The sequence below is a fragment of the Urinicoccus massiliensis genome, assembly GCF_900120405.1.
Taxonomy (GTDB): Bacteria; Bacillota; Clostridia; order Tissierellales; family Peptoniphilaceae; genus Urinicoccus; species Urinicoccus massiliensis.
This window is the reverse complement of sequence record NZ_LT635493.1, coordinates 782,300-897,642: the sequence shown is the minus strand read 5'-3', so window position 1 is coordinate 897,642 and position 115,343 is coordinate 782,300. Positions and strand designations below refer to the sequence as shown.

Here is a 115,343-nt window from a genome sequence, read left to right as displayed (position 1 = left end):
TTCGTCTTTTAAGGATTGATTCTTGTCTTCTTCGGACCATTTTTTCTGCCAATACATAAAGGTGGACTTTGGGAAATGGATGGCGGCAAGAATCTCTGTTAGTTGGAATTGTTCTCGGAGTTTGGAGACAATCTTCGCCTTTTGTTCATTGCTTCTTCTTTCTCCAAACTCCTGAGCTGTTCCCAGAACATCTTTTGAATGGTAAGTTTCCGATTTTCTGTCTCTAATTCTTTGATGCGATTTTCCAATGCTTCGCGTGTGGAGGCGTCGATAGATTCGCTTTTCTTTACAGTTTTTGGTGGTTGGTTGTGGTCATTTTTCTTTGTCACAGGTCTCCCTCGCTTGTGCGGGAGCAGCCCCTCGATGCCCTTCTCTCGGTACTGTCTTCGCCAATTGACAATCATGGACGGATTCGTCAAACCGAGTTCGAGGGCAAGTTGTCGGTAGCTGCATTCGCTCGTTTCATAGCGTGTAATGGCTTCTAACTTAAACTCTACACTATACGCACGATTATTTCTAGAGCGCATTAAGCCTTCATCGCCATAATTTTTGTAATTGCTAATCCATAGCCTGAGAACGGACTTCTCGATTTGGTATTTCATTGCTAAGGCTTGATAACTTGTTTTACCACACAAGTACTCCTCGACGATTTTCTTCTTCAATTCGTAACTGTATTTTGCCATTAAAAGACCCCCAAAGGTTGGATTTCTTGGTCCAACTTTTGGGGGTCAGTGCAGTCCCAGGGGATCATTTTTATTTGTCTAATTTTGCCTTGAAGTCTTCATAGGCTTTTTCTGCTTCTTCCTTGGTCAATCCATAGCGTTCTTGGATTTTTCCCTTTAGAATTTGAGCATCACCCTTGATTTCATTCCAGTCATCCTTGGTCAGCTTGCCCCATTCTTTTTCTGCACTTCCCTTTAATTGTTCCCATTTTCCTAAAAGTGAATCCTTATTCATCATAATCCTCCTTAAAACAAGTAAACGGTTAAGAGACCTTGAATTAAACCAATTCCAGCCCCCATAACCAGGCCAACCCATTCAATCGCCCTCAATTCCTTGGCGGCAATTTGCAGGGTCAATTCTTCCAACTGCTCTAAATCCAAGGCATTAATCTTTTCTTCAATTAATGCTCCAACATCGACCTTGTTTCGAATGTGGTCTTCAGCCAGGGCCCTGACCTCATTGAAAAGTTTAGAACTTTCCTTGTCCATCTTGTCTTCAACGGTAACTAAAATCTTGTTTTGAATACCTAGGGGCAAGAAGGCAATTTTTTCCAAGACAATTTTTTGGATTTTTTGAATTAATATCTCTCTAAATCTTTCTTCATCTTCATCGCTGATGATTTGGGAAACCAAATCATCCTGACTTAAAAGTTCACTGGCCACCATGGACCCAATACTTTGGGCCACGTCAAACCGCCTTTTGGGAATGAGGCCCTGGATAGAGAAGGGACCCACCTTTACCGGCCGAATGGGCCGAAAGAGGCTCTTAATGGCCAGGACATTGGTTACATATCCAATAAGGCCACTAATGGCTACCACCAGCAGAACTTGTAAAAATTTCATTGCATCACCTATCTAATAGATACCCCATAAATCTTTCTTAAAACTCTGGGCCAGAAGAAATTTCCTTCAGTCCCACCCGGCCCCTTTCCTTGTCGATTTCAATGACTTCTACAGAAAGGGTCATCCCTACCTTGTAGGCCTTGCTGGGGTCAAAGGCCTGGTAGGCTCTCCGGTCCTTGGGGGCATTTAATAATTTCGATCTGTGGACCAGGCCGTCTTCCTTGATGCCAATATCTACAAAGGCACCAAAGTTGACAACATTGCGGATGGGCCCTTGGAACTGCATGCCCAACTCTAAATCGTCCAGGCCCATGGCTCCCTTGCGAAGGGAAACTTGGTCTAATTGGTCCCGAGGGTCCCGGCCCGGAGCCTTTAATTCTTCCTTGATATCCTCCAGGGTATAGGTCATGTCGGCTTCCCTTGCCATTTCCTTGGCCTGGTCTTCCTTGCCCTCTAAAAGAAGTTGGGCCAGGGGATAGGATTCGGGGTGGACAGCCGTTTGGTCCAGGATATTTTCTGCATCCACAATCCGCAAAAATCCTGCCGATTGTTGGAAGCTGGCTGGTCCCATTCCCTTGACTTCCTTGAGTTCTTTTATGGAATGGAAGGGACCCTTTTCTTCCCGGTACTTGACAATTTCCTTGGCCAGCTTAGGTCCAATCCCCGCCACATAGGACAAGAGGGGAACAGAAGCTGTATTGGGGTCTACCCCCACCCGGTTTACACTATCTTGGACCACCCCTTGGAGGGTGCCTTCCAATTCTTGCTTGGGCAGGTCGTGTTGGTATTGGCCCACACCAATATGCCGGGGTTCAATCTTGACTAATTCTGCCAGGGGGTCTTGGAGACGGCGGCCAATGGAAATGGCCCCCCGGACAGTAACATCCAGGTCAGGAAATTCTTCCGCCCCCAGCTTGGAGGCACTGTAAATGGACGCCCCTGCCTCGTTGGTAATGGCATAGGTCATGTCCAGATGGTTGTCTTGGATCAAGTCACTCATAAATTGTTCCGTCTCCCGGGAGGCGGTTCCGTTGCCAATGGAAGCCACTTGGAGGCCGTACTTTTTAATGAGCCGGAGGATTTCTTTTTCCCCGGCCTCTTTTTCTCGGTCAGACTTGGTAATGTAGATTACAGTATGGTCCAGGACCTTTCCATATTCATCCAAGGCAGCAACCTTGCATCCAGTTCGATAGCCTGGGTCCATGGCCAGGACCCGGTTGTTTTTCAGGGGCCGCATGAGTAAAAGGGGCTTTAAGTTTTTTGCAAAGACATCTATGGCATCCTTTTGGGCCCTTTCTGTTAGGTCATTTCGGATTTCCCTTTCGATGGAAGGATAGACCAGACGGTCCAGACCGTCTTTCAGGGCTTCTTCTTGCTTGTCCTTGACCTGGTTGTCCACCAAGGCCATCATGGCCACTTGACCTTCCAAGAGGTCCTTGGGAAAGTTGATTTTGACCTTGAGGGCTTCTTCTTTTTCTCCCCGGTTCAGGGCCAGGACCCGGTGGTTTTGAATCCGCTTAAGGGGTTCTTCCCGGTCATAGTACATGGCATAGGTGTCGTTGCTTTCCTTGCCTTCCTGGCTGGCAATTTGTCCTGTGAGCCGGACAAATTTTTTCACCAGGGCCCGAATTTTTGCATGGTCAGAATAGGCTTCTGCCAGGATGTCTTGACCTCCTTGCAGGGCCTCTTCCGGGTCTTCAAAGTCTTCCAGGCAATTTTTTAAGTCTGCCTCTGTTGCCCCTTCCTTAACCAGGATTTCATAGACAGGACCATAGCCCTTTTCCTTGGCAATGGTGGCCCGGGTCCTACGTTTGGGCCGGTAGGGCCGGTAGATGTCCTCCAGGTCTGTCAGGGTCTTGGCCTCTTCAATGGCCTTGGCCAGGTCTTCATTGTAGACTTCCAGGTCCTTGAGTTTTCTCTCCACTTCTTCCTTTTTTTCCTCCAGGGACTTTAGGGCCAGGTAACGGGCATAAAGGGTCCGGAGGTCATCATCACTCATGTTGCCGGTTTGCTCTTTTCGATAACGGGCAATAAAGGGGATGGTGTTGTTGTCATTAATCAGGTCCAGGGCGGCTTGGACTGATTTTTCTCCTAAATTAAGTTCCTTGGCTAATTCTGCACTAATCTTCATAGGGCCTCCTATTGTTCATAAAGAAAGGACCTTCACGGTGGTTTCCCCTAAAGATCCTCTCGACTTCTTTTAATTTTCCTTGGATTCTGTAGCCGTTTTTTGCAGGTAGGCGTTGATAAAGGGGTCCAGGTCTCCGTCCATAACCCGGTTTACATCCCCTACTTCTTCCCCTGTCCTGTGGTCTTTAACCATGGTATAGGGTTGAAAAACGTAAGAGCGGATTTGGGATCCCCAGGCAATTTGTGCATAGTTGCCTTGGAGGTCGTCAATCTTTTCTTTTTTCTCTTCTTCTGCCAGGGCAATTAATTTTGCCTTCAGCATATTCATGGCCTGCTCCCTATTTTGGATTTGTGACCGTTCATTTTGGCATTGGACCACAATCCCTGTGGGAATATGGGTAATCCGAACAGCGGAATCCGTTGTATTGACGTGTTGGCCCCCGGCCCCAGAGGACCGGTAGGTGTCAATTTTCAAGTCTTCATCCTTGATGTCGACTTCAATATCGTCGTCCAATTCAGGATAGACGTCTACACTAGAAAAAGAGGTGTGCCGTTTTTTGGCCGCATCAAAGGGGCTGATACGGACTAGACGGTGGACTCCCTTTTCCGCCTTGAGATAGCCGTAGGCATGGGGGCCGGCCATCCGCATGGTTACGGACTTGATCCCTGCCTCGTCTTCTGTTAAGAGGTCCAGGGTTTCTACCTTGAAACCCTTTTTATCTCCATAGCGACGGTACATCCGGTAGAGCATGTCTGCCCAGTCTTGGGCTTCCGTTCCTCCGGCTCCGGCATGAATGGAGACAATGGCTGCATTGTCGTCGTATTCCCCCGTTAGGAGGGTGGTCAACTTGAAGTTGGCCGCCCTGTCCCGGATATTTTTAACAGCTTCTTTAAATTGGTCGTAAAAGCTAAAGTCCTCTTCTTCTTCCATGAGGTCAATCATGACTTCCGCTTCTTCAATGTCTGCCATGAGGTGGTCGTAGGTGTCAATTTTTTCCTTGTACTGGTTTTGCTTTTTGATTAACTTTTGCGCCGCCTGAGAATCGTCCCAAAAACCCGGTTGGAAGGTTTCTTTTTCGATTTCTTTTTCTTCTTCCTTTAAAGAGTTGATGTCTATGGATGCTCCAAGTTCTAAAACCAGATTTTTTGCCTTTTCTAAGCTTTCTTTATCCAGATAGATGTTTTGCTCCATAGGTCCTCCTTAGTCGTTTTTGCCGCAGCAGTTTTTATATTTCTTCCCACTTCCACAAGGACAGGGGTCGTTTCGTCCGACCTTTTCATTCTTGCGGACATAGGGTTTTTGCTTGCCATCATCGGGGTTGACTGTTTCTACTTCCTTAGCCACCCGGACCCGGTGGACATTTTCAGGATTGTAGACGTGGAAGAGCATCTTCACGGTGTCTTCCCGGATGGTTTCATTCATGGCTTCAAACATATCGAAGCCTTCGTTTTGGTAGGCCCGGGCCGGGTCTACTTGGCCTACAGCTCTTAGGCCAATTCCTTGACGGAGTTGGTCCATGGCGTCGATGTGGTCCATCCACTTTTGGTCCACCACTTGCAGGAGGATGACTCGTTCTACTTCTCTGAACTTGTCAGACCCGAATTCTTCTTCTTTTCCTTGGTAGCGGTCAAAGGCCTTTTGGCTGATGACTTCTTTCAAGTCTTGGATGGAGTCTTTTTCGTGGCCCGCCAGTTCATTTTCTTCAAAGCCGAAGGTTTCAATTAAACTGTTTAAGAGGCCTTGGCGGTCCAAGTTTTTGTGTCCGTGTTCGTCAGACTTGTTGTAGAAGTCCACCAGGCTGTCTACCAGACCCCTGACCATATTCAGGATGTCGTCTTTTAAATTTTGACCTTCCAAAACCTTGCGACGTTCCCCGTAAATAACTTGTCTTTGCTTGTTCATAACGTCGTCATATTGGAGGACGTTTTTCCGGATGGAGAAGTTGTTGCCTTCTACCTTTCTTTGAGCAGATTCGATTAAACGGGTTAGGATCTTGTGCTCAATGGGTTCGTCTGGTGGAGTGTCTATGGAAGACATGACCTTTTTAAAGCGGTCTCCAGCAAATAGGCGGATGAGGTCGTCGTCTCCGGAAATGTAGAAACGGGTAGAACCCGGGTCTCCTTGCCGACCAGACCGACCCCTTAATTGGTTGTCAATTCGTCTGGACTCATGACGTTCCGTCCCGATAATGTGAAGGCCTCCGGCTTGGATAACCTTCTTGGCTTCTTCGTCGGTTCCTTCTTTAAAGCGAGCCAGTTCTTTTTGGTAGAGCTTGCGGGCTTCAATAACTTCTTGGTCTTCTGTATCGAAGAAGGAGTCCACCAATTCAAGAGTGGCTTCAGAGATGCCTTGTTTGATCAGCTCTTTTTTGGCCATAAATTCTGGGTTCCCACCCAGGACAATATCTGTACCACGGCCGGCCATGTTAGTGGCAATGGTAACGGCCCCATAGCGACCTGCTTGGGCTACGATTTCAGACTCTTGCTTGTGTCTTTTGGCATTTAAGACTTGGTGCTTGATGCCCCGTTTCTTTAAATATTTACTTAAAAGTTCTGATTTTTCAATGGAAATAGTCCCAACCAGGATGGGTTGGCCCGTTTCGTGGCGTTTGACAATTTCTTCTGTAACAGCTTGGAATTTAGAGTCTTGGTCCTTGTAGATGGCGTCGTTTAAGTCCTTCCGGATAACGGGTTTGTTGGTTGGAATTTCAATAACGTCAATCTTGTAGATTTCCCGGAACTCTTCTTCTTCCGTCTTGGCTGTCCCGGTCATCCCGGCCAGCTTGTCATACATCCTAAAGAAGTTTTGGAAGGTAACTGTAGCCAGGGTCTTGGATTCTGCCTTGACTTCAATGGCTTCCTTGGCTTCAATGGCTTGGTGGAGGCCGTCTGAATAGCGACGTCCATACATCAAACGACCGGTAAATTCATCTACAATGATGATTTCATTTTCTTGGACTACATAGTCGATGTCCCTCTTCATATTTCCTTGGGCCTTCAGGGCTTGGTTAATATGGTGGGCCAGTTCCATGTTTTCCATGTCAGACAAGTTGTCGATGCCAAAATAGCTTTCTGCCTTGGCAGTCCCCTTGTCCGTCAGGGTTGAGGTCTTTTGTTTTTCGTCAATGACATAGTCTACCGTTTCCTCGGTAAATTCCCGGTTGAAGATGTCTGCTCTTTCTTCGTCTTGGGACTTAACCCGGCTGGTTAGGGTGTTGACAAAGTCCCTTGCCCGGATGTAGAGGTCTGTGGATTCATCTCCTTGGCCTGAAATAATCAAAGGAGTTCTGGCCTCATCAATTAAGATAGAGTCCACTTCGTCCACGATACAATAGTGGAGGTCTCTTTGAACCATTTCTTCCTTGTAGATGACCATGTTGTCTCTTAGGTAGTCAAAACCAAATTCGTTGTTGGTCCCGTAAGTAATATCGGAATTATAGGCAATCTTTCTTTCTTCCGGAGTCATGTCGTGGAGGATACATCCCACAGACAGGCCTAGGAATTCGTAGATCTTGCCCATCCATTCCCGGTCCCGGTTGGCCAGGTAGTCATTGACTGTAACTACATGGACACCCCTGCCTTCCAGGGCATTTAAGTAGGCCGGTAGGGTGGCTACCAGGGTCTTACCTTCCCCAGTTTTCATTTCGGCAATCCGTCCTTGGTGGAGGATAATCCCCCCAATAATTTGGACTTCAAAGTGTTTCATGCCCAGGACCCGCCATGCTGCTTCTCGAACCACAGCAAAGGCTTCTGGTAGGATAGAGTCTAAACTTTCCCCATCCTCTTGGACCCTCTTTTTAAATTCTTCTGTTTTGGCCTTTAGTTGGTCATCGCTTAGACCTTGCATTTCCTTGTCTAAACTGATCACTTGCTTTACTAAGGGCTGAATTTTTTTAATTTCTCGGTCCGAGTAAGAACCGAACAACGTATCAAATAATCCCACGCCTTTTCACCTTTCCTCATTTATCTTTAATTTTTATCCAATCCATTTAAGTTTTCTTAAAAATCTTCAACTATCTTATTATATCATATTCAATGCCTTTATTCATTGAATTGTCAAGCTTTTTAGAATTTTTTTCAAGAAATTAGATAAATCTTTGCCATCTTACTTTTTCATAAAAAAAGGAGCCCTCCACGGCTCAGATGACGGTTGGTGGAGATAGGGAGATGTCAAATCCTAACCCCCTCCTTGCAAGGCAGCCGGTTTTTTCTCTGAGCTGGCCTCCCAACATCCCATAACATGTTTATTTAACCACATCCAGGCCCTGGGGTCAAGACTTTTCTTGCCCTTTCCCAAGTTTTCCCCGGCCTTTTTCCCCTCTTTTTTCTCTGCTTGAAAAGCCTTCTTCCCCCTGCTTTTTCCCGGGCCTCTTAAATTTTTGCAAAAAAAATATTTTTTTACTGGACAAGTCCTCCTTTCTAGGATATAATTATGTGGCTTGGGGAATTAGCTCAGCTGGGAGAGCGTCTGGCTGGCAGCCAGAAGGTCAGGGGTTCAAGTCCCCTATTCTCCACCACAAGTCAAAAGGCAGGCCTTTCATTAAGGCCTGCCTTTTATTTTTATAGGATCATAAAAAATCCTCCTGATTAGTTTTTCTTTACCCTAATCAGGAGGTTCTATACACAAAATTTTATACAGTCTTGAGCTAGTAACCGATCAGTCCTGGGACTCGGTCCAACTTTTTGGGGTCAACTTATTAAAACCCTGGTTTATGATAGCTTTATTCTTTTGGAAAATAGTAAATTTGAATTTTTCCTGTTTTACTATTTATTTTAGCTTCCACACCGACATGAAATACTGCAGAAATTTTTTCTTCGGTTAAAATTTCCTCTGGCCTTCCGACATCTATCACTTTTCCTTTTTGTAGCAAAATGATTCTGTCGCAATACATTGCCGCAATGTTCAAATCATGTATGGATGAAAAAACTGTTACATTTTCTTTTTTTAAAATCTCCATGGTCTGATATTGGTACATTACGTCCAAATGATTTGTGGGTTCGTCAAGGACTATAAATTTGCAAGCTTGCGTTAATACTCTTGCAAGAAGCACCCTTTGTTTTTCCCCTCCTGAAAGACTGAAGAAATTTCTGTCGGCAAAGGATTCGAGACCAACCTTTTTTAAAGATGCCATGGCAATTTCGATATCCTCTTTAGTACTGCTTTTAAACAAAGAGTTGTCGTGTGCGTATCTTCCGAGTAAAACTATTTCCAACACTTTCATATCAAATTCCATATTATGTTCCTGGGATAATACGGACATTCTTTTTGCTATTTCCTTATTTGGCAGCTTTGAAAGTTCATCGCCTGTGAGATAAATCGATCCGCTACTGGGCTTTAATACATTGTAAATGTTCTTTAACAATGTTGATTTTCCGGCACCGTTGGGACCGATAAGTCCTACAAATTCATTCTTACCTACTTCTAAATTTATATTGTTTAGAATATTTTTGTTATCGACGCTGAATTTTAAATCTTGTACCCTTAATTCTTTCATACTACATCGCCTTTCTTTTTCTAATCAAAAATAAGAAAAACGGTGCGCCGAATACAGCGGTTACAACACCTATTGGAACTTCTTCCGGTGCAACGATCACTCTTGAGAGCAAATCGCATATAATCAGGAAAAAGCCACCTACCAAGACTGTGGCAGGTATTAATTTTTTATGATTTGCGCCTACGATTAATCTCGTAACGTGAGGTATGACTAGACCTACGAATCCTATGGTTCCACTTACTGAAACAATCGTTCCAGTTAAGATTGAACAAAGAATAATTATTATGGGTTTAATTTTATCCAAGTCAACACCTATCGTTGTTGCGACGTCATCTCCCAAGAGCATTGCATCCAAGCTTTTGTGTAATGAATAGATAAGCATGAATGATACTAAAAATATCATAAAGATATAACCTATCTGATTCCATTTTGCACTGCTTAAAGACCCCATCATCCAGAACAGCGCAGTCCTGATTTTATCGGAACCTGCACCTGAACTGTATATGATTATATTCGTTAGTGCTGAAAATATCGCCGAAACTGCAATTCCAGACAAAACCAATTGTGTTGATGTAATTTTTCCCTTTATGCTCGAAACTTTAAGTGCTAAGGCTATGGAAACAACCGAGCCTATGATTGCACCGAAAACGATTCCGTATGATCCCATAAAACCGAAAACTCCGTATATGATTGCTGCCACCGCTCCGGTAGATGCCCCGGAACTTATTCCCAAGACGTAGGGATCTGCCAGGGAGTTTTTCGTCAATGCCTGCATCAAAACCCCACTCAAACTTAACGATGCTCCAACGATAAATGCCATCAGTATTCTCGGCATCCTTAGAGTCCAAACGATCGACTCTATATTTTTAGCCCATTCGATAGTAAATATTTCTTTTTCAGCGATTTTATTTACTACAATTTTAGTAATCCAGTCTGGTTTTATATTTACGCTTCCGAAGAGTATGCTTAAAACTGCGGAAAATAGAATCAAAGCCAGCATAAATAAGCAAAATATTTTTACCTTCCCTGAGCTTAACGGAAGCTCCAATTTTTTATTTTGCATTTTTAAATTTTTCCGGATACAAGCCTTTTGCTATGATTTCAACCGTTCCGGCTGAGCCTGCACTACCTTGCATGTCTGCAGCATTAGCAGATATTATTCTCTTATTTTTAATTGCTGATACGTCTTTTAAGGCTTCACTTGAGTATAACCAATCCATTTTTTCCTTAGTTTCTCCATTGTAATCCAAAATCAAAATAACATCAGGATTTTTCTCTACAACTTGTTCCCAAGACACTGTAGCCCAGCCTTTATCTATATCATCAAAAACTGATATCCCACCTGCAAGTTTTATAATATCCCCTGGCATTCCTTTGCATGCAGTGAAAGCTTTATCTGCACCTGAATCAAATACGAAAACTTTTACAGGCTTTTCGTAAGCTTCTTTTCCAAGAGTGTTCTTTACATTTTCAATTTTTTCTTTCATTGCATTTACTTTTTCTGCTGCACGTTCTTTTACGTTAAAAATTTTTCCCAAGGTTTCGTAATCTTTGTAGATGTCTTCAAAGGTTGCGAAGTCAGTAGCACAGTAAGGAGTGTACATTGCGATTCCATTTTCTTGACAAAATTCTTTGTTGAAATTTTTGTCTGAAAATAACGAATCCCATCCCATCAAGAAGTCACAACCTGTAGCTAAGAGTTCTTCTTTAGTAAAGTCTCCTGATTCTCCACCTAAAATAGGTACTACATCTCTTGCAGGATATTGAGAAACCGTACTGTAACATTGACCATGACTGTAGCCTGCCATATGGTCTTCCAGACCTAAATCAAAGAAATAGTCAGCCATTTGATCGCCCTTTGCTACAACTTTCATGGGAGGTTTCGTAAAGGTTTCTTCAACTTTTGAACCAAGACCGCTTCTTTCCAAATCCACCGTTATAGTAACAGGTTCGTAATCACTATTAGCATCTTTTTCCGAAGCAACTTTTGCTTCCTGTGCATTTCCCTTGTTATCGTTTGCTTTTCCTTGAGAATTACAAGCCGTGAGACTAAAAATCATAACTCCCGCCAAAAACAATGAGCTAACCTTCTTCAAACTTCTCATCTTCTTTTTCCTTTCTTTCGGTCCAATTTTTAAGCAAAAAAAATGTATGCACGGGGCATACTAAAAAAGCCTTCTCTATGACCCGTAGAGAATTTAATCGTCAGGTAATCCGGCTCTTGCTTGGCAATTACGGTAGCGGCACTGCGTGAGATTTTCACTCAACTTCCCCCTTTACTCTTCTATGAAGAGTGACTATTATTAATTTTTATTTATTATCTCATCATCTATAATAATTGTCAATTCAATTAAAATTAAAAACATCTAAAACTTGAACAAGCCCCCATTCATTGGTTTTTAAGTCCAATGAATGGGGGCCTGTTCATCTGGCGTCTTTTTTAATCAAAATCACTATGGATCCCTTGGTCATAGGGTTTGACCTGGGGTTTTTCTTCTTCCACTTCTGGGTTCAAGTTTTCATCCTGGTCTTGGGGAGCTTGGTCTGCCATAAGCTGGTCTTGGATCCTCTGTCTTTCCAGGACCAATTTTTTTCTTTCCAGGAAGACTTCAATATAGGCCAGGTAGATAAAGGGTTCCACCACTACCATTATCAGGGCGGCAATAAGACCCGCTCCTAGGCCTACTAGGCCACCCATAGATCCAGAAGAAGCAGTTGCCATAAGAACGGCGAAGGACAGGATAAAGACCACGACAAAAACAATAAACCCGTACTTGAAAAACTTGGCGAAAATTGTTCCTCTTTCACCATTGGATTCAGCCAGGCTGTCCTTGAAGAACTTGGAAACAGAAAGGCCATTTCCATCCAGTCCCTTGTAGAGGGCCAGGGGCCAGAAGAACATGTAGATGCCAAAAATCATGGCCGGTATCATGTAGAGGGCGGACAAAAGAGTTGAAATCAGATTGACTAAAAAGCAAATTAAGTAGTTTCTCGGAAAATTTTTCTTAAAAAAGATAAAGATGTCCCCCACTTGGGCTTGTTTTCCCTCCAAGACCCTCTTGTAGATTGCAACAAATAGGCCGGCGGACACCATATTGGCCAAGGGACCCACCAGGATGGACAGGTTGGCCACACTGAGCTTGACCTTGCTTCCCAGGCCCAAACCCCAATTGACGTCGATGTTGCCTTGGTCTATGGCCTTTTTATTCTCTTCCAGTTGTCTTTCCACCAAGACCTTGGGATTGGTGGAAGGAAATAGCTGGTAGCTCAATTGCTGGCTTCCTGCTGTCAATAAGCCTGCAAGAAGGCAGGCCAAGAGGATGGTTAGAAAGCTGCTCTTCCAGACGGAAAAGGTGGATTCTAGTCTCTCTTCAAAATGTACTTGCTTGTCTGTCATGTTTTTTTCCTTTCTTTCCGGCCACCAGGGCCTTGGGATTAAATTGGGCAGAAAATATGGCAATAAAAATCAAACTACAACCTATGATCTTCCTCAAATCAAAGATTTCCCCGGCAAAAAAGTAGGCTGCCAGGGCCCCAAAAATAGATTCTGTTGCCATAATCAAGGCCGTATTGGCCGGTCTGGCATACTTTTGCGCCATATTTTGTATGGTAAAGGCCAGGGCTGTATTAAAGATTGTTAGGTATACAATACCCCAAAAAGAAGTTTTCGAAACAGTTTCAACGACAAGAACTTCCCTGGTTATCAGGGCCAAAAGAAGGCTCAGGACCCCTGCCGTTAAAAATTGAAAGATGGAAAATAAAATGAGGGAGTCCACCTGGGGAGAATAGTCGGCAACCTTTAAAACCTGGACGGAAAAAACAAGGGCGTAGACCAGGGTACAGGCATCGCCAAAACTCAGTCTCAACTGGTCGTTGAGGCTCAAAAGCCCCACCCCTATCAGGCACAAGACCCCGGAGACAAAAATTTTCTTAGCGGGTTTTTTCTTGTAAAAGGCCCACTCCATCAAGGGGACAATAATGACATAGGAAACCAAAACAAAGGATTGCTTGGCCGGGGTGGTGAATTGCAGGCCCACCATTTGGACCCCAATGCCCGAAAATAACAAGAGGCCAATAGTAGCTCCGTAGCGGATGGTCTTTTTATCCAGTTTTTTCCATTCCTTCCAAAAGACCAGGGACATCATCAGGCCCGCCAGGATAAAACGAATGGCTAAAATCCAAAAAGTGGGGATGGTTTCTTGGGCGAATTGCGCCGCCACAAAGGTCCCTCCCCAAATCATTGCGACTAGGAGCATGGCCATTTCAGACAGCCATACTTTTTTACTTACTTCCATGGATCCTCCTTAGTCCTGCCAAAGGCTACGCCACTTGTCCAGACGCTTGTGGTTATTAAATTCGTATTTGATGGGGGTCATGGTGGTGTGGCCCAGGTCCAGGTAGTAACGGTCGGTTCCCTCTTGGTATTGGTCCTTCTTACGACCTACCAGCTTCAATTCAAAACCGGACTCACCCAGGTCAAATCTTTCATACTTGTCGTAAATGGGCTGGCCAATCCGGCAAACCACCGCTTCTTTTGGTTGGCCCATGGCATAGGGGATGTTGATGTTTAGGGTCATGACTTCTTCCACCAGGTCCTCTTTCACCCTTTCAAAAATATCCAGGGCAATGTCTGCCGCCCGGTCAAAGTCGGCTTCAAATTTTTTATACATTTGGGCCGAAACCGCCATGGCCGGCAAGCCATAGAGGTTGGCTTCAGCACAGGCACTCACCGTACCAGAATAGAGGATGTCCATGCCGGCATTGTAGCCCAGGTTACAACCTGAAATTACCAGGTCAACTCCATCTTCTAGCAGGTGGTTTAGGGCCACCCGGACACAGTCTGCCGGTGTTCCCTGGACAGAATAAACGGGACTTTGGATGCCCTCTAATTTTTCCTTGCGAATTTCCAGGGGCCTGCGGAGGGTAATGGAATGGCTCATGCCGGAATGCTCCACTTCAGGTGCCACCAAAATCAGCTGGTGGTTTTTTTCAAGCCTCTTGGCCAGGGCATAAATTCCCGGGGCCTTGTATCCGTCATCATTGGTTAATAGTATCTTCATTGGTCTTCCTTTCCTAGAAATGGGTCGCTGGGTTTGGTCTTTTTAGCTACCTCCATGGTAAAGTGGAGGCCCTCATGGATGTTGTGCAGGGCCAGGTCCTCTCTAAAGGTCCGAATGGCCAAAAGGGGGTCGTTGTTGTCCGTAGACATGTGGGCCAAAATTACGTGCTCCTTCTTTTTTTCTAGTATCTTACTTAGGACATCTGCCGCATGGTGGTTGGACAGGTGGCCCCGGTTGGAGGCAATCCTCTGTTTGAGGGCAAAGGAATAGGGTCCGGTTCGGAGCATTTCTTCATCGTGGTTGGCCTCAATATAATAGAGGTCAGCCCCCTTCATTTTTTCCATCATGGTTGTAGACACCCAACCTGTATCTGTGAGCATGGACACCTTGGTCTTGCCGTCTTCCAAAATAAAACTGGTCCCATGGACACAGTCGTGGAAGGTGGGAATGGTTTGGATGGAGAGGTCCTTGATGCGAAAATCTTCCCCGGTGGTAAAGACCTGCCTTTGGCCTGAGGGGATAGTCTTGACGGTTTTTTCCATGGCCATCCAGGTGTTTTCATTGGCAAAGACCTTGATGCCGTAGCGCCGGGCCAGGACCCCCACAGCCGAGGTGTGGTCATAGTGCTCATGGGTGACTAAAATCCCATCCAAGTCCCTAGGGTCCACCTGGATTTCCTCCAGGAGCTCTTGGATTTTTTTCCCAGTCATCCCTGCATCCACAAGAATTTTTGTTTCTTTTGTTTCTATATACTGACAATTTCCACTACTGCCACTAATTAATGGTTGAAATTTCATACTTCCTCGATTTTCCTTTATGATAAAACATCTACGATGACTTCCTGGCCGTTGTCCAATTGGATCCGCCAGGCCGGAATGGCCCGGCCCTGTTGGGCCCTGGAAATGTCTTCGATGTATCCTTGTTTGGATGGATTAAAATAATAGCAAGCTTCCAGGCGAACCACAGTCCTTCCCCGGGCCTCTTGTTTGTCCAAAAGACTTAAAAGGGCCTTTTGGGGGCTGGGCATGACAACTTCCTTGTCGGAAGGCTCGATAATATCCAGCCAGAGCCTGGAAAGACTGTGGACTCCCGACCCGTCCACTTGAAAAATACTATAACTGCTTTCGACCAACCTTCCCTCATAGACCTTTTTAAAGGTCAATTGGTAGCCCTCCTGCCAGGGCAGGCTGCTTACCAGGACCAGGTCGTCTGTCTTGAACTTTTTCTCTTTTAAAAAGTCCATGGCCTTGGTCTTGGCCTCTTCCTTGCTGATTTTTTTCTTGGCCAGGGGCAGGTCGTTTCGGTAGGAGAGTTTCCGGCCATCATAGACCTGGAGACTTTCCCCCTTGAGGCTTAAATCTGCCAGAGAAAAAGTCTTTTGCCTTAAAAGGGCCTCATTGTGAAAGAAGTCCCGGTTGAGCTGCTCTTGACTTAGGTTTTCATACTGGACCCTTAAAGAGTTTAACTTTTCCGCCTGGAGCTGGATAGAGGGGCTTATTTTAATGTCTTCACTGGCCAAAAGATCCAAAAGTTCTTGACTGAACTGCTTGGAGGCCGTCGGACCTGCCAGGGCCATTTTTTGCCGGTAAACCTCATAGCCCAGGGCCAGGTTGGCCAGGGCCAGGGCAATAATTAAGATTGTTTTTATTCTAGACCAATCCAACTTATCCCTCCATGATTAAACTTCCTGTTTCCATGTCCATTAAAAAGATCCGATCCTTGATTTTGATAGCCCAAGCTGCCCTTAAGACCCTTTGTCCTCCAGGGGGGTCCAACTCCACATAGGCCGAGTCGATCCACTTCAATTGACCTAGAGTTTCCTCCAAGGACTTGGATTCCGGGTCCAGGAGAGAGAGATTTTGGTCGATAATTTCTTCCGGACTCAAGACTTCCTTGGCAATTTCCACATTTTGGACGATTTCTCTTTCCATGGGCTTTTGGTAGAGGAAGTCCATTTGGCTAATGTCTTGGCCATGGACTTCCAGCCGGGCCAGGTAGGGGTCTTGGTCCATCCGGTAGACCCTCTTGTGGTTGGCCAGCATATTAAAATAAAAAATATAGCCGGGGTTTTCCCTGTCTTGAATTCTTTCAATCTTGCTAATATACAGGGACCCTGTCATGCCGGTATGGCTGGTAATAAAATCCAGGGCAGCATCCAGGGATTGGACCAGGCTGTCTTCCTGATCAGAATTTTTTTGCCCATCCTTGTAGGTCAACCAGCCGTTTTTGTTGAGTCTTAGGACCTTTTGGTCATAGACATAGGTTACGGCCTGGTCCTCGACAATTTCCCGAATATAGTCTATGTTCTGTCTTAAATACCGCCGGGCCAGGTTGTTTTGCACCTGGCCAGACATGGTTTGGAGCTTGTTTTCCAGGGGAATGTCCTCTGGAGCCTGGGTGTTGATCCGGGGAATGTAGACCATGTTGGCCACCCCGTATTTTTTCCAAAGGCTGGTATAATTCCGGTAGCGTCTGGAGTCGTAGACCATGGAAACCCGGTCTTTTAAAAGGTCCCGGGTCCTTAAGTGGCTCCGGACCAAAAAGGCTCCCCGGTCTGTCCGAATCATTAACAGGTCCCTATTCAGGCTCAAGTCCATGGACAAGAGCTTGCCGGGAATTTTTTTCGGCAGGGTCCCTGGGTCCAATTGAAGTAGTTGGGCCCAGTTTCCATGGTCCAAAATACCCGAAAAATTCAAACTCAGAACCTGGCCTTCCTGTAAAAATTTTCGATAGTCCTCCGCCTTCATGGGACTGACATCCTTGGCCTCTGCATTTTCATAGAGGTCCTTTAGGCCCATCTGCAGCATGGTCCAATAGGGTTGGATGTCATAGACCAGGGTTTGCTCCGTATCGGAAAAGCTTAAAAGCAATTCCTTGGGTCCCAGCAATTCCATTTTTAGGCGGTTTTTTTCAAAATTTTCCTGCTTTTGCGTCTCCTTGGTTATGCTGGGAATTTGGATCCAAATTTCCGCCACCATGAAGATCAAGAGGATGGACAGACCACACAATAGGACAGTCTTAATGCTTTCTTTCAAAAAGACTCCCCTCCTTTAAAAAAGAGTGAGGCCGTAGTGCCTTGACCAAAAACCGAGCTCAATTGAATAAAGCCACCCATGGCCTCAATAAGCTCCTTGGCAATGGCCAGGCCTAGACCTGTGCCGCCCATTTGCCGGCTCCGACCCTTTTCCACCCGGTAAAAGCGTTCAAAAATCCGCTTCATGTCCTTGGGAGGGATGCCAATTCCCGTATCCTTGACTTGGACCAGGACCCTGGGTCCTCGATTTTTGGCCATGATGCTGACTTCTCCCCCTTGGGGAGTGTACTTAATAGCATTGGAAATGATGTTGTTTAAAATCCTTTGGACCCCATGGAGGTCTCCATAAATTTTTTGAATATCATCTGCCACATCCAAGTGGATGCGGATTTGCTTTTCCTGAGCCAGGGGCAGGAGGCTTTCCATGGTTGTCTCAATGACCTCATAGCTGTCCAAGCGGTCAAAGGTCAACTTCAAGGAATGGTTATCCATGTTGGACAGTTGTAAGAGGTCCCGAACCAGGGAGACCATCCGGTTGGATTCCCTTTCAATCACCTTCAAAAACCGCTTCCGGGCATCGGGGTCCAAGTCGGCCTCCATCAGGGTTTCAGTATAGGACTTGATGGAGGTCAGGGGGGTCTTTAACTCGTGGCTGACATTGGCCACAAATTCTTTACGCATTTCATCCAATTGGTGTTCCTTGGTAATATCTTGGAAAACCACAATCAAACCGGAATTTTCATCCAACTCGTTCTTATAGGGGGCATACTTGATATTGTAAAAGGACTTGTTGATTTCCACCTGTCTTTCCCCAGACAGGCTAGGGGGATTGTAGTAGTTGATTTCCGTCAAGTTCAGCTGGCCCATGGGGACCTTTTTCTCTCCGGATAGGACTTCTTCCGGCAGCTTTAAAATTTCCTTGGCAATGGGGTTGATGTGGATCAGGTAGTTGTCCCGGTTAATGGCCACCACCCCCTCGGCCATGTAGTGGAAGATGGTGTTGAGCTTGGACCGCTCAATATCCATCTTGTCCATGGTCTCCTTGAGTTCTCCCGTTAAATAGTTGAACATGGAGGCCATTTGGCCAATTTCATCATTGCTCTTGACCTGGACATGCTGGTTAAAATTCCCCTCAGCCAGGTCCTTGGCCTTGGAGGTAATTTCCCGGACAGGGCCTGTTACTGAATTGGAGATAAAAAATCCCAAGATGGTGGTAATGGCTAGACCCAAAAGGGTTGCATAGGTCAAGAGTTCCTTGGTATCGGAAACCACACTGTAAACAGGTTCCAAGCTCATGGTCATGTAAAAGACGCCCTGGACTTGGCCGTCGGTTGAAAAAACTGGCTTGGCCAGGTGGCGGATGGGGGCCTGGTTGCTTTCCAAGATGGTGGTTTCAGACACATGCCCCTTGAGGGCCTTTAAAATAATTTCCGGTGATAGGTCCCTTTGGGCCAGGGCATTTTGCCCCTGGATTTCATCCTTGGAATTGACCGAAGAGGCCAAAATCACAGGAACCTGGTCTTGGGAAATAATATAGACGGATTCTGTCGAGGACAGTCTCCAGCCGTCAATGGTGTTTTGCAAGAGACCGGCTTCCTTGTCCCATTGGCCATCTTGCAGGTAACCGGCGGAAGCCACCATGGAGTCAATGGTTTCATTCATTTCCCTTTCTATGGTCTTCATTTGGGAAATTTCCAGGCGGTTAATCAAAAAGGTCCCTACAATGGCCATACAGATTAAGATTAAAATGAGATAAATAAAGATAAATCGAGCCTTGAAACTGGACAGCATCTTATCCTCCGAAGTAATAACCTACACCGCGTTTGGTTAAGATGTAGCGAAAATCTCCGCCCCGGTCTTCAATTTTTTCCCGGAGGCGACGGACTGTAACATCCACCGTCCGGATGTCGCCATAGTATTCATAACCCCAGACCTTTTCCAAAAGTTCCTCCCGGGAATAGACCTGGTCTGGTGTTTGGGCCAAAAATTTTAAGAGTTCGAACTCCCGCAGGGTCAAGTCAATAATCTGCCCCTTCTTTTTAACCTCATACTTGGCCAGGTCAATAGTCAGGTCTCCATGGGTCAAGACCTTGTCATCTCCCCGTTCACTTTCATAGTCCAAGCGGCGGAGGTTGGCCTTGACCCGGGCAATGAGTTCCCGCATGGAAAATGGTTTAACCACATAGTCGTCTGCCCCCAATTCCAGGCCCAAAATCTTGTCCACTTCCTCTTCCTTGGCCGTCAACATAATCACGGGAATCCGGCTGTCTTGGCGGATTTTCTTCAGGGTTTGAAAGCCATCCAACTTAGGCATCATCACATCCAGTAAGACTAGGTCAAATTCTTTTTGCCCCAATTTTTCCAAACATTCTAGGCCATCATAGGCATTTTCAACTTCAAAACCTTCCTTATGTAAATTATAGGAAATAATCTCTCCAATGGACTGTTCATCGTCCACAATTAATATTTTCGATGTCATAGAAACCCCCTTTTTTATTATTATACCACATTTGCACTTGAGAGCTCTTTTCGTTTTTTAGGCCCACAAATCATAACCACCCGTCAAACGGGTGGTTTGATCACGGGCTATAAGCCCGAGTAATACCAACCAGCGTCTCAAGGCGCTGGTTTTCACTTTGTTCAAACCTTATTGTTTTTGCCTCTTTAGCTAGCCCTGAAAGGGCTTTACTTCATCTTCTTTTGAATGGATCTTCGTATTCTTTTACACTTAATTTATCCATTGCTATGTCGTGTTGCTCTTGCTCTCTTATATACTTTGCTATTGTTTGTTCATTCAATCCTACCGTACTTACATAATATCCCTCTGCCCAAAAATGTCTGTTTCCAAATTTGTATTTTAGGTTTGCATGCTTGTCAAACATCATTAGTGCACTTTTTCCTTTCAAGTATCCCATGAAACTTGACACTGATATTTTTGGGGGAATACTAACTAACATATGCACATGATCTGGCATTAAATGTCCTTCTATTATTTCTACTCCTTTGTATTTGCATAATGTCCTAAATATTTCTCCCAAACTATCTCGGTATTGATTAAATACTATTTTTCGTCTATACTTTGGTGTAAAGACAATATGATATTTACACATCCACTTTGTGTGTGATAATGAATTTGCCTTTTGAGCCATTTAAGTCACCTCTTCATTATTTTAGGTCTGAACAACTCTATTATAATGCTGAGGTGATTTTTGGTATAACCTTTTGTTGCCTACCCGCATAGCGGGTAGTTTTTTGTTTCGCACGCTTTGCGTGCTCAACTGACTAAAGTCATCAAATGACAAAAAAAGCTATGGTATTACCATAGCTTTTTTATGTCCATGGGGACTATATTCTTTAGAATGGTTTAAAAAATTTTAGACTAATATCCACTTGTAATTAAGGGATATTTTTTAATTTTTCAATCAGTTTGTCCACGTCTTCAAGGCTGTTGAAGGTGGAGAGGGACACTCGCACCATACCTCTTTTATCCGTGCCCATGGCCTTGTGAAAAAGAGGGGCACAGTGAAGTTTCGCCCTGGTGGCAATCTCTCCCCTTTGCCAAAGTAGGTCCGCCACTTCCTCTGAAGAATAGTCCTTGTAGTTAAAGGACACAATGGGGCCGTGGGGATCGGCGTGGTCTCCATAAAGCCTTAGGCCTTCCAAAGACTTCAAGGACTTGTAAAGGTAGGATGAAAGTTCAAAGAGGTCTCTTGAAATTTTATCAAGGCCTATTGACTTTAGATACCTTACTCCAGCCAAAAGTCCTAGGTTGGAATGGACATTTATAGTGCCGTATTCAAAGATGTCAGGCATAAATGGGCTTTGGTGGTCGTCATTTGAATTTCCGCCACCGCCTGAGAAGACTTCTTCAAATTTTATATCTCCTTTTAGGGCAATGCCTCCCGTGCCCTCCGGTCCGTAAAGGGACTTGTGGCCCGTGAAACAAAGGACGGTGCGGTCAAAATCTTTTAAATTTAAGTCCATGGTACCTGCAGCCTGTGCTCCGTCTACGATTAAAATAAGTCCGTGTTTTTTACAAAAGTCTGCCGCGGTTTTTAAGTGGGTAACCTGTCCCGATACATTTGACATTGCTGTAAGACACACTGCCTTTGTGTTTTTTTGAAGGAGTTTATCTAGGTAGCTTAAGTCGATTTTATCTCCTGCTAAAGGCAGGTAGGACACTTCCACTCCTTTAAGTTTTAAGTGATTTAAAGGACGAAGGACGGAATTGTGTTCTGCCATTGAAGTGATTATGTGGTCTTTTTCATGTAAAAGTGCATTGAAAACCAAGTTAAGGGCAGTGGTGACATTTGCACAGAGGGCCACCTTCAGTGCCTCCACGCCGAAAAGTTCGCCCAACTCTTCTCTTAAATCGTAAAGGGCTCTTAAAGAGTTTAAAGACATTTCATAGGAGCCTCTGTTGGGGTTTGCAAAATGACGAGAGTTTATGCCTTCCATAACGGCAAGGCCTACTGACTCAGGTTTTATTAAACTTGTGGATGCATTGTCCAAGTAAATCATTTGAGATCGTAAATTCCTTCTATATTTTCTCTGCCTAAAATTTTTACAACGGCCTCCAAATTTTCTCCCACTTTAAGACCGAAGCCGCAGTCCGATGTGATCCAAGAGGGGAGGGTGATGAGGCGGGTCTTTAAGTCCTTGGTCTTTTTCTCCGCTTCCATGGCATGGTTTGCCGACTTAAAGGTTAAAAGTTTGTAAGTCAACAGGGCTTCACTGTCCTGTAGCGTATTTGCAGGTCTACAATCTTGTCCATATTTGTCACTTGCCCCACCTTAAGCTCCTCTTTTAACTTGTAGTTGCCTAGGCAAAGACCGCAGGAGAGGACAGTCGTGCCCCTTGCTTCCAACTTTTTAAGGTCGGCTACAGTGTTTTCATTAATTGTGGAAAGTCTAACACCGCGATTGTAAAGGACTACATAGGTGGGGACTTGGTCTTTTTCCGAAAGGGAGTAGACAAATCCTTCCAAAAGTTTTTTGGAAAATTCCTCATCCCCTAGGCCAAGTTCATCTGATGAAAAGACGACAATAAATTCGTCCTTGTTGTAGTCTTGTTCAAGCTTTTTGTCCTTATTTTTTTTAAAGTTTACCTTGTAGACCTTGTCTTCCTTTTCCACCCTTGTGTCGTAGCCCAATTGGTCCGCCATCTTGGAGAGATTTTCCGTGGCGATTTCATTATCTACCAGGACTACAAATTCCTCGGGCTTTTCTTCTTTAATTAACTTTTTCGCAAGTATTACAGGTCTTGGGCAAAGAAGTCCAAGTGCATCGATTTCTTTCATTTTTTACCTCACTATTATTTTTTTATCTTGAGGGGGAATTATTTCTCCCACAATTGCTGCGGGAATTCCTGCAGCCTTCAACTCTTCCAAAACTTTATCTCCGTCTTCTGAAACTGCTGCCAAAAGTCCACCTGATGTTTGAGGGTCAAAAAGGACTTCTTCCAAGGCAAAGTCCTGGATTTCAAAGTCCACCAAGTCGCCGTAAGACTTTCTGTTGCGCTGACCTCCTGCGGTAAAGAGAAATTCTTCTGCAGCCTCCTTGGCCCCGGGAAGTATGTTTAAATTCTTTGAATAAATTACAGCTGTGTCTGAGACCATTTCACTTAAGTGGCCTATGAGGCCGAAGCCTGTCACATCGGTCATGGCATTTACTTTATACTTTTTAAGTATTTCCCAGGCATACTTGTTTAAGGTCCTCATGGATTCCACTGCACCTTTAAAGTACTTGTCCTCACATTCACCCACAGTCCTTGCAGATGAGAGTAGGGAAACTCCCAAGGGCTTTGTAAGTATTAATTTGTCCCCCACTCTTGAAGAGTTGTTGGTGTAAATTTTTTTGGGATTTAAAGTTCCCATGACACAAAGTCCATATTTTATCCGCGGGTCGTGAATGGAATGGCCCCCCACCAAGCTACACTGGGCCTCTTTAAGTTTTCCCGCTCCGCCCTTTAATATTTCTTCCAAAATACTTCTGTCTTCCTCTTCTGGAAAGCAGACTAAGTTAAGTGCGGCCACAGGCTCGCCACCCATGGCATAAATATCTGACAGGGCATTGGCCGCTGCAATTTCTCCAAAGGCAAAGGGGTCTTCTACCATTGGAGGAAAGAAGTCACAGGTAAGTGCCACTGCCATATCGTCACTTAATTTTATAATGGCGGCATCGTCATTTTTTGCAAATCCTTCCAGGACTTCCTTTCTCTTAAATACTTCCAATAGGTCTAAAGTTGCTTTTAAAGAGGAAGCTGAAATTTTTGCATTACAACCTCCGCATACTTGAAGCTTCATCATTTCACCTCTACACTCACTATAACACTTTAAAAAAATTTTTAAAACTACTATAATAAAACTATGTTTAAAGCGACAGATTATGAAGAAATTTTAAAATTTAAAAATCCTATCTTTATTGACTTGCGAAGTGAAGAAGAGTTTGAAGACGGAACAATTTTAGGAGCCATATCCATGCCTCTACTTTCAAATGAGGAGAGAAAAATTGTAGGTACTCTCTATGTATCAGGAGATATAAAGGGAGCAAAGGAAAAAGGTGTGGAGTTTTTTGCACCTAAGCTTACGGATTACTATAGGCGCATTTCCCAAATGGAAGAAGACCATGAAGTTGTCCTCTTTTGTTCTAGGGGAGGTTTTCGCTCTACTGCACTTTTTAATCTCTTAAAGACCCTGGGACACAAGGTCTACAAGTTAAATCATGGATACAAGTCCTATAGAAGATATGTCCTTAACTTTATGGACACCTTTCAGGACTACAAGTATGTGGTCCTTAAGGGCTACACCGGCTGTGGCAAGACGGAAATTTTAAAGGAGCTCAGGAAGCGCGGGGAGAATGTCCTTGACCTTGAAGGCCTTGCAAGACACAGGGGCTCCCTCTTTGGGGGAGTAGGCATGGGCTTGCAGCCTTCTCAAAAGACCTTTGAGTCGGAGCTTATGGAAAGCTTTAAGAGTTTTAAACAAGGTCCGGTCTTTGTAGAGGGAGAGTCCCCACGCATAGGAAGCCTAAATCTTCCTGCGAAACTTATAAGGGCCATGGCGCAAACGGATAAAGTTTTTTTAATTGAGGACACCATTGAAAGAAGGGCAGAGCGAATTAAGTCCGACTATTTAAGTGACTATGGATTGGAGAAAAAAGAAGAGATTATCTCGGCATTTGAACATTTAAAGAGGTATATAAATCCAAAGAGATACGAAAATTATTTGAAGTTGCTGGATGAAGAAAACTTCGACCTTATTATTAAAGACTTGATGATCAAATACTATGACGCCAATTACTCTATCAATAAGGACAAAATTTTTTATAAAGTCTTTAATGAAGATATTAAAAAATCCTGTGACACAATCCTTAAGATCCTAAAATAAAACCATCTCAAGGTTTATCCTTAGTCAAAATTTAATTCAATGGCCTTGAGGTAGCCAGACAAGACCTCCTGGTTTTTTTGGTTCTTGCAAGAAAAGCCCAGCTTGTAGTAGACCCTGCCCCTTTTTTCCTCCGCCTGGTCCACCCGGATTCGACAGACAATGTGGTCCCCGGTATAGACGGGCTTGGTCAGGTTATAGTGCATTTGGTAGACCAAGAGGTCGTACTGACCTCCCAGGCTGGTGGGGAGGGTTGCCGTTAAAAGGCCCTGGATCATAACCTCTCCATCTTGGTTTTCCTCCTCATGGTGGCGACCGGTGTAGTGGGCCAGGTCAATAAAACCTTTTACATCTTCTTTTGTAAAGCTTCTTTCATAGGTAAATTCTTGCCCTTGTTTAAATTTCATTCCCAATCCTCCTTGATTCTAGCCAGTGGATCAACGGGTTTTGGGAAATTCCATGTGAAAAGTGGTTCCATTACTGGAACTTTTTAAGTCAATGGTTCCCTCAAATACCTTTACTGCATGCTTGACAATAGATAGCCCCAGCCCCGTCCCCTTGATTTCTGAAGAGTGGGACTTGTCCCCCCGGTAAAAGCGTTCAAAGATCCGTGGTTGGTCCTCGGGTTCAATTCCCGGGCCATTGTCTTTGACCCATAATTGGATGCTGTTTAAGTCTTCCTCTAAGTCCACTTGGACATAGCCTGGGCCCTTGGCATACTTAATTCCGTTGTCCACTAGGTTATAAACCATTTCGTAAAATAACTTTTTTTGCCCCACCAATGTACTACTTTCTCCGGAAAAAATCAACTGGATGTCCTTCTTTTCAGCAATTTCCTTGAGGTGGTCCAGGACGGATTGGATTACTTCTTGAGGGCTAAAGCAACCCTTTTTAAAGATGTCTCCCCCTTCTTCAATTTGAGAGAGTTTCAAGAGGTCAGATACCAGGTCCATAAGTCGTTTGGCTTCTGACTCAATTCGGTTGCCTACCCGGTGGATGTCTTGGTCTTTAACTAAGCCCTGGCCCAAGAGTTCTCCAAAACCCATAATGGAGGTTAGGGGAGTCTTGAGTTCGTGGCTGACATTGGCCGTAAATTCCCGGCGGTATTGTTCCAGCTCTTCCCTTTGGGTTACGTCTAAAACTAGGACAACAGCACCGCTAATCCGGTCATTTTGAGCAATGGGATGGATGTTGATTTCATAGCTGCCGTTTTCTCTTTTAAAAATCTTCCGACTCCGGTGGCCCTGGAGGCCGGACCGGATATCCATTTCCAAACCTGGGTCCACCCGCAGATTTCGAAAGTGTTCTCCCCGTCTAACCTTGTGGCCTTCTAGGAGGTAGAGGGCGCTGTTGTTAAAGGAGACGATCCTCTCCTTGTCATCCACCAAGAGGAGTCCTTCAGACATGTGGTCCACCATCCATTGGAATTCCTCCTGCCTTTCCCTTTCCCGAGCCAGGGTCCTGTCCAGGGCCTTATTTTGCATGGAAATCCTTTGAACCAAGGGCCAAATTTCTTCATAGAGGGCCTGGTCAGTGGGATGGTCCAGGTCAATATGGTTAATGGGCCGGACAATTTCTTGGACTAATTGTTTTGCTGCAAGGCTGGTTAAGAGAAGGAGAAAACCTAAAACAATGGCCAAGGGAATGATCCCTTGGAGAAAGGGGTTAAAGAGGCTGTCTACCTGTTTAGAAACCCTTAAGACTCGGCCATCAGGCATCTTGTAGGCATAGTTGATAGTCTGCTTATCCATGGTAGTAGAGAAACGGCGGACAAAGCCAAATCCCTCCTTAAGGGCCTTTTGAAATTCCAGCCGGTCATAGTGACTTCTTAAATGACTGGGGTCTACCTGGTTGTCATAAAGGACCCGACCGTTACGATCTAGAAGGGTCACCCGGTCTTTGTTTTCAGGCAGCTTTTGAATCTCCCCAGGCTTTTTCCCATTGATGGTATAAGAAAGGTAAAGAGCTTGTTTATAGAGTTCTTGTTGGATACGGTGGTTGTAACCATAGTAAAAAATACCTCCACCAAGGACCAGGCAGGCCAGAAGAACCAGGCCGCTGATTTTTAGGATAGAGGTAAAAATTTGCTTGCTGAGTTTTCCCTTCATAGAATCTTATACCCCAGACCACGCACTGTTTGAATGTGGTCTTTTTCTTGACCTAGTTTTTGTCTTAGAGACCCCATATGAACATCTAAAGTCCGGCTTTCTCCAGCAAAATCTGTCCCCCAAATCCTTTGAAAGAGGGTATCTCTGGAAAAGACATAGCCGGGTCGGGACATGAGAATCCATAGAATATCAAATTCCTTGGGGGTCAAGTCCACTTCTTGGCCGTCGACCTTGGCCAGGTGCCGGGACCGATCCACTTCCAACTTCCCCAGGCTTAAAATAGACTCCTTTTGCAGCCCGGACCGTCTCAAGACAGCCCCAACCCGGCTCAACAATTCCATCATCCTAAAGGGCTTGGTCATATAGTCGTCTGCCCCTGTGTCCAAGCCTCGAACCATGTCATATTCAGAATCTTTTGCCGTCAACATAATCACCGGCAGGTCCCTGGTTTGGCTTTGGCTCTTGAGTTTTTTTAAAATATCCATCCCATCCTGCTCTGGGAGCATGATATCCAAAAGAATCAATTGAGGTTTTTCTTCCTCCATCCCCTTCCAAAAATCAGAGGGCTTGCCAAAACCTTTAACCTCGTAATTTTGCCCCTCCAGGGCGTATAAAATTAACTCTCGGATACTGTTGTCATCTTCCACAACATAAATCATTCCACCACCTCGGCTTTCTTATCTTTATTATAGCACAAATTGAGCCTTTCTAGGCCAAGGATGCGTCAACCCATTCCCCGATATTTACACAGTGGTCCCCAATCCTCTCCAGGTATTTTGCCACCAATAAAAGATCTAGGTCCTGGGCATGGGGGTTTTCCTTCAAGGCTTTTTTAATATCCTCAAAACCTTGGTCCATTTCGTCATCCATGCTCTCTAAAAAATCCCGGCACTTGGTCTTTTCCACAAAGCCCCTGCGGGCCAGGCGAAACATTTCATAGGCCTGCTTGGTAAGTTTGGCCAGGCTGTCCATTTCTTTATTTTCCAATTGACCAGGATGGTCTAAAATAAAGGCAATGTCTCGGGACTGGTCACTGATTCTTTCCAGGTCTACTACAACCCCTAGGGAGGCTGTAATCAAGGCCAAGTCTTGGGCTACGGGTTGTTCTCTTAAAATTAGGGCCATGGCCAAGCCTTCCACTTGCTTTTTCTTTTCGTCCATGGCTCCTTCTATTTCTGAAATTCGATTGCAAAGGGTCCGGTCTTTTTCTGTTATGAGCTTTTGGAGGAGTTGTAGGGATTGTTCCCCCATCCGGAACATGTCAAAATTCAAAGTTTCTAGACGGTTTAAGTCGTCAATAAATCTCTCTCTCATCAACCGAACCTCCCTGTGATGTATTTGGATGTTTGGGCTTCTTTTGGATTGGAGAAAAGCTCTTGGGTTTCGTTCATTTCTATGACTTCTCCCAAGAGGAAAAAGGCCGTCTTGTCACTGACCCTAAGGGCTTGTTGCATATTATGGGTGACAATGACAATGGTGTAGTGTTGCTTTAAGCTATGGCAGAGGTCTTCAATTTTACTGGTGGAAATGGGGTCCAGGGCTGAAGTTGGTTCATCCATGAGAAGAACTTCTGGTCCCGGGGCCAGGGCTCTGGCTATACAAAGCCTTTGTTGTTGCCCCCCAGACATACCCAGGGCTGAAGAATTTAATCGATCTTTAACTTCATCCCAAAGGGCTGCGTCTTCCAAGGCTTTTTTCACCCGGTCATCCAGCTCTGTCTTGTTTTTAATTCCAGCCAATTTTAGGCCATAGGCTACATTATTGTAGATGCTCTTGGCAAAGGGATTGGGACTTTGAAAGACCATCCCCACCCGTCTACGAACTTCAATGGGATCCATTTCTGCGAAGATATCCTTGCCATCTAGCTTGACATCTCCCTCAATCCGAACATTGGGGTTAAGGTCATGAAGACGGTTGAGAATCTTTAAAAAAGTGGACTTACCACAGCCAGAAGGCCCAATTAGGGCCGTTACTTCTTTTTCTTCGATGTCCATGTTGATCTTTTTTAGGGCTTGCTTGCTGCCATAGTAAAGGTCGACATCGCGAGCTTCAAATTTCACTGGTTCTTCCCTCCTTCTAATTTTTTGCTCCAGTGGACTTTTACGAAATAGGCTGTCAGGCTAATGGCAACAACTAAAAGTAACAAAAGGGCTGAAGCGACATTGGCTTCCTGAGAAGCAGTTGCATGGTGGGCTTGAGTTCTAGCTCCCCAGATGTGTAGGGCTAGAGTTTTCCCCGGTCGGTTGGGGTTAAAGGCATTTAAGGGAGAATTAAAATCAACGCCTGAAAAAAGAATATCTGATGTGGATCCAGCCGTATACATCAAGGCAGCTGCTTCTGCAACAACCCGGCCGGCAGAAAGGACAACCCCAGTTACCAGCCTGTAAAGGCATTGGGGAAGTAAGACGTGGATAAGGGTTTGTTCCCTGGTGGCTCCCAAGGCCATGGATCCAAAGTAAATGGAGGAGTCAATTTCATCCAAGGCTTCCTCTGTAGAGGTGGCCATGAGAGGAATATTTAAGATGGATACCGTCAAGGCCCCAGCCCACAAGGACCATTGGGTCCCAGTGAATAGAACAAAGGCCAGGTAGCCAAACAAGCCTACCACAATAGAGGGAAGACCCGATAGGGTTCTTAGACCCGCTCTTAGGATGGTATTTAAAGCTGACTTGCTATCAGAATAATAGGACAGGTAGATTCCTGTTGCTAGCCCCAAAGGCACTGAGATTAAAAGAGATAGGATGGTTAGATAAACCGTGTTCCACAGAACTCCCAGAAGGCCTCGCCGTCCTCCGAAAAAGGATAGGTCAAAGTCTCTAAGTCCCCTAAAAATAACAGAGAAGACAAAAAATCCTACCACGATAAAAAACAAGAGGGCAAATATGCTAACCAGGGTTCTGGCTAGAGCATCCTTCTTTTTTGCATTTTCAATGACTTTTAAGTCTACAGCATTTTTAATCATTTACTCTACCTCGACTTCCAATTTTCCCAATGATAAAGACAAAAACCAAGGAGATGACAAAAAGACTCAAGGCCATAGCCCAAAGAGCTGCATTATATTCTCCCCCTTCCATGGCTCCCCCCATATCAGACGCAATGGCAGAAGTCAGGTTGGTTGTTGGAGAGAGAAGGTCTGCCGGAAAAGCCCTGGTTTTCCCAATAACCATGGCTACAGCCAAGGCCTCTCCAAAGGCCCTGGACAGACCCAAAACAAAGGCTGTAAAGACCCCTGTCTTAGCTGTAGGCAAGATGACATCTTTAATCATTTGAAACTTGGTGGCCCCTAGGCCATAGGCGGCCAATCTTTGGGCTTCTGGTACACTTCGATAACTATCCTTACATAGGGTAATCATGGTTGGTAGGACCATTAGGGCCAAAACCAAGGCCCCTGCCATAACAGAAAATCCATGGGGCCGTCCACTGATTTCTTTTAACCAGGGAACTAAAATCGTCAACCCCATCCAACCATAGATAATAGATGGAACTCCCGCTAAAATTTCCACTAGCATTTGGAAAAAAGCCTTGGTCTTGTCGGGAACCAGTTCCGAGATAAAAACAGAAACAGTAATGGAAAATGGGGCTGCAATTAAAAGAGCAATCCCACAAGTTAAAATCGAACCGACAAAATAAACAGCTGATCCAACCTTTCCACCACCTTCCATGGAATCGTTGGGCGCCCAATCCGAGGAGAAGAGAAACTCCCCTAGAGAATGGTGGTATCGGGTAAATAATTGGATTCCCCTGTAGGCTAAAAATAGGGTGATTAAAATCATAAGCCCTACAACGGCAATACCGAGGCAGCTAATACCACCTCGGACAGCCTTGTCTACTAGACGTTTATTTTGTTTCTTTTCAATAATGGAAACTTTGCTTTCCACGTTTTGATAAGAAGTCATAGGATTTTTAGCGTTCAACTTGCATTTTAGAAGTTACGCCGTAACCCATTTTTTCAACAGCTTGACCATATTTATCGCCCATAATATAGTCTAAGAAGGCTTTTGCAACTTCCTTGGGTTGACCCTTGGTGTACATGTGTTCATAACCCCATACTGGGTATTTTCCATTGTAGGTGTTTTCTAAAGTTGGTTCTACTCCGTCCATTTTGACTGTCTTTACATCGGGGTTTTCGTCTTGTAGATAGGACAGGGCTAGGTAGCCAATGGCTCCTGGAGTGTCTGCAACAGTTTGTAAGAGGGTCCCAGAATCGTCAGTTTCTAAAGATCCGTCAATTTGCTTTTCCCCCTTCAAGGCGTATTTTTCAAATAGGGCCCGGGTTCCACTAGTGGATGGCCTGGAAATTGGAACGATCTTTTCATCTGGTCCCCCCACTTCTTTCCAGTTGGTGATTTTACCAGTAAAGATGCCAATCATTTGGTCTTGACTTAGGTCTGTTACCTTTTCAGCAACTAGCTTGTTGACAACCGGGGCCATGGTAATAACACAAACCTTGTGGTCTACCAGGTCTTTTGCTTGAGCTTGGTCCAATTTTTCTTCTGCATAGACATCAGAGTTTCCAATGTCAATGGCTCCTTCAGACACTTGTTTTAAACCAGCTCCAGATCCTCCACCACTGACGCTGATGGAAACTTTTGGATTTTCATCTTGGAAGGCCTTGGCAGCATCTTCAACTAGGGGCAAAAGAGCAGAAGAGCCAGCTGATGTAATAGATCCTTCTAAGGCGGATTCTTCAGCTGGGGCTGGGGCATTGTTGCCTCCATTGTTGGCATTCTTGCTTCCTCCGCCGCCACAAGCGACTAAAAGCATACTGACTGCAAGTAGGATTGCAGAAATTCTTTTTTTCATTTTTACTTTCTCCTTTCAAACATTCAAAGTATGTCTTTATTCTACCGGCCCCAATGTAAAGATAAAAACCTGGTCTATGTAAAGATTGTGTAAAATATTTTTTCCCTAAAAATAGCCCTTTAGAGGGTCTATCCCTAGTCTTTCCAATTTTCTTTGTAAAGGAAGGAAGAAGTGTAAAAGAAAAGTAGGCCTTCAATGTTTACTCTTTTTTAAAGAAAGTCTTGACCCTATTTAACTTATCTTGCTTCATTTTCTCACCCCCTTAAGATTCCTATTCTCCTGACTTAACATGAAGATAAGTCAAGAGTTCATTTCAAGGAAGGCCAACCCTAGACGGAAAAATAGAAAAAAAGACCGATAAGTATTGAGTTTTTCAACACTTATCGGTCTTTAAATTTTGGAGCGGCTGATGAGAATCGAACTCACATCCTAAGCTTGGGAAGCTCATATTCTACCATTGAACTACAGCCGCAATCTTCTTGCCCTTTATTATACCACGAAAGGCCCCCAGAGAAAATACTTTTTCCCAGTAAAAAAAGAGACCGGCTTAAACGGTCTCTATCTTATTTAATGACTCTCCTCGGCTCTTTCTCTTAAATAGGCGTAGAGGTCTTCTTCCTTTTTAAAGAGGGGGGTCTTCCCATGAAGGTGCATCCGAACCAGGGTTGGCGGAATCAATCCTGCCTCCTGGATGGCTTTTTCATTTAAGAAAACTTGGTCAATGCTTCCTTCGGTCACCATTTGCCCATGGCTAATGACATAGACATAGTCACAAACTTGGTAGATAAAGTCCATGTCGTGGGAGCTGACAATGAGCTTCTTGCCTTGGGCCACCAGGCTGGCCAAGAGTTCCTTGATGGACTCTGTCATAGAGGGGTCCAGGCCGGCTGTGGGTTCGTCAAAAAGAATGGTTTCACAATCCATGGCCAAGATTCCCGCAATGGCCACCCTCTTTTTTTGCCCATAGGACAGGTAGTGGACCGGGCGGTTGGCCAGGTGGGTGATGTTTACAGCTTCCATGGACTTTTGGACCTTTTCTTCAATGAGGTCTGGATCCATTTTTTGATTCTTCAAGGCAAAGGCAATGTCGTCCTTTACATTAGAGTAAAAAATTTGTTGGTCCGGGTCTTGGAAGACCATGGACACCTTGGACCGAAAGTCATTCAGGGCTTTTTTGCTGTAAACAAGCTCTTGGTCCCGGTAGTAGATCTTCCCTCGACTGGGGCGGTAAATCCCCAACATGTTCAAGAAAATCGTGGATTTCCCGGCACCATTTTCTCCCAAAAGACCTACACAAGACCCCTTGCTAAAGTCCATATTTAAATTTTTAAGGGCATCTTCGCCACCCTTTTGGTAGGCGTAGGATACATTTTCTAGTCTTAACATAGGTCCTCCTATAAATAAAAGTGTCCGTCAAACAGCTTACAGTCCAGGGCCACCTTATAGCTGGTAAAACTCCTCATCATGGAGTCGAAAAGAGCCCCGGCAATGATGGAGGAGGACTTGATCATAAGAGACTTGTTCCTGTAGCCCCCTCTTAAAATCAAGGCCCTTTCCAGGGTGTGGAGTTCTTCAAAAAAGATGGCTATAAAGCGGTACATTAAAACCATTTGTTCAATAAAGGCCTCCGGTGTGTGGAGGGACTTTAAAAGGTAGATCATTTGGTTGATGGGAATGGTCAGGGCCATAAAATAGGTGGCCGAAATTCCTGCCATGGACCGAAAAAAGGTCTTTTTGGCCACTTCCACAGCGGCATAGTTGATGCCCAAATGGAAGGGCTTGGCAAAGAAGAGGTAGTCAATCTTGTCAGCCTGGTAGGATAGGACCATGGCCAAGAGGCTCATACAGAGAAAGACCAGGGGGAGGGTATAGAGCTTGGCTATCCTCCTGGCCGGCAACTTGGCTACCAGGGTCAGGCTGGCAAACAAGAGGACCATAATGACCAGGTGACATAAAATGGATTCACTGACAAGAGCGAGTACCAGTAAAAAGATACCGATACTCGCCTTAATCCATGGGTTTTTTTGGCTTAACCCGTTATTATATGCCAAAGAGTCAATTTGAGGCATTTTTCTTTCCCTTGTTGTAGCCTAGGTAGTAGCCGATAATAATGGCACCAAAGGCTGCTTGAGATGCGAACAATAGAGATTCGATTTCACCAGACTTGGGTTCAATCAGTGGCTCAAACCATGGCTCATAGTCTGGGTTACTTTCTGTGATTTGGCCTTCTGCTGCATCATCTGATCCTCCGAATTCACCATTTGAAACGGCATATAGAGGTCCGATGATAAGGGCCAACATGATAATGACTAGGATAATTTTAGTTGACTTTTTCAACGAATTCACCTGCCCCTCCGTATTCTTTAACCTTATCATAGATTAAAGTAGTTAAGATACCTTCCATAATAGCGATGGGCACTTGAGTTGTGGCAAAGATTGCAAGATACTTAACCACTTCACCCATCATGTTGCCGGCTGGGAAAGCAAGACCCAGTTGGAAACTTGTGACTACATAGGTAAATAAGTCGGCAATGGTTGCTGTAATAAAGACAGCTACTAAGTCCTTAACCCCTGCCTTGCGAAGGGCCTTGTAAACCAGGTAACCTACAATAGGTCCTGCAATGGCCATGGAAAAGGCATTGGCTCCCAGGGTTGTTAAACCACCGTGGGCCAGGAGTAGGGCTTGGAAAATCAAAACAATGGTTCCCAAGACAAACATGGGGGCCGGTCCGAAAATGGTAATCCCCAAACCAACACCTGTTGGGTGAGAACAAGATCCGGTAACTGATGGCAGTTTTAAAGATGAAAGTAAAAAGACAAAGGCACCTGCTAGAGCAAGTAGTAATTTTTTGTCCGGATTATTTTTTCCAATTTCAGTAATTTTCTTTAAGCCGTAAATAACAAATGGGGCTGCAATGATAAACCAAATCAAGGCCCATTTTTTAGGTAAGAATCCTTCCATGATATGCATTGCATAGACACTTTGTGAATTGGCCACTGCAATGTATAAGGCTAGGAGAGGAAAATATTTTAAATATTTTTTCAAGTTTACGCCTCCTATTTTTCATGATATAAAATAACGAACTGTCAATGGTCAACAAGTTTCCCGGGAACATATCGACCTTTGCACATATATTATATACTAGATGGTTTTTCTTTGCAACAAATCTGTAATAAATTCTTTACTGATTTTAAGAAAATATACCCATGTGGGTATCTATTTTCTGCCTTTTTCCACGTTTTCCTTTTTCCTCTTTTCTCCAATAAATTGAAATTGATTTTTATTTATGAAATACAAAATTCTCCCCTAATTTAAAAAAAGATGCCAGGCTGAATTGCCTTAGGCATCTTTTGAGGTCCATGGACCTTCTAGTCTTTTTGACCGATACTTTCTATATTACGACCATTTTTTGTATAGAGTTTGTAGTATTCGCCCTTCATGGCCATAAGGCTTTCATGGCTTCCCTCTTCTATAATTCCATCCTGGGTCATAACCAGGATCCGGTCCGCATTTTGAATGGTGGTGAGCCGGTGGGCTATGGTGAGGCTGGTCCGGTTTTTAGACAGCCTTTCCAGGGAGTCCTGGATGACCACTTCACTCTTATTGTCCAGGGCCGAGGTGGCTTCGTCTAAAATCAAAATGGAAGGATTCTTCAAAAAGACCCGGGCAATGGCAATTCGCTGTTTTTGTCCCCCGGACAACATCAGACCCCTTTCCCCCACATAGGTGTCATAGCCTTGGGGGAGTTCTTGGATAAAGTCATGGGCCCCGGCCAGTTTGGCTGCTTGGACCACTTCTTCCCGGCTGGCCTCCATTTTTCCATAGAGGATGTTTTCATAGACCGTACCAGAAAAGAGGTAGACGTCTTGTTGGACAATGCCGATGTGGCTTCTCAGGTCGGCCAATTTCACTTGGCGGATGTCAATTCCGTCAATGGAAATGGACCCCCGGTCCACGTCATAAAAACGTGGAATCAGGGAGCACAGGGTGGTCTTCCCAGATCCTGACGGCCCCACAATGGCAATATTTTCTCCCGCCCGGATGGACAGGTTAAAGTCCTTCAGGACCCTTTCCTGGTCATTATAGGAAAAGTCCACATGGTCAAAGACAATGTCTCCCCGGACTTGGTCAAAGGCCTTGGGATTTTCCGGCTCTTTAATTTCAGACACTTCAGACATGATTTCACTAAAGCGTTCAATCCCCGTCATCCCCTTTTGGAATTGTTCGGTAAATTCCACAATCCTCCGAACCGTAACCAGGAGGGTATTGACATACATGACATAGGCAATCAAGTCTCCGGGTTGGATCCGGCCGGCTACCATGTAGAGGCCCCCACCCAGGATCACCACCAGGTACATGAGGCCGTCAAAAATTTTTGTCACTGTATTAAAGCCCGCCATGGACCTGTAAAACCGTCGCTTGATGCCTAGGAACTTGACATTTTCCCCTTGGAATTTTTCCAATTCCTCTTCTTCATTACCAAAGGACTTAATGACCCGGATCCCCAAAAGAGAGTCTTCAATGGTGGAATTCAGGTCTCCTACATGGACCCTTTGGTCCTTTTGGGCCTTGCGCATCTTGTGGTTGTAGCTAGAGGCCCCAATAATCATAAGGGGAATCAGGCTGTAGAGCATCAAGGTCAGGGGAAGGTTAATCTTGGCCAAAATAATGAAGGAAATCAATATTTTTAAGCCGCCAATAAAGTATTCTTCCGGGCAATGGTGGGCAAATTCCGTAATATCAAAAAGGTCGTTGGTGAGACGACTCATGATTTGCCCTACCTTGGTTTCATTGTAAAAACGGTAGCTGAGCCCTTGGAGGTGGGCATAGACATCGTGGCGCATGTCGGTTTCAATCTTGGCTCCCATAATGTGGCCAATACTGGTCATATAAAAGCCCGCCACCACTTCTATGGTCTTAACCACAAAGTACAGCAGGGCCAATTTTACAATAATCTCCACCGTCAGGCTTTCCAAGTTGGTCATCCCTGTATTGGTAATAAAGCGTAAAATCAAGGGCAGGATCATTTCCGATGCCGTAGTAAGACCTGCACAAAATAAATCCAAGTAGAGGATGGACTGGTAGCGCTTAAAGTAAGGAAGGACTTTTTTTATTAACTTAAATGATTTCATATAACCTCCTTTTCATACTCTACCATTATAGCCAATACTTCCTAAATAGACAAGTTCAGTCCACTTTCTTAAAAAGGGGACTTCTTTTGGACTTTTCTTACCAGCTTCTTGTTAAAAGTGGTTTTTTTGCTCTATAATAGAATAAGTATTGGGGCAAATAAAGGAGGGCCATATGAAATCTTTTCGTGGAGAAATTTGTGTTATCTTATCAACTTTAGGCTTTGGGTCCATGGGGGTCCTGGCCAAGGGAATTTACGAGTCCGGCTATGGCGTCTTGGCCACCCTGACCTTCCGCTTTTACTTTGCCGGCCTGGCCCTCTTGGTCTACCTGGTCCTGGCCAGGGAATCCTTCCGGATAAGTAAAAAGCAGGGCCTTCTCCTGGCTGCCATTGGGGGATTTTTTTATTCGGCCTTTTCCATTTGCTACTTTGCCGGCCTCCGCTTCACCGACGCCTCTATTGTGGCCTTTGTCTTTGCCCTCTATCCCGTTATCGTCACCCTCTTGAATTTTTTCTTCTTCCACGAAACCATGTCCGGGAAAAAAATCCTCTGCCTGGTCCTTAGTGTCCTGGCCCTCTACATCCTAACCCGGAGCCCCGGAGCCAATGTCAATCTCATTGGCCTGGCCATCTCCCTGGTAGGGGGCATCCTCTATGCCGTCTACACCATGCTCTTGGACCACAAGGACCTCCAGTCCCTGTCCCCTGTGGTCACCACCTTCTATATCATCCTGTCTACGGGCCTGGTCCTGACCCTAATCTGCCTGGCCCGGGGGGAAAGACTCCTGCCCATTAGTCCCTCTCAAGGACTTTCCCTTCTGAGCCTGGGCTTGGTCTCCACAGCCATGGCCATCTTGACCTACAACACAGGAGTTCGGATTTTGGGTTCCACCAAGGCCAGCCTCATTGCCAACTTTGAAGCCCTGGTTTCCACTATTTTAGCCATGGTCTTTTTAGGCGAATACCTGACCTGGATCCAATGGATCGGGGCCCTTTTAATGATCCTGGTCATCTTTTTAATTAGCAGTTTAGACGGGAAAAAGCCTCTTGAAGAATAAAGGGAAAATTTAGGCATAAGAAAAACCGGGAAGCTCCCGGTTTTTTTCTTGCTCCTATTCATTATTGCCTTGGGTTAAGAGAATCATGCCGATATAGTAGTCTTGTTGGCTGGCATCGGTGGATAGCTCCGAAATCACCAGGCGGTATCTTTGACCCAGGGACTTGCCCTCAAAGGAAAATTCATTGGGGCTGGTTACAGACCCGGTACTTTGTAGAGCCTCGGCCTTTTTAAAGATTTCACTAACAGGAATCCGAATAAATTCCTGGCTCGCAGTTCCTTCTTTTTTATAAATCACCAGGTCCCCATTGGACCCCTTGACGGTAAAGTAGCGGTAGTCCCCGTCACCGGTCATTTCAGAATTGCTGTAGTGGAGGACATAGTAGCTGTCAAAACCTTGGATGTCCAGGGCCTCTTGTTGGTCAAAGGCAAAATAGGACAGGCCGGGCTTGGCCTTGTCACTCCCACTCTCTTTTGCAGAAACTTGGTTGAAGCCAAAGACCTCTTCAAAGCGCATGGGGCTAAAGTCCTTGGGGAAATATTTTAAGTCTTTTAAGTCATAGGTGTTTAAAAGATAGCTGACAATGGAGCTAATTTGGGCCTTGTCCTCTTCCTTGATGTTGGACTTGGCCACAATCTTCCCATTTTTCAGCATGTCATTTTTCAAAAGATAGCCTTCCAGCCTCTTTTCTTGGCTCCGGCGACTGACAGAAACCATTCCTTGGGGCCCAATGGTCCCCAGCAAGAGAAAGATTACCAGGATCATGGGTAGGACCCGGTTGTCCCGGCCCTTCCGCCAGATAAAGTAAACCAGGCAAATAAAGACATACATACCAAAAACCAGACCCATATACCTGGGTTCTGTAAAGCCCACGTCCTGGATTCTCAGAACCAGGGCATAAAAATAAACCAAAATACTGGGAACCACCAGGGCAGGATAAAAACGCAACATGGCCCGGCTGGTCATGTCCTCCTGGTAGGCAGAGTGGAAAAACAAACAGGCCACAGAAACAATGCCATACCAGATAAAGAGGTTGCGGATCAAGTTAGAGGGAATCTCCTGGTTGATAAACATCTTAATAAAATATAAGTAGAGAATGGCCGTATAGACCAGTAAAAGCGGCGTCAGAAGTTTTTGAATCAAGACCTTAAAGGACGTCCCCTGGATACTGGGGTCATTGGATAGGTTTTTTGGAAAACCGGCCAAAAAGACCCCGGCCTGGAAGGGCCCGAAAATAAGAATCAAGAGGTCCACATAAATGGCGTCATAGAGGCTGATGCCCAAGAGGTGGACAACGGCAAACAAGACTGCCGACAGGCCCCCATAGAGGACCATGGAATAGACCAGGGCAATGGATTCAATTTGAAAAATCCGGCCCACATATTGTTCAAACTTATCCGGACTATGTAGCCGCCCCAGGAAGGTACAGGCCACCATAGTGGCAACCAAAACTCCAAAATAGAGATACCAGGTGGAGTCGTAGGAAGCTGCAGCCAGAGAGGGCCTAATGGTAACATACATACTGGCCAAAATAGCCAGGTCGAAAATATACAGGACCATTTTAAAACTGTCGTGACTTTTAATCCAGCTGGCCTCATAGCTATCTCGAATCAGGTCTGTCGCCAAAAAGAGAAAGACCCCCAGGACCATCACCATACTAAAGGCCGAAGAAAAGCCCGATAGAATAGTGACCGGATCCTTGTCCATATGGTTCATATAAATAGTGCTTATGGCAAATAAAAGAGCGCAAAGCATGGAAAGGGGGAAGCGTTGAAAGCTCACCCTGGTGTTTTTTAGTTGGTTGGTAACGGATTGGATTATTTTCATGGTTACCTCCTTTTCTTTTTCCATTATACCTTGTTTTCTGGCTCTTGCCTAGTTTTTTCCCCTTGTCAAGGGTTTTTGCCCTCTAGCGTCTACTTTTCTAAGAAAAAAAAGGACCCTAAAAGAGTCCTAATAGTCCACCCGCATCAAGTACAAACCCTCTGCTGGGGCTGTGGGGCCCAGGTAGGTCTTGTCCTGGCTTTCCAGGGCCCTTTTTAGGGTGTTGGTGTCCTTGAGGCCCCGGCCAATTTCTATGCTGGTGCCCATAATCCGCCGAATCATATTTTTTAAAAAGCTCTTGCCATAAAAGTGGACGACAATTAAGTCTTTTTTCCTCTTTACATCTACCCGGTAGAGGTTCCTATAGGTATCCTTAACCACGGCATGCCGGCCCATAAAAACTCCAAAGTCTCTCAGACCCGGCAGGTCTTTTAGGGCCTCTTCCATCTTTTTTTCATCCAAGGGAAAGTGGACAAAGCAGGCCCTATTTTCATAGAGGGGGTTGCGGTAGCGGCCGTTGTAGATGACATAGCGGTAGAGTTTGGCCTTGGCGGAAAACCGGGCATGGAAGTCCTGGTCCACCACTTGGACTCCCAAGACGGAAATGTCGGGAGGCAGGTTGAAGTTTACCACCCGGGGCAGGTTGCCCAGGTCAATGCCGGTGTCCACCTTGAAATTCACCACCTGGCCCTGGCTATGGACCCCCTTGTCGGTCCGGCCGGCAGATTTCAAGTCAATTTCTTGTAAAAAGGTGGCCTCCAGGGCCTCCTTGAGCCTGCCCTCTACGGTCTTTAAGCCCGGTTGATCCTGGTAACCGTGGTAGTTGGTCCCGTCATAGGCCACGGTTAGTTTCAAATTTCTTTCCATTAGACCAGGTAGCGGTAGGCCGAAACCATGATGAAAAAGACCAAGTTGACCCCGCTAATGATAAAGTCGCTGGCTTGGAATTCCAATTCATTGAGCTTGGTCCGGTGGTCGCCGCCTCGATAGCACCTGGACTCCATGGCATTGGCCAATTCTTCCGCCCGACGCAGGGCATTGACAAACAAGGGCACCAAAAGGGGGACCAGGTTTTTGGCCCGACTTAGAACATTGCCAGATTCAAAGTCGGCTCCTCGGGCCATTTGAGCCTTCATAATCTTGTCGGTTTCATCAATTAGGGTGGGGATAAAGCGCAGGGCAATGGTCATCATCATGGCCAGTTCATGGGCCGGCACCCCGATGACCCTCAAGGGGCTTAGGAGTTTTTCAATGCCATCGGTTAATTCGATGGGAGAGGTGGTTAGGGTCAAGAGGCTGGTGCCCACCACCAAAAGAACCAGGCGGATGGCCATAAAAATTGCCTGGTGGACCCCTTCTTGGGAGATCTTTAAAAATCCATAGGACCAAAGATTTTCCCCTGGTGTAAAGAAGAGGTTGATGACAAAGGTGATGATCAAGATAAAACGCAGGGGCTTTAGGCCTCTTAAAATCATGCCCAGGGGGATCTTAGAAACCCGGATAACCAAAAGTAGGTAGAGGGCCAAAAGACCAAAGGGCAGGTAGGAGTTGACAAAAAATACGGCCACGATGTAGAGGAAGACCAGGATAATCTTCATCCTGGGGTCCAGCCTGTGGACCGGGGTGTCTGCCGGATAGTATTGGCCAATGGTAATATCTTTAAGCATGGCCCACCTCCTTTAGGTAGTTTTTAATTTCCCTATAGGCTTCATCCAGGGTAATGGCATCTGTAGCCACATCAGCCCCCCTAGACTTGAGTTCTTCCATGACCTTGGTGACTTGGGGGGTGGTTAGACTTAAGTCTTCCAGCTTTTTCCCTTGGACAAAAAGTTCTCGCGGAGTCCCATCCATGGCCACTTGCCCGTGGTTCATAACAATCATCCTCCGAGCCAGCTTGGCCACTTCTTCCATGCTGTGGCTCACCATTAAAATGGTCATATCTCCCTCTTGGTAGAGATGGTTAATTTCTGATAAAATCTCATCCCGACCATGGGGGTCCAGACCAGCAGTTGGCTCATCCAAGATCAAGACACTGGGCTTCATGGCCAAGATGCCTGCAATGGCCACCCGGCGTTTTTGCCCTCCTGACAGTTCAAAGGGAGACCGGTCTTTTAAGTCTTGGCTCAATTGGACCCGGTCCAGGGCCTCTTCCACCCTTTCCTTGACCTCATCTGCAGATAGACCCAAATTTTTAGGGCCAAAGGCAATGTCCTTGGCCACGGTTTCTTCAAAAAGTTGGTATTCCGGATATTGAAAAACCATCCCCACTCTTTTCCGGATGTCCTTGAGGTTTTTAGTTTTTTTCAGGGAAACCCCATCCACCAAGACGTCCCCTTCCCTGGGGATAATCAGTCCATTTAAACATTGGACCAGGGTGGACTTTCCTGACCCTGTATGGCCTACAATGCCCACAAAGTCTCCCCGGTCAATAGACAGGTTAATATCCCTTAGGGCCTCCTTGGCAAAGGGGGTATTGGGGCTGTAGGTGTGGGATAGGTTTTTTACTTCTAAGATAGACATAATTGGTCAACCAGCTCCTTTACCGTTAATACCTTGTCGTCAATGGCAAAGCCGTCCTGCTTTAACCTGTGGGCCAGTTCCGTCACTTGGGGAACGTCCAGGCCGATGCGCTGCATTTCTTCCACCTGGGAAAAGACCTCCCGAGGTTGGCCGTCCAGAATCAGCTTGCCCTTTTCCATAACAATGAGCCGGTCAGCCAGGGCCGCCTCTTCCATAAAGTGGGTAATTAAAAGAATGGTCTTTTTTTGGGCATGGAGTTTTTGAATGGTATCAATAACTTCCTTCCGCCCCTTGGGGTCCAGCATGGCCGTAGGCTCATCAAAAATCACAATGTCCGGTTCCATGGCTAAAATACCCGCTATGGCCACCCTTTGCTTTTGTCCCCCAGACAAGAGGTGGGGGGCATGGCGCTTGTAGTCCAACATGCCCACTGTTTCCAGGGCATGGTCCACCCTCTGCCTAAGTTCTTCCTTGGGGACACCTAAGTTTTCCGCCCCAAAGGCCACGTCTTCTTCCACAATGGTGGCAACAATTTGATTGTCAGGATTTTGAAAAACCAGGCCCGCCTTGGACCGGATCTTCCATAGGTCTTCTTCCCTGGATGTGGTCATCCCATCAATGATTACTTGTCCGGACTCCGGTAAAAGTAACCCGTTTAATAATTTTGCTAAAGTGGACTTTCCGCTCCCGTTATGGCCAAGTATAGCAAGAAACTCTCCCTTTTTCACCTCGAAAGTTAGGTGGTCGATGGTCTTTTTGCTAGGCTCATCGCCGGTTCGAGGATAGGAAAATACCACATCTTTTAATTCAATCATTTCATCTCTCCTAAATTTATCTACTCCTAAGTGTACCACATTCTCCTTTTATAATAAATAAATAGGCGAAATTAAGGGCAAACTTAAGAAAATAGTAGAAAAAAAGCGGTAAGACTACCGCTTTTCTTAGGCTCTGGCCACATTCAACCTTTCCAAAAGTCTATAGAGGATTCCTCCAAAGAAGGTACTGATCAGGGCTGTTGGAAGGACTACAGCCAAAATCAAGGTCCCTAGACTTGCCCCAGCAGGCAGGCCGGCTAAAAAGAGGGCCGACACTAGGAAGACCAGGCCAGAAACCACAGTATTGACCCCTGTTAGGATGCCCACCACTAGAAAACTTGGCTTTTTAAGTCCTTGGACCATGAGATAAAAGGTCATGCCCGATACCAGCTTGTCCAAGATAGAGGGGATTTGCCCTCCGGGGAAGGTGGTTGTAAGGGCTGCCAGGACCCCGGCACATAGGGAGATGGCCACGACAGACCCGGGTTTTTTATTGAGATAGATGGCCATAAACATGGTCACCAGCAAAAAGTCCGGCTTCATACCGAAGACAAAACCTGGCAGGAAGTGTAACATGGTTCCAATGGCTAATAATACTGCTGCTAAACTTAAATTTTTTGTTTTCATTTTTTCTCCTTTTCATTTCGTGTGAAAAAGGTGTTTAAATTAAAAAAACCATCTGCCTCCCAAACCTAGGAGCAAATGGTATATTCGCGGTGCCATCCTACTTATCTATATTCCTATAGAAACTCTATCGGATACATTCATATCCTATCTCGATAACGGGAGAACCGTCTCAGCTACTTTTTATTCGCCTCGCATTCATAGACCCATTCACTAACAGCCGCCTATCAAGTTTCACCAACCCTTGACTCTCTACAAAACTAAGCCGATAGCTACTATTTTCTAATCAACACTTTTTTCAGCAGTTTTTATTGAATTAAACTTACTATACCCCCCTTTTCTTTCTTTGTCAAGACTTTTTTTATTCTTTTTTTCGGGCCAAAAGTCATAAAAAGCCACGGACCCTGTGACCCTTCCGGTCCTTGTCCATGGCTTTTTCTTCTTTATTTTGGTTCTATAATAAATGTTGGGGTCCCCCTAGACTCCAACATTTATTTTTTGCCATAAAAAATGCACTTATCTCTTTTTTCCTTTACAATAAAGTTACCACAACAAAATGAAAGGGTGAGATAAGTGCAAAACTATACTAACACAAATCTATTGAATTTAAAAGGTGTCTCTATTGACGAGGTGGTCTCTTTTGATGATCACATTGATGTAAAACTCCATTCTTTATACAAGGAGGGACTTTGTCCTGTTTGTGGGCATAAGACCTCTCGCATCCATGATTATCGTCTGCAAAGGATCCAACATACGCCCATTGGCTTGCGGAAGGTCTTTCTTTTTCTTCGGAAGAAGCGCTTTGTTTGTCCTCATTGTCAGAAGCGTTTTTATGAGTCTTTGGATTTCTTAGCTCCTTATTCTAGACGGACTAAGGATCTCCACTTCTTTATCCAAGACCAATTAAAACAGGTCCGGTCTTTATCTTCTATTGCCAAGGACTTGGGTTTATCTTCCTCTTGTCTCACAAGCTATCTAAAGTTGGCTCCAAGGAGGCGGCCAAATCTTCCTCGGGTCTTAAGTATGGATGAGTTTAAGGGAAATGCTGGTGGGGATAAATACCAATGTATTTTAGTGGATCCAATCCATCACCAGGTACTGGATATTTTACCCTCTCGACGAAAAAAGGCTTTAATGGACTACTTTTCTTCTTTTTCCAAGGAAGAACGAAGAAGGGTGAAGTATGTGGTTATGGATATGAGTCATCTTTTCTACGCCGTCTTAAAGGAATTCTTCCCTCAGGCAACCTTCATTGCGGATAAGTTTCATTTTGCAAGACAAGTCTTTTGGGCCTTAGAGAATGTCCGCAAGACACGACAAAAGGCAAGGGATGCAAAGTATCGTCTCTACTTTAAACGGTCCAAGTCCATCCTACGGAAAAAAGGCAGTCGGCTAAGCCCCGAAGAAAAAGAAAAATTGGAGCTAATGCTTTGGCAAGACAAGGAAATCAAAGAAGCTTATCTCTTAAAAGAACGCTTTTATGACGTCTTAGCTGCCTCCAGCAAAGAAGAAGCAAGACAGGCCTTAGACAAGTGGCTGTGGGTTGCTAAAGAAAGTGGATTAAAGGAATTTAAAGCCAGTATTCGGGCCTATGAAAACTGGAAAGAAGAAATCCTAAACGCCTTTTCCACAGGCATCACCAATGGACAAACAGAAGGCTTTAACAACAAAATCAAAGTGATTAAACGGGTTTCCTATGGGTATCGGAATTTTGAGAACTTTAAGAGTCGCATTTTAATGGTCTTTCGAGCATAAGAAAGGGGCGAGAATGAATCTCACCCCAACATTTGACAAAGAGCCTTTATTTTTCCCCCACCAGGGCGTCGCAGATTTTTTTTGCTGCATGGCCGTCCCCATAGGGGTTGACAGCCTTGGCCATGGCTTCATAGGCCTGGGGCTGGGTCAAGAGTTCTTGACAGGCCTGGTAGAGGCTTTCTTCTTCCGTTCCCACCAAGCGGGCTGTTCCAGCTTCCACCCCTTCTGGTCTTTCGGTTTCTCTACGAACCACCAAGACGGGTTTTCCTAGAGCTGGAGCCTCTTCTTGAATTCCCCCTGAGTCTGTCACCACAAAGTGGACCCGGCTCATAAGGTTGGTAAAGGGTAGGTAGTCCAAGGGCTCTGTGCAGTGGATCCGGTCGTGGCCCTGGAAGTAGGGGTCTGAAAGTTCCCGGACCTTGGGGTTTTTATGTCTTGGAAAGACCACTTCCACCTGGGGATTTTCATCCACAATCCGGCGGATGGCGGAAAAGATATTCTTCATGGGCTGGCCGATATTTTCCCTCCGGTGGGTAGTTAAGAGGATGACCTTCTTGTTTTCATAGTCCAGACCATTTAAAAGACTTTCTTCAAATTGGTAGTCCTTTTGGACTGTGTACTTTAAGGCATCAATAACCGTATTGCCTGTTAAGTAGATCCTTGCCAGGTCCACCCCTTCTCTTAAGAGGTTGTCCCGGTTCTTTTCCGTAGGGGTAAAGTGCCAGTGGCTCAAGACGCTAACCAGGCGGCGGTTGGCTTCTTCTGGATAGGGAGAATAGAGGTTGTGGGACCTTAGACCCGCCTCTACATGACCCACCTTGACCTCCTGGTAAAAGGCTGCCAGGGCTCCAGAAAAGACTGTGGTGGTATCTCCTTGGATCAAAAGGCAGTCAGGCCTTTCCTTTTTAATAATCCCCTCCAGGCCCTCCAGGGCCCCGGTGGTGATATAGGTCAGACTTTGTCCGGCCTTGAAGATGTTTAAATCATAATCCGGTTGGATTTGAAAAATTTCCAAAACCTGGTCCAGCATTTCCCGGTGCTGACCCGTTACGGCAATGACGGGGTCAAAGTCTGTCCGTTTTTGCATTTCCTTGACAATGGGCGCCATTTTAATGGCCTCGGGTCTAGTTCCAAAGACAACTAAGACTTTCATGCTCGCCTCCTCTATTCCTGGGTTCCCTTGCTGCTAAACATGCCGAAAAGACTGGCCAGCAAGAAAACCAAAACAATAATAATCACACAAACCGTCATGGCATCCTTGGCCGGCAAGCGACTGACGATGTTGGCCAGGATTCCAAACAGGATGCTGATTAGGTATAGGACCGCCACGGTTTCCCTTTGAGACAGGCCCTTGTTTAGGAGCCTGTGGTGGAGGTGGCCCTTGTCGGCACTCATAATCCCCCTGCCTGAAATGGCCCTCCGCAACATGGCAAAGGTGGTGTCAAAAATCGGCACCCCCAGGATGATGACCGGTAGGAAGATGGCAATGGCCGCCACAGACTTCATAACCCCCTCAATGGAGATATAGCTCAGGACAAAGCCCAGTAAGAGGGCCCCGGTGTCCCCCATAAAAATCGAGGCTGGGTTGAAGTTGAAAAATAAAAATCCCAAACAGGCCCCGGCCAAAATAGCTGCCACAACCACCACCTGGGTTTGTTGGTAGCGTTGGGCGATAAATAAGAGGGAGATGGCACTGATCATAGTAACTCCCGAAGCCAGGCCGTCTAAGCCGTCAATGAGGTTGATGCTGTTGGTAATCCCCGCCACCCAAAAAATAGTCAGGGGGATGCCCAAATAGCCCAGGTAAACCAACTCATGCCCCGGTGTGGGGTTGGTGAAAAACTCAATGGAAGACCCACCCCAAACCAGGCAAAGGGCTGCCAGGGCTTGGAAGATTAACTTGCCCCGGGGGGTCAAGCCCTTGGTGTCGTCAATAAAGCCTGATAGGACAATGACACTGGCCCCCACTAAAAGGCCAATGGATTCCCGGTTCAGGGGACAATAAACCAACATAGCCAGCAAAAAAGCCAGGTAGATGGCAATCCCCCCAATCCGGGGGATGGGTTTTTTGTGGACCCGCCTTGCATCCTTGGGCACGTCCATCCAGTCCATTTTCAAGCAGAGCCTCCGGACAAAGGGGGTCAAGATAAAACTCACAAGCCCCGCCAGAAAAAAGCCCTTAATCGTCAACATGTCTACCATCTCTTACTTGGTACCAAACAAGCGGTCCCCGGCATCTCCCAGACCCGGCAGGATGTAGCCGTGGTCATTTAATTGCCGGTCCAGGTGGCCCAGGTAGAGGTCAATGTCTGGATGGGCCTTTTGGAAGGCCTCTACCCCTTCCGGGGCACCAATCAAACATACAGCTTGGATGTGGTCGGCTCCCCTTTCCTTTAAGAGGGTGGCGGCATCTGTCAGGCTGCCTCCTGTGGCCAACATGGGGTCCAAAAGGATGACTTGGCGATTTTTCAATTCTCCCGGCATCTTACAATAGTATTCCACAGGTTTTAAAGTTTCAGGGTCCCGGTAAAGACCAATGTGGCCCACCCGGGCTCCAGGCATTAATTGAGAAAATCCGTCTACCATACCCAGGCCGGCCCTTAAAATAGGTACTAAAACCACTTTTTTCCCAGAAATTTCCACTCCAGTGGTTTTTTCCATGGGGGTTTCCACTTCAATTTCCCGGGTTTGCAGGGTCCGGGTGACTTCATAGCCCATCAAGGTGGCAACTTCTGTGGCCAATTGACGGAACTGCATACTGGATGTATCGGTCTTGCGCATCAAGGTGATCTTGTGTTGAATCAATGGATGGTCTGTAATAATAAGTTTACTCATGGCATTCTCCCCTATCTTTTTCTTCTCTTTCCAATTGGCCAACCCGTCTTTGGTGGCGGCCCCCTTCAAATTCTGTTTCTAAAAAAACCTTCAGACATTTTTTGGCCATGTCCAGGCCAACAAACCGGCCCCCCATGCCAATAACATTGCAGTTGTTGTGGCGGCGGCTCATTTCCGCTGAATAGGGATCGTGGGCCCGGACACAACGGACGCCCTTGACCTTGTTGGCTGCAATGGAAATTCCAATGCCACTACCACAAACACAAAGGCCGAAGTCTGCTTCTTTTTTAGCTACCTTTTCAGCCACTGCCTGGCCGTACTGAGGATAGTCCACACTTTCATGTCCATGGGTCCCCAGGTCCAAGACCTGGTATCCCTCTTCTTTCAAATAGGCCACCAGCTGGTCTTTTAAGTCCACGCCGCCGTGGTCTGCTCCACAAGCTATTTGCATTTTATCCCTCCAAAGTCTCCATCATTAAATGGATGTTTTTCTTTAATAGATCATAAGTAATTTGGTAGACGGTCCCATCTCCCCCATAGGGGTCGGGAATTTCACTGCCTCCCTGGTCCCAAAATCCAAAGACCTTGTTCCCACCAAGGCCCCTTATCTGGTCTTGGATGTCCCGGGTCATGGGGACAATCCAATCTGCCCAGGCCAGGTCCTCCTCTTGCAGGGTCTGACTTACATGGCCCCGGCCGTCAAGACCATCTTGGTCCAAGACCTCCAAGGCTCCAGGACTCATAGGCCCCCCGGACCCATAGAGGCCCCGAGAGCGAAAATTATCTCCGGGAAAGGCCCCCTGGCTATAGTATTGGGCCATAGGGCTGCGGCAGGTGTTTCCTGCACAGATATATAGGATGTTCAAAGACCCAAAACCACCTTTCCCCCACAAGCCTTTAAGAGACGGTTCATGATTCCCTGGCCCATGCCCTGGAAGGAAAAACCTTCCACAAAAATCAGGTCCACGTCCTCTTCGTCACACTCCCTCAAGGAGTTAAAAATATTGTGGGCAATTTCTTCCATATGTTCCCTAGACCCCATGTTAATCAAGAGGTAGGGCTTCTCTGTATAGAGGTCCATGGTTTCTTCCGTGGCCAAAACAGCAATCTTCTTGTTGGGATTTTCCTTGATCCTCTTGTTGACTTCCTTGGCTACATTTTTCAAGTTCCCGGCAAAGAGCAGGCAGTCTGCCTTGGGGGCATAGTGCTTGTACTTTTGCCCCGGACTCTTGGGATGGAGGACCTCCTTGGGCTTGCCCCCTAAAAGGGCCGGGTCCACATCTACATCCCCCAAGAGTTCCTTTAAATCCTCCAGGGTCACACCCCCGGGACGCAAAAGCATGGGCGGGTCCACTGTCATATCCAAAACCGTAGACTCAATCCCCACTTGGGTTGGCCCCCCATCCACAATGAGTTCAATCTTTCCGGCCATATCTTCCAAGACATGGGCTGCCTTGGTGGGAGAAGGCCTGCCAGATGTATTGGCCGAAGGAGCCGCAATAGGCACTCCCGAAGCCTGGATCAAGGCCCGGGCAAAGGGGTCCGAGGGCATCCGGATGGCCACAGTGTCCAAACCTGCACAGACCTTGTCTGGAATCAGGTCCTTCTTGTAAAAAATCATGGTCAGGGGCCCCGGCCAAAACATATCCATACAGTCCCGGGCCTGATTGGGAATTTCCCGGACCAATTCCTCCAACATTTCCTGGCTGGAAATATGTAAAATCATAGGATTGTCGCTGGGCCGTCCCTTGGCTTCATAAATTTTAGCCACAGCCTTGGGGTCCAAGCCGTTGGCCCCTAGGCCGTAAACTGTTTCTGTCGGAAAGGCCACCAGGCCTCCGTTTTTTATAATCATGGCCCCCTTTTCAATGACCTCTGGATCTGTGGGGCTTTTTAATTGTAGTACTTCTGTCTCCATGGTATTCAACTCCCTCCATGTTTACACTCTTTTTATTATACCAAGAAACCGTCAGAACAACAAGAAATATGACCCCCCACTTATTGAAAAGCCCCAGTAAATATGATAGTATTTTTTTGTTATGGAAGGGCAAAAAAGACCCCCTTCCAATCCTAAATTTTCTATCCAGGAAGGTGAATTATGCAATCAAATCTCTTGTACAATGTCGACCAAAGACCCCCCTTGGGTAAGTCGGTCCTCTTGAGCTTCCAACACGTCTTCGCCATGTTTGGAGCCACAATCCTCGTTCCCCTGGTAGTGGGTCTGCCAGTTTCTGTCGCTCTTTTTTGCAGCGGCCTGGGAACCCTCATCTACCAAGTCCTGACCCGGTTTAAGGTTCCTGTCTACCTGGGATCTTCTTTTGCCTACATAGCCGCCATGCAATATGCCATGAAGGCCATGGGCGGGTCTGTTGATGCCTCGCAAACAGGCATCATCCTCATCGGTTGTATCTACCTCCTGGTGGCCTTTATCCTCCACTTCACCGGCACAGGCTGGCTGGACAAGCTCCTGCCCCCCATTGTCATTGGCCCCATGATCATCGTCATTGGTCTAGGTCTTTCTCCTACAGCTGTCAAGCAAGCTGGATTTATCGCCGGTGGAGACCCTATCCACATGCTAGTGGCTGTAGTGACCTTTTTGGTTACAGCCTTCGTTTCCACCAAGGCCAAGGGGGTCTTTAAAATCATCCCCTTCCTTATAGGAATATGCTTTGGCTATGTTTTTTCCATGGTCCTCCACCTAGTGGACTACTCCGGCATTATAGAGACCTTCCAAAAGGGCATCTTCCACCTGCCGGACTTCTACCTGCCCTTTGCAACCCGTCACTTTAACCGCTACAACTTTTACTTTGGCCCCGAGGCCCTGGCCATTCTCCCTGTAGCCTTTGTGACCTTATCTGAACACATTGGCGACCACACGGTCCTAAGTAAGATTTGTGGCCGCAACTTTTTAAAAGACCCTGGCCTGTCCAAGACCATTGCCGGTGATGGGTTGGCAACAGCCGTATCGGCCTTTTTGGGAGGTCCAGCCAACACCACCTATGGAGAAAACACAGGGGTTGTTTCCCTGACAGGTGTGGCCTCCACCAGCGTTATTTCAGGAGCTGCCATTATTGCCATCATCCTGAGTTTCTTTGCCCCGGTCCAAGCCGTCATCATGTCCATCCCCGAACCCGTCTTAGGGGGAATGAGCCTTTTACTCTATGGGGCCATTGCCTCCAACGGCCTCCGGGTCCTTATTGACAACCAGGTGGACTTTTCTTCCCAAAGAAACCTCATCATCGCCTCGGCCATGATGGTCTTGGGTCTTGGGGGTGCCGTCTACCCCATCAGCCAGCTGGCCAACCTTTCCGGTACAGCCCTGTCTGCCGTCGTAGGTATCTTGTTAAACTTGATCCTGCCCAAGGATGCCAAGGCAAAATAAAATCCTTCAACTCTCTCGGAAATCATCCGGGAGAGTTTTTTTATCCCTGCCTATGCTATAATAGGGGTAAGAAAGACATTGTAAAACCATAAAGGAGGATTTATGCGGATTACTTTTGCCCAAGGCCTAAAAAAATTTAAAGAATCTCCGGGTCAAGTCCGGCTTATTGACGTCCGAGAAAAAGATGAATTTCAAGAAGGCCACCTGCCCCAAGCGGAGCTTTACCCCCTGACATCCCTTGTCCAAAGCGTCCAGGATGGAGCCTTTGAAAAAGACCATGTCCTCTTGGTCTACTGCCGGTCCGGAGCCCGGTCCGGCCAAGCCTGTGACTACTTACGGTCCCAAGGCTACCAGCAAGCCTACAATATAGGGGGCGTCTTGGACTATAAAGACGAGTTCGGCCCCCTGGAAAAATAAAAGGAGCTAGTTATGAAAAAATTTTCTTTCGTTTTTTGTCTAATCCTCTTCCTTGTAGCCTGCCATCCCTCTACCAGCCAAGCCGAGTCTTACACACTTGATTTTCAAAAAAATCCCTACTCTTTTGAAAATCTAAGTATTTACACCTATGATGACCAGGTAGAAAAAACCCTACTTCACAAGGCAAGTCCCCAGGAAAAAAAGCAAATCACCTACCTCTTGTCCTTCCTAAAAGAAGTCGGCCCTGAAGAAGCCCTAGCCTCTATGCCAGATGAAGAAACCTTATTGCTGGAATTTGCAGGAAAAGATGGTCCAGCTCAACTCTTCCTCTATGACGACAAACCCCTCTTGGAAGACAACCTTTATCACTACACCTTCTACAAGGATAAAGAGACCCGGGTTTTCACCTCTGACAAAGACCTCATCGCCTTCATCCGAAGAGTCATCGGAAAAGAAATCCGCTCTTCCTATTCCGATTGTCAAGGTCATTGGGCCAACAAGTACATTGCCCAAGTAGAAAAGAAAGCCCTAATGCCAGAGAAAGATTCCAGTCAGTTTTTCCCAAACCGTCCCCTAAGCCGGGCAGACCTGGTCCAAAGTCTCTACAACCACGCCAAAATTTCTGGCCTGGACTTGGAAATAAAGGGCCCTAAAAAATTTACCGATGTTTCTCCGGAAGATTCCTATAAAGAGGCTTTAGACTGGGCTGTTTGCCATAATCTTGTTGCCGGCTACCCAGATGGAGCCTTCCATGGTCAAGACCCCATCAGCCGGGAAGAATTGGCCCAAATCCTCTACCAGTATACCGACCTTTTAGGTAACCTCCACCAAGATAAAAAAGCCAAGGCCTACCAGGATGAAAAAGACATTAGTCCTTGGGCCCGTAAAGCCGTCCATGTCATGCGTTTGGAAGGCTACATGGTGGGAGACCTAAACAACTTCTTCCACCCCCAAGCCCCCATTAGCCGGGGAGAATGGGCAAAAATTTTAGCCGACCTATAAAGAAAAAGCTTGCCGAAAGGGTTCTTCCCTTCAGCAAGCTTTTTTATGCTTTACTCAATAACTTATGAATAAAAGTTTACTTTAATTTTATGCTTATACTATTGTCTTCAGGATTCCATTCAATATCTTGGTCTGTGCCATCTTTTGTATTCCCATTACTTATATTAAAGACTTTAGATATATTCGTTAGAGATACAAAAATTCTATTCTTCTTAATTGTTGGATTTGCATCCATAGGAACTGTTTCTCCGTTGGATAAAGCAATCTTGTTGTCATAGATATAAATAGACGCTGTTCTTCCGTCTTTAGAAAAATGTGCTGTTTGTTTTTCTTGATCCCATTTAACTTCCATCCCTAGAGATTCAGCAATAAATCTTAATGGCAACATGGTCCGATTATTTTCAACAAATGGGCTTACATCCATAAAAATAGTCTCTTCCTTGCCATTTTTAATAACTGTAAAAGTATTTTTACCTATAATAAATCGAACATCTCGACTATATTTGCTTGTCTTATCATTTTCTTTTTTGGAGCTAGAACGATAAAAAGTGTTGTAGTTCTTCTTCCTATTTGTTGAAGAGCTGGGTCTACTTCCCTCAGGCTCTTTGGGTGTTTCCGGTTTTTTAGGAGTGTCGGGGGTTTCCGGTTTCTCAACACCTTCCCAAAATACCTTCGCTTCATTTTCTCCCCATGGAGCCCCCTTAATTGCATCCTTTGTCCTTGCAATATGAATTTCTTTCAAGCCTGTTGACAATTCAAAGGCTCCTGGAGAAATTTTTTCAATACTTGCTGGAATAAAAACTTTTTTTAATTTCGCCATGTAGCCGAAGGCATATCCATCTAGCTCTTTTATTCCGTTCGGCAGGACAATTTCTTCTATTTTAGTATTACCAAAGGCCACATTTCCCACATATTTTAGATTTTTAGGCCAAGTAATCTTTTTTAAATTTCTTGCATTGGCAAAGGCCCGGGCCTTAATATGGGTTACCTTGTCAGGAATTACAATCTCTTCTATATGGCTGGAATTTAATACCCGCTCTTCCAAAACTTCTATATTCTTGGAAAGTACCACCTTTTTCAAGTTTACAGCATCAGCAAAGGCAGATGCCCCAATTTTTGTTACTGTATCTGGAATGACAACGGATTCAAAAGCACACTCAGCAAAGGCATAGTCTCCAATTTCCTTTAAGTTTTTGGGCATATTAATGTCCTTTAACCGGCTACAATCATCAAAAACATTATTTCCTATTTTTGTAATCGTATCTGGAAGTTTAATACTTTCTAAAAACTGATCATTATCAAAGGCACTGTCTGCCAGCTCTGTGATTCCATCTGGAAGAACAACATGCTTTAAATAAAACAATTCTTCAAAAGCACCTTCCCCAATTTTTACAATTTTTACCCCATTGATTTCGCTTGGGACTGTAACAGATTCAGCTTTCCCAGTATATTTTGTTAATGTTCCTGTTGCCTCATCTACTTGAAAGTCTTTGCTTGTTACTCCACCTGTATTTTCTTTTTGTTTCCATTGTATTTTTACTGTATCCTGAGCTCCCCATGGGGAGCCTGGAATAGAATTTTCTTCTTTCTCAACCACAATTGATGTTAACTTTTTACAACCTTTAAATGCAGACTCATTTATTTCCCGAACTTGTCCAGGAATAGAAATTTTTTCTAAGGCCTTACAATTCTTAAATGCCCCTTTGTTTATTTTCTCTAACTTCTCAGGCAGTTTAAGCTCTTTTAGCACATAACAATCTGCAAAGGCATTTTCTGGTATTTCTCTCACATTGTCAGAAATGATTACTTTTGTCAACTTTGAATTTTCTTTAAATGCATCTTTTTCTATTTTACTTAAGCTGCTAGGCAAGCTTATCTCCTTCAAGATAGTGTCTGCAAAAGCTCTTTCTCCTATGGTTTTTATGCCCTCAGGAATGGTCACGCTGATCGAAAAGCTATTCCCATCAAACGCTCCATCCCCTATGTGCTCAACCGCCACTCCATCAATTTCTTTTGGTATAACTACATTTTTATCCCTACCCGAGTATTTTGTAATTTTATGTAGCTCCTTATCAAAAGTAAAGTTTGTCTGCTTTGTGGTTTCTTCCTTACTTAAAGCTGTTTGACTTGTATATGCCCCTCCTTGTATGTCCGTTTTGGCCATAACATTATTTGTCAGCAAAAGAGAAGTTGTCAGTAATCCAATAGCTAAATATTTTTTCTTCACACTTGTACTCCTTTCATTTTTGATACTAGGTATCATTTATCTCCTTTCATTATACGTTTTTTATTTTTTGTAATCTATAATAAAACTTTGATAAATTTATGCAAAATATTGCCATATCCAGCTATTGTACAGAAAAACCCCTCCATCCGTTTATTCGGATTAGAGTGACCCCATAAAGTTGGACCTAATCGAGTAAGCATTTCGCTTGCTCGATTTTGTTTTTACATAATATTCGTTCTATGCGGATTGCATGCGTTCACGGTATTGTTTTGGACTTAGACCTCCTAACTTTTCTTTGATTCGATCTTCGTTGTAATAACGGATATATTGCTCAATTGCCTGCACCAGTTCTTTACGACTACGGTAATTGTGGCCATAGTAGATTTCTCTTTTCAATAAGCTAAAGAAGTTTTCCATAGGTGCATTGTCATAGCAGTTGCCTTTTCTTGACATACTTTGGAAAATATGATGTTTTTCTAACATGGCTTGGTATGTGGTCATTTGGTATCCCCAACCACGATCGGAGTGAAAGGTCCGTCGATAAGGACAGGCCTTTGTTCGCTCAATGGCTACTTCTAAACCTTGCAGCATGGTGACTCCATTGGGCTGATCGGATAGGACGTAACTGATGATTTCCAGGTTGTACATGTCCATGTAGGGATCGAGATAGAGTTTCTTTGTTTGAAGTTTCCCGGTCTTATCTTCTTCATAGTATTTGAATTCCGTGGTGTCGGTGGTGATTTTTTGCAAGGGGATGCAGGTATTGAACCGGCGGTTGATTCGGTTCTTCTTGATTTTGCCCACGACTCCTTTGTAGGAGTTGTATTTTTTGTATTTCCTGCCATAGGAGTGGACTTGAAGGCCCATGATTTGAACTAGTCGTTGTACTTTCTTTTTGTTCACCACCCGACCCTGGTTCTTTAATTCCAGATGAATGCGGCGATAACCATAGTCTTTGTGTTGGCTCCGAATGGCAAGGATTTCGTCTTTTAAGGATTGATTCTTGTCTTCTTCGGACCATTTTTTCTGCCAATACATAAAGGTGGACTTTGGGAAATGGATGGCGGCAAGAATCTCTGTTAGTTGGAATTGTTCTCGGAGTTTGGAGACAATCTTCGCCTTTTGTTCATTGCTTCTTCTTTCTCCAAACTCCTGAGCTGTTCCCAGAACATCTTTTGAATGGTAAGTTTCCGATTTTCTGTCTCTAATTCTTTGATGCGATTTTCCAATGCTTCGCGTGTGGAGGCGTCGATAGATTCGCTTTTCTTTACAGTTTTTGGTGGTTGGTTGTGGTCATTTTTCTTTGTCACAGGTCTCCCTCGCTTGTGCGGGAGCAGCCCCTCGATGCCCTTCTCTCGGTACTGTCTTCGCCAATTGACAATCATGGACGGATTCGTCAAACCGAGTTCGAGGGCAAGTTGTCGGTAGCTGCATTCGCTCGTTTCATAGCGTGTAATGGCTTCTAACTTAAACTCTACACTATACGCACGATTATTTCTAGAGCGCATTAAGCCTTCATCGCCATAATTTTTGTAATTGCTAATCCATAGCCTGAGAACGGACTTCTCGATTTGGTATTTCATTGCTAAGGCTTGATAACTTGTTTTACCACACAAGTACTCCTCGACGATTTTCTTCTTCAATTCGTAACTGTATTTTGCCATTAAAAGACCCCCAAAGGTTGGATTTCTTGGTCCAACTTTTGGGGGTCAGTGCAGATTTTGGGGTTCACTGTATTCCATAATCTAACTTTTTATCCTATAAATTTTTCTCTGCTTGGGCCAGCATCAATTGGATCCGGTTGAATTGGTTGACAGATGAAGCCGAAGCGTCGTAGTCCAAGGGGATGATATTGGCCTTGGGGTATTTTTCCCGAATGGCCTTGATGACTCCCTTGCCTGTAATGTGGTTGGGCAGGCAACCAAAGGGTTGGACACAGACGATATTTTCCACGCCAGACTGGATCAATTCCACCATTTCCGCCGTCAAGAGCCAACCCTCTCCATACTGGTTACCCAGGCTGACAAAGTCCCTAGCATAGTCCATAAGCTGGTCCAGCTTCACGGGCTTTTGGAAGCGGGTTCCCTCCAGCTCCTTGCAAATGATCTTGCGCATAAACTCAATATGGGAAATGGCCATCTCGGTAAAATAGGGTACCCAGTGGTTTTCCCCTAGCTTGTCGGCCTTGAGTTTGGCATTTTTAAAGCTGTAGAGCATAAAGTCCATAAGGTCTGGCACCACAACTTCCGCCCCCTCTTTTTCCAATTTTTCTTGGAGGAAGTTGTTGGCCGCTGGGAGGTATTTGACTAGAATTTCTCCCACAATGCCCACCCGGGGCTTTTTGACTTCTTGAATTTCTATAGTTTGGAAGTCCCGGACCATGTCATGGATATCCCTTTTAAAGGCCCAGTAGTTTTGCTTCTTGACCAAACGGTCCAGCCATTGGTCCACCAGCCGGTCCGTCGACCCCTTGACCACTTCATAGGGCCTGGTGGCATTGGACATCCGCATCAAAAGGTCCCCATAGAGCAAGGCATTCATGGCCTTGGGGGCCAATTTCATAAGGTTGCCGGTGTTTAAATGAAAGCCCTCATGTTCTTCAATGCCTTGAAAGCTCACGGCCAAGACGGGAACATGGCCATAGCCAGCTTCCTTCAAGGCCTTGCGGATAAAGCCCACATAGTTGGAGGCCCGGCAGGCCCCGCCAGTTTGGCTCATTAAAAGGGTCAGGTGGTGGGTGTCGTACTTGCCACTTTTCACCGCTTCCATAAATTGCCCCACCACATACATGGATGGATAGCAGGCGTCGTTGTTGACATACTTGAGCCCCTCTTGGACAGCCTGGCTGGTCACTGTATCCAAAACTTGGAAGTTGTAGCCAGTTTCTTTAAAAATGGGCTCCAGGAGCTTAAAGTGGAGGGGGGCCATTTGGGGCACCAGGATGGTGTGGGTCTTGGCGTCTTCCTTGGTAAATTCCACCACTTCATTGATATAGGGAGTGTCCGGGTCAAAGTGTTTGCCGTCTTTTGTGGCCTCCATCAAGGACCGGAGACGGATCTTAATGGCACCCAGATTGTTGACCTCATCAATTTTAATGACGGTAAAAATCTTGTGGTGGGCCTTTAAAATTTCTTGGACCTGGTCTGTGGTAACGGCATCCAGGCCGCAACCAAAGGAATTTAATTGGACCATTTCCACCTGGTCATGGCTGCCAACAAACTTGGCGGCCCGGTAGAGGCGACCATGGTAGGTCCATTGGTCCAGGACCCGGAGTGACCCTCCTAGAACCATGTCTTGGGCAATGGAGTCTTCACTTAAAACCACCATGCCTAGAGAATTAATGAGTTCTGCAATACCGTGGTTGATTTCCGGGTCCACATGGTAGGGCCGTCCAGCCAGGACAATCCCCTTGACTTGGTGGGCCTCCATAAAGTCCAGGGCCCTTTGCCCCTCCGCCTTGATGTCCTCATGGTAGCGGACCCTTTCCTCATAGGCCTTGTCCACAGCCCGGTTGATTTCATCCTTGGGAATGTCCTTAAAGACTTCCGCCAGACGTTTTTTCAAAGTTTTTTCCGCATCTAGGGAAAGGAAGGGGTTGATAAAGGTCACCCTTTCTTCCTTCAAGGCGTCAACATTATTTTTAATGACTTCGGAATAGCCGGCAACAACAGGACAATTCAAGTGGTTGCTGGCGTCTTGGTATTCTCTTTTTTCATAAAAGACACTGGGATAGAAAATGGTCTTTAGGCCCATTTCAATCAAACTTTCAATGTGACCATGGACCATCTTGGCCGGGTAACAGGCCGTTTCTGAAGGGATGGTTTCCAGGCCCTTTTCATAGAGGGTCCGGTTGGATTCCGGAGACAGGACCACCCGGTAGCCCAGCTCAGTTAAAAAGGTGAACCAGAAGGGATAGTTCTCGTACATGTTGAGAACCCGAGGCAGGCCAATGGACCCCCGTTTAGCCTGGTCTTCCTCCAAGGGCTTGTAGGAAAACAGGCGGCGGTACTTGTATTCATAGATGTTGGGCAGGTCCAGGCTCTCCTTGTGGATCCCGGCCCCTCGTTCGCAACGGTTGCCGGAAATGTAGCGGTCCCCGTTGTTGAAGATATTCACCGCCAGGGCGCATTGGTTGCTGCATTGGTTACAGTGGGCTGTTCGAGACTTGTAGGAGAAATTTTCCAAGTCCTCTTGGGACAGGATAGAGGATTTTTCCAAGCCCTGGTCTTGGGCCATAAGGGCCATGCCCAGGGCCCCCATCAAGCCACTGAGGCCAGGTCTTGTAACCTGGACCCCGGCAATCCGTTCAAAGGCCCGTAAAACTGCATCGGAATAAAAGGTCCCCCCTTGGACCACAATATGCCGGCCCAGGTCCTTGGGGTCCCGAATCTTAATAACCTTTTGGATGGCATTGCGGATCACAGAATAGGACAGGCCAGCTGCAATGTCCCCAATTTGGGCCCCTTCCTTTTGGGCCTGCTTGACATTGGAGTTCATAAAAACCGTACACCGGCTCCCCAGGTCCACAGGCTCCTTGGCCAAAAGGGCTGCTTGGGCAAATTCCTCCGGACTCATATTCACCGTAGAGGCAAAGGCCTCCAGGAAGGACCCACAGCCAGAGGAACAGGCTTCGTTTAAGAGGATGGAAGAAATAGTATCATCTTCAATCTTCATGGACTTCATGTCCTGGCCCCCAATGTCCAGGATAAAGTCCACATCCGGGTCATAGAACTTGGCCGCTTGATAGTGGGCAATGGTTTCAACTTCCCCGAAGTCCAGGTGGAAGGCCGCCTTTAAAAAATCCTCCCCATAACCTGTAACTCCTACACAGGCAATGACGGCGTCCTCTTCCTTGTCCTGGTAGATTTTCAAAAGTTGCTCTCTTACCACATCAATGGGCCGGCCCTTGTTGGACCCGTAAAATTCAAAGAGGACTTCCCGGTCTTGGGACAGGGCCAGGACCTTGGAGGTGGTAGATCCTGAGTCAATACCCAGGTAGATCCTGCCATGGTAGCCCCTGAGAGACCCTTGGGCCAGGTCCTTGCTCTTGTGGTCTTGCCGGAATTGGTTTAATTCTTCTTGACTTTCAAACAGGGGTTGGAGAATTTGCTTTTCCCTTTCCTGGCTGGCTTGGGGATGGGCCAGCTTGTCCAAAAGCTGGTCCATGGTGGTGGTTGAAGACTCCTTCGAAGCCAGGGCCGCCCCGGTAGCCACAAAAAGCTCTCCCCGGTCCGGTACAATAATCTCATCTTCCTTCAAGTCTAAAGTTTCAATAAAGCGGTCCCGCAATTGGTCCAGAAAGGTCAAAGGTCCCCCTAAAAAGGCAATCTTTCCCCGGATGGGCCGACCACAGGCCAGGTTGGAAATAGTTTGGTTGACGACAGATTGGAAGACACTGGCTGCAATGTCGTCCTTGGAAGCCCCCTGGTTAATCAGGGCCTGGATGTCCGTCTTGGCAAAAACCCCGCACCGGGAGGCGATGGGGTAGAGTCTGGTGTGGTTCTTGGCCCTTTGGTTGAGGCCTTGGGCGTCGGTTTCCAAAAGAGAAGCCATCTGGTCGATAAAGGCCCCGGTTCCTCCGGCGCAAATACTATTCATCCTTTGCTCAATACTGCCCTTGAGATAGGTGATCTTGGAGTCCTCGCCTCCCAGTTCAATGGCCACATCCGTTTGGGGAATCAAGGCGTCAATAGCCATCTTTCCAGCCATGACCTCTTGGACAAAGTCCGCCCCCAAATCCTTGTGGACAGACAGACCCCCACTACCCGTTACAGCCAGGCTAAAGGGCTGGTCCTTGATCCGGTCTTGGCAGTCCTTAAAAATTTCCCCAATGGTTTGGTGGATATCTGAAAAGTGCCTTTGGTAGCACTCATAAATCCGCTGATTTTTTTCGTTGAGAACGACAACCTTCACCGTTGTTGACCCAACATCGAGTCCCATATGAAACATGTCTATCCTCTTTTCTATCAAATATTTAAAATATACTGTTTTTTTTGTGTAAACCCATCATAGCACAAGTGGACTGAAAAGGTCCATATCTTTGTGCAAAATAAGACCCTTTAATATGAAGGAAAATAGAAAAAAGTCGGCAAATTTTAGCCCGACCTAAAGACAAAAAAAGAAGGGCCAAGCCCCTCTTTCCACGTCTAAGTCTATAAAATTTAAATCAACCATTCCCCCAAGAGAGACCCGGCCAAAGACACAGCCGTTTGGGACGTCATATTCTCGTGGTCTAAAATGGGGTTGATCTCTACAAATTCACAAGAAACCAGCCGGCCCGTTTGGGCCACACATTCCAAACAAAGGTGGCCTTCCCGGTAGGCCATGCCTCCCGGAACCTTGGTCCCCGTTCCCGGTGCCACTTGGGGATCCAAAACATCCATGTCAAAACTTACATGGATGTGGTCCGTCCTGGCCGTCAAATAATCCAGGGCCTCCCGGATCACCTCTTGGGCCCCCAGAGCATCCACTTCATGCATGGTAAAGACCTTGATTCCCATGTCCCGAATGATTTTCCGCTCCCCTTGGTCCAGGTCCCGGGACCCGATATAGACCAAGTTTTCCTTCTTCAAAAGATGGTCCCTTTGCCCCAGGTCCACCAACTGGGAAGCCCCGTAGCCCATCAAGGCCGCCACCGGCATCCCATGAATATTTCCCGAAGGCGATGTTTTATCCGTGTTAATGTCTCCATGAGCATCAAACCACAAGACCCCCAGGTCCGGATAGTGGTTTAAAGAAGCCTTAATGGTCCCCATGGCAATGGAGTGGTCCCCACCCAAAACCAAGGGAAGGGCCCCTTCATCCAAAACTTGATCCACCTTTTCATATAAATGCTCATTGGCTTCCTTGACCATGGTTAGGTGGTTTAAATTATCCTGGGCCCTTTGGTGGCCGTAGCCATTGTGGACCTCCACATCCCCATGGTCTGTTACCCGGTAGCCAATTTTTTTCAATCTATCCTCTAGGCCAGCCAAGCGAACCGCTTCCGGCCCCAAACGACCTCCCCTTAAACTGGCCCCCATATCCAACGGGCAACCAATTAAGGCAATTTGGTCCTTGATTTTTGGGTTCATTCAAATCCTCTCCTTTTTTCACCCCTTTATTATATCCTGTCCCCCGGGCTGATACAAGAAAATCTTTCTCTGGTCCCCTTTAACTCTTTTAAATTGATCCTTTTCTTGGGTCCAGTCTTGGCTTATAATCCAATTTAAGAAAGGATGCGGTAACATGAAAAAATTAACCACCAAACAAGTAACCACCCTGGCCATGTTCATTGCCCTAACCACCGTGGCCACCATGCTCATTCAAATTCCAATCCCCGCCACCAAAGGCTACCTAAACATCGGCGACACCATCTTAATCTGCGCCGGCCTTCTCATGGGGAAAATTGCCGGCGGCATCGTCGGCGGTCTAGGGTCCGCCCTGGCCGACCTCATTACCGGCTACACCTTCTACGCCCCCATCACCCTAGTTGTCAAGGGACTGGAAGGCTTCGTTGCAGGCCTCTTGCACGAAAAAACAAAACTCCCCCACTTCCTCTGCGCCATTGTCGGAGGCTTGGTGATGGCCCTGGGCTACTTCTTGGCCGAAGGCCTTATCCTCTACAATTTCGGAACAGCCATCTTGAGCTTGGGACCCAACGTCCTCCAAGGCCTGGCCGGATCCATCCTAGCCAGCCTCCTCTACCCCGCCTTGAAAAAAACCTCCCTTATCTGACAATTCGTCCCAACAAGCCCAACAAAAAAGGCTCTTTGTCAAATGTTGGGGCGAGATCTATTCTCGCCCCTTTCTTATGCTCGAAAGACCATTAAAATACGACTCTTAAAGTTCTCAAAATTCCGATACCCATAGGAAACCCGTTTAATCACTTTGATTTTGTTGTTAAAGCCTTCTGTTTGTCCATTGGTGATGCCTGTGGAAAAGGCGTTTAGGATTTCTTCTTTCCAGTTTTCATAGGCCCGAATACTGGCTTTAAATTCCTTTAATCCACTTTCTTTAGCAACCCACATCCACTTGTCTAAGGCCTGTCTTGCTTCTTCTTTGCTGGAGGCATCTAAGACGTCATAAAAGCGTTCTTTTAAGAGATAAGCTTCTTTGATTTCCTTGTCTTGCCAAAGCATTAGTTCCAGCTTTTCTTTTTCTTCGGGGCTTAGCCGACTGCCTTTTTTCCGTAGGATGGACTTGGACCGTTTAAAGTAGAGGCGATACTTTGCATCCCTTGCCTTTTGTCGTGTCTTGCGTACATTCTCTAAGGCCCAAAAGACTTGTCTGGCAAAATGAAACTTATCCGCAATGAAGGTTGCCTGAGGGAAGAATTCCTTTAAGACGGCGTAGAAAAGATGACTCATATCCATAACCACATACTTCACCCTTCTTCGTTCTTCCTTGGAAAAAGAAGAAAAGTAGTCCATTAAAGCTTTTTTTCGTCGAGAGGGTAAAATATCCAGTACCTGGTGATGGATTGGATCCACTAGAATACATTGGTATTTATCCCCACCAGCATTTCCCTTAAACTCATCCATACTTAAGACCCGAGGAAGATTTGGCCGCCTCCTTGGAGCCAACTTTAGATAGCTTGTGAGACAAGAGGAAGATAAACCCAAGTCCTTGGCAATAGAAGATAAAGACCGGACCTGTTTTAATTGGTCTTGGATAAAGAAGTGGAGATCCTTAGTCCGTCTAGAATAGGGAGCTAAGAAATCCAAAGACTCATAAAAGCGCTTCTGACAATGAGGACAAACAAAGCGCTTCTTCCGAAGAAAAAGAAAGACCTTCCGTAAGCCAATAGGCGTGTGTTGGATCCTTTGCAGACGATAATCATGGATGCGAGAGGTCTTATGACCACAAACAGGACAAAGTCCCTCCTTGTATAAAGAATGGAGTTTTACATCAATGTGATCATCAAAAGAGACCACCTCGTCAATAGAGACACCTTTTAAATTCAATAGATTTGTGTTAGTATAGTTTTGCACTTATCTCACCCTTTCTGTTTAGTGTGGTAACTTTATTGTAAAGGAAAAAAGAGATAAGTGCATTTTTTATGGCAAAAAATAAATGTTGGAGTCTAGGGGGACCCCAACATTTATTATAGAACCACAAAAAAAGCCCCTAGGGGCTTTTTTTATTTAAGATTTACTTTTTCCAGCCATTCATCCACGAGCCGGTCGCGGTTGGACCCGCCATCCCCGTAAATTTCCAGAGATTCAAGATAGTCATTGTCAGGCCATTCCTTCTTGACAGCCTCTTCAATGCCACCGATTCCGCCGCCAATGTGGGTTGCAAAAATCCCCACCTTTTTGCCTTCTACCTTGTTGGCTTGCATAAGCCCCAAGAGAGGAGGTGCAATGTGGCTCCACCAGTTTGGTGTTCCCACCAGGATGGTGTCATAATCTTCCAACTTATGTTCCAGAGCCTTGGCTGCAGGAATTTCATTCTTTTCGATTTGTTCCTTGATCATGGTTACTAAAACATTGTAGTTGTCCGGATATTCTTCCACGGGATGGACCGCTTCAATATCTGCTCCAATTTTTTCTTGGATGGTCTTTGCCAGTAATTCTGTGTGTTGGTTTACTGAAAAATACAAGACAAGTGTTTTCTTTGCCATTCTTTTCCTCCTGGTTAAAATCTTTTTTTACATACTTCACTCTTTTAATACCCTAATTTTTCCTTTTAACACATCTTTTTTAGCAAATGCTCTTTTTAATTTTCCTTGCCTGATAAAAAGCATCGACTTATTTTGATCTCAAATCCAGGGTCATCCGGTAGAAATCCTTGTAGTTTCCGTGGATTTTAAAATAGTCTTCCAGCCGGGCAATTTTTTTAAAGGCAAATTTTTCATAGAGCCCTAGGGCTCTTGTATTGTCTGTAGCCACGTCCAAGTCGATAAATTCCAGACCCTGGTTCCGGGCATAGGCAAGGGCTTTTTCTAAAAGCAGACTCCCCAGCCCCTGGCCCCAATAGTCTTTTAAAATACTCAGGCTGATTTCTGCTCGATGGCCCATCCTCCCTGGCAGGGGGTTGAGGCCGACACTGGCTACCAGGTCTTGCTGGTTGAAGGCCAGGTAAATAAGGGCCCCGGCCTGATCTGCCATGGACTGGATATAGGCCTCTTCTTCTTGGATGGACAGGGGGAGACCTTCTTGTCCAAAGGAGAGATTGTCTGTTTCTCCCCCTATCTTTTTCAGATAGGCCAGAAGTTTTTCACCATCTTGGGGCCGGGCCTGTCTTATGGTCAAGTCTTGCAAGTTATCCTCCTTAACAAACCAGGGCAGAAGGGTTCCTGCCCTTAAATTCAGTCTATTTTCAATTGGTCCAAGTCTAGGTCCATGATGTAGCGGTCTTCTCCGGGACCATATAGTTTTTCCACAAACTTGTCTTTTTTAAAGCCCAGGGATTCATAAAGGGCCACAGCTGGATCATTGTCGGGGTCTACTGTCAATTGGACCCTTTGAAAGCCTTGGTTTTTAACGTCTTCCAGGACAATGCCTAAAAATTCCTTGCCAATGGACTGACCCCGGGCCTCTTCTGCAATGGCATAGTCCGAAAGATAGGCCAGCTTGCTCTCATCCCAGGCCCGACTGAAATTGGCAATGCCCACTATTTTTGCATCCTGCCGCCGCTCCTTCAAAAGAAAAATATTTCCATAGTAAATTTGAAAAATCGTGGCAAACTTGTCTATGGCATCTTGGCCAAAGGCCTCTTGGTTAAACCGTAAAAACTCCCGGACCCTTTGAAGGTCAAAATCCTTAAAACGATAGATTTTTAAATCATCATATTGGTCCAGGTCTTTTAAGAAAAAGTCGTCAAATTGGTCGACATATTCATAGCTTTTTTCCATAATCCACTTCCCCTTTCTCATTTCTTATTATTTTTTTACCCACAAAAGAACCCCTTTACCCAAAGACTTTCTCCCATCCCAGACAGCAAAACCCCCGAGGCAGAGGCCCCGGGGGTTCTTTTGTCTATCGGAAAATTACCGTCTTTCCAATCGTTGAAACTTATCTTTTCTTACAGTATAGCCATCCAGGTTGATGTTGTATAGGTCTTTCTTGTAGTCAATCTTGTGACCCCAGAAGGACTTGCCATCGTGGAGGTAGCCGTTGCTGGCGCAAAGAATATCTTCATAACTCCACATGGATGAGTTTACGTCTTTATAGTTGATTAAGTTCTTGCTGTTTCTGTGGATATAGGTCTTATCCAAGACCCGGTTAAAGGCCTTGTTACTTACAGCCGCCACTTCTTGTCTTGGGATAAATTCGTCGGCATTAAACCTAGCCAGGCCTTGGCCGTAAATAGCCAACCAGCCTTCCTTGTAGGCCGCTTCGATTTCTCCCATGGCCCAGTGGTCTGGCCGGACTTGCATGTGGTTACCAGGAGCCCTTTCCAATTCTTGGAAACGTCTTAGGGTTCCGATCCACTCTGCCCGGGTAATCTTCTTGTGGGGATCAAAGTAGCCGGTGTCATAGCCCTTAAAAACATTGGCTTGGCTGGTAATCCGGATGGCCTTGGCATACCATTCATTCCCCACGATATCCTTGTAGCGGATGGTAAAGTTGGGGTCATAGCGGTAGCCGTCTTCCACGAGAGCATTGGCCAAAATTTGGGCTACTTCTGCCCGAGTTAAGCCTTCCGTGGGTCTGAAGTAATTGTTAAAGCCTTGCATATAACGAACTTCCTTGCGGAAGGTCTTTTCTGCCGGTACCTTAACCACTTCTTTTTCCACAACCGTCAGGATCCGGGTGGACCCAAGAGTTCCTGTTTGCCAGTCTCCTTGTGGCTTTCTTTGAACAAAGACAGTCATCGTTACATCTGAGCTGGTTCCATTATCATAGGTTACTTTCAATTTAGCTGTAGAAACCCCAGGTTTAGAAACATCTGGTTTTTCTACAAACTCAACCGTGGCAATGGTCCTTCCTTCTGGTGGTTGGATCCTGCCCTTGTATTGGTCGAGAGTGGGTTGAACTCCTTCTTCTGTCACAAGATAACCCACACTTCCTGGAACTTGTGGCACCTCTTCATATAGGGCGGTAATGGTGGTTTCTCCTGTAAATTTCCCCTTCAAGGGTTTATTCCAACCGGTAAATTGCCATTGGACAATCTTTCCTTCTTTATTTTTCCCTACTGTTCCTACAGGGTCAGGTACTGGAATAGTGACTTCTTTTGCAGGGTTTACATAGAAAATCTTTTGGGTTGTATCTTTTGCCTTGTCAGTGGGGACAAAAGTAACTTTTACAAAGTTGTCTGGAGTTCCTTCTGGTTTGTTTCCATCATCCTTTGCAGGTACTACATCAGAAACATATTGGGCCACAAGGGTTATATCTTTTTCAACCTTAGCCGTTGCTGGATCAAAGTCTTTTCCATCAACCTTCCAACCTGTGAAAGTATGGTTTTCTTTTACAGGATTTGTTACTGATCCAATAGATTCATTGTGTTTTACTTTTTGTGATGGAATATATCCGCCATCTTGAGTGTCAAAGTTTACTGTATGGTAATCAGTTGCCCATACAGCGTTTGCTGTTGTATCACCTTCAATCTTGTATTTTGCTCCAGGTGTATAGGTTGTACCGCCAATTTCCCAGCCTTTTAAAACATAATTATCTTTCTTTAAGTCGTTTCCGCCAGCCAAAGTAATCTCTGTTCCTATTTCGTATGATAATGCTGCTGGAACTATTCCAGTTGTAGCATCGTCCGCTTTATAAGTCATCGTTACCTTGTTAAGCTTGAATCTCGCCACAAACTTCTTATCGTTTTTAATTGGTTCAGTTTTGTCTATAGCTTCATACCAGTTATCAAACTTATAGTTTTCAGATGGTTTAGTGTCTGGAATTGGAAGTTCTGTTGAACCCACTGTAATGTTCTTTTCAGGATTTACATAGTAAGTCTTGTTACCACCATCAATTTGACCATTTTCTCCAGCTATAAATTCAACCTTCACATATCCTGGGTGATTTGTTGTATCAACAGATGGCAATTCTTTGAAATTATATTTAAAGCTTGCATCTGCTGAAAAAGTATCGTTTAATTTTTTACTATTGTCGTTTGACCAGCTTCCACCTTTTTCAGTATAGCCAAGGTTTGGAGTCTTTGTAATTGCATCTGCTTGGTTACTTAAATCTACACTTGTCTTAGGTTTTACATAATATTTTGTTGTACCACTTAGGCTTCCATTGGAATCAGCCACAAAGGTGACTGTTAGATAGCCCTTCGGTTGGGCTTGGTCTCCTGAAATGACGTCATCAAGTTTTTTGAAAGTTACTTTTACTATAGTGTCTTTCTCATATTTCTTAGCTTGCGTAGTATCTTGGCTCCACTTTTCAAACTCATAGCCTATGCTTGGGTTGGTTTTTGGTGGACTTAGAGTCACATCTTGACTAGGATCGACAAAATAAGTCGTTGTTCCTTCTAAGCTTCCCTGTCCAGTACTTTGTGGGTCAACTTCAAATTTAACGGTTACAAAGCCTGCTGGTTTTTCTGAATCATCATCTTTTTTCTTTGGAACAACTGCATCCTTTGCTACAAAGTTTGCTGTGATTTTTGTAACTTTATCAGTAAACTTATTGTAATTTGAAATATCTCTATCCCAAGTACTAAATACATAACCTGTATTTCCCTTAGCTAAGTCTTTTGGTGCTGTTAACTTTACATATTTTTCAGGATTTACATAGTAGACTTTTTCAGCAATCTCTTTCTCACTGTCTATTAACTTACCATTTTTTCCTGCTACAAACTTAACTTCTACATAGCCTTTGGGCTTTTCCGACTCGTCTGTCTTTGTCTTGGGAATCACATCAGGAAGGGGTTTATATTGAGCCGTAATCCTGTAGACATTAGATGCATCCGTGATTACCTTGTCATCATCTTGTAACCAGCTTTTAAATTCATACCCTGTATCAGGGGTTACTGTTAGAATATTTTGCCCTAGAGCCTTTTTATCTAAAGCCTTTTGCTTTACATCGCCTATTGTTTTCTTGGCAGCAGGGTTCACATAATAAGTTGTTACTCCCTTAAGACTTCCATGTTCGCCCTTCTCAAAAACAACCGTAACGTATTCATCAGGCTTGGGAACAGAATTTCCCTTACCATCAATGGAAGGAATGATGTCGTCAAGCTTTGTAAAGCTAGCCTTGACCGTCGTATCTTTGTCGTACTTCTTCGGCTTTGTCGTATCTTGATCCCATTCTTTAAACTTATAGCCGGGATGAACCTTGGTTAGAGGAGGTGTCAGGGTCACTTCTCGAGTGGGATCGACATAGTAGACATTGGTTTGACCTGGATAAATATAACCTTCATTCTCGTTTGGAATGACAAAGGTAACTGTCTTGTAACCTGCGGGTTTTTCTGAGTCGTTCTTTTTGGTTTTTGGAATGACATCTTTCAATTGGTTGAAGCTGGCAGTGATTTCGGTTACTGGTTTTGTATATTGGGTTGGAATCTCGGCATTTTGACTCCAAGAGCCAAATTCATAACCGGTGTTGCCAACTGCCGTGGGTGGTGTCAGGGTGACATACTTGTTGGGGTTGACGTAATACACTTTTTCCGCAATGTTCGCGTTGTTTTCAGTCAACTTACCATTTTCCCCGGCAACAAACTTCACTTCCAGATAGCCGGTAGGTTTTTGTTCGCTTTGTTTTTTCTCTTTCTTGTCGGGCAGGGTCGTGGCCATGGCCTTGACAACGACATCCTCTGTACCAAGGACCAAATCATCCTTCTTATCCCACTCTTTAAACGTATAGCCTGTCTTGGCTGCCGTCGTGGGCTTAGCAATTTTTGCATTGCCTAAGGTAATGTTGGCGTCCTTCTTGACATAGTAAGCCTTGACACCAGATAGGGTCAGACCCTCTTCAGCTTCAAAGGTTACTCTTACGTAGCCTTCGGGCTTGGTCTTGGGGTCATTGGGGTCGTAGGCAATAATGTCTTCCGCCTTGTCATAGGTTGCTGTGATGGTTGTTTTTTCTGCTGTAAACTTTTGAGCAACAGTCGGTTTGTAAACCGCACCATCAGCATTTGCCCCAAGCTTCCATTCCTTAAAGGTGTAGTAGGTTGCCCCCTTGGGGTCGGTTATCGGAATGGTAACTGCTTTTTCCGGATTAACCCAGAAGGTTTTTGTCGCCTTGTCCGTTGCCTTGTCCGTAGGAACAAAGGTGACTTCTACATAGCCTTCAGGCTTGGCTTCCCCATCTTTTTTCTCCATGACATCGGAAAGAGGAGTGGCCTTTGCCGTTACGACAAGGTCTTTATCTGCAATTACTGTGGTATCTGCAGGATCCCACTTGTCGAACTTGTAGCCTTTTACTACTTCATAAGTCGGATAGCCTTTTGTATCATCCTCTTGAATGGTTTTTAAAGTAATCCCGGCATCTTTCTTGACGTAGTATCCCTTGGATTCTTTAAACTTCAAGCCCGTTTCTGCCTTAAAGGTTACCTTGACATAGCCTTCAGGTCGGGCCATGGGGTTGGCATCCTCAGGATTAAAGGGAATGATTTTCTCCCCTTGGGTATAGGTGGCGGTGATGGTGGTTTCTTGTGCGGTAAACTGTTTAGGCGCTCCCACAGTATAGGTGTCGCCGGTTTCCACATCTCCAATCTTCCATTCCTTAAAGGTGAAATAGGTCTTCCCTACAGGATCCTTCACGGGAATGGTAACCGCAACTTTGGGGTTGACCCAGAAGATTTTGGCGCCTTCCATGGTTCCGTTATCTGTGGGGACGAAGGTCACCTTTACAAAGCCTTCCGGTACACCGTCGGGCTTGGTGTTCCCCTCTTGGGGAACGACGTCGGCGGAATAGTGGGCGGTGATGGTCGAGTCTTTTGCAAATTGATGTCTCTCGGTGAGTTTGTAATCTTCTTCCTTATCACCAGCCGCTGGATTATCGGCCTTCATGGTCCATTTAATGAACTTATTGTCGCCGGTACCCGTGGGATCTGTCCCGGGAATCACGACCTTGGCATCGGGGTTGACATAGTAGTAAGTCTTTTGTGGGTCAGTTGCCTTGGTGGTGGGATCCAGGGTTACTTTTTTATAGTTGTCGGGAACATAGAAGGGTTTTTTCGTTAAGGTCTTGGCTTGGTAAATATTTTTTATAACCTTGATAGGCATATCAACTGTTTGGCTGGTGCCATTGGCATGACTTACTTTTGCCTTAACAGTTTCTACCCTTGTAGGTTCATCCTTAGGGTTATCTTTTTCTTGTAATTTTCCATAAAGATAATCTTTTAATGCATCGTCATCAGCCGTATATTCATTTGTGCCGTCGACGATAGCAAGGGTGTCACCATTTGCCAGAGGTTGCGGATTGCCGCTTCCGTCTTTAATCTTTACTTGTTTCTTTAAATCAGCAAGCTTCGGAATAAAGTCGTTGACATAGCCTGTGCTATCTTTAAAGGATTCTTTCACTTCTAATTCATTTGCAACGATGTCGTTGTTGTCCCAAATGGCGTAGAAGGTTTTGGCTTTTGTGATGTTCTTAAAGGCATCGTCCTTGACAGGAGTTGTTCCGCCCTTCGTTTCCGACCAGCCTTTAAAGGTTTCGCGGTCTTTGGTTGGATTTTCCGCCTTGTCTGTCAACGTAGCGTTATATTCCACTTCTTTTACAATCTCTTGCTTTGCAGTCGCATCAGTAATAGAAGCAAACTTTCCACCATTGGCATCGAAGGTCACAGGGATGACTTCCGTCATAGTGAGCTTACCACCATTGATGACGTCGTAGCTGAAGTTATATTTAAATTTGTGATCGCCTGAGGTAACAGTTTTCTTTGTCGTGTCAAAGGTTAAGCCATTTTCATTTGTTTCAACAAGCTTAACTTTTGGCGTTTTGAAAAGAAATTCTGGCAGAAATTTATTTTGATCACGTCTACTATTAGTCTTTACAATAACTTCATCACTATTATTCTTAGGTAAGTTAAAGTTTATTGTCTTAGGCTTACTTCCACCTGTAACCATGCTTCCTGTCATGGTTCCTTCAAGTTGTGGTCTTGCGTTCTCTTCTACTGCTGTGTTCCACTCAGATACAAATTTAGAGGAAGCCACTTGTTGTAGTCCTATCTCTAAAGTTAAGTGGTATTTAATTCTGCCCTCATTATCTGGCAGATCAAATGTAGGTGAGGCATTGTCTGTTTTAGTTAATCTTGCAGTAAGCAATTTAACCCTGTCGGAAACTTCCTCATCCAGCTTTACTTCATAAGTCAGGGGCTCTAGTTTGTTATTAAATAAAGGTAGTTCTGCCGGGTTTCCATCTCCATCTGTCCAAGTATATGTGTCTGCTCGACTTATATTTAGAACACGCTCTGTACCGGTCTCATCACCGCTTTCATCATTTATTTGTATAAATCTTAAGTGTACCTCTTCTTTACCGAAGACTTCATTCCACTGGAACGCATTTCCATCTAAGCCTTTAACCGTAAGATCAGCCTTAACTTCACCATGGTACTTTAGCTTATCCCCATCCTTTGGCTCCTGACCATCTTCGAAGTAGCCGAACAGTCTTGTGCCCGAATCTGCGGATCTTTTCTTTCTACTTTTTGCTGTCAGTCTGTTTAGCTCTAGCATAAGCTTTGAGTCGTAGCTATTGCCATTTATCAAGCCTACCTTTACTAGATTGTCTGAAGGAGCTTTAACTTCCTTCTTTGCCATTGTTGTTTGTGGCACTAGAATCTCCAAAAGCATCACTATTGCCAGTACTAATGAAGAAACCCTCTTAGTCATTTGCACTCACCCTACCTCCAAATCTTATATGCGATTGTACTGTCTCTTTTTTAAGTACAATCTTACCCTAATCTCTATATTACAGTTTCAACATTAAAGGGAGTGACACACGGACTAACATCCACTGTGCATTAACTTGCATCACATTCATCTCCTCATTTTGTATACTTTAACTGTACCTGCATTTTAACCTAATTCTACTAATACCATTCTAACACAAAAAGCCACTTTCCAAAAGAGCTTTGTTGGAATTTACAGTTAATTTACAGTTTTATAATGGAAAAGAGGTGCCCAGCATATAGCCTAGCATCTCTTTTTTGTTGTATTAAGTTATTTAACTCTATACTCTCTTGTCTCGGATCTAAGTCCCTTCAATTCTGCATATACTTTAATTTTGTCTCTCTTATTAAGCTTTTCACCTAAATCATCCGGTATTATAAAGTAGTACACATTGTACTCTTCATCTTTAACTGCTTCGATGGTCACCGGAGTTTTTCCCTTTCTGCTAACTTCAAGATAAGCTGTTGCACCTTCAGTCATAGATTCAACAGAAACCTCCGGATCTCCAGCACTCGGAAGTATTATAGTGATTGTTGGCTTCACTTTAGTTCCGTCGTCTATTGTTGTATCTTCGGTGAATTTCCACTCATTGTTAAGTTTTGTTAAGTCCCAACCTTTAAATACATAGTCGTTGCGCTCGCCATTGGCAAGTTCTAGCCTACGAACAAGTGGCTTCTCAATGTTAACCATTTGGTCCTTCTTAACATAGAACTTAGTGGCCCCCAGCATAAATGCCTTGTCCGGATCAACTTTAAAAGTTACTAGAACCATGCCTTCCGGTTTTTCTTTTTGAATTTGCTTTTCATCTGTGACTTGAGGGTCTACTGGAATGACATTTGCTTTTGGCTCGTATTGTGATGTGAAGATTTTTTCTGTTTGACCTTCTTCAAGTGTCAAGTTAAGTTCTTTGTCCCAACCATTATTAGCATCTTTTGCCTTGTAGTATTTTGCTGGGGCAATTTCGGGAACTATTCCCTTGGCATCTTCAAGTTTCATGCCTTTTGCAACTTTGTAAGTTACTTTTTCAAGGTTTTCAGTTTGTCCATCTTTAAGGGTTCCATGAGCGCCTTTTAAGAAGGTAACTTTAATAAATTGTTCTTCAACTGGATCACCATCATTAATCTTTTGAACTGGGTCTTGCCAGATTGCTATTAGGGTTTTGTCTGCTGTGATTGGAGTTTGTAAATCAAAGTAAGGATCTTGTTGAGATTCTTTGCCTTGTTCTTTCCAACCCATAAAGACTTTTCCATCTAATATTGGCTCTGAAACATTTTTCAATGTTTCTCCATGAACAACTTCTTGTTTTGGAACATCGCTGCCACCCTTACTATTAAAAGTAACTGTGTGTTTTGCTGTTGTCCATTGTGCAATTGCTGTAGTATTTTCATTTAATGTTATTTCATCGCCAACTTGATAAGTTGTTTCGCCTATCTTCCATCCGGCAAATGTAGCATTTTCTTTTGTAAGTTTGTCTGGTCTTGCAAGGCTTACACTTGTTCCATGGTCTACTTCAACTTTTTCTGGAACTGTTCCTGTTCCTTCACCAGCTTGGTAAGTTAATGTTACCTTAGATAGTTTAAATTTAGCTACATGGATTCTTTGGCTTGTGATTGCTGTTTCAGTATCAATTTCTTCATACCATTTATCGAATTCGTAGTTAGCAGCGGGCGCTGTTTTCGGAACGGCCAGTTGTTTGTCCGTAGCCTTTTGATCGCCTGTTAATTCAACAAGTTTGATTTCAGCCTTCGGATTGACGTAGTAGATTTTTTCTACCTTTTCGCCTTCAAGCTTACCCTTGGCTTCATCTTCTGTCTTGAAAATAACTTCCACATATCCGTCTGGCTTTTTAACATTGTCGTCTGTTTTTTCTACTATATCTTTTGTCTTTGTAAAGTTAAAAGTAAATTCAGTTTGTTCTTTGAATGTGTCTTTTAGCTTTTTAGTTTCACTTGTATCCCAATTTCCGCTGATATATCCAACATCTGGTGTTTTTGTAACTTTACCAGCTGATTCTGTCATATCAACTTCTACTTCTGGGCTTACATAGTAAACTAGGTCGCCTGATACTGTTCCGCCTTCGCCTGCCTTGAAGATTACTTTTACATAATTTTCCATGGCGTCTTTTGGTCTTTGTCCACCAGGTGCTTCGGGAATGATGTTTTTGTGAACTTCCACGGGGATAACGACAGGGTTGTCGTTGGTTCCTTGGGTGGATCCGTCTTTGTATTTAACGATAACTTTAGCAGGTTCGTTACCAACTGTATTGCCATCTGGTTTAGAAATAACTTCTATTGATGCAATTTCTTTACCTTTTTGTGGTGTGATTTGCTTAATTAAATCATCGTTTGTTATTTCTTTGCCTTGTGGTGTATCTAATTTAGTAGTCTTTAATGGCTCAACTATAGGTTCTGCTTGAATAGATTTTTTATAAGCCGCTTCGATTACTGTTACCTTGTCCGTGTATTGGTTCTTAGTTAGGTCAATTTTAACAGCTGGATCAACTTTCGTTAAACTATCGTCTGCTTGTCCCGTTTGAACTTTTTGCCATTCTTTAAAGATATAGTTTACAGTTTTTTCTCCAAGGCCATCAATTGTAACTTTTTGATTTTCCTTACCTGTTGGTTCTGCAACTGTTATGGCAACTTTCTTAGTTGGGTTAACCCAGAATGTTTGTGTTGATTCACTTGTAGCCTTGTCTGTTGTCTTAACAATAACTTTTACGAAGTTGTCTGGAACTTTTGGCTTGTTTTCGCCTTCTTTTTGTTCCACTACATCTTTAGTGAAAGATGGTTTGATAAGTGTTTCTTCATCAGTAAACTTATGACGTTTACTAAAGTCAAATACACCATTTTCATTTTGAGCATCCTGGTCTGCTGTCCACTTTAAGAAGTCAGTCTTATCCTTGTCGTCTTGTGACCATGCTACTTCAGGAATATTAACCCAAGCTTTAGGATTGACATAATAAACTTTTGCGTCTTTATTGGTGTTCTTTTCTGTCGGTTGAACTGTAACTTTTACATAGTTTCCAGTTACGTCTTTCAAGCCACCGTCTTTAGCTTCTTTTCCTTCAGCTTCTTTTAAGAAGAGTGGTTTGTCGCCTTTTTCATTTAGGGCCTCGTAGACATTTTTGTAAACTGTAATTGGTATAATAAGCTCTTGTGGCTCTTTGCCGTCTTTGAAAGTAACTTTAGCCTTGACATTTACGGTGCGAACAAGTTCATCCTTGTCGGCAGCTTTCTTTTCATTGACTAAAGCATATACTTGATCGTCACTTGTTAATTCATTGCCAGCTTCGTCGAATAATTTTATTTCAGTTCCTTCTGGTAGCTTTTTAACTTCATCTTTTTCTTTCCAAACTAGTTGTTCTTTTAATTGATTAATAGTTGGAGCAAAATTATTTACATAAGGCGCATCTTTGTTAGCTTCCGTTCTTACTAGACCAGATGCACTTAGGCCTGACCATTCAAAGTAGGCAGTAAATTCGTGGCCTTCGTTGATAATGGTATTTTTGTTTAATAATGGTTTGTTGTCCCACTTAATAAATTTCTTTCCAGTTTCCGGAGTGATATAGTACTTGTCAGCAACTTTTTCCTCACCATCCTTAAGTTCTTGTGGAACTGGAAGTAGGTCTGATTTAAGTCCCTTAATTACATCGTAGTGAAGTTCTGTTACGGATTTTCCGTCTTTATCTGTGAACGCTCCGCCTTTCTCGGCCTTAAAGGTTACTCTTACATAGCCTTTGGGTACTGGGTCTTTGGGATCCGACACTTCGATGACTCTTACGTCCTTATAATAGAAGGTAATTTCATCAGACTTTGTGCCGTTAATGCCTATGAACTCATTTGTATCTTCATTGACATCAAAGAAAAGTTGTTGTTGTGGGGCACTTACAAGTTTCCAACCTGGGATGGGCCGATAGTTTCTGGCATCGTAGTGACGGTTGCCATTTTCAACAAGTTCTTGGTTTACAATTGCTCCATCTTTTTCATTGGCTTGGCCCTTAAACCGTTCATCAATATAGTTGACCTTGTATTCACGAGTTCTAAATGGTTTGTAGAAGAATTTAAAGACATTGTTTTCTACTTTAGGATTATCTTCTAGCTTATTAGTTTCTGTATTTAGAATCTGTGCAGGTTCAACACGGAATTGTTGGAAGAAGGTGTTATCAGCCTTTACTCTATCATTATATTCTTTGTATAGTGTTTTTAAGTCGCCTGTTAAATTTTCTTCAAGCTCTTTATCAGTTGCCAAGATATATTTGTCATCTTGCCTATCTCCAGTTGTAGCCACTAGATAGTTCGCACGTTTATCTTCTAGTTTGCCAGGTTCTGGGTTTTGTTTTATCTTTGCATCCAGCTTAAAGTCCTTGTCCAAGAAATAATGCTCTACTTTTACATCTACCCTGTTGTTTGGAACCCAAATTGCCTTTAGGTAGACTGGTGCTACTACGTCGTTGCCGAAGGAGTAAAGTTCCGGAACCTTGTAAGTTTCTCTATAAGAGTTGTCTATCTCGTTAGTATAGTCGCCTTTATTATCCTTCTTATAACGAATGACTTCCCAACCCATAAAGTCGTAGCCTTTCCTCATGGGCTTAAATTTCGGCTCTACGAGTTTTTGTCTTTGGATGACGGTAAAGACTTGCTTGTCGCCATCGTTCTTTTCTTTTTTCGCATAGGTATTTATTTCTTCTTGACCTATGTCGCCTTCTTGTATCTTTTTGCGGCTTGTAGTTAAGTTATCTTCTTTAATATTTCTTAAAGATCCACCGTTGGGGTCGAAAGTTACCTTCCATTTATAATCAGGTTCGCCCCACTTAGCAAAGAGGTTGACCGGGTGGTTAGGCATGATTTCGCCCGGATTCTCCCAGATAAGCTTCGTGCCTGCAGGGTCTAGTGCCCAGCCCTTAAAGACCATTTGGTCTGAAAGGTTTTTCGGTCTCTTGACTTTTAATTTGCCATCAGTATCTTTAAATACTAGGTCTGTAAGGTGTAATTCTTGTAACTTTTCCGGATTATCCAATAGGTTAGCAGGATTATCTTTTTTATATTCATCCCCGACTTCAGGGCTTAGAGCCTTTAGGGGAAATTCGTAGAAAGTATCTATTGAATTAGTTTTTCCAAACTCATTGTCGCCCTTAATCTTTGATGGGTCGTAGTTAAACCTTAGTGGGTACTTATTACGAGTGTATTCAAATTTAAGGTAGCCGTTTGTATCAAATCCGTCCCAGCCGTCAGGGTCGCCCCAGTCATCGGCATTATTAAAGAAGGCCTTAATAAATTTCATCTCACCTACAGGGCGTTCTCCATACATATCTGTATAGGTCTTAGCAGGGAATGGGGTTACTTCTGCACGCTCATCGTTTTTAGCATCTATGCCATCTGAATCAAGATATTCCGGTGTTTCATTCCCTCTCTTACCAGTAAAGCCTTGAACCTTTGGGTAGCTAGGCGCATAAGTGTCCGAATTGGTATCTGCCTTATACCTGTATAGGTCGTAGCGGATAATTGTTTCGTCATCCTTAAAGCCGTCCATCCAAAAGTCCATGTGGTGTGGCATAGAGTCTTTAGCTTGTTTTATACCAAAGGAAAGAATTTTATAATCGTACCACTTTAAATCTATGCTTGTTCCATCACCCTTATCTATCTTTTTCGTATAGCCGCCCCATTTATCGTAGTTTTCCATGTCCAGGAATTCATCGGCATTTAATCGATAAGGAGGTGTGTCCAAGTGAACCGGCCAATTTGGCCTATCATAGTTTGGTCCCCAGCCAAAGGATTGCATGCCTTCGCTAAAGCCCTTGGTTTGCATAGCGTCGTTTGGCCAGCCAAGCATGAGCTGGTTGAACCTTGCCTTGTAATGGTAAGGTTCGCCGGGACCACCCTTCTTCACTACCTCTTCTTTAGTTTCATCATATCCCCAAATTTCAGGGTAGAAGCTATTTTCAATATTAGACTTCGTGAAGTATAGCTCGTATTCTTGTCTGTCGTAGTAGATATTGTAGACAGTCTTTCCTGTTGAATCAACAGACTTAACTAGGTTTACATTTTCAGGGTCCTTGTTTTGCTCATGAGTTAAGGCTTGGTTGTAGACATAGAACTTGTTTAGTAAAAGATCTTTTCCACGATTAAATGTTTTGCCGGCCCATATCTTGGCTAGACGGGCTTGGTCCAGGTCAGGAAAGACGATGTCTTTTACAGACACGTTATCTAAGTCCGGTCTCGAGCCTGTAGCTTGGTCCTTATATACACGAGTACCGATATAGTCGTACTTATCTGCCATAGAAGCACCATCTGCATGGTCTGCCTTTTCTGCCCAGAATTGGACCGCATAGTCTGCCTTTTCCTTGTCCTTCCACACGGCGGTGAAGGTAACTTTGCTTGACGGCATAACCATATTTGCATCAAGATTTTTGATTGCTGATCCAGTTCCGTCTGTAATTATTTTATTTGCTTCAAAAGTTTTTCCATCCTTTGTTTTTAAATCAACGGATGGTTTCCAACCTTGGAACTCGCCGCCGACTTTTGTAGGAATCGATTCATCGGCAATTTTAGGCATGGCTTGTCCGTAGTAAAGGGTACGAGCCGGAAGTTCTGTTCCGCCTGCCGTGTCGAAAACGACATCGTAGTGGGCACGGTTGTAGCGGTATTCCAAGATAAAGTTCTCAGCATTTTCCGGAACTTGCATTGTGATAGAGTCAGCTTCCGGAACAAAGCCTTTTCTTCGATGATCATTTTCATTCAAGGGACTGACTTCCATGGTGGAGCCTGTATTCCCGTTTTGAGTGGTAATAAGCTGTCCTTCTTCTCCAACGCTTCCGTTCGGATTGGTGTACTTGCTAAAGTCTTCTAGGTCTTGGAAGACATGTTTGATTTTTATTTTGCTGGACTTGGCCTTGTAGCGGTAGTCTTCATTGGCTTGGTATCTGATTCCGTTAGTAGCATCGCCTGTCTGTCCCTTACCATCTGCAGCATCTTTTATAGTTTTGTAGTCAATTTTAAAATCATCTTGTGGTTTTTCATAACCAGTAAGGTCGGGTAGGGTAATTTCCTTGTTTACCTTTTTTTGTTCGTCTTCCGTAGCTCTTGCACCTACACTGGCGATATAGGGTTGGTAGTCGATTTCATACCTTTCTCCCTTTTGGACCTTGTAGTCGGTCCGCAGGGTGTAAATGGCTGGCTGGTCCGGATTTTTAATTAAATCCGCCGCCGTTTGTCCGTTTTCCAACTTGGCCGGCTGCACCTTGAGCTTGCTCTCGTTAATGATTGTCCCTTTGTCCTTGGTGAGGTCTTCGTGATTCACTTGGGCAAAAAGCTCTGCCGGCCCGGGTAGGACCATGGCCAGGGCCAGGCCCCAGACGCATGCTTGTTTTAAATATTTTCTCATTTTCTTCCTCATTGCCTTTCTTTCTTAAATTTCCTGCTTGGGATTGACCCAGGCCGGTTACTCTCTTTCTTCTCATACCTTGTCCTTAGGAACTTGCTGGCATTTGGTCTTTATTTTGTCCCCCGGCAGTGTCCGGGGTGGGGTTATGGATGGCCTCTTAAGCTTGCGGAAGCCAGGCTTCTTTTGGCTTTTCCATGGAAGGCTCGGGTCCATAGTAAACATTTTTGATTTTCCATTTCTCACCTGACTTTCTTAGACTTTCGGGCCGGTTCTCTCTTCCGACTCCGATCCCTAGGCCCCTATTTAGGGGGCTTGGGCCCCGGTCGGGAAATCTATTCAACTTTAGTCTAGAATTCCTAGTTTTATCCATACTTATACATATTTATTGTACTTGATTTGGCTTGAATTTACAAGGTTTTCCGTGAATTTACAATTTTTTGAGCCCTGTTTAGGTCTTTGGGACAAGTATTTTTTTAATTTCTTCCTGGTCGGGTCTTCTTATCCTTAACTATCCTTTCAGGCCAAGAAAAAAAGCCCCTAGGGGCTTTGTCTTAATCGCTTTTCAGCTTAGGCTTCTTCTTGCCGGGTCTGGCCGGATTGGATGTAATTTTGGATAAAGACCAGGCCGGCCAGGGCCAGGGCCGATCCCAGGCCGGTGTAGAAAAAGGCAATAAAGCCTTGGGGCAGGACTCCCAGGCCTCTGAGGCCTAGGCCCCCTCCCATCATACAGGCCATGATGAGGTAGGATTTTTGGTCAAAAAAGTGCCAAAAGGGGCGGTCTTCCCCGTAGCCTAAGATTCTTCGGATGTGTTTGCAGGTCATCTTGTAAAAAATCCGGCTAAAGATGACAAAAACCAGGATGGACAGGGGGTAGAGGAAGCTTTTGGCCTCCAGGCCCTGGTAGGATAGGATGCCAATCCTAGCCACGTTAAAGCCGGCCACGAACCAGACCAGGCCTGCAATGATTAAAAGACTTCTGGCTTTTACTTTAAACATCTTGCTTCCCCCTTTTTTCATCCTGCAAATGTCTTTGGGCATTGGCGCAAACCTTGCTAAAGACCTCTTGGAAGCTTTTTATCTCTTCCGGGGTCAGGCCCTCCAGGAGGCTGGCCATGAATTGCCTTTGGACTTGCAGCCCCTCCCGGACCAGGTCCCGGGCTGGAGCCAGGAGGAAGATTTCAACGGTCTTTTTGTTGCCGGGCCTTGGTTTTTTCTCAATAAAGCCTTGGGCCTCCAGGGCCTTTAAGGAAGTGGACACATGGGACTTGGTGGACCTCCGGAGGCGGACAATGTCTGCCGCTGTCTTGTATTGGGGGTTGTTGTAGAGAAACATGAGGTTGTCGTAGTCCATCTGTCTCAAGTGGTATTTTTCCCAAACGGCCTTGGTCAAGGATTCGTAGTAGGCCATGACGGGTTTGTGTTGGTCCCAAAAGTGCATTTTTTGCCTCCTTTTTGTTCTATTTAGAACTATTTTACTGCCGGCTTTTTCTCCTGTCAATGTCTTTTGGGTAAAAAATAAGGCAAGGGCCGGTGTATCTTTCCGGCTCCCTGCCTTGTTTATGATTTTGTCCCGGCCTAGTCCAAGAGAAGAGAGGCCAGGACGCAGCCAATGAGGTTGGCGATATAGAAATAGGACTTGCGGGTTTTATGCCGGAAGAGGAACATGCCGATAAAGCCTCCCAGGCCACCACCCAGGGCCCCCATGAGAAGGAGGGTCTTTTCCGAAATCCTCCAACCATGGACAGAGGCCTTGAGTTTGTCGTAGCCATAGAGGGCAAAGAGTAGGATATTGAGGCCCAAAAGGATGTTTTGGATCCCATAGTTGATGAGAAAGAAAAGTTTATCCATTAGCAGCCTCCCAGGGTCTTGAGGACATCTTCCTTGCTAATGGCAAAGATGTCGTCGGGTCTGGTTTGGACCACTCTGGAAGCCTGGGTGCTGGTGAGTCTTTCAAAAAAGGCCCGTGCTTCCCTGTCCGTGATTTCGGCTGTAGAAAGCCCTTTTTCAATTTTCTCTTGTTCTATCTTCTTAAAATCCTTTAATTCCATTTTTCCTCCCTTATCTTCTCCTAGCGGACTAGGTCCCTAGACCATGGCAAACCAAAGTTTCTTTATTATTTAAAATTTTGATTTAAATATTCTTATTTATCCTATACCCAACCTTGGTTAAACTATACAAGTCCCCTTAAATTTTAAAATCCGGTCTAGGTTTTTCATAAGGGAGTCCTTCTTCCAGGCCTTTAAGCTCAGCCCTTCTTTCCCTTGTTGGTCAAAACCCACAGGGCCTGGATGACCACCACGGCTCCATAAATCACAAAAACCAGGGACCTGGATGTAAAGGGCTTAAAATACTCTCCCATGTCTCCCAACTGGGAAAGCCTTAGGGCCACAAGGGAGGACAGGCAGCCTAGGCCGGTCCCTAGAAAGACCAGGGGGATGGCTTCCATCTTGATGGATGCCCAGGTGAAGAAGCCAAGGACTACCACCATAAGACCATAGAGTCCCATGGTCCTCAGGTTTCCATCTCCGTAAATCGCGAAAAAGCCAAAGGGAATGGCCATAGACATAGGAAAGAACAAGGGTCAGGGCCGGCATGAGAAGGAGTAAAACAAGTATGCCACTTCCTGTGTCCCTGATCAGGACGGGTAACAGATAAAAATTTATAAGAAGGCCAGCATAGAGAATGGCCTTTTTTCGATTACTTTCCATTCCTTCCACCTCCTTGAGTATCTTGTCTGTTTCTCTTGTTCATGGGCAATTGATTGCTTTTATTCTACTATTTTTCTCGGCTTTTATAAACTGTTCAGCAGAGGATCCATGAGGTCTCCAGGTGCATAGTCCTCTGTTTTTTAAGCTTATCTAAGAATTTTCTTTTGAACCATCTATATAAACTCCTAATCTATATAAACTTTCTATAAAACTAGTAAATTACAATTATTTGGTGTATACTAGATTAAAATTATATTTTTAAATAAATTAAGTTTTTATTCTTAAAAGTATACATTTTTACTTTAATTTAGAAAGGAGTCGATAATGAACCATAAAAACACATTATTTGTCCTGCTTTTACTGACCCTTATCTTTGGCTTGTTCTCAGCTAGGTCCGATGTTTATGCGAAAGAAGCTTCGGCACAAACTGAAACAAAGACAGAGATGAGCAAAGAAAAAGCAGACAGGCCAGCTGCAGCGAGTACTTCCCAGGAAAGCTCCAAAATTTCAGAAGGAAAACCTGTTGAGGAAAAGCAAACCCCTTCCAAAGTTCAGGAGGCTCAGCCTGCAAGTGCCCCTCTAACAGAGGCCCCCAAGGAAGACTTGGCAACAGAGCCCCAAGCTCCCCAAGATTCTAAGAATCAACCAGTGGAAGCTTCTCCAGCCCAAGCACTTCCTAAAAACCCAAAGGATGAGGCCAATCCTGAGGACGCTTCTAGCAAGCCCGAAGCCCAAGATCCGGCCAAAGATTCTGGAAAGCTTGAGGCTTCAGAAGAAAAAGTAGAAGAAAATAAGGCCTTGGATGCCGGTAAAGATGCTGAAAAGGCGAACTCCTCCTTGGATGAAGAATCCAAAAAGTCTGAGGTCTTAAAAGAAGGAGACCGCTTAGAAGTTGAATCCCTGGCAAAAGAACCGATGGCCCTTGGTGCCGGAGCAGGGAATTCTCAAAAAACGATTGAAGTTAAAAGTTTTGAAGAGTTAAAAAAGGCTATTGCAGATGCCGGTAATGAAAAAACCACCATTAAAATTATGGAGAGTTTTACATTAACGGAAGCCTTAACCATTGGCAAGGACCAAGATATTATATTAACGGCCGATAATAAGCGAAAAGAAGACGCTTGGAAGCCCATCGACCAGCCGGCCGATCATGCCGACCAAGGCGAAGCCAAGCAACGAGAGGTCATCGAAGAAGGCAGACGCCGCGGCGAAGAGGCATTGAAAAAATCCGATCTTAAAGAGAATCCGCTCCCTTCCGAAGATAAAAATGACACCATCATAAAAAGAGCGGAGGACTTTGTCAATGACACGCTGTTTTACGTCTTCGGCAAGCTGACCCTCGGCACGGAAGATTCTGCCGTCTATATTGACGGCAACGGGGACGTGGCACGAACCGCCTTTGATAACAAGGGCGCCGTCATCGATGTGAACGGCGAGCTCGTGATGAAAAATGCCGTCATTATGAATTCCTATAACAGACACGGCTACACCGGCCCCATTCGCGTCAACTCCGGCGGAAAATTTACCATGGAAGGGGGACGGATTTCTAAGAATACGTCCTTCGAACAAATCGATCAAGACTATACTCGCCCCTATGCGGCCGGCGCCGTTTTCGTCCAACCGGGTGGCACATTCACCATGACCAACGGCCTCATCGACAACAATCACGGCGGCCTGACAGGCGGCGTCTTCGCCGGAAGCCTTTGGGGATCCAATGGAAAGCCTGCTGAAGTTATAATTAAAGGCGGCATCATCGCCAACAATCTTTCCGCCACCCGCTTCCAAATGGGCGGTGGGCTCAACGGCTTCCCCGCATCGAAGATCACCATCACCGACGGCATTATTGCCGGGAACAAATCCTTTAACACCGGCGGTGGCATCGGGATCTCTTCCCAATATATCGGCAGCCCGAGCAATATCTTGGGGGCGGAAAAAGCGACCGTAAACACCAACTACGAGAATTTCATAAAAACAAACAAGGCTGAAGCAATAATTGATGGTGGCTTGATCTACAAAAACAGAGCCCTTTCATCCGGCGGCGGCATTTATGTGGACTCCAATGACGTCAAGTTTGGCAAGACCATGATTTTGGACAACAAGGCCGGCCAATTCGGCGGAGGTGTTTACATTTCCTTTCCACCCATTACGCAAAAGCTGGAAGACATTCTGATTACGGAAAACAAAGCAAAAGGCGGAGTGACATCCAGTATTCTCGGTGGCAGCAATGGCGGTGGCCTTTGGAACTGCCCCACAGGCTTTGTCCACATTGGCGACGGCCACAGCGTCTATGTCTACAACAATGATTCTGGAAGCTATGGAAAAGATATTACTTTTTCCGAAAAAACATGGTATTTCCTACTAAACAAGACGAATCTTGAAGGCGAATTTTATTCCCACATCTCTCCGGTGACAAAAGACAAGAACATCATTAAGTTCATGGAAGACGGCCCAAGTAAAGATAAGGGCGTGGACATTCCCGAGCGCCTCTCCTACCATAGACTGGTCACTCACTTGAAGGCCATTTATAGTGAAGCGCTTATAAAAGAAGCTTGGAAAAACGCCAAGACCTTTGTCTTGGGCAATATCGCCAACAACGGCGGTGGCGTCGGTTCCAATGCCAATATCACCACGCCGAAGGACGAAGGCGATTACGCCATCGAGATCAATAAAAAATGGAACGAACGAATCGATAAAAAGGACATCCCGAAAGAGATCAAGGCGGATCTCTTCATCGTCCCTCTGGATAAAGACGAAAAATACGTCAAGGCCAATTACGGCAAGGACAATTCTCTTTTCAAATACGGCGAAATCACCCTGAGTGAAAAAAACAATTGGCACAGCCGGTTTGACACCAATTACTTTAACGGGGCCAATAAAGAGGAAATTCTGAAGAAGCTTGGAATCAAAGATTTTTCCGACATCGGTTTGCCCGACAGCGCTTATCAAATGGACAAGGGCCTTCCCTTTACGGCAAAGGAATTGGAAGAAAAAGGCTATAAGTACTTGGTCGTCGAACAAGGGGACGACTTCATCGTAAAGTATGAAGAAGAAAAACCGATTGAAGAGAAAGCTATCCCGGCCGGCGTACTGGAAATCACCAGAAAATACAATCAAACGTATGACAAAGCTTTTGATAGGCAAGATAAAGATCTGTACTTCTATCTCTATGATGCGGAGAAACAAGTTTTGACACGCATCGGCAAAACAACTGTCCATGAAGATGAGAATGCACCGGGAACAGGCAAGACAACTTTTTCCCATCCATTGCTACTCAAAAAAGTTTCAGAAACTAAATATTATGGTGAAGATCGTAAATTTACGGAGTATGAAGGATGGCAGCATATTAAAGGCTATCACAATAAAAATCGCGGCTATGCCTTTGTCTTAACGGAAAATAAAGATGGCACATTAACGCTAGAAGTTCCCTACTTGTGGACCTATGGTTATTATGGTGATGGCTTCTCCGCTCTTCAGTTAGATACGCAAGCAGACTACAAACCGGAGCCGAAGACCCACAGCTTTACCCTGACCAACTATCCCTATTCAAAATTAGACGTTAAGAAAAGTTGGACAAACATTAAAGAAGAAGACCGACCCGACGCCATCGACCTCTACCTTCTCTTGGACGGCAAGCGCATTGTGGAGGGATACGACGACAAGGGCCATCCCATTTACAAAAAGCTCACCCTTACGGCAAAAGACAACTGGGAAGGCAGCTTTGAGAAATTAGATCCCAAGGCATTGTCCGCCGGCAAATACACCCTTGAGGAAGACTCGGACATCTTTGCACCGGAATTTATTAAGAAAGAGGATAAATTCAAGATTCGTATCGGCTATGCGTATGATTATCGCGAAGAAGGCATGGCTGAAAACGAATCAGCCTCGACAGGGGGACACTTTAAAGGCTATGTTTACAAAAATGCGGACGGGACCTATCGAGGCGTCAAACTGAATCTCTATCTCGACGGCGAAAAGGTGGACACCCAAGAATTTACCTTCACGGCGCAATATGATGAGTCTTTGGGTAGGACGTTCACAAATATGAAAGATTACGTCGTGTTTAAGGAGTTTCCACTCAAAACCTACGGTCAGTCCATTCCGGTGAAATACTACGACGTCATCACCAATGAAACGAATATGGACGAGTACAACTTCTATCTCAGGAAAGATGAAAGCGGAGACTACGCTCTCTATCTTCCGAGACTGGTCATCAACGGCGTTCCCTATGCCGATTTGTTTATCGCTAAAAAAGTAGAGCCCACACCTTACGGTTACCACGAGACGACGACGTTCATCGATCCCTATTGTGAAGATGGAAAATATCAAATCAAGGTGGAAAACCACTACGGCCCCACCCACGAGATCGAGATTCTGAAAAAATGGATTGCAGGAAGCAATCAAATTCCCAATGAAATTACTGTCATTTTAACGGACGCAGATGGGAAGACCCAAGAAATTAAAATCACTAAGGAAGAAGATTGGAAGAAGGTCCTGGAAAATCTAAAAGGGACTCTTCGCTACAAGGGCTATTCCATTAAAGAAGTGGAAATTCCAGGCTTTACCGGTGACATTAAGACGGAAAAATCCGGCTTAAAGGTAACCGGCAAGGACAAGGATGGCAAGGAAATGACCCTGAACTATATGACTTCTGAACTTAAAAAGGTCTTAGAAAAGGGAAATTACCGGTATGAAGTCTTTACACTTTCTGACGAAGATAAGGATCTAGAATTTAATTTAGACAATATCAAGGCCTTTATCAAAATCGAAAAGCAAAAAGACGGTCGGTATATTATTAAATATGCCAAGGACATCAAGTTAACAGAAATTTTAACTGTCCATGTGAAGAATACTTCTAAACCACCGACACCGCCACCAGAAACACCACCTGGAACCCCTCCAGAAACACCTCCGGAAGTTCCACCGGTTCCGCCGGAAACACCACCGGAAGTCCCGGAAGAACCTCCAGTCATTCCAGTCGTGCCTCCGAAAAAGCCAAGTCCACCTCGTGGAGGAGCACCCCAGACCTATGACCCAGGCATAGGAATTTACCTAGCCCTGGCCAGTATGTCCAGCTTCGGCTTCTATGTGGTTCGAAAGAAAAAAGAAGATTAGTGGAAAGTAAAACAACCTGCTAGGGATGAGAGTTCATCCTCAGCAGGTGTTTTTTTGCAAAAAAACCACCGGCGTATGCACTGACCTCCAAAAGTTGGACCAAAAAATCCAACCTTTGGGGGTCAGTTCATACCCAGGGCTTTTCAATCTTATATTTTTATCTTTTTTCGAAAATTCTTGTAAGCTATTCAAGTCCTAGTCCAAGAGAATAGAGGCCAGGACGCAGCCAATGAGGTTAGCGATATAGAAATAGGACTTCCGAGTCTTGTGACGGAAGATGAACATACCGATAAAGCCTCCCAGTCCGCCACCCAGGGCCCCCATGAGAAGGAGGGTCTTTTCCGAAATCCTCCAGCCATGGACAGAGGCCTTGAGTTTATCGTAGCCATAGAGGGCAAAGAGCAAGATATTTAGGCCCAAAAGGATGTTTTGGATCCCATAGTTGATGAGAAAGAAAAGTTTGTCCATTAGCGGCCTCCCAGGGTCTTGAGGACATCTTCTTTGCTAATGGCAAAGATATCGTCGGGTCTGGTTTGGACCACTCTGGAAGCCTGGGTGCTGGTGAGTTTTTCAAAAAAGGCCCGGGCTTCCCGTCCATTTCCAAAGTTTCTGTCCTTGTTTTGGACCAAATCTTCAAAGTAATCCCTAACCAGGTCTTGGGCGTCCTCTTCCAGGTGGTATGAGGCCTTTTTGGCTGTCCCATTAAAGATTTCCACCAGGTCATGGACATTGTAGTCGGGAAATTCGATGATGGTTCCCACCCGGGATTTGAGGCCCGGGTTGAGGTCAAAGAGCCGGCCCATTTCATGGCTATAGCCGGCCAGGATGACGATAAGCTTGTCCCGGTTGTTTTCCATTTCCTGGATCAGGGTGGCCAGGGCTTCCTTGCCGAAGTCATTTGACCCCCCATCGGCCAGGGAATAGGCCTCGTCAATAAAGAGGATGCCCCCATAGGCTGACTTACAAACGTCCAGGGTCTTGGGCGCTGTTTGACCAATATAGGACCCTACCAGGGCAGACCGGTCCGCTTCCACAAACTTGTCCGAAGAGCTAATGCCCAGGTTTTTAAAGATCTTACCCAAAATTCTAGCCACAGTGGTTTTTCCCGTTCCCGGGTTGCCGGTAAAGGCCATGTGGTAGGAAAGGGCCGGAGCTGTCATGCCTTTTTCTTCCAAGAGTTGGTTGAAAAGGGCCCGGTCCTTGATGGCTTGGACCTGGTTTTTCACTGATTCTAGGCCCACCAGGGAGTTAAGCTCTTCCAAGGCAGCCTCGATGTTGTCTGCTTCCAGGGCCTTAAGGTCCAGGCCGAAGTCCCCGGCATCCAGCCTGGTTAATTCTTCCCGGCTGACCTTTTTATTGCCGATTTTCAGGGCCTTTTCCCGGATGGCGGCTTCGATGATGTTTCTGGCCGCCCGACCGTTGGCAAAAAATTCCTGGTCTTTTTCTTGGGAAATTTTTTTCATAAAGGCCTTTTGCCCCTCTTGAGTCAGGACAAATTGATTTTTTTCCGCTGTATAGTTGGCAATTTGCAAAAGCTCCTCATTGCTATAGTCTTCAAAGTCGATTTCGATGTTGATCCTGGACTTGAGGCCGGGATTTTTCTTTAAAAGGTCCCGCATTTCGTCGGTATAGCCCGCCAGGATGACAATAAGCTGGTCTCGCTTGTCTTCCATGGCCTTGACCAGGGTGTCAATGGCTTCGGAGCCAAAGTCTTGGTCACCACCCCTGGCCAGGGAATAGGCCTCGTCAATAAAGAGGACCCCACCCAGGGCTTCTTCAATGGTTTCCTGGGTCTTGGTGGCTGTTTGGCCAATATAGCCCACCACCAGGTCCGACCGGTCCACTTCGACTAAGTGGCCCTTTTCCAGGATGCCCAGGCTCTTGAAAATATCCCCCAAGAGCCGGGCCACAGTGGTTTTTCCCGTTCCCGGGTTTCCATAAAAGGCCATATGGTAGGATTGTTTATTTTCGTTGATGATTCCGGCCTGCTCCCGGTTTTTTTCAAATTGGACCTGGCCGACAATCTTTCGAATTTCTCTTTTAACCCCCTCCAGGCCAATGAGGTCGTCCAGCTTTTTCAGGCTCTCTTCCAGGCCAGCTTCCTTTTCCTGGGACTGGTGGTCTGCCAGTCTGGACTCTTGCAAGAGCCGTTTGGCTTCCTGGGCTTCTTTGGAGTTGGGGCTTTTTAAAAGGATTTTTCTGGATAGCTTTTTAGCCCGGTCCAGGTCTCCCAACCTGGTGTAGTAGGTGATTTTTAAGAGTTCAAAACCCTTGTCGGGATAGGTATCTACCAGGTCTTTTAGGCCTTGGTAGTCCTTTTTTAAGAGGAGGTTCATAAAGTTAATCTTCTTAAATTCCTGGCTGCCAGGATAGAGGTTTTCCACAATTTCTCGGGTGGATTCCAGGGAATCCTCTTTTTGGTCTTGGTAGTAAATCTCTGCCAAGAGGAGGTAGGATCTAGCTGACTTATTTTGTCTTCCTAGGAGGATTTCCAGGGCGTCTTTTTTCCCTCCATATTGGTAAAAGGCCCTGGCCCGGTAGTAGGAAAAGACCTCCAGGGGGCCTTCTTCCTCTTCTTTTTTCTTGATAAAGTTTAAAAAAGAGTCCAGGCTAGTAGATTGGAGCCTTTCTTCCAGGATGGATTCCAGCTTGTCTGTGGCATCAAAATTCATAAGCCTGCCTCCTATGACCGATTCCCAAGTCTTTTGGCATCAAAGTCTGCCCTGGACTGGATGCCCTTGAGGTCGGGATGGGCCTTGTAGAGGTTCTTGCGATTCCTTATATAACCGGGTTTGGCGTCGGTGATGTAGAGGAAGACTCCCAGGATAATGCCTATAAGTAAGGTCTCGCTAAGTGCCCAGGCCAAAAACGCCAGGCCAAAGACCTTGAGCTTGTTGAATTCTTTCTTGGTCTTTAACCTTTGAGCACTCTCAATGTTAGCTGTATCCGTGTCCCTGCTTTCTACTTGCTTGGCCTTGGTCATGTAGTAGATATAGGAATCCGCATCTTCCGGGCTAATGAGTTCACCATAGACTTTAAAGTCTTCAGCTCGTCCCCGGTAGGCCCGGGCCAGGTTGCGTTTGACATTGTAGTAGACATCGGTATAGACACTTGGAGGGTCTCCCAGGGTTTCAAAGGTCATTTCCCTGACTTCGGGGCCTTGCTTGTAGACCTCTTCCAGGCAATTTACGGCATCTTCATAGTTGCCTTGGTCCAGGCTCATAAGCCCCCGATAGAGGAAGGCCGCCTTGGAGCTTTTGTCCTTGATTTGGGGATAAAAGATGTCAAACATCTGCTTTTGCTGGTCCCGTCGGTTCCAATTCCGGTAGTAGTTAAAGAGGTTTAAGGAAGCCAGGATATCCCTGGGGCTGAATTCAAAAACCTTCCGGTAGGCATTTTCCCCCTCCCGGTTAAGGTTGACTTCCACCCCTTGGGGCCCAACCTTGTACATGCTCAGGTATTGGGTTCCCAGGCTTAGCCAGGCAGCTCTAGATCTGGGATTTAAATTGATGGCCTGGGTCAAGAGGTTGACGGCTTGGGCATCGTTGACCCCCTTGAAGCTTTGGGCTTGTCGGATTAGGTTATCCACCATTTGATTGGTATTGGGTTGGGGGTTTACTTGGGGACGGGGCTGGGGAGGTGGAGTCTGTTGCTGGGGCTGGTTGTTTAGGTTCAAGGCTTTTAGGTAGGCGGCCTTGCTGGCTTCGTCTTTAAAATGGTCCAGGGCCTCTGAAATTTCTTTAACCTTGGCTTCCGCCTCGTCTCGAATTTCTTTTTTGGGAGCATTGGCTCGCATGGTCCACTTGCGCAATTCTTTTTTAAAAAAGTCGCTCAGCTCTTGGGCGGATGCATTGGGATTGACTTGGTAGAGTGCAAAGTAGTTTTTCATATCTTCTCCTTTGGGGGAATTAATCGATCTCTAGGTGGGATATGGTATTTTTCTTTTCAAGAATTTCCTGCTTGGTTAGGTTGGAGGGCCTTTCTAGGTCCACAGCCCGCATAAGGGTTCCCGTGGTGACGTCAAAGACATCCACGTGGATGATGCCGTCGGCGTCATAGGAATAGGTAACTTGGACTTCAGCCCTTTCCTGCCTCGGGGATTCCGGCAGCTGGATTGTGGTGTCGGAGATGATGGTGACATAGTTGATGTCTTGGTCCTCTCCTTCACAAATTTTGATGTTGAGAGCCTGTTGGTTTTCATTGAGTAGGTAGAAGGAGTTGGTGGCCTCCGCCGGTAGGGGGGTGTTTTTTTCAATCATGATGGAGTTCATCAAGACATTTTGATCGTTATGGGCGGCAAATCCCAGGGAGTGGGAGTTGACATCGATAATCTTGGTGCCGGTTAAGTTCTGATCTGGTCCACCCTCCCCGGCCAGGATAGAGGCTTGGATGGCAGCCCCAATGGCCACCACTTCATCGGGATTGAGTTCAAAAGAGGGCTTTTTCCCCACCAGGTCTTCCACTTTTTGGCGGACCAGGCTAATCCTGGAGGACCCTCCTACAAAGATGGTCTTGTCGATATCCGTCCAGTCCAGGCCGGCATCTTCCAGGGTAAAGGTCATCATGTCACAAGTCCTTTGGACATCATCGGCAATCATGGAATTAAAGAGGTCCTGGGAAATTTCCAGCCGGTCCCGAACTCCGCCAGCATTGATAATAATATTGGTCTTGGTCTTGTTGGACAGGGCCTTTTTGGCATCCTCCACCCTTTCACGGAGGTCTTCAATGATATAGGGGTCCTCATAGACATCCAGGTCATACTTTTCTTCCAGATAGTCAATGACATAGGACAAAAGAGCATTGTCAAAGTCAAAGCCCCCCAACTGCCTATTGCCATTGGTGGCTAAAACTCGAAGTTCCCCTTCTTCTAGCCGCATTATGACCACATCAAAAGTGCCTCCTCCCAGGTCGTAGATCATAATGGTTTGGTCGCCCGTTTCCTTGCCAACCCCATAGGCCAAGGCCGCCGCTGTGGGCTCGTTGATGATCTTCAAGACCTTGAGCCCGGCAATATTGGCCGCATCTTGGGTGGCCTTTCTCTGAGCATCGTTGAAATAGGCCGGAACCGTAATGACCGCCGCATCCACCTCTTGGCCCAGATAATCCTCTGCGATTTTCTTGAGCTTTTTCAAGATAATGGCCGACAAGTCCTCGGGGGAAAAAATTTGCCCATCCTTTCTGGCATACTTAAAATCCTTGTCTCCCATATGCCTTTTTATATAAGAAACGGTATCTTCCGGATTAATCAGGGCCTCCTCCTTGGCCTGGTTGCCCACAATGACCCGGTCCTCTTCAAAAAAAATCACAGAAGGCGTAGTCCGGCCCCCTTCATCATTGGGGATGATTTGTGGGTTGCCATCTTGGTCAATATATGCCACACATGAATTGGTGGTTCCTAAGTCAATGCCTATTTCCATATCTCAATCTCCTTTTACTCTTATATTTCGTTAAATTAATCATACAATATATCCCGTATTTTTGCCATATTCTTTGAGGTTTTTTCAGCCATAAAATGAGTGCCCCGGCCATTTGAACCCATTCAAGAGGCTTCTATCTACAAATTCTTCCCTCTCCGTCAAAGACATAGAGGTCATCCCGGCCCAAGCTGTCCCGTACACGGTCCGACAGGTCGGCCAGCTGGTCATCAAAGTCCCTGGAAAGAGACCCCCTATAGGAATAGGTCTTACCCAGGCTGTCTGTCAGGCTTATATCCCAAGTGCCAATATCGGTTACTAACAATTTTCCATAGGCCTTGCCGAAATAGGCTCCTAGGGCAGAAAGTAGGCTTTTTGCAGTGGTTTCTTGGATTTTAAACCGGTCTTTCCGCCCTGGTTTATAGACCCCTCCACCCTGGCCAAATGTATAGGCCGAAAAATAAACCCTCCCATCGGAATGGATAAGCAGGGATTGGACTACTTCGTCCTCAGGATCCGGCATGGTCTCAAAGCAAATACTATTGGATACCAGGCGGATTTTTTTCACAGACCCTTGAAAGATAAAGGAATCGCGCCTGGCCAGCAAGGACAAACGGTCCAGGGCCAGGACAAACCACATGCGGTTTTCCTCTTGCAAGATTGACTCCGGTTCATAGGCCCAATGCTGAAAATATCGCCATTGCGAAAAAATACCCGCCCCTAGCAAGGCCAGGTCATCAATCTCTTCCAGGACCTCTTTTAAACCCTCGTAGGCAAAGGCCTCCCGGCCATATTGTCCACAAAATCCTTGGCCACAATCCATTTTAAAGCCCAGGTCTCGCAAGTCATCTCCAAATGAAGAGTCCAGGAGATCTTCCGGCTGGATGTCCGGGTCCAAAAATTTAGACCGCCACTTCACTAGCAGCTTGTTTATTGCTTCAAAATTTTCCATTTTTTACCTCTTGCAGATTCGTCCTTCCCAGGGACCGTCTTGGTGCCGGCCCCAAAATTCCTTTTCAGGACTATTATACCCCTTCTTTCTCCTTATGAGAAATTTTCACTTCCGCCCCTTATATAGGAAAAACGGCCCAGGCAACCTCCTAAGCCGTTTTCTTAACTTTTACCAGCCCCTTGGTCTGGGCCGGACCCTTGTTGATTTTATTTTTTCCCCTGTTTCCGGGCCAAAAAGGCCAATTGCCCCTTTTTGTCCACATGGTATTGGCAGCTAAAGCCAATCTTGGACAGCCGAATCGTCAGGTCTTCTGGCGAATAAACTTCAAACTTTAGCATGTCTACCCATTTTTTGATGTTTTCCTGGTCTGGAGAGGCGGCTTCATTGCAGATGAAAAATTGCCCATCCTCTTTCAAGACCCGGTATATTTCCCGGAAACACTCATCCAAGGGCTTCCAAAAATAGATGGTTTCAAAGGCCGTAACCAGGTCCATGGACCCGTCAGCAAAGGGGATCTTTTTTGCATTGCCCTCCTGAATTTGACAGCGTCCATCCCTTATGGCCTCCTTATTCAGGTTACTTGCCACTTCTACACTGGTTTTAGAATAGTCCAGGCCGTAAACCCGGTCCGTTTTGGACAGGAAGTATTCAATATTGCGTCCACCGCCACAGCCCAGGTCCAGGACCCGGTCCCCGGGGTTGACTTGCAAAAAAGACCTGCCCCAACCGGCCAACTTTTCATGGCCCTTATTCATCCTTTTTAACATCATCCGACCGCCAAAATTGTCTTTTGGCTTGATGACATTTTCAAAAAATCTCTTAAACATCCTAACCTCCAATTGATATATGTTATCATAAATATCATACCACCCTTGTTGCCTGGCTTCAAATTAAATTTTTCTTATACTGGTAAAGTGATCTTGGGCTATCCTATCCAGCTGGTTGGCAATCTCTTCAAAGGATAGATTCAAATCTAAAGTTCTTGCGCTTATTTGGTTCCCATGCATTTGGTAGACGTTGTCGGGTTGTATCAAGGCATCCGTCTTGGCATATAGGAGCATCCCCGAAACTGTGGTCTCCTCATCGCCAAATTGGTATTGGCGATTTTTCACATAGGTAAATATCTGGTAGAGGTTGCTGGAGTGTAGGCTGTGTTTATTGAACTGGGTCTGGGTCGATCTTTCATAGTATTTGGCGTCGATGATGAGCACTGTATTCCCTCTCTCAAGATGGATGTCACTCTGCATGATTGGGAGCATGTGGTCCTCCCCATCATCCAATGCCCAAGGGATCTGTGAGGCCTTAGGAGATAAGTCCGGATAATGTCTTTTATAGTATTCCAATATAAACCGTTCATACAACCTGTACATCCTCTGCTCATCAAGAAAGTCCATGAGCTTACTTGTGCCATTGGCATTTGTATGAAGCAGACCCTTTACGACCAAATAGCATAGGGAAATCAGCATCTGGTAGGTCTGGTTGTTTTGATTGTATTGTAGGTTCCAATTGACCCTATATAGGTTGATGGGCCTTACATTTGCAAAATAAACCATTAACTTGCGGATTTCTTTTTTCCTAGTTTTTGCTATGTCCCCCTTAAGAAGGAGTTGGGCCGTTGACTTGATGATGCGATTCATGGTGTTGTTTTCAGAAAAATCATCGTATGAGCATACCAACTTTTTCCTGAGCATGCTGTTGGTCTTTAGGGTCTGTGTAATGTCGATTTTCCCCCTAACAGAGGAAACTTCTTCTGTTTTCGCTAGGTAGTCTTTTTCAAGTCCCCGTTTCAACTGACTAGCGATACCCTTGGCCAAGATCGCTGCCATCAGATCTGCAGTGTTCTTAAACTCTTCACTGGCGATTTTCTTGTATCCTTGTTGGTTGAGAACTTTAAAGGCATAGGAAAGCATGTAATAGACGTTTTGAACTGGTATCACTTAAGAGCGCTCCTTAAATTGCTGGCCCATGTTTTTACCCTTGTTGGCTCATCAAACCAATACTCTTTCAGAAGTGGGATCAATTCATATTCGACAATGCCAGACAGGACCAGGTCATCCAAGGTAGATGGCGACAAGTTACAAAAGTAGCTATGGCCAATACAGAACCCCTCTCCTAGGGATTCATCTTCAGAAATAACCTCGTTTAAGCTCTCTACACATGCAATGAGTTTATCGAATTTCTCATTTTCTAGGCCAGCTGCGTATTTTTTAAATCCATCCGTTGTAAAGCCCGGCTTGATTTCAAAGAAAGCAAACCTCCTTCTCAAGGCATAGTCCAGCATAGCCAGACTGCGGTCTGCTGTGTTCATCATGCCTATCATATGAACATTCTTGGGAACAGAAAATTTTTCATCGGCATACAAGAGTTGCAAGGGTATCCCCCTCTTGTCATTTTCAATAAGCATAAACAATTCGCCAAATATTTTACTTAAATTGCCCCGGTTAATTTCATCGATGATAAAGAAATAGTCCTTGTCTTCATCAATTTCTGCTTTTTTACAGAAGTTATAAAAGGCCCCTCTTTTCAGCTCAAATCCATTGGTGGAAGGTCTAAATCCCATGATAAAGTCCTCATAGGAATAGCTTTGATGAAACTGGACCATCATAACCCTTTCTACATCTTTCACTCCCATCATAGAAAAGGCTAGCCTCTTAGCCGCAAAGGTCTTGCCCACGCCTGGAGCTCCCTGTAAAACAACATTCTTCTTGATGTGTAAAATGCCAGCTAGTTTGTCATATTCTTCTTCCGACATATAGACCTCTGACAAAAAGTTTTCTTTCGTATAGGTCGGATAAATCTTTTCGACTTCTTCAAGGTCTTCTTCAGATTCATCTTCAAAGATGGCATTGAGTTTTTCCACATAGTCTGTATAGGGGGTGATATCCGTAAGAGTCTTTGTTACTGCCTGTCCGGGATGGGGCCACTCCCCAATGTGGGTCCAATCCACTTGACGAATGTTTTTAAAATCATCTTCTCTACTGGCGTCAAATTCATAGTCGGACATCACCACACCCCGGCCAATCAGCTGGTGCATTCCCTTTTTCACAAAGACAATATCCCCAATTTTCATTTCATTTGCAAATTGCCAGGTTAGGTGGGCTGAGTTTTTATAGGTTAGATTTTCATCAAACATTTCCTTCATTTTGGCCTTCATGGCATCCTTGCTTTCAAACTGAGTGAGGTCCCCTATTTCTCCCCAACCAATGGCCATAATGCCTTCATCATAAAACTCCTCCCACCTGCATGACCCTTTGCCTGGAGCATAGATCCAATAGCGAACAGTGTGAACATCCTGGTCTGCCAAGGCAGTGGACTCATCCGCTCTTTTTTCCAAGTTCGATGACAAGACATTTTTAAATATATCTGAGGCCAATTCCCTTGTCATATTGACCGTCTTTCCTTTTTCCGTTAAGGTCCATACTCCATGAAGGCTACGATCAATATAGCCTGCATTTGCAAGATAATTCCGCGCAAAGGCTACTTCATTTGCAAATTTATTTACCTTGTTTTTCCCTATTTTTTCACTGACTTCTTCAGCTGACAGGCCTTCATTTTCGATGATTTTTTCTCTGGCTTCAGCCGGAGATGCAGATCCACCCAAATCACGAAGGGCCTGAATTAAGGGAGCAAACCAGCGTAAAAATGCAGCCTTAGAGGTTTTCTTACCCTCTTCCACCTTATTTTGTTGGTTTACTTTTTCTGAATGCATCCAGGCTTGAAAGGAAAGTTCTTTAAAGTCCTTTAGGGCGCTTCCTTCACTTTGTAAATAGGACCTTACGGCCTCTGTAATTTTAAAGTATTTGCTAGCAGGAAGCTTGGGCTGAATTTCGGGAAGTGTCTCTACAAAACTATCCGGCAGCTTGCCAGATTCATAGATATACCACCTATTGCGCCTATCTAAATTCAAAAATGTATCTGGCGATATCCAATACAGGGCCATGGTAATTTTACTGTTCCCACTCCCTTTTTTATTCATTACCAGGTCAAAGTAACGGGAAAAAATCTCTCGATTTTGGTCTGTTGAGGCCTCTGCATAGGCCAAGGCGGATGCAAATAAGTCCCACAAGTCGTCAATATCCTCTTGACCTCTTTGGTCTATAAAATAATAGAAGGTCGCATTCTGGGGACTAAGAACTGGAAGACTGTCAAAGGATGTCGGAACCTGTGTTTTGACGTCAAACAAGCTTGCTATTGACTGTATAATCTTAATCCGGTTGTCCTCTGTTATCTTCTTGTTAAAAAGTCCAAATACAGTAAAGGGATCAATGTCCACAAGGTCATTGTCCTTTTCCAAGGTCGGCATATTGATCCCTGTCATGGTATAGATGGTCCTTACCTTTTCTACCAGCTCTCCTCTTTTATTTTTATAAGCCAATAGCTTTACTGCAAATTCCCTATAAAAATCGACCCAGTCAAATTGATTTTGCTCATTCATGTATTTTCCTCCCTATCTTTATAAGACCAAAGTAGCTGTGGGACCCTATGATTTGTCTAGGGCTTTCATAGGCTCCCATCTTTAATCCACCCTATTCCCTTGTCATATCTCCTCTTCGATAAAGTCCAGTAAATTCTTTTCCATGCAAATTTCATAGCCCAGTTTCTTTACTCCTAGTTTATCAAATTGAACCACAATTGAAACCCCTTTAATGGCCATAATCTTCCCCAATCCAAAGACCTTATGTCTTAGCCGCTTTCCCACAAGATCTTCCGGTATAACTATTGGTAGTTTTGGCTCTGGTTTAGACATAACCGGATCAGGATGGTCTAATTTCTTTCTTCCCTTTTTCCTTGCATCCGCCATCACCTTTATATATTCCGCATCAACATTCTTCCCACGTCTTTTGTAGTCGTCCATATCTTCAAATACAAAGATTTCTGGTTTCCTTACATCATTATCCGGCACAGGCCTTATGGGGAAAATCCATACCTTTCGGTCTTTCCCATCTTCGTCCGGCTGTAGGTCTATGTATGGTTTACTCACAAGTCCTATCCTTCCACAATAGATGTATTGACCAGGATCTATCACCTCAAACAGGTGGACATCCACTCCATTACAATCCGACTCAGCCAGGGTCTCATTTTGTGCCCAATGAATATCTTGGTCTCCTGACTTGCCCATACCTGTATAGTGAAGATCTCCGCCAATCCATTTGTCGTGGTAAAGGCCCTTTGTATAGTCAGATACAAGCACAAGGGTATTTGTCGTTTTAGACCGCCGCATGCCCCCCATATTTCCACACTTGAATATTTCTACAATATCCGCATTTTTTATGACTTGTCCTATTTTCAATCCCGGATTAAACAAGCATATACCTCCATTTTCAAAATCGATTCACCACCTATAGCTAGATCTTTCAAAAATCACTTAAATCCCCAACTTTATGGAAAGTTTCAGGATATGGGATCCTTGGAATCAGCAAGGATAAGATTTGAAGTCCTTTAAAACCCTTAAGCCTTTATATATTTTGTTGCCCTTCCCTTGCCTATTTGTTGAATCAAGTCCCCATCTTTTAATTCCTTCAAAGCTCTTTCAATGGTCCGTTGGGAAATATCTGAACACAATAAAATCAAATCGGATTTAGATAGGGGTTCCAAAGAGTTTTCAAACACCTTCATCACTCTTTCTGCAGATGTTAGAGATTTCTCTCCTATCAACTTGAATCTCTCATCACACTCATTATATGCCTTGTAAAGAATAGACAGCATATAGTTTATAAAGGGGAGGTTATCATTTTTCCCCTTGTGCCAATTTTCACTAGAGGCCTCTAGTGCTTCATAGTAAAGATCTTTCGTATTTTCAATGAGCATTTCTAAAGAAATATATTTTCCCACAAAAAACCCATTTTTATAAAGAAGTAGGAGGGTTAGCAGTCTCGACATTCTTCCATTTCCATCGGAAAAGGGATGGATGCACAAGAAATCATGAACAAAAGTCGGAATTAAGAGGAGGGGAGGGATCTTTGCCCTTGCAGCCTCATTATAGGCAACAAGCATCCTATCAATAGAGGCTTCTGTTTCAAAAGCTGATACCGGCTGAAATCTTATTCTTTTTTCACCAAATGAATCCACTTCTATAATACTGTTATCTATGGTTTTAAATTTATCCTTGTGGTTTTCGCCAGAATATGAATAGAGCTTATTATGTAAGGTTAGAACATTATTTTTTGTCAATTCAATGGTCCCATAGTTTTCATGGATAAGGTCCAAAACTTCTCTATAGCCATAAATTTCTTCTTCATTTCTGTCTCTAGGCTGACTTTTTTTATTCATTAATTCTTCTAGCCTGCTATCATTTGTAGAAATCCCTTCTATGGCATTGGATGATTTTGTAGATTGAACTTTTGCCACTTCCACCATCTTATCCAATACATCAGAAAAGTTAGCTACATATAATTCTTGTTTCCCCTTATATTCATAGATCCCGGCTATTAATTCGTAAATCCTTACAGGCAACTTTAAAGCTAATAGGTTTTTATAATTAAAGTCTCTCATACAAGCCTCCTTTCTCGCCATTATAGTATAAATGGCGTAGATAAATCAAGTTTGGCGGGATTTTTCTCGCCATTTTTTGTAGATTTGGCTTTGATACATTTCTTGTGGCGGGATTAAAACATGAAATCTCTATCATCATTATAGCCCACCCATTCGTCTCACATGCTAATGACGACGAAAATGATCTTTAAAATTTCCTTTAGAATGCAAGTCATTTAAGTATTATTTATTCCAAGTAGGACCAGTTCTTCTGCATGGACTAAGACTACAATTAGGATTTGTTCAAATGCCTTGTATATCTAAATGTATCCGTTATTTTAGTTAATTATATCAATATAAAGTCAAGAAAAAACAGCCCCTAGGGACTGTTTATCTAGACAAGCATGTAAATGGAGCAAGTTAAACTGTGCAGTTTCCGCCAACTGTAATCATCCTATCAGATGATTGTTCACAAAGCCCGGCTTGTGCAATTTTGATACCATATAAAACCTGAAGTTCACTCAAAATTCTATTTGTGACTGACTTTTCTTCTCCATTCATACTGGAACATCTTCCCCAACAATGGGTTGATGTTGAGGAAGATACATTGCAGAAGCTTGCTCCAAAAGAATAGATATCCAATCTTCCACTTATATAATCTGGATATGATAATCTTATGGTTTCTGTTCTTCCTAATAATACATTTTTTTGTCCCGATTTTCTTGCTTGGCCAATTTTACTGATTCTAAGTCAAAGTCTGCTTTTAATTTCTTAAAAAATCGACCTATATTATAATTTTTATAAAAAGATAATCTTGCTTCAACCATTGACTTATCATCTATGTCCTCATCAATGATATTTAACCTTCTTACTTCCACACCCTCTTTTGACGTAAGTTCCCGAAAATAATCCTGATCAAAATTGTCAGTGCCAAAGACCATGATATAAGACTTTGTCGTTCTTTTATTGATTCTATCACTAACTCCCTGGAGTGACACTAGGGTTATTAGGCAAATGACCGTTGCTATGATTGCCCCTTCATAGTATCCAATTCCTGTTGCCAGTCCGATGGCTGCAGACAGCCACAAAGTTGCTGCTGTGGTCAGACCTGATACCCCATTCTTTTTTTGAAGTATGGTACCTGCACCTAAAAAGCCAATACCACTGACAACTTGGGCGGCAAGCCTTGTCGTGTCCCAACCTTGATCTCCGGCTAGTTCACTAGCCCCATCTATTCCTATGAGCATAATTAAACATGCCCCCACGCTAACAATGATATGTGTTCTAAAACCAGCTGCCCTATTCTTAGCTTCCCTTTCTATGCCAATAATCGCTCCTAAAAAGGCTGCTAATAATAATCTAGCCAGCACTAAAAATATGTCCATCCTTTCCCTCCTTCTTCCAGTTATAAAGTTCCGTTTTCACTAAGTCTGGAAATTTTTTACTATGGTCATTATCATTCGCCTTGTGTTCACTGTTAGCTGTTCATGAAAAAGATAGTATCCTATCTGCTCCTTAATATTAAAAAAGTTAATTGCTTCTAAATCTTTTCTTTTTTATTTGTATCAGGGCGTAAAAATTCTAGCACGTCCTGGTAAATAGTTTCTCTATCTCTTTCATTAAGTATTTCATGTCTCATGCCCTTATAAAGCTTGCTTTTAATATTTTTATATCCAAGACTTTTTAAAAATCTTTCTAAACCCTTAAACTTTTCTTTGCCTTGAATAACAGGATCGTCTTCTCCAGCTATTAAAAATATTGCTAAAGCAGTGTTTTTTGCTTTCCAGTCTCTGCCCTTGTAGGCTGACTTTAATAATTTAAATAGGTTGATAAAGGCATTTGTAGTAAATATAAAACCACAAAGCGGATCTGCCTCGTATGCCTCGACTGTGTCTGGATTAGAGCAAATCCAACCTAGCTGGCGTTCATATCCCTTGCTATATTGACCCACTGATAAAGCATTTAAAAATTTATTGGGCTTATATTTGCCATAGAAAATACTACTTATTTTTGCTAAAAATACTGCAAATCCCGCTAATTTATTCTCAGTTGGCGGGCCACATAAAACTATTTTCTCAAGCTCATGATCGTATTTCTTTAAATAATTTCTAGAAACAAGAGTGCCCATGCTATGACTAAACATTGAAATACTCAGCGAAGGATATCTTTCTTTTAAGTATTCTGTCACTTGATAAGCATCGTCAACAAGAACAGAGCTGTCCTCTGTATAAAAATATCCTAAGTGAGATGGGTCTTTAAGGCTAGCTCCGTGGCCTCTATGGTCATGAATCCCACAGATGTAACCGTTTTGAGCTAGGTAATTCATAAAATCGTAGTAACGCTCTTTATGTTCTGACATGCCATGAACGAGCTGAACAATTCCAATAGGATTAGAGCTTGGCTCCATGATAGCAAGTTCCAGCTCCAGTCCATCTTGCTTAGATTTTATTTTTTTATTCATCATCATTTCACCTACTATCGAATTACAATGTACTTATGAATACACTTCCTTCACACTCGTGACAGCAAGACTACCGTTTCCAGCTCGTTTGTTTTTTACGAGAATTTCTGAATTTTGTCCTTCTGTAGATACTTCTTCTATTTTCCATACCATTGGTCATATCTAATCCCTTTTTCATTTTTTGCAAGAAGGGCCTCACTGCACATCAGAAGGAGGGCAAGGGTACAAATAAGTCATTTTTTCATCTTTTCTTCTCCTTTATCTTGTGAAGAAAGGAGGGCCCGCTTTTTGGAGCCCTCCTTTGACAATTTTCATCTGTTTTTTTAATTATTTTCAAAGACACTATCTGCCTTGTATTCATCTGTCCAAGCTGGTTGTTTGATTGCCTCTTGTGTAGAGTTTTCATTATACAGGCCTTGCATCAACCGATTTTGAAAATCTTCGTCTGTCATTCTTTGGGGGGCTAAAAATTCATAGTAGGAATAAACAGGTCCCGTCCCTAGAATCAATTGTCCATCAAGGGGGTAGACCACATAGGCCACTTGAGTCATGCCAGACCCCACTTCCAGGTACTGACCAGGTTTAATTCCCAGGGTGTTGTCCACACTCACCATTAAGTCGGCTACTGTAGCCATGTTTCGGTCCGCTTGTTCTTCAATATCAAAGAAGTTTTCTGCCTTTTCATCATAGAATTTAACAAAAATATTTTCCATTTCTCCCCCAATATAGAAGAGTCTTTCTTGGGCTTTTGCATCTGGAGATTTCCCTTCTAGCTCCAAAATACTGGTGTCTCTTAGGAATCTAATTAAGTCACTAAAATTAGCTAGGTTCTTTTCATTGGCTTGGGAAAGAAGGTCGCGGTTCTTCAGATTTTCTGTCATGTAATTTAGGGTCCATAAAAGACGGTCATAAACGGGAACTCGAGGTTCTACATAGGACTTAGGGATGGGTTTTTCTTCGCCGCCACCACCCATTTCGGCTCCTACTTGCTTGCCATAGAGGATGGTGTCGTGTTTTAATTGGGCCCAAGACCCTAAAGCAGAGTTTAAATCCTTGGCTTCCCAGGCCTTGGACTTCATAAATTCTGGGAACTTTTCTTCCACTGGTTCTTGGTAGCCCTTGAGCATCCACAACCAAGACCGGTAGACATTTTTTCGACCTTCTTTTTCATCTTCTAAAACTTGTGCCACACTCTTGGCCTGCTTATAGTTCTTTGAAAAATCTGGCCACTCCTTATTTTCCTCATTGGCTTGAACCAGTTCATCCGCCAAGGGATTGCCCAAAAGGCCCATAATATCCACACCAGAATAGAGGGGACGTCGAGAGGGCTTTTGCGTATCCACCAGCATTTGCCCCAAAACATTGTCTAAAACCGCTCTTTGGGGTAGAAAGCGGAAGGACAACCCTTCGTAATACTGGATTTTAGGTTTGGGAATTTTTTCCAAATCTCCATAGACCTTATCTAAATTTTCCTTTTGACTCAGCTTGTCTACAGGCATCTCTTTTTTAAAATGCCTATAGTAAATTTGCCCCAACCCATAGGGATCCAAATCCTCTGCATTTTCCACTAAAAAATTTAAGGGATCATTGACATCTTCCCAAACATGGAAAGAGCTTTCTTCTTTACAGAGATTTTTTGCCATTAAAAGAGCTTGAATGGCATTATCTAGCAGCGCTTCTCTCTTGTCGTTGTAAAAGGTCATGGCAAGTTGAGAATACAGCATGGACCCTCGGAAATAATTGGTCAGTTCTTGGGACCGCGTATAGTGTCCTCGGGGTTTAAACTGAGAATAGTCCACAGTCTTATTTACCAAGGAAGATTGGCCTTTGCTTTCCCCTTGAATTTTTTCCAGTTCTTCTTGGGCCAGGTCCTTGGCTTCTTGGGGGATTTCCCCCTCCAAAGGCTTCGCAAAGAGGTCTGCTGCCATGGCAAAATAGGCCGTATTTTTAAGAGCTGCTTCTTTTACCAAGGGATCTTTTGCCGCCTGGTAATCTTTTGCCGACTCTTGGGCCATAATCTCATTTAATTCTTGCAGTTTAGGGGAAAATTTTTCCACTTCCAACTCCCGGAGCAGGGCATCATAAGAGATGTGAAAAAGGTGGAGAACAGAATCTGCCGTTACAAAATTTGGCTTGTAAGAATACTCATTTCCCTCATACCACTGAAAAGGCTGGTCCGTAACTGTTTTTCCATCGACAAAAAATTTATTTTTCACCAAGGCTTGCTTTTGTTCCTGGTTAAAATTCATATAGTCGTTGATATAGTCGTCTATATTGACAATATTTCCCAAGTCTTCCTGAACAACATAGGGAGAAACCTGTGCCGACACTTGGCTTTCCTTAAAGTCTGGAAAAACGACCTCCGTCTTCATCCCCTCCAAAGGATTTTCCATTCCTTGGTCTGTCTTGGTTTGGTCCGAAGCCTTTGGACTACACGATACCAGTAACAAACAAGCTAAGAGTCCTGCTAAGTACTTTTTCTTTTTCATGGTAATACAATCTCCTTTCCATTGATTTCTAAAAACTGGGTTTCCCCCTGATAACAAATCCACCCAGGCTTTTCTTCCAAAAGCGGTTTTTCCTCTAAAGGCCTACTGAGATAGTCCCGACTAATGTGAAAATTTGAATAGTGGTAGGCAGCCAAAAAATACTGATTCCCCCTCCTCTCCACCGATAAAATCTCCTCTCGCCCATCTTTATCAATATCATAGAGGGTAAAATCCTCCATGGGCAAACTGAGCCGAGAGGCCCGAAATTTAGCTTGAAGCTCTCCGTCCCGAATATTATAGAGGAAGGGACGTCGAGCCATTACCTGGTGGTGGGGGGCTTTTTTATAAACCCCCAGAGCAATCTCTACTTCCCCATCTCCGTCTACATCACCTAGGCAAAGTTTCCAAATATTTAGGGCGTTTTTCCCTTGAAACTTTTTCCATGTGGACTTTTGCCCCCTTCGGATTTCTATTGTATTTCCATACTTAGAAAAGGCCTTACGGTAAAGGACCAAGGTGACCCTTTCCTCCCGAGAAAGGGAAATTGTCTCTTCCAAAACCTTTATTTGAATTTGAGAGATTCCCAGGCAAAGAACCAAGATGAGGGCCAAAAAGACCAGAAGTTTTCCTTTCAAAAGAAGTCTCCTTTCTTGCTTTATTATACCCTGAAAAATAGGAGCCAAACAAGCTGTCTCCTATGGTTCTTGCTTTTTATCAGGCTACACAGGCTAGCCCCTACTACTCGGCGAAATTAAGGCCATGCTGTTAGACCTTTGTGCCCTAGAAAGATTGTATTCTCCCTCACATTTTGTAATGCGTAGTATATAACAAATTGTTTTAATCCATACTCTGATCTGCTTATGGAACATAATAGAACCATTTTAATATTTTATCAAATATTTGCAGGTTGAACTGTTTCCACAAGGTGCTTTTAAGATTTCTTTTGAAAATCCTAAAAGCCATTGATTTCAACACTTTTATAGCTTGTTATTCTATTTTCTTGCCCTCAATACTACCGTCTCAGCCGTCGAATCTTGCCAATGGTCGCACCCTCACGTGCGCTTTTCTTGGAGATTCTTGGCATAATCAAGACCTAACATGATGAGCGAAAGCGAATCAATAGGGTTAGGGCTTCAACGTGGCTTGAGTGAACAGTATAAATAAAATTTAATATCTCTCAAAAGCCTCGTATGTGGGAATATATCCATAAATGCTAGAAACTATTAAGGTCTTAAAGCAGTAATCGGTATTACGTACACACCATCCTCTCTTTTATAGGCAAAAGGAGCTTTTGCACATAAGACCATCATAAATGATGGATTGGACATATTATTTGTATCTATTTTGGATGCCAAAGCTTTTAAAGTTTCAGCACCTTCTTCAATTAATTTATCTCCACCGAGTTTAATCTCTACTAGACCATAAGCTCCATTTCTTAAATGGATTACTGCATCACATTCTAACCCGTGCTTATCTCTATAGTGATAAACTGTTCCATCTAAAAAATCCGTATAAATCCTTAAATCTCGAACACATAAGTTTTCAAACAAAAATCCCATGGTATTTAAATCATCTAGTAAATCCTTAGGACCTATGCCTAAGGATGCCGTTGCAATAGATGGGTCTGAAAAGTATCTGGTATCTGTTGTTCGTATGGATGTTTTCGACCTTAAATTTGGACTCCAAGCTGGAGAATCTTCAATCACAAATATTTTTCTTAGGGCATCAAGGTAAGAATAAAGGGTTCCCTGATCAAATGTATCTGATTGATTCGCTAACATATCTTGTCGAATCGTTTCTAGCGAACTTTGTGTGCCTACATGTCTTGCATAGGATTTAAGTAGCCTTTTTGCCTTTTCTTTATCCCTTTTTACCGAGTCCACTCTACTAATATCAGTTGAAACAACAGCATCAAAATAATCTATGGCTTGGAATAAGGCTGGTTTTTCATCTAAACCAATTGATTTTGGCCATCCACCTCTACATATAAAAAAAGCTATTTCTTCAAGACTGGTTTCATCCATCGCCGAGATGTTTTCTCCTTTAAATAAATCCCTGAGAGAAATCTCTCCACTTGAATCCTTTGATTCATATAGACTCATAGGTCGCATTAGAAGTCTAGAAATTCTACCCGTACCCGTATGCATTGAGTCATCAAATTCATTAAATACTACTGAACCAGTTAATATAAATTGACCAAATTCATCCCTATTATCAACCTCATAACGCACAGCATTCCATAAATTAGGTGCTATTTGCCATTCATCAATCAGTCTTGGGATTTCTCCTTCAAGTAAAGTACTAGGAGAAAGTTCTGCCATTTGCTGATACTGTCTTGTCATATCTGGTCGGTCCATAGATATAAAACTTTTTGCCTTTTGTTTTGCTGTTGTTGTCTTGCCACACCATTTAGGACCTTCAATTAAAACTGCTCCTTTTGCGTCTAATCGTTCTTCCAATAATTTATCTACAACTCTATGTAAATACTTTTTCATTATTTCCTCCCATACTCACTACTTAAGTGGAGTTTATCACTTATTCAAGTATTTGTCTATAATTTATTCAAGTACTTGTCCATTTTCTGTTCAAGTATTTGGTCATTTATTGTTCTATATTTTTATTCAAGCACTTGTTCGTGTCCTATTTTCTTATATTTAAGATATAATACTTTTGGAACAAGCCCTTGCCATATGTAGCGGGGCTTTTTTGCAATCAAAAGACCCGACTTGGTCCGCTTTAATAAGCAGCCTGTCGGGTCCTGTTCAAGTTTATTCAAAAAATTATTTCCTCACCATCAAGGCAATGGCCTCAACTTGTTCATCATTGCCCAAACTTATATTCAAATTATAATCCCTTTTATATTGATTTTTTCTTACGGAATAGAAGAAATTTCTAGATTTCTTATAATCTTGATAGTTTAAACGCAAAAGCAAAATCTGTTAAGATACTTTTTGAGCAATCATTACACCGATCGGTGCAAGACCTCCATATACCAATTTCATTTCAACTACTGAAAACCCATATTCCTCAATAAAATCTTCAAATTGATTTTTATTCCATTCTTGATAAATCTTAAATCCTGAAATAGACATCAAACTCTTTATAATTTTTCTTTGTTTTCCTTCTTTCCATAGAAAGGTAGGAGCAAACAAAATCCCATTAGGTTTTAACACCCTATATATTTCTTTCATTGCCTCATCTGGCTTAGGCATAATATGAAGTGCATTTGCGATTAGCACACAATCAAATTTTTCATAAGCAAAAGATAGTGATGTTGCGTCAGCTATTTCAAATATAAGGTTTTTGGCTTCTCCACGCTTCCTCGCTTCAAGAATCATTTTTTCAGAGAAATCTGTGCCAATCCAGCTTTCAGTATGCTTTGAAAGACTAAACGAAAATTGTCCTGATCCGCAAGCAAGTTCAAGCACCTTCATATGTTTATTCAAATGAGGAGAAATGTATTCGCAAATTTTATCATAAGCTCCTTTATCTTTTTTCATAAAAGGTGCATACAGCTTGGCAAATTTGTTCCAGAATTTTTTATAGCTTTTATCATCCTTTTTATTTGCCCCAAACAGCCGCTGCATTCGACCTTACAAGCAGTTCTTCCACAGGCAGACAAATCGGACAAATATCATGACAAGATAACGACTTCCCGCATCCTTCAAAAAATCTCTTCTTATATTCAGCAGAAATCTCATTCAAATGAGTGTTTTCCTGTTCTTCATTCAGAATCCGAAATGCGTTGACTGCAGCAACAGTGCCTGCGAAAGTCCCATTTGCAGAGAAGTTAGGACACACTTCAAGGCAACAGCCACACATCAGACAGCGTGCCGACTGGTATCTCGGTTCATGTGTCCACGAACTCATATAAGCTTCACTTTCAAGCCAAAGGTTCAGTTTTTTCAAATTTTCAAACAGATTTGACCGGTCAACGATCAAATCTCTTACAAGCGGAAATTTGCTTAAAGGTTCCAAGATGATTGTAGAACCTTTTAACGTATGTAGAAATGTAGAGCATGCCAACCTCGGACGTTCGTTAATCAGCATGGCGCAAGCCCCACATTTTCGCACCATACAGCTACATTCCCAGCTGATGGGAGTAACTATATTTCCTGAGTTATCTTTCAAAGGGGTTCTACTGTTCAATTCCTTTAGAACAGTGGCAACAGAGCTGTTTTTGCTTCCGTCATACTCAAATTCCTGCCAATAACTGTCTGATTTCTGACTCTCCTGCCGCCTGATTCTTATTTTATATACCAAGTGAATCACCGCCTTTCTGGAACAGGTACAAAGGAAATCTGTATCTGCTTTCCATCAAATCTGGCTACCGTTGTTTTAAGGTAATCATCGTCATTGCTCTTCGGATGATCCTCCCGCCAGTGTGCACCACGGCTTTCTTTTCTTGCAAGAGCACTCTTTAGAACTGCCATGCCAAGCAATGGAAGATTTCCTGTCAGCGCTTGTACCGTTTGAATCCCATTTAACAACGTATTCTCATTTCTGACAACGCCCATAGCCTCCTGCATCACTTTGTTTAATTGCTTTATTTCTGAAATTTGAGACGCTGGCGGAAAATCTATCTGTGTCGCACAAGATAGATCTACTACATCTGCCTGTTCGCATGCTGATTTTGCCGCAACACGCCCTCCGTATAACGCTCCTAACAGAGAATTTCCACCAAGACGGTTGGCACCATGATATTGGGCACAGCATTCTCCGGCAGCGCAAAGATTCTGAATCGGCGTTCTGTGCTGCTCATCCACCAGAATGCCTCCCATAAAATAGTGAATTCCCGGTAAAACAGACACCGGTTCCTTTCGTATATCTTTATGCAGATAGGTCATACAATCGTCTGCCAGACCAGATAGCTTATTTGAAATAATCTCCTCCGATATTTCCGTCATGTCAAGAAATACCTCTGATTCATGGCTGACCTTCCATATCTCTCTGGCGGTAATATCTCGTGGCATCAGATTTCCAAGCTCCGGGTATTTTTCCTCCATGAAATACCATTGTTTTCCATCTTTCATGGCAAACAACCTGCCACCTTCCCCTCTGGCCGCCTCGCTGATGAGCATGCGTTTTCCACCACATTTCACAGTTGTCGGATGATACTGGATCATCTCGCCATTTGCCAGAGGAAGACCAAGCCGGAACAATTCTGCGGTGACTTCTCCTGTATTGCTCAGCGAACCCGTTGTATTTCCAAACAATCCGTGCATACCACCGGTGGCAACAATAACCGCATCCCCCGGTAATTCCACAGTCTCCTGACTGTATTCATCCCTGATTACGCAGCCACAACAAATATTGCCACACAGACGAAGTGTTAGGAAAGAATGATGGCTGAACCGTTCTACCATACCAGATGCTTCTTTCCTGCGAACAGCGTCTATCATAGCTGTCATGATCTGCTTCCCGGTATCGCTCTGTGCAAAAGCAGTCCGTTTCTTTTTCTGCCCGCCAAAATTCCGCAGATCCACATCATTATAGCCACTCATGTTAAATTTAACTCCAAGTTTTAGCAGCCAGTGCACCAGCTCCGGTGCTGCCTGTGTCATTCCCCAAACTGCATTTGGATCTGCCAGACCACATGCTGCCTTTATTGTATCTGTAAAATGTTCTTCGGGACTGTCGTTTTCATCTTTTGTATTCAAAGCTGCGTTGATACCGCCCTCCGCCATAACAGACTGTGCCCGCTCTGACGGAAGGGAGGAAACCAGTTTTACATTGCATCCATTTTCCGCTGCCTGCAAAGCCGCTGAAAGTCCTGCCAGTCCAGCACCTATAATAATAATTGTCTTACTCATAGATATTGCCACCCAATATAATATAAAATAACCGCTCCCGCTATAAAAAGAAGAAGCACCGAAAGGATCAAATAAATATCACTCCTTCGTTCTTTATAACTGATGATTCCCAGTGATACGAGCAATGGGCGGATATTGATAAAAATATGAACAAAGATTGCCGCTACGAACAAAAGCTGAGTTACCATCTTTACAGTTGTAAAAGGGAACAAAATATATGTCCCATTCTGCACCTTTCCAAACAAGCCAATATGGAATAACAGCAGAATCAGTATTGCCATCCCACTGGCTCGTCTCGCCCAAAATATGACGTTTTGTTTCAGATACATTTTTCCTGATTGCTTCGCTGTCTGTAAACTCTGAACCGTCAGGATGACACCAATCACCGTATGCACAACAAGAATACCAACACCAATCCATGCAAGAAGTTTCCCTGCACTACTTCCAACTCCGTTCAGCATAAAGCTGCCCATGATTCCATGAATCATAAAAATGAGAAGCATTAAAACAGACAAAATCGTATTCCATTTTCTCATAAATTTCCGCTCACCTCATTTCTTCGCTGTCCATAATCATATAGTCCATCTGTGTTAGCGTTGTAACGTCAATAAAATCATCCGATGTCAGGAATACATCATACTTTCCACTTACCACTCTTGATAGCATCATTGTGTTACTGTACTCTTTCAGATCTACCAAAAAACCGGCCTGTTTCAACCTATCACAGAGTTTCTTAGCATAACTGACAAGCGGATAATCCGTCTCAGACACATATAACCGAAAACTAATGTCCGTTTTCATGAGATCTGTTTCATTTGTTTCCGAATCGTCCAGTGCCAATTCTTTTAATTTATTCCGGGTGTTCTCATTGTCGAGACCATCTGACATCATATTAATACCGAGAACATAAGAGCCTTCCAACTGTGCGGCGGCTTGGGCAGCTTTTTTTGCTTTCGGTGTTACTCCTGTGACTGCATCAATCATAGAGGGCGGTGAGTGCAAAAGTACACCGAAACCTGCAAGAAAAACAATTGTAACTGCTAACAGAATCAATTTCCGTTTCACATTGCCACCTCGTTTCTTATTTTTTTAAAATCCTCATTGCGTTCAAAACGGCAATTATGGTAACGCCTACATCACCAAATACAGCTTCCCACATTCCAGCTATACCCAGAGCACCAAGGATCAGGAACACACTCTTAATTCCAAGGGCAATCACTATATTCTGCATGACAATTTGCTTTGTCACTTTTGCCACATCAATCGCATCCACCAGCTTAGATGGTTCATCTGTCATCAGAACCACATCCGCAGCTTCAATGGCCGCATCTGAACCAAGACCACCCATTGCGATACCAACATCCGCACGAGCAAGGACAGGAGCGTCATTGATACCATCACCAACAAAAGCTAATTTGCTTCCCTGTCTCTTTTTACTGTCTAAAAGCTCAACCTTTTCCACTTTTTGATCAGGAAACAGTTGTGCATAATATTCATCCAACTGCAATTCTTCCGCAACAGCCTTTCCGATTTTTTCATCATCACCAGTAAGCATGACTGTTTTTTCCACACCGATATGTTTCAAATCAGAAATTGCTTTTTTGCTGTCCGGCTTTACTTCATCTGTTATCAGAATGCATCCGGCATATTGACCATCTACCGCTACATAAACCTTTGTACCAACTTTTTCACAGGCTGTGTACTCCACATGCTCTGAATCCATAAGTTTCGTATTGCCGGCATAAACTTTCTTCTTTCCTGCCATGGCACTGATTCCATATCCGGAAATTTCCTTGTAATCAGAGATAACTGATTGGTCAATTTCTTTTCCATAAGCAGAGAGAATGGATTTTGCAATAGGATGGTTAGAAAAGCTCTCTGCCTGGACCGCATACTCCAGAACCTGTTCTTTTGAAAATCCATTGGCAGGCAGAATATCAGTCACATTGAAAACACCCTTTGTAAGTGTTCCAGTTTTATCGAACACAATAATGCTGACATTATTAAGCGCCTCTAAATAATTACTTCCTTTTACAAGAACACCTCGTTTAGATGCCGCACCAATACCTCCGAAGAAAGTCAGCGGGATTGAAATGACCAATGCACATGGGCAAGATACCACAAGGAAAACAAATCCTCTGCGAATCCACTCTGTCCAACCTCCACCAAGAAGGATCGGTGGCAGAATTGCCAGAATAGCTGCTAAGATTACAACAACAGGAGTGTAATAACGTGCAAATGTAGTAATGAAATTTTCTGTTGGTGCTTTTCTACTGGACGCATTCTCCACAAGATCAATAATCTTTGAAGCAGTAGATTCACCAAATGCTTTCGTTGTCTTAATCGTTAAAACACCCGTCTGATTCATACAACCAGAAAGTGCTTCGTCTCCTTTATGAACGCTTCTCGGAACCGATTCTCCAGTTAAAGCCCTCGTATCCAGCATAGAATCTCCATCCAATACCACACCGTCTAATGGGATTTTTTCACCAGGCTTTACAATAATAATCTCGCCAATGGCAACACTTTCAGGAGATATGGTAATCAATTCTCCGTTCCTTCTGACTGTAGCACAATCCGGACGTATATCCATTAAATCTGATATAGATTTTCTGGAACGCTCAACAGCCAATGACTGGGAAAATTCACCAATTTGATAGAACAGCATAACAGCAACTGCTTCCGGATATTCACCAATGACAAAAGCACCAATCGTAGAAACGCTCATCAGGAAATGTTCATCAAACACACGTCCCTTTGAAATATTCCTCACAGCTTGCCATACAACATCCCCGCCAAGAATAATATAGGAGACAATGAGAAAAACTAACTCGACAGGCTGTGGCACTTTCGCAAAAACTGTCAATGCCATACCAATACCATAGATTGCTGCGCCAATCGCTAAACGAATCGTCAACTTCTTGTCCTCATTGTTATAGGATGTATTGGTATCCTGTTTTTTTCCCGGTATATAAGATTCCTGTGCAATTTCGGAAACTTCTACATCTGGCTCATGGCTGTGGACAATCGTTTCAATCTGACTGGCTATTGTATTTGCGGCAACTGGAGCAACATTGATTGTCAGCGTCTGCTTCATCAAATTTACAACTGAGGATTGTACTCCATCCAATTCTCCGACTTCTTTTTCAATTTTTGCAGAACAATTCGGACAATCCAATCCCTTTAACGAATAACTCTTTGTAACATTCATAACGGTTTCTTCCTGAACTTCCACATCGGGCTCATGACTATGAACAATCGTTTCAATCTGACTGGCTATCGTATCTGCGGCAGCTGGAGCAACATTGATTATCAGCGTCTGCTTCATCAAATTTACAACTGAGGATTGTACTCCATCCAATTCTCCGACTTCTTTTTCAATTTTTGCGGAGCAGTTCGGACAGTCCAAGCCCTTTAACGAATAACTCTTTGTAACATTCATAACGGTTTCTTCCTGAACTTCCACATCGGGCTCATGACTATGAACAATCGTTTCAATCTGACTGGCTATCGTATCTGCGGCAGCTGGAGCAACATTGATTATCAGCGTCTGCTTCATCAAATTTACAACTGAGGATTGTACTCCATCCAATTCTCCGACTTCTTTTTCAA

Annotated in this window: 95 protein-coding genes, 2 tRNA genes, 1 riboswitch and 1 other annotated feature (1 of these 99 cut by a window edge); of the genes, 9 read left to right on the top strand and 88 right to left on the bottom strand. The window is 44.3% G+C overall.

Annotated features, from left to right (window positions below; translation table 11 throughout):
• The 7 genes from BQ7400_RS10365 to secA all read right to left on the bottom strand — a co-directional run.
• On the bottom strand, positions 1–186 hold the 5' portion of the coding sequence (locus BQ7400_RS10365; RefSeq protein WP_245759391.1) for an IS3 family transposase. 744 nt of this gene lie to the left of the window's left edge; 186 of the gene's 930 nt are visible here — the first part of the coding sequence; the start codon lies at positions 184–186; the stop codon falls past the left edge of the window.
• Positions 99–683: a helix-turn-helix domain-containing protein gene (locus BQ7400_RS10875; protein WP_072469058.1), complete on the bottom strand. Its 585-nt coding sequence runs from the start codon at positions 681–683 to the stop codon at positions 99–101. The genes BQ7400_RS10365 and BQ7400_RS10875 overlap by 88 nt, the downstream gene beginning before the upstream one ends.
• Positions 684–753: 70 nt before the next feature.
• Positions 754–957, bottom strand: coding sequence for a CsbD family protein (locus BQ7400_RS08820; RefSeq protein ID WP_009431897.1), 204 nt, complete (start codon positions 955–957; stop codon positions 754–756).
• Between the two features lie 11 nt (positions 958–968).
• Positions 969–1,565, bottom strand: coding sequence for a DUF445 domain-containing protein (locus BQ7400_RS08815; RefSeq protein ID WP_034437653.1), 597 nt, complete (start codon positions 1,563–1,565; stop codon positions 969–971).
• A gap of 37 nt (positions 1,566–1,602) precedes the next feature.
• Positions 1,603–3,696, bottom strand: a complete 2,094-nt coding sequence (locus tag BQ7400_RS08810) for a helix-hairpin-helix domain-containing protein (RefSeq protein ID WP_072470211.1) — start codon at positions 3,694–3,696, stop codon at positions 1,603–1,605.
• 69 nt (positions 3,697–3,765) lie between these two features.
• Positions 3,766–4,887: a peptide chain release factor 2 gene (gene prfB, locus BQ7400_RS08805; RefSeq protein WP_072470210.1), complete on the bottom strand. Its 1,122-nt coding sequence runs from the start codon at positions 4,885–4,887 to the stop codon at positions 3,766–3,768.
• Positions 4,888–4,896: 9 nt separating this feature from the next.
• Positions 4,897–7,638: a preprotein translocase subunit SecA gene (secA, locus tag BQ7400_RS08800; RefSeq protein WP_072470209.1), complete on the bottom strand. Its 2,742-nt coding sequence runs from the start codon at positions 7,636–7,638 to the stop codon at positions 4,897–4,899.
• A gap of 498 nt (positions 7,639–8,136) precedes the next feature.
• Between secA and BQ7400_RS08795 the strand changes: the two genes are divergently transcribed.
• Positions 8,137–8,212: transfer RNA gene (locus BQ7400_RS08795), tRNA-Ala, on the top strand.
• Positions 8,213–8,416: 204 nt separating this feature from the next.
• Here BQ7400_RS08795 and BQ7400_RS08790 read toward each other — a convergent pair.
• From BQ7400_RS08790 to selD, 16 genes are all read right to left on the bottom strand, one after another.
• A complete protein-coding gene (locus BQ7400_RS08790) occupies positions 8,417–9,190 on the bottom strand; it encodes an ABC transporter ATP-binding protein (RefSeq protein ID WP_072470208.1) in 774 nt (257 codons plus the stop codon).
• A 1-nt stretch (position 9,191) separates the two neighbouring features.
• The gene (locus BQ7400_RS08785; RefSeq protein ID WP_072470207.1) at positions 9,192–10,253 is read right to left on the bottom strand and encodes a FecCD family ABC transporter permease; all 1,062 of its coding nucleotides are present in this window, start codon (positions 10,251–10,253) and stop codon (positions 9,192–9,194) included.
• On the bottom strand, positions 10,243–11,295 hold the full coding sequence (locus BQ7400_RS08780; protein ID WP_083553321.1) for an ABC transporter substrate-binding protein: 1,053 nt from the start codon (positions 11,293–11,295) through the stop codon (positions 10,243–10,245). The genes BQ7400_RS08785 and BQ7400_RS08780 overlap by 11 nt, the downstream gene beginning before the upstream one ends.
• A gap of 82 nt (positions 11,296–11,377) precedes the next feature.
• Positions 11,378–11,506, bottom strand: a riboswitch (cobalamin riboswitch).
• Between the two features lie 124 nt (positions 11,507–11,630).
• Complete coding sequence (locus BQ7400_RS08775; RefSeq protein ID WP_072470206.1) at positions 11,631–12,587, bottom strand: hypothetical protein; 957 nt, start codon at positions 12,585–12,587, stop codon at positions 11,631–11,633.
• Complete coding sequence (locus tag BQ7400_RS08770; protein ID WP_072470205.1) at positions 12,562–13,485, bottom strand: DMT family transporter; 924 nt, start codon at positions 13,483–13,485, stop codon at positions 12,562–12,564. The genes BQ7400_RS08775 and BQ7400_RS08770 overlap by 26 nt, the downstream gene beginning before the upstream one ends.
• A gap of 9 nt (positions 13,486–13,494) precedes the next feature.
• Complete coding sequence (gene surE, locus BQ7400_RS08765; RefSeq protein WP_072470204.1) at positions 13,495–14,250, bottom strand: 5'/3'-nucleotidase SurE; 756 nt, start codon at positions 14,248–14,250, stop codon at positions 13,495–13,497.
• Positions 14,247–15,047 (bottom strand): MBL fold metallo-hydrolase, encoded by an 801-nt coding sequence (locus tag BQ7400_RS08760; protein WP_072470203.1) that lies wholly within the window; start codon positions 15,045–15,047, stop codon positions 14,247–14,249. Before BQ7400_RS08760 ends, surE begins: the two co-directional genes overlap by 4 nt.
• A gap of 17 nt (positions 15,048–15,064) precedes the next feature.
• Positions 15,065–15,913, bottom strand: coding sequence for a two-component system regulatory protein YycI (gene yycI / locus BQ7400_RS08755; protein WP_072470202.1), 849 nt, complete (start codon positions 15,911–15,913; stop codon positions 15,065–15,067).
• Between the two features lies 1 nt (position 15,914).
• Positions 15,915–17,285, bottom strand: coding sequence for a hypothetical protein (locus BQ7400_RS08750; protein ID WP_072470201.1), 1,371 nt, complete (start codon positions 17,283–17,285; stop codon positions 15,915–15,917).
• Positions 17,282–19,075 (bottom strand): sensor histidine kinase, encoded by a 1,794-nt coding sequence (locus BQ7400_RS08745; protein WP_072470200.1) that lies wholly within the window; start codon positions 19,073–19,075, stop codon positions 17,282–17,284. Before BQ7400_RS08745 ends, BQ7400_RS08750 begins: the two co-directional genes overlap by 4 nt.
• A gap of 1 nt (position 19,076) precedes the next feature.
• Positions 19,077–19,763 (bottom strand): response regulator, encoded by a 687-nt coding sequence (locus BQ7400_RS08740; RefSeq protein ID WP_072470199.1) that lies wholly within the window; start codon positions 19,761–19,763, stop codon positions 19,077–19,079.
• A 211-nt stretch (positions 19,764–19,974) separates the two neighbouring features.
• A complete protein-coding gene (gene tnpA, locus BQ7400_RS08735) occupies positions 19,975–20,433 on the bottom strand; it encodes an IS200/IS605 family transposase (RefSeq protein ID WP_009431087.1) in 459 nt (152 codons plus the stop codon).
• 247 nt (positions 20,434–20,680) lie between these two features.
• Positions 20,681–21,805, bottom strand: coding sequence for an aminotransferase class V-fold PLP-dependent enzyme (locus BQ7400_RS08730; protein ID WP_072470198.1), 1,125 nt, complete (start codon positions 21,803–21,805; stop codon positions 20,681–20,683).
• Entirely contained in the window at positions 21,802–22,008 is a 207-nt protein-coding gene (locus BQ7400_RS08725; protein ID WP_072470197.1) for a putative Se/S carrier protein, read from the bottom strand. Before BQ7400_RS08725 ends, BQ7400_RS08730 begins: the two co-directional genes overlap by 4 nt.
• Positions 22,005–22,583 carry a sulfurtransferase-like selenium metabolism protein YedF gene (yedF, locus tag BQ7400_RS08720; RefSeq protein ID WP_072470196.1) on the bottom strand — a complete coding sequence of 193 codons (579 nt, stop codon included), beginning with the start codon at positions 22,581–22,583 and terminating at the stop codon, positions 22,005–22,007. The genes BQ7400_RS08725 and yedF overlap by 4 nt, the downstream gene beginning before the upstream one ends.
• Positions 22,584–22,586: 3 nt before the next feature.
• Complete coding sequence (gene selD / locus BQ7400_RS08715; RefSeq protein WP_072470195.1) at positions 22,587–23,588, bottom strand: selenide, water dikinase SelD; 1,002 nt, start codon at positions 23,586–23,588, stop codon at positions 22,587–22,589.
• Between the two features lie 63 nt (positions 23,589–23,651).
• Between selD and mnmH the strand changes: the two genes are divergently transcribed.
• Positions 23,652–24,671, top strand: a complete 1,020-nt coding sequence (gene mnmH, locus BQ7400_RS08710; RefSeq protein WP_072470194.1) for a tRNA 2-selenouridine(34) synthase MnmH — start codon at positions 23,652–23,654, stop codon at positions 24,669–24,671.
• A 20-nt stretch (positions 24,672–24,691) separates the two neighbouring features.
• Here mnmH and BQ7400_RS08705 read toward each other — a convergent pair whose 3' ends face one another.
• The 14 genes from BQ7400_RS08705 to BQ7400_RS08640 form a co-directional block, all read right to left on the bottom strand.
• Positions 24,692–25,075, bottom strand: coding sequence for a hotdog family protein (locus BQ7400_RS08705; RefSeq protein ID WP_072470193.1), 384 nt, complete (start codon positions 25,073–25,075; stop codon positions 24,692–24,694).
• A gap of 30 nt (positions 25,076–25,105) precedes the next feature.
• Complete coding sequence (locus tag BQ7400_RS08700; RefSeq protein WP_072470192.1) at positions 25,106–26,776, bottom strand: sensor histidine kinase; 1,671 nt, start codon at positions 26,774–26,776, stop codon at positions 25,106–25,108.
• A complete protein-coding gene (locus BQ7400_RS08695) occupies positions 26,773–27,435 on the bottom strand; it encodes a winged helix-turn-helix domain-containing protein (RefSeq protein WP_072470191.1) in 663 nt (220 codons plus the stop codon). Before BQ7400_RS08695 ends, BQ7400_RS08700 begins: the two co-directional genes overlap by 4 nt.
• 49 nt (positions 27,436–27,484) lie before the next feature.
• Positions 27,485–28,090: a phosphate signaling complex PhoU family protein gene (locus BQ7400_RS08690; RefSeq protein WP_072470190.1), complete on the bottom strand. Its 606-nt coding sequence runs from the start codon at positions 28,088–28,090 to the stop codon at positions 27,485–27,487.
• Positions 28,090–28,836 (bottom strand): phosphate ABC transporter ATP-binding protein PstB, encoded by a 747-nt coding sequence (gene pstB, locus BQ7400_RS08685; protein ID WP_072470189.1) that lies wholly within the window; start codon positions 28,834–28,836, stop codon positions 28,090–28,092. The genes BQ7400_RS08690 and pstB overlap by 1 nt, the downstream gene beginning before the upstream one ends.
• Positions 28,833–29,738: a PstA family ABC transporter permease gene (locus tag BQ7400_RS08680; protein ID WP_072470188.1), complete on the bottom strand. Its 906-nt coding sequence runs from the start codon at positions 29,736–29,738 to the stop codon at positions 28,833–28,835. The genes pstB and BQ7400_RS08680 overlap by 4 nt, the downstream gene beginning before the upstream one ends.
• Positions 29,731–30,690 (bottom strand): phosphate ABC transporter permease subunit PstC, encoded by a 960-nt coding sequence (gene pstC / locus BQ7400_RS08675; RefSeq protein ID WP_219306817.1) that lies wholly within the window; start codon positions 30,688–30,690, stop codon positions 29,731–29,733. The genes BQ7400_RS08680 and pstC overlap by 8 nt, the downstream gene beginning before the upstream one ends.
• A complete protein-coding gene (locus tag BQ7400_RS08670; protein WP_072470187.1) occupies positions 30,680–31,579 on the bottom strand; it encodes a phosphate ABC transporter substrate-binding protein in 900 nt (299 codons plus the stop codon). Before BQ7400_RS08670 ends, pstC begins: the two co-directional genes overlap by 11 nt.
• A gap of 398 nt (positions 31,580–31,977) precedes the next feature.
• Positions 31,978–32,051, bottom strand: a tRNA-Gly gene (locus BQ7400_RS08665).
• A 95-nt stretch (positions 32,052–32,146) separates the two neighbouring features.
• The gene (locus BQ7400_RS08660; RefSeq protein WP_072470186.1) at positions 32,147–32,965 is read right to left on the bottom strand and encodes an energy-coupling factor ABC transporter ATP-binding protein; all 819 of its coding nucleotides are present in this window, start codon (positions 32,963–32,965) and stop codon (positions 32,147–32,149) included.
• Positions 32,966–32,973: 8 nt separating this feature from the next.
• Positions 32,974–33,648 carry a cobalt ECF transporter T component CbiQ gene (gene cbiQ / locus BQ7400_RS08655; RefSeq protein ID WP_072470185.1) on the bottom strand — a complete coding sequence of 225 codons (675 nt, stop codon included), beginning with the start codon at positions 33,646–33,648 and terminating at the stop codon, positions 32,974–32,976.
• On the bottom strand, positions 33,635–33,925 hold the full coding sequence (locus BQ7400_RS08650) for an energy-coupling factor ABC transporter substrate-binding protein (protein ID WP_083553320.1): 291 nt from the start codon (positions 33,923–33,925) through the stop codon (positions 33,635–33,637). Before BQ7400_RS08650 ends, cbiQ begins: the two co-directional genes overlap by 14 nt.
• Positions 33,900–34,625, bottom strand: coding sequence for an energy-coupling factor ABC transporter permease (locus BQ7400_RS08645; protein WP_072470183.1), 726 nt, complete (start codon positions 34,623–34,625; stop codon positions 33,900–33,902). Before BQ7400_RS08645 ends, BQ7400_RS08650 begins: the two co-directional genes overlap by 26 nt.
• A gap of 323 nt (positions 34,626–34,948) precedes the next feature.
• Positions 34,949–36,712 (bottom strand): ABC transporter ATP-binding protein, encoded by a 1,764-nt coding sequence (locus BQ7400_RS08640; RefSeq protein WP_072470182.1) that lies wholly within the window; start codon positions 36,710–36,712, stop codon positions 34,949–34,951.
• 172 nt (positions 36,713–36,884) lie between these two features.
• On the opposite strand from BQ7400_RS08640, the gene BQ7400_RS08635 reads away from it, so the two are divergent.
• Positions 36,885–37,769: a DMT family transporter gene (locus tag BQ7400_RS08635; protein WP_072470181.1), complete on the top strand. Its 885-nt coding sequence runs from the start codon at positions 36,885–36,887 to the stop codon at positions 37,767–37,769.
• A gap of 54 nt (positions 37,770–37,823) precedes the next feature.
• Here the strand turns inward: BQ7400_RS08635 and BQ7400_RS08630 are convergent, their stop codons facing one another.
• The 6 genes from BQ7400_RS08630 to BQ7400_RS08605 form a co-directional block, all read right to left on the bottom strand.
• Positions 37,824–39,596, bottom strand: coding sequence for a DUF4153 domain-containing protein (locus BQ7400_RS08630; RefSeq protein ID WP_072470180.1), 1,773 nt, complete (start codon positions 39,594–39,596; stop codon positions 37,824–37,826).
• Positions 39,597–39,722: 126 nt separating this feature from the next.
• The gene (gene truA / locus BQ7400_RS08625; protein ID WP_072470179.1) at positions 39,723–40,460 is read right to left on the bottom strand and encodes a tRNA pseudouridine(38-40) synthase TruA; all 738 of its coding nucleotides are present in this window, start codon (positions 40,458–40,460) and stop codon (positions 39,723–39,725) included.
• On the bottom strand, positions 40,460–41,260 hold the full coding sequence (locus BQ7400_RS08620) for an energy-coupling factor transporter transmembrane component T family protein (protein ID WP_072470178.1): 801 nt from the start codon (positions 41,258–41,260) through the stop codon (positions 40,460–40,462). Before BQ7400_RS08620 ends, truA begins: the two co-directional genes overlap by 1 nt.
• Entirely contained in the window at positions 41,253–42,113 is an 861-nt protein-coding gene (locus BQ7400_RS08615) for an energy-coupling factor transporter ATPase (RefSeq protein ID WP_072470177.1), read from the bottom strand. Before BQ7400_RS08615 ends, BQ7400_RS08620 begins: the two co-directional genes overlap by 8 nt.
• Positions 42,101–42,928, bottom strand: coding sequence for an energy-coupling factor transporter ATPase (locus BQ7400_RS08610; RefSeq protein WP_072470176.1), 828 nt, complete (start codon positions 42,926–42,928; stop codon positions 42,101–42,103). The genes BQ7400_RS08615 and BQ7400_RS08610 overlap by 13 nt, the downstream gene beginning before the upstream one ends.
• A 126-nt stretch (positions 42,929–43,054) precedes the next feature.
• Positions 43,055–43,555 (bottom strand): tryptophan transporter, encoded by a 501-nt coding sequence (locus BQ7400_RS08605; RefSeq protein ID WP_072470175.1) that lies wholly within the window; start codon positions 43,553–43,555, stop codon positions 43,055–43,057.
• Positions 43,556–43,619: 64 nt separating this feature from the next.
• Positions 43,620–43,851: a binding site (T-box leader), on the bottom strand.
• 301 nt (positions 43,852–44,152) lie between these two features.
• Here BQ7400_RS08605 and BQ7400_RS08600 point away from each other — a divergent pair.
• Positions 44,153–45,307 (top strand): ISL3 family transposase, encoded by a 1,155-nt coding sequence (locus tag BQ7400_RS08600; RefSeq protein WP_180371973.1) that lies wholly within the window; start codon positions 44,153–44,155, stop codon positions 45,305–45,307.
• Between the two features lie 46 nt (positions 45,308–45,353).
• Here the strand turns inward: BQ7400_RS08600 and wecB are convergent, their stop codons facing one another.
• The 6 genes from wecB to BQ7400_RS08570 are packed head-to-tail and all read right to left on the bottom strand — an operon-like array spanning position 45,354 to position 50,060.
• Positions 45,354–46,460, bottom strand: a complete 1,107-nt coding sequence (gene wecB / locus BQ7400_RS08595) for a non-hydrolyzing UDP-N-acetylglucosamine 2-epimerase (RefSeq protein WP_072470173.1) — start codon at positions 46,458–46,460, stop codon at positions 45,354–45,356.
• Positions 46,461–46,471: 11 nt separating this feature from the next.
• Positions 46,472–47,500, bottom strand: a complete 1,029-nt coding sequence (locus tag BQ7400_RS08590; protein ID WP_072470172.1) for a glycosyltransferase family 4 protein — start codon at positions 47,498–47,500, stop codon at positions 46,472–46,474.
• A gap of 12 nt (positions 47,501–47,512) precedes the next feature.
• A complete protein-coding gene (upp, locus tag BQ7400_RS08585) occupies positions 47,513–48,142 on the bottom strand; it encodes a uracil phosphoribosyltransferase (protein ID WP_072470171.1) in 630 nt (209 codons plus the stop codon).
• The gene (gene rpiB / locus BQ7400_RS08580) at positions 48,135–48,593 is read right to left on the bottom strand and encodes a ribose 5-phosphate isomerase B (RefSeq protein ID WP_072470170.1); all 459 of its coding nucleotides are present in this window, start codon (positions 48,591–48,593) and stop codon (positions 48,135–48,137) included. The genes upp and rpiB overlap by 8 nt, the downstream gene beginning before the upstream one ends.
• A gap of 1 nt (position 48,594) precedes the next feature.
• Positions 48,595–49,008, bottom strand: a complete 414-nt coding sequence (locus BQ7400_RS08575; protein WP_072470169.1) for an arsenate reductase/protein-tyrosine-phosphatase family protein — start codon at positions 49,006–49,008, stop codon at positions 48,595–48,597.
• On the bottom strand, positions 49,005–50,060 hold the full coding sequence (locus BQ7400_RS08570; protein WP_072470471.1) for an L-threonylcarbamoyladenylate synthase: 1,056 nt from the start codon (positions 50,058–50,060) through the stop codon (positions 49,005–49,007). Before BQ7400_RS08570 ends, BQ7400_RS08575 begins: the two co-directional genes overlap by 4 nt.
• 180 nt (positions 50,061–50,240) lie before the next feature.
• Here BQ7400_RS08570 and BQ7400_RS08565 point away from each other — a divergent pair, with 180 nt between their 5' ends.
• From BQ7400_RS08565 to BQ7400_RS08555, 3 genes are all read left to right on the top strand, one after another.
• A complete protein-coding gene (locus tag BQ7400_RS08565; protein WP_072470168.1) occupies positions 50,241–51,524 on the top strand; it encodes a uracil-xanthine permease family protein in 1,284 nt (427 codons plus the stop codon).
• A 102-nt stretch (positions 51,525–51,626) separates the two neighbouring features.
• A complete protein-coding gene (locus BQ7400_RS08560; protein WP_072470167.1) occupies positions 51,627–51,941 on the top strand; it encodes a rhodanese-like domain-containing protein in 315 nt (104 codons plus the stop codon).
• Positions 51,942–51,953: 12 nt separating this feature from the next.
• Complete coding sequence (locus BQ7400_RS08555; RefSeq protein ID WP_072470166.1) at positions 51,954–52,943, top strand: S-layer homology domain-containing protein; 990 nt, start codon at positions 51,954–51,956, stop codon at positions 52,941–52,943.
• Between the two features lie 76 nt (positions 52,944–53,019).
• On the opposite strand, the gene BQ7400_RS08550 is transcribed toward BQ7400_RS08555, so the two are convergent.
• The 5 genes from BQ7400_RS08550 to rocF all read right to left on the bottom strand — a co-directional run bounded on the left by BQ7400_RS08550 (position 53,020) and on the right by rocF (position 62,243).
• The gene (locus BQ7400_RS08550; RefSeq protein WP_072470165.1) at positions 53,020–55,170 is read right to left on the bottom strand and encodes a leucine-rich repeat protein; all 2,151 of its coding nucleotides are present in this window, start codon (positions 55,168–55,170) and stop codon (positions 53,020–53,022) included.
• 237 nt (positions 55,171–55,407) lie between these two features.
• Positions 55,408–56,337: an IS3 family transposase gene (locus tag BQ7400_RS10360; RefSeq protein WP_245759391.1), complete on the bottom strand. Its 930-nt coding sequence runs from the start codon at positions 56,335–56,337 to the stop codon at positions 55,408–55,410.
• Positions 56,250–56,834, bottom strand: a complete 585-nt coding sequence (locus BQ7400_RS10870; protein WP_072469058.1) for a helix-turn-helix domain-containing protein — start codon at positions 56,832–56,834, stop codon at positions 56,250–56,252. The genes BQ7400_RS10360 and BQ7400_RS10870 overlap by 88 nt, the downstream gene beginning before the upstream one ends.
• Positions 56,835–56,928: 94 nt before the next feature.
• Complete coding sequence (locus tag BQ7400_RS08535) at positions 56,929–61,119, bottom strand: acyl-CoA dehydratase activase-related protein (protein WP_072470164.1); 4,191 nt, start codon at positions 61,117–61,119, stop codon at positions 56,929–56,931.
• Between the two features lie 212 nt (positions 61,120–61,331).
• On the bottom strand, positions 61,332–62,243 hold the full coding sequence (gene rocF / locus BQ7400_RS08530; protein ID WP_072470163.1) for an arginase: 912 nt from the start codon (positions 62,241–62,243) through the stop codon (positions 61,332–61,334).
• Positions 62,244–62,397: 154 nt separating this feature from the next.
• On the opposite strand from rocF, the gene BQ7400_RS08525 reads away from it, so the two are divergent.
• Positions 62,398–62,886 (top strand): ECF transporter S component, encoded by a 489-nt coding sequence (locus BQ7400_RS08525; RefSeq protein ID WP_034437698.1) that lies wholly within the window; start codon positions 62,398–62,400, stop codon positions 62,884–62,886.
• A 74-nt stretch (positions 62,887–62,960) separates the two neighbouring features.
• On the opposite strand, the gene BQ7400_RS08520 is transcribed toward BQ7400_RS08525, so the two are convergent.
• The 11 genes from BQ7400_RS08520 to BQ7400_RS08465 form a co-directional block, all read right to left on the bottom strand.
• Positions 62,961–64,115, bottom strand: coding sequence for an ISL3 family transposase (locus tag BQ7400_RS08520; protein WP_180371972.1), 1,155 nt, complete (start codon positions 64,113–64,115; stop codon positions 62,961–62,963).
• A 176-nt stretch (positions 64,116–64,291) separates the two neighbouring features.
• Positions 64,292–64,774, bottom strand: coding sequence for a flavodoxin family protein (locus BQ7400_RS08515; protein WP_052098745.1), 483 nt, complete (start codon positions 64,772–64,774; stop codon positions 64,292–64,294).
• A gap of 127 nt (positions 64,775–64,901) precedes the next feature.
• A complete protein-coding gene (locus BQ7400_RS08510) occupies positions 64,902–65,414 on the bottom strand; it encodes a GNAT family N-acetyltransferase (RefSeq protein ID WP_072470161.1) in 513 nt (170 codons plus the stop codon).
• Positions 65,415–65,461: 47 nt separating this feature from the next.
• Positions 65,462–66,007: a GNAT family N-acetyltransferase gene (locus tag BQ7400_RS08505; RefSeq protein WP_072470160.1), complete on the bottom strand. Its 546-nt coding sequence runs from the start codon at positions 66,005–66,007 to the stop codon at positions 65,462–65,464.
• Positions 66,008–66,142: 135 nt separating this feature from the next.
• Positions 66,143–72,814, bottom strand: a complete 6,672-nt coding sequence (locus BQ7400_RS08500; protein ID WP_180371971.1) for an InlB B-repeat-containing protein — start codon at positions 72,812–72,814, stop codon at positions 66,143–66,145.
• Between the two features lie 387 nt (positions 72,815–73,201).
• Positions 73,202–80,314: an InlB B-repeat-containing protein gene (locus BQ7400_RS08495; RefSeq protein WP_219306816.1), complete on the bottom strand. Its 7,113-nt coding sequence runs from the start codon at positions 80,312–80,314 to the stop codon at positions 73,202–73,204.
• Between the two features lie 567 nt (positions 80,315–80,881).
• Entirely contained in the window at positions 80,882–81,310 is a 429-nt protein-coding gene (locus BQ7400_RS08485) for a hypothetical protein (RefSeq protein ID WP_072470156.1), read from the bottom strand.
• Positions 81,303–81,752: a MarR family winged helix-turn-helix transcriptional regulator gene (locus BQ7400_RS08480; protein WP_072470155.1), complete on the bottom strand. Its 450-nt coding sequence runs from the start codon at positions 81,750–81,752 to the stop codon at positions 81,303–81,305. The genes BQ7400_RS08485 and BQ7400_RS08480 overlap by 8 nt, the downstream gene beginning before the upstream one ends.
• A gap of 137 nt (positions 81,753–81,889) precedes the next feature.
• The gene (locus BQ7400_RS08475; RefSeq protein ID WP_072470154.1) at positions 81,890–82,162 is read right to left on the bottom strand and encodes a DUF1294 domain-containing protein; all 273 of its coding nucleotides are present in this window, start codon (positions 82,160–82,162) and stop codon (positions 81,890–81,892) included.
• On the bottom strand, positions 82,162–82,362 hold the full coding sequence (locus tag BQ7400_RS08470) for a hypothetical protein (RefSeq protein ID WP_072470153.1): 201 nt from the start codon (positions 82,360–82,362) through the stop codon (positions 82,162–82,164). Before BQ7400_RS08470 ends, BQ7400_RS08475 begins: the two co-directional genes overlap by 1 nt.
• A 197-nt stretch (positions 82,363–82,559) precedes the next feature.
• On the bottom strand, positions 82,560–82,880 hold the full coding sequence (locus tag BQ7400_RS08465; RefSeq protein ID WP_144019931.1) for a hypothetical protein: 321 nt from the start codon (positions 82,878–82,880) through the stop codon (positions 82,560–82,562).
• Between the two features lie 466 nt (positions 82,881–83,346).
• Here BQ7400_RS08465 and BQ7400_RS08460 point away from each other — a divergent pair, with 466 nt between their 5' ends.
• Positions 83,347–88,131, top strand: a complete 4,785-nt coding sequence (locus BQ7400_RS08460) for a Cna B-type domain-containing protein (RefSeq protein WP_072470151.1) — start codon at positions 83,347–83,349, stop codon at positions 88,129–88,131.
• A 195-nt stretch (positions 88,132–88,326) separates the two neighbouring features.
• Here the strand turns inward: BQ7400_RS08460 and BQ7400_RS08455 are convergent, their stop codons facing one another.
• The 23 genes from BQ7400_RS08455 to BQ7400_RS08355 form a co-directional block, all read right to left on the bottom strand.
• On the bottom strand, positions 88,327–88,599 hold the full coding sequence (locus BQ7400_RS08455) for a DUF1294 domain-containing protein (protein ID WP_072470150.1): 273 nt from the start codon (positions 88,597–88,599) through the stop codon (positions 88,327–88,329).
• Positions 88,599–90,803 (bottom strand): AAA family ATPase, encoded by a 2,205-nt coding sequence (locus BQ7400_RS08450; RefSeq protein ID WP_072470149.1) that lies wholly within the window; start codon positions 90,801–90,803, stop codon positions 88,599–88,601. Before BQ7400_RS08450 ends, BQ7400_RS08455 begins: the two co-directional genes overlap by 1 nt.
• A gap of 11 nt (positions 90,804–90,814) precedes the next feature.
• Entirely contained in the window at positions 90,815–92,020 is a 1,206-nt protein-coding gene (locus tag BQ7400_RS08445; RefSeq protein WP_072470148.1) for a hypothetical protein, read from the bottom strand.
• Positions 92,021–92,039: 19 nt separating this feature from the next.
• Positions 92,040–93,548 carry an Hsp70 family protein gene (locus BQ7400_RS08440; RefSeq protein WP_072470147.1) on the bottom strand — a complete coding sequence of 503 codons (1,509 nt, stop codon included), beginning with the start codon at positions 93,546–93,548 and terminating at the stop codon, positions 92,040–92,042.
• A gap of 133 nt (positions 93,549–93,681) precedes the next feature.
• Positions 93,682–94,497 (bottom strand): hypothetical protein, encoded by an 816-nt coding sequence (locus BQ7400_RS08435; protein ID WP_072470146.1) that lies wholly within the window; start codon positions 94,495–94,497, stop codon positions 93,682–93,684.
• Positions 94,498–94,703: 206 nt separating this feature from the next.
• Positions 94,704–95,324, bottom strand: a complete 621-nt coding sequence (locus BQ7400_RS08430) for a class I SAM-dependent methyltransferase (protein ID WP_072470145.1) — start codon at positions 95,322–95,324, stop codon at positions 94,704–94,706.
• A gap of 63 nt (positions 95,325–95,387) precedes the next feature.
• Positions 95,388–96,434 carry a 5-methylcytosine-specific restriction endonuclease system specificity protein McrC gene (gene mcrC, locus BQ7400_RS08425; RefSeq protein WP_072470144.1) on the bottom strand — a complete coding sequence of 349 codons (1,047 nt, stop codon included), beginning with the start codon at positions 96,432–96,434 and terminating at the stop codon, positions 95,388–95,390.
• Positions 96,431–98,932: an AAA family ATPase gene (locus tag BQ7400_RS08420; protein ID WP_072470143.1), complete on the bottom strand. Its 2,502-nt coding sequence runs from the start codon at positions 98,930–98,932 to the stop codon at positions 96,431–96,433. The genes mcrC and BQ7400_RS08420 overlap by 4 nt, the downstream gene beginning before the upstream one ends.
• A 102-nt stretch (positions 98,933–99,034) precedes the next feature.
• Entirely contained in the window at positions 99,035–99,802 is a 768-nt protein-coding gene (locus BQ7400_RS10865; protein ID WP_072470142.1) for an SRA domain-containing endonuclease, read from the bottom strand.
• A 143-nt stretch (positions 99,803–99,945) separates the two neighbouring features.
• Positions 99,946–100,989 (bottom strand): Fic family protein, encoded by a 1,044-nt coding sequence (locus BQ7400_RS08410; protein ID WP_072470141.1) that lies wholly within the window; start codon positions 100,987–100,989, stop codon positions 99,946–99,948.
• A gap of 399 nt (positions 100,990–101,388) precedes the next feature.
• Entirely contained in the window at positions 101,389–101,529 is a 141-nt protein-coding gene (locus BQ7400_RS10650; RefSeq protein ID WP_180371970.1) for a hypothetical protein, read from the bottom strand.
• Between the two features lie 131 nt (positions 101,530–101,660).
• Entirely contained in the window at positions 101,661–102,353 is a 693-nt protein-coding gene (locus BQ7400_RS08405) for an MgtC/SapB family protein (protein WP_072470140.1), read from the bottom strand.
• A 155-nt stretch (positions 102,354–102,508) separates the two neighbouring features.
• The gene (locus BQ7400_RS08400; protein WP_245759429.1) at positions 102,509–103,429 is read right to left on the bottom strand and encodes an alpha/beta fold hydrolase; all 921 of its coding nucleotides are present in this window, start codon (positions 103,427–103,429) and stop codon (positions 102,509–102,511) included.
• A gap of 323 nt (positions 103,430–103,752) precedes the next feature.
• Complete coding sequence (locus tag BQ7400_RS08395; RefSeq protein WP_072470138.1) at positions 103,753–105,918, bottom strand: DUF3160 domain-containing protein; 2,166 nt, start codon at positions 105,916–105,918, stop codon at positions 103,753–103,755.
• Positions 105,915–106,553 (bottom strand): hypothetical protein, encoded by a 639-nt coding sequence (locus BQ7400_RS08390; RefSeq protein ID WP_083553314.1) that lies wholly within the window; start codon positions 106,551–106,553, stop codon positions 105,915–105,917. The genes BQ7400_RS08395 and BQ7400_RS08390 overlap by 4 nt, the downstream gene beginning before the upstream one ends.
• Positions 106,554–107,141: 588 nt before the next feature.
• Positions 107,142–108,413, bottom strand: coding sequence for an ATP-binding protein (locus BQ7400_RS08385; protein WP_072470137.1), 1,272 nt, complete (start codon positions 108,411–108,413; stop codon positions 107,142–107,144).
• Positions 108,414–108,535: 122 nt separating this feature from the next.
• Complete coding sequence (locus BQ7400_RS10645; RefSeq protein ID WP_165478674.1) at positions 108,536–108,694, bottom strand: hypothetical protein; 159 nt, start codon at positions 108,692–108,694, stop codon at positions 108,536–108,538.
• Positions 108,695–108,857: 163 nt separating this feature from the next.
• The gene (locus BQ7400_RS08380; protein WP_072470136.1) at positions 108,858–109,505 is read right to left on the bottom strand and encodes a class I SAM-dependent methyltransferase; all 648 of its coding nucleotides are present in this window, start codon (positions 109,503–109,505) and stop codon (positions 108,858–108,860) included.
• A complete protein-coding gene (locus BQ7400_RS08375) occupies positions 109,480–110,190 on the bottom strand; it encodes a succinate dehydrogenase/fumarate reductase iron-sulfur subunit (RefSeq protein WP_245759428.1) in 711 nt (236 codons plus the stop codon). Before BQ7400_RS08375 ends, BQ7400_RS08380 begins: the two co-directional genes overlap by 26 nt.
• Positions 110,187–111,731 carry an FAD-binding protein gene (locus BQ7400_RS08370; protein WP_072470134.1) on the bottom strand — a complete coding sequence of 515 codons (1,545 nt, stop codon included), beginning with the start codon at positions 111,729–111,731 and terminating at the stop codon, positions 110,187–110,189. Before BQ7400_RS08370 ends, BQ7400_RS08375 begins: the two co-directional genes overlap by 4 nt.
• Positions 111,728–112,267 (bottom strand): hypothetical protein, encoded by a 540-nt coding sequence (locus BQ7400_RS08365; protein WP_009203875.1) that lies wholly within the window; start codon positions 112,265–112,267, stop codon positions 111,728–111,730. The genes BQ7400_RS08370 and BQ7400_RS08365 overlap by 4 nt, the downstream gene beginning before the upstream one ends.
• A gap of 10 nt (positions 112,268–112,277) precedes the next feature.
• Entirely contained in the window at positions 112,278–112,796 is a 519-nt protein-coding gene (locus tag BQ7400_RS08360) for a DUF6921 family protein (protein WP_072470133.1), read from the bottom strand.
• 16 nt (positions 112,797–112,812) lie between these two features.
• The gene (locus BQ7400_RS08355) at positions 112,813–115,173 is read right to left on the bottom strand and encodes a heavy metal translocating P-type ATPase (RefSeq protein ID WP_072470469.1); all 2,361 of its coding nucleotides are present in this window, start codon (positions 115,171–115,173) and stop codon (positions 112,813–112,815) included.
• Positions 115,174–115,343: the final 170 nt, after the last annotated feature.

Excerpts from the sequence above, each read along its gene's own strand:
- BQ7400_RS10875 (WP_072469058.1), bottom strand. The coding sequence starts at position 683 with ATGGCAAAATACAGTTACGAATTGAAGAAGAAAATCGTCGAGGAGTAC.
- BQ7400_RS08820 (WP_009431897.1), bottom strand. The coding sequence starts at position 957 with ATGAATAAGGATTCACTTTTAGGAAAATGGGAACAATTAAAGGGAAGT.
- BQ7400_RS08815 (WP_034437653.1), bottom strand. The coding sequence starts at position 1,565 with ATGAAATTTTTACAAGTTCTGCTGGTGGTAGCCATTAGTGGCCTTATT.
- BQ7400_RS08810 (WP_072470211.1), bottom strand. The coding sequence starts at position 3,696 with ATGAAGATTAGTGCAGAATTAGCCAAGGAACTTAATTTAGGAGAAAAA.
- prfB (WP_072470210.1), bottom strand. The coding sequence starts at position 4,887 with ATGGAGCAAAACATCTATCTGGATAAAGAAAGCTTAGAAAAGGCAAAA.
- BQ7400_RS08790 (WP_072470208.1), bottom strand. The coding sequence starts at position 9,190 with ATGAAAGAATTAAGGGTACAAGATTTAAAATTCAGCGTCGATAACAAA.
- BQ7400_RS08785 (WP_072470207.1), bottom strand. The coding sequence starts at position 10,253 with ATGCAAAATAAAAAATTGGAGCTTCCGTTAAGCTCAGGGAAGGTAAAA.
- BQ7400_RS08780 (WP_083553321.1), bottom strand. The coding sequence starts at position 11,295 with ATGAGAAGTTTGAAGAAGGTTAGCTCATTGTTTTTGGCGGGAGTTATG.
- BQ7400_RS08775 (WP_072470206.1), bottom strand. The coding sequence starts at position 12,587 with ATGACAGACAAGCAAGTACATTTTGAAGAGAGACTAGAATCCACCTTT.
- BQ7400_RS08770 (WP_072470205.1), bottom strand. The coding sequence starts at position 13,485 with ATGGAAGTAAGTAAAAAAGTATGGCTGTCTGAAATGGCCATGCTCCTA.
- surE (WP_072470204.1), bottom strand. The coding sequence starts at position 14,250 with ATGAAGATACTATTAACCAATGATGACGGATACAAGGCCCCGGGAATT.
- BQ7400_RS08760 (WP_072470203.1), bottom strand. The coding sequence starts at position 15,047 with ATGAAATTTCAACCATTAATTAGTGGCAGTAGTGGAAATTGTCAGTAT.
- BQ7400_RS08745 (WP_072470200.1), bottom strand. The coding sequence starts at position 19,075 with ATGCTGTCCAGTTTCAAGGCTCGATTTATCTTTATTTATCTCATTTTA.
- BQ7400_RS08740 (WP_072470199.1), bottom strand. The coding sequence starts at position 19,763 with ATGACATCGAAAATATTAATTGTGGACGATGAACAGTCCATTGGAGAG.
- tnpA (WP_009431087.1), bottom strand. The coding sequence starts at position 20,433 with ATGGCTCAAAAGGCAAATTCATTATCACACACAAAGTGGATGTGTAAA.
- BQ7400_RS08730 (WP_072470198.1), bottom strand. The coding sequence starts at position 21,805 with ATGATTTACTTGGACAATGCATCCACAAGTTTAATAAAACCTGAGTCA.
- yedF (WP_072470196.1), bottom strand. The coding sequence starts at position 22,583 with ATGAAAGAAATCGATGCACTTGGACTTCTTTGCCCAAGACCTGTAATA.
- selD (WP_072470195.1), bottom strand. The coding sequence starts at position 23,588 with ATGAAGCTTCAAGTATGCGGAGGTTGTAATGCAAAAATTTCAGCTTCC.
- mnmH (WP_072470194.1), top strand. The coding sequence starts at position 23,652 with ATGTTTAAAGCGACAGATTATGAAGAAATTTTAAAATTTAAAAATCCT.
- BQ7400_RS08705 (WP_072470193.1), bottom strand. The coding sequence starts at position 25,075 with ATGAAATTTAAACAAGGGCAAGAATTTACCTATGAAAGAAGCTTTACA.
- BQ7400_RS08700 (WP_072470192.1), bottom strand. The coding sequence starts at position 26,776 with ATGAAGGGAAAACTCAGCAAGCAAATTTTTACCTCTATCCTAAAAATC.
- BQ7400_RS08695 (WP_072470191.1), bottom strand. The coding sequence starts at position 27,435 with ATGATTTATGTTGTGGAAGATGACAACAGTATCCGAGAGTTAATTTTA.
- BQ7400_RS08690 (WP_072470190.1), bottom strand. The coding sequence starts at position 28,090 with ATGAGAGAGAGATTTATTGACGACTTAAACCGTCTAGAAACTTTGAAT.
- BQ7400_RS08680 (WP_072470188.1), bottom strand. The coding sequence starts at position 29,738 with ATGATTAAAAATGCTGTAGACTTAAAAGTCATTGAAAATGCAAAAAAG.
- BQ7400_RS08670 (WP_072470187.1), bottom strand. The coding sequence starts at position 31,579 with ATGAAAAAAAGAATTTCTGCAATCCTACTTGCAGTCAGTATGCTTTTA.
- BQ7400_RS08660 (WP_072470186.1), bottom strand. The coding sequence starts at position 32,965 with ATGTTAAGACTAGAAAATGTATCCTACGCCTACCAAAAGGGTGGCGAA.
- cbiQ (WP_072470185.1), bottom strand. The coding sequence starts at position 33,648 with ATGCCTCAAATTGACTCTTTGGCATATAATAACGGGTTAAGCCAAAAA.
- BQ7400_RS08640 (WP_072470182.1), bottom strand. The coding sequence starts at position 36,712 with ATGAAATCATTTAAGTTAATAAAAAAAGTCCTTCCTTACTTTAAGCGC.
- BQ7400_RS08635 (WP_072470181.1), top strand. The coding sequence starts at position 36,885 with ATGAAATCTTTTCGTGGAGAAATTTGTGTTATCTTATCAACTTTAGGC.
- BQ7400_RS08630 (WP_072470180.1), bottom strand. The coding sequence starts at position 39,596 with ATGAAAATAATCCAATCCGTTACCAACCAACTAAAAAACACCAGGGTG.
- truA (WP_072470179.1), bottom strand. The coding sequence starts at position 40,460 with ATGGAAAGAAATTTGAAACTAACCGTGGCCTATGACGGGACCAACTAC.
- BQ7400_RS08620 (WP_072470178.1), bottom strand. The coding sequence starts at position 41,260 with ATGCTTAAAGATATTACCATTGGCCAATACTATCCGGCAGACACCCCG.
- BQ7400_RS08615 (WP_072470177.1), bottom strand. The coding sequence starts at position 42,113 with ATGTCTATCTTAGAAGTAAAAAACCTATCCCACACCTACAGCCCCAAT.
- BQ7400_RS08610 (WP_072470176.1), bottom strand. The coding sequence starts at position 42,928 with ATGATTGAATTAAAAGATGTGGTATTTTCCTATCCTCGAACCGGCGAT.
- BQ7400_RS08605 (WP_072470175.1), bottom strand. The coding sequence starts at position 43,555 with ATGAAAACAAAAAATTTAAGTTTAGCAGCAGTATTATTAGCCATTGGA.
- wecB (WP_072470173.1), bottom strand. The coding sequence starts at position 46,460 with ATGAAAGTCTTAGTTGTCTTTGGAACTAGACCCGAGGCCATTAAAATG.
- BQ7400_RS08590 (WP_072470172.1), bottom strand. The coding sequence starts at position 47,500 with ATGTTGACGATTAAGGGCTTTTTTCTGGCGGGGCTTGTGAGTTTTATC.
- upp (WP_072470171.1), bottom strand. The coding sequence starts at position 48,142 with ATGAGTAAACTTATTATTACAGACCATCCATTGATTCAACACAAGATC.
- rpiB (WP_072470170.1), bottom strand. The coding sequence starts at position 48,593 with ATGCAAATAGCTTGTGGAGCAGACCACGGCGGCGTGGACTTAAAAGAC.
- BQ7400_RS08570 (WP_072470471.1), bottom strand. The coding sequence starts at position 50,060 with ATGGAGACAGAAGTACTACAATTAAAAAGCCCCACAGATCCAGAGGTC.
- BQ7400_RS08565 (WP_072470168.1), top strand. The coding sequence starts at position 50,241 with ATGCAATCAAATCTCTTGTACAATGTCGACCAAAGACCCCCCTTGGGT.
- BQ7400_RS08560 (WP_072470167.1), top strand. The coding sequence starts at position 51,627 with ATGCGGATTACTTTTGCCCAAGGCCTAAAAAAATTTAAAGAATCTCCG.
- BQ7400_RS08555 (WP_072470166.1), top strand. The coding sequence starts at position 51,954 with ATGAAAAAATTTTCTTTCGTTTTTTGTCTAATCCTCTTCCTTGTAGCC.
- BQ7400_RS10870 (WP_072469058.1), bottom strand. The coding sequence starts at position 56,834 with ATGGCAAAATACAGTTACGAATTGAAGAAGAAAATCGTCGAGGAGTAC.
- BQ7400_RS08535 (WP_072470164.1), bottom strand. The coding sequence starts at position 61,119 with ATGTTTCATATGGGACTCGATGTTGGGTCAACAACGGTGAAGGTTGTC.
- rocF (WP_072470163.1), bottom strand. The coding sequence starts at position 62,243 with ATGAACCCAAAAATCAAGGACCAAATTGCCTTAATTGGTTGCCCGTTG.
- BQ7400_RS08525 (WP_034437698.1), top strand. The coding sequence starts at position 62,398 with ATGAAAAAATTAACCACCAAACAAGTAACCACCCTGGCCATGTTCATT.
- BQ7400_RS08515 (WP_052098745.1), bottom strand. The coding sequence starts at position 64,774 with ATGGCAAAGAAAACACTTGTCTTGTATTTTTCAGTAAACCAACACACA.
- BQ7400_RS08505 (WP_072470160.1), bottom strand. The coding sequence starts at position 66,007 with ATGGAAAAAAGCTATGAATATGTCGACCAATTTGACGACTTTTTCTTA.
- BQ7400_RS08495 (WP_219306816.1), bottom strand. The coding sequence starts at position 80,314 with ATGAGAAAATATTTAAAACAAGCATGCGTCTGGGGCCTGGCCCTGGCC.
- BQ7400_RS08485 (WP_072470156.1), bottom strand. The coding sequence starts at position 81,310 with ATGTTTAAAGTAAAAGCCAGAAGTCTTTTAATCATTGCAGGCCTGGTC.
- BQ7400_RS08480 (WP_072470155.1), bottom strand. The coding sequence starts at position 81,752 with ATGCACTTTTGGGACCAACACAAACCCGTCATGGCCTACTACGAATCC.
- BQ7400_RS08475 (WP_072470154.1), bottom strand. The coding sequence starts at position 82,162 with ATGGATAAACTTTTCTTTCTCATCAACTATGGGATCCAAAACATCCTT.
- BQ7400_RS08470 (WP_072470153.1), bottom strand. The coding sequence starts at position 82,362 with ATGGAATTAAAGGATTTTAAGAAGATAGAACAAGAGAAAATTGAAAAA.
- BQ7400_RS08465 (WP_144019931.1), bottom strand. The coding sequence starts at position 82,880 with ATGTCTATGGCCATTCCCTTTGGCTTTTTCGCGATTTACGGAGATGGA.
- BQ7400_RS08460 (WP_072470151.1), top strand. The coding sequence starts at position 83,347 with ATGAACCATAAAAACACATTATTTGTCCTGCTTTTACTGACCCTTATC.
- BQ7400_RS08455 (WP_072470150.1), bottom strand. The coding sequence starts at position 88,599 with ATGGACAAACTTTTCTTTCTCATCAACTATGGGATCCAAAACATCCTT.
- BQ7400_RS08450 (WP_072470149.1), bottom strand. The coding sequence starts at position 90,803 with ATGAATTTTGATGCCACAGACAAGCTGGAATCCATCCTGGAAGAAAGG.
- BQ7400_RS08445 (WP_072470148.1), bottom strand. The coding sequence starts at position 92,020 with ATGAAAAACTACTTTGCACTCTACCAAGTCAATCCCAATGCATCCGCC.
- BQ7400_RS08440 (WP_072470147.1), bottom strand. The coding sequence starts at position 93,548 with ATGGAAATAGGCATTGACTTAGGAACCACCAATTCATGTGTGGCATAT.
- BQ7400_RS08435 (WP_072470146.1), bottom strand. The coding sequence starts at position 94,497 with ATGGAAAATTTTGAAGCAATAAACAAGCTGCTAGTGAAGTGGCGGTCT.
- BQ7400_RS08430 (WP_072470145.1), bottom strand. The coding sequence starts at position 95,324 with ATGTTTAAGAGATTTTTTGAAAATGTCATCAAGCCAAAAGACAATTTT.
- BQ7400_RS08420 (WP_072470143.1), bottom strand. The coding sequence starts at position 98,932 with ATGAATGAGCAAAATCAATTTGACTGGGTCGATTTTTATAGGGAATTT.
- BQ7400_RS08410 (WP_072470141.1), bottom strand. The coding sequence starts at position 100,989 with ATGAGAGACTTTAATTATAAAAACCTATTAGCTTTAAAGTTGCCTGTA.
- BQ7400_RS10650 (WP_180371970.1), bottom strand. The coding sequence starts at position 101,529 with ATGAATGGAGAAGAAAAGTCAGTCACAAATAGAATTTTGAGTGAACTT.
- BQ7400_RS08405 (WP_072470140.1), bottom strand. The coding sequence starts at position 102,353 with ATGGACATATTTTTAGTGCTGGCTAGATTATTATTAGCAGCCTTTTTA.
- BQ7400_RS08400 (WP_245759429.1), bottom strand. The coding sequence starts at position 103,429 with ATGAATAAAAAAATAAAATCTAAGCAAGATGGACTGGAGCTGGAACTT.
- BQ7400_RS08395 (WP_072470138.1), bottom strand. The coding sequence starts at position 105,918 with ATGAAAAAGAAAAAGTACTTAGCAGGACTCTTAGCTTGTTTGTTACTG.
- BQ7400_RS08385 (WP_072470137.1), bottom strand. The coding sequence starts at position 108,413 with ATGAAAAAGTATTTACATAGAGTTGTAGATAAATTATTGGAAGAACGA.
- BQ7400_RS08380 (WP_072470136.1), bottom strand. The coding sequence starts at position 109,505 with ATGCAGCGGCTGTTTGGGGCAAATAAAAAGGATGATAAAAGCTATAAA.
- BQ7400_RS08370 (WP_072470134.1), bottom strand. The coding sequence starts at position 111,731 with ATGAGTAAGACAATTATTATTATAGGTGCTGGACTGGCAGGACTTTCA.
- BQ7400_RS08365 (WP_009203875.1), bottom strand. The coding sequence starts at position 112,267 with ATGAGAAAATGGAATACGATTTTGTCTGTTTTAATGCTTCTCATTTTT.
- BQ7400_RS08355 (WP_072470469.1), bottom strand. The coding sequence starts at position 115,173 with ATGAATGTTACAAAGAGTTATTCGTTAAAGGGCTTGGACTGTCCGAAC.